The sequence below is a fragment of the Bacteroidota bacterium genome (assembly GCA_039821555.1).
In the GTDB taxonomy this organism is placed as follows: domain Bacteria; phylum Bacteroidota; class Rhodothermia; order Rhodothermales; family Rubricoccaceae; genus JBCBEX01.
In genome coordinates, this window is the sequence record JBCBNX010000011.1 from 1 (window position 1) to 104,875 (window position 104,875).

Here is a 104,875-nt window from a genome sequence, read left to right on the forward strand (position 1 = left end):
ATCGTGGCGAAGAAGCCGGCGCGCGCCACCACGCCGCGCGTCGTGGCCGCCCCAGTGACGACGTGACGCAGCGCCACGTCGTCCCAGGTGTAGGCGCGGTCGGTGCCTCCGATGCGAGCGCGCACCCGCACCCGTAGTGTGCTCCCTTCCAGACCCGCGATGGTCACAAAGGTGTCCTGCGTACACCCGGCCGTTCCCTCGAGCGCGCCCGCGTCGTCGTCCCCTTGCTCATCGAGTCATATGAACCCCGGAGACCGCGTGACGGTTGATGCGGCATTCTCCCTTTCGTACGCCGTGCCCCGCTCGTGCCCAACCGTCTCGCCACCGCGTCCAGCCCCTACCTCCGCCAGCACGCCGACAACCCCGTGGACTGGCACCCGTGGGGCGACGACGCCTTCGCGCTCGCGCACCGGCAGCGCAAGCCCGTCTTCCTCTCCATCGGCTACGCAACGTGCCACTGGTGCCACGTGATGGCCCACGAGTCGTTCGAGGACGCCGAGGTCGCCGCGCTGCTCAACGATGCGTTCGTGTGCGTGAAGGTGGACCGCGAGGAGCGGCCCGACGTGGACCAGGTCTACATGGCCGTCTGCCAGGCGATGACGGGCCACGGCGGCTGGCCGCTCACGCTCCTGCTCACGCCCGAGCGCCAGCCGTTCTTCGCCGCGACCTACATCCCGAAGCACACGCGCGGACAGCGCCTCGGCCTCCTGGACTGGGTGCCGCGCGTACAGGCGCTCTGGCAGCAGGCCCCCGAGCGAGCGCGCAACGCCGCCGCCGAGATCACCGCGCAGGTGCGCGCCGCCCTCCAGACCGAGGCCACCGACACCCGGCTCGACGTGAGCGTGCTCGACCGCACCGCCCAGCAGCTCGCCCAGCGCTTCGACCCCGCGTTCGGCGGCTTCGGCGCGGCCCCCAAGTTCCCGACGCCGCACCACCTGCTGTTCTTGCTCCGGCACTGGACGCGAACAGGCGATGCCGACGCCCTCCAGCGTGTCACCCACACGCTCCGCGCGATGCGCCACGGCGGGATCCACGACCTCCTCGGCGGCGGCTTCCACCGCTACTCCACCGACCGCCGCTGGCTGCTCCCGCACTTCGAGAAGATGCTCTACGACCAGGCGCTCCTGGCGATGGCCTACACCGAGGCCTGGCAAGCGACGGGCGGGCCGGACGGGGGCGACGCGCTGTTACGCGAGACCGCCGAGTCGGTCTTCACCTATGTGCTGCGCGACCTCACGCACCCGCGCGGCGCGTTCTTCTCCGCCGAGGACGCCGACTCCGAGCACCCCGACGGCCACATGGAGGAGGGCGCGTTCTACGTCTGGACCGACCCTGAACTCGACGCGCTGCTGGGCGACGAGGCCGCCCTCGCGAAGGTCGCCTTCGGGACGGAGCCCGACGGCAACTTCGAGGACGAGGCCACGCAGCGGAAGACCGGCGCCAACGTGCTCCACACCGCCCGCGCCCTCGACACGCTCGCCACCGACTTCGAGACAACGGAGGCCGACATCGCCGCGCGCCTCGCCGCGATCCGGGCGACGCTCCTCGCGCACCGGAACGCGACGCGCAAGCGCCCGCTGCGCGATGAGAAGGTGCTCACCGACTGGAACGGGCTCATGATCGCCGCGCTCGCCCGCGCCGCCCGCGCCTTCGACCGCCCTGCCTATGCCGAGGCCGCCGCCCGCGCCGCTGCCTTCGTGCTCGCTGAGCTTCGTACCGCTGAGGGGCTCCTGCACCGCTGGCACGACGCCATTGCGCTGCCTGACGGCACCACCGCCCCGCCCGACGCGGGCATCGCCGCGCACCTCGACGACTACGCCTTCCTCGTCTTCGGCCTCACCGACCTCTACCAGGCGACGTTCGACCCGAGCTGGCTCCGCGCCGCGCTCGACCTCCACGCCGAGATGGAGGCGCGGTTCGGGGACGCCGAGCACGGCGGCTACTTCTTCACGGCGGCGGGCAGCGAGCACCTCATCACGCGCGTCAAGGAGTTCTACGACGGTGCCGCGCCCTCGGGCAACAGCGTCGCGATGCTCAACGGTCTCCGCCTCGCCCGCCTCACAGGGCACACCGACCTCGAAGCCGCGGCCGCCCGCGTCGCGCAGGCGCACGCCGACGTCGCCCAGGCCCCCGTCGCCCACACGTTCCTGATGAGCGCCCTCGATTGGCTCCTCGGCGATGCACACGAAGTCGTGATCGCCGGGGACCCCGATGCGGCCGACACGCAGGCCTTGGTGCGCGCCGCAGCGCAGGCGTTCGCGCCGAACACGGTCACGGTGCTACGTCCCACGGACGATGCGGCGGCTGTCGCGGCGCTCGCACCCTACGCCGAGGCGATGACGCCGGTGAACGAACGCGCCGCCGCCTACGTGTGCGAGGCCTTCGCCTGCCAGGCCCCCGTTAACGAGCCAGATGCCCTGCGCGCCGCGCTCCATACGTGAAGGCACAAAGGCGTACAGGGGTAAACGCATGAAGGTGCAGACGAGCAGAACGTCCGCACCTTCACACGCTCACACATCACGGAGTCGCGACGCTTACTCTGCGCGGAGCGTCACCCGGCCGCTGCTCGACGATGCCACGAGCCGGTTGCCGCCGCTGCCGAGCCGCCCGCGCGCTTCGTCGCGCTCGATCTCGCCGCTGAACGCGAAGCCCTCCGCCAGGCGGATCGAGCCGCCTTCGAGGCGTACGTCGGCGTTCATGCCCGCGGGGGCAGCCAGCGTAATCGAGCCGCTCGACGTCTCCACGACGGCCTCGCTGCTGAGGTCGAGCCGGGCGCGGATGTCGCCGGACGACGCGCTGCCGTTGAGCCGCCCCTTCACGATGCCGAGGTCGGCCGAGCCGGACGACAGGTCCACGCTCGCGCTGCCGAGGATGCCGCCCACTTCGAGGTCGCCCGAGGACGTGTCGCCGATGAACTCGGCGATGTCGCCGTCGCGGATTTCGAGGTCACCCGACGAGGCGTCGAAGCTGAGCCAGCGCGCGATGGCCGTGCGGATGGTATAGTCGCCCGAGGAGCAGTCGAGGGTGATCTCGTCCGCTTCGAGGCGGTCCGCGTCGAGGTCGCCGGACGAGGAGTCGACCACGATCTCGTCGGCGGTGATGCTGCCGAGCGTCACGTCGCCCGAGGAGAGGTCGACGACGAGGCGGTCGCCGGAGAGTTCGTCGATGCGCACGTCGCCGGAGGAGACGTCGACCGTGGCGTCGATGTCGACAGGCACGCGGACGACGACGGTGAAGCTCGCGTTCCAGTTGCCCCAGTTGAACATCCGGCGCTCGGGGTCGCTGCGCACGACTAGGCGGTCGCCCTGCATGGCCGCGCTGTAGCGCTTGCGCTCGAAGACCTCGTCGGCGTCGCGTCCGCGCCCGGTGATCGTCACGCGCGCCTCGCCGCTCCCGTCGAGGGCCTCCACGATCACGTCCTCGGCGGAGAGGTCAACAAAGAGGTCGTCGATGGCGCTCGCGTCGAAGGTTTCGTCGAGGTAGACGGTGCCGTTCTGGGCGGTCGCGGGGAAAGCGACGAGCAGCAGGAGCAGGGGAGCGAGGAGGCGCGGGAGCATGGCAGGCAGGGTGGCGTCAAACGAAACCGGCGCGGAGCCGACGGACGGGAGTGCTCTACGAGCGCACCGCCGTGGGGTTACCTCGCCGCACCAGAAAACCCGCCCCCGCCCATGTCGTCGCTGTTCGCCCCCGCTCCTGGCCCCTCCCTCGCCCCCGCGTTCTTCGCGCGCCCGGCACTCGTCGTCGCACGCGATCTGCTCGGGCGGCTGCTCGTCCACACGCACGCCGACGGAACGCGCATCGCCGGGCGCATCGTGGAGACCGAGGCGTACCTCCGCGACGACCCAGCGATGCACGGCTGGAAGGCCACGTTCGGTCCCGACGGCGTCGTGCTGCCACAGGGACGTGCCGCGGACCTCTTCGCACCGCCGGGGACGGCCTATGTCTACCGGATCTACTACACCAACTGGCTCCTGAACGTGGTCACCGAGCCAGAAGGCACCGCCGGAGCCGTGCTCGTCCGCGCCCTCGAACCGGCCGACGGCCTCGCGGCGATGCGTGCCAACCGACCCGCCTCGGTGCGCCGCACGCGCGACCTCGCCAACGGGCCAGGCAAGCTCACGCAGGCGCTCGGCGTGGACGACGCGGCGTTTCACGGCACCGACCTCACGCGCCCGCCGCTCTGCTTCGAGGCGGGCACGCCGGTCGACGACGACGCCGTTGCCACGTCGAGCCGCATCGGACTCACGCGCGGCATCGACCTGCCCTACCGCTTCTTCCTCGACGGGCACCCGTGCGTGTCGCCGGGCGTGCCGAGCGACGTGAAGCAGCGGCCGTCGAAGCGGTGACCTGAGACGGTTCGGGTTCGCGCCTTGCAGGCAACTCCCCCCGCTCTGCCCTCTGCTGCTATGCGCTGCGCCCTCCCCACCTGCGCGCGGTCACGGGCCACGCCAAGTCGGCGCAGACGTGGGCGGCCAACGGCCGCGTGCGGCACCTGGAGGGGCGCGTCAACGGACGCCAGGTCACGGTCGTCGCGCTCAGCGACACCGCGATGCTCCAGGAGGCGATGTGGGACGGCGTCGAGGTGCGCCGCGGCGACCGGATCGACCTCGTAGTGCGAAGCGTGTGTCCAGGGTCGCGCTACGAGGACACCGCGCTCAGCGAGCTGCTCCTCCTCGGCGCGCACTGAGCGTGGGCGCGCTCGCGCGCTCGGGGCTGCGTCTTTCTTCCATCTTGGCTTGACGCGGCAGCGAGCCCGGAGGGACTTTGTGGGTCCCATCTACTGGTTCCCCCGTCTGTCATGCCCATGCTCGAAGGCGCGCTCGTCGCCACCGATGCCCGCTTCGCCATCGTGGCGAGCCGCTTCAACGAAACGATCACGCAGCGCCTGCTCGACGGCGCGCTCGACGCGCTGCGCCGCCACGGCGCGGACGCCGACGACGTGACGGTAGCCTGGTGCCCCGGCGCCTTCGAGGTGCCGCTCGTCGCGCAGCGGCTCGCTGCCACGGGCGACTACGACGCCGTGATCTGCGTCGGCGCCGTGATCCGCGGCGCGACCTCGCACTACGACTACGTGGCCGGCGGCGTTGCCAGCGGCATTGCCCAGGCGTCGCTGACGACGGGCGTGCCCGTGCTCTTCGGCGTCATCACCGTCGAGAACCTGGAGCAGGCCTGGGAACGCGCGGGCACGAAGGCGGGCAACAAGGGCGCCGAGGCGGCCGCCGGGGCCATCGAGATGGTCAACCTCCTCCGGCAGATCGGATAGCGCCTTTCCACTAGACTCCTAGGCCGACCGCATTGGCCGACTAGGGCACGTTCCAGTCGCTCGCGCCAGGCAGGTCGGTGTTGTACCTTGCGGCCCGGTTTCGTCCCGACAGCGTCTCCTCACACACCAGCTCTGCGCGCCCCTCGACCGTCCGCTACGTTTCTTTCGCTCGCCCTCGCCTCCTCGGAGGCCTCCCCGCTGATCGATTCTGAACGTATGCGACGCTTTGCGCTATTTGTGCTGCTCCTCGGGCTGGCGCTGCCCGCCTGGGCCCAAGACACGCCTGAGGGTGCAGCTCCGGCAGGCCGCTGGCAGGCCTTGACCGCCTTCAACGAGGTGCGGGCTCTCGCCGCCTCGCCGACCACCGTGTGGGCCGCCACCTCCGGCGGCGTCTTCGGCTACACCCCGGCCTCGGGCGAGATCGAGCGCTACACCACCGTCGAGGGCCTCGCTTCGATCAGCCCAACGGCGATCGCCTACGACGCGGGGACCTCGGTGCTGTGGATCGGTTACAGCGACGGCGCCCTCGACCGACTCGACCCAGCCACCGGACTCGTGGAGTCGTTCTTCGACATCCGGCGCACCGACCAGTTTAGCGCGCGGCAGGTCGAGCGCTTGCGCGTGGGCGCGGGCGTGGTCTACGCGGCCACCGGATTCGGCATCGTGGTGTTCGACACCGACCGGCTGGAGGTGCGCGACAGCTACGTCAGGCTGGGGCCCCTCGAAGCCGGCGTCGTCGTGCGCGACGTGCTCGAAGCCCCGCTGCCCGACGGGACGCCTGGCCTCTGGGCTGCGACGGCGGGCGGCGTCGTGCGCGCGGCGCAGTCGGCCAACCTGCTGGAGCCGGGCGCCTGGACACTCGAAGCCAACGGCCCCGGCGACGCTGAGGCCTTGGCGGTCTTCCAGGGCGACGTCATGGCAGGCACCTCGCAAGACGTGCTACAGCGACGGACGGACGGCACCTGGGCCCGGCTCTTCCTGACGGGCTCGCCCGTGACAGCGCTCATCGCCGATGGCCCCCGGCTCCTCGGCGTCGACCCGTTCTCGGTGGTGGTGTTCGAGCCGGGCCAGGCCAGCCAGCGCCTCTTCGTTCGAGGCCCCACTGACGACTTCGCGGATGTGGTGGCGACCCTCGCCCTCGGTGCGGACAGCGAGATCTGGGTAGGCGACCTCCGAGATGGCCTACTGCGCCTTCCGCCTCTGGAGACCGCGTCGGGCGACATCATGCCGGACCAGATCGTGGTGCCCGACGGCCCACGCTCGAACCAGATCGACGACATCGACGCGGGACGCGATGGGGAGGTATGGCTCGCCACCCGCCGCACGATCAACCGAACGACGGTCGCGCGGCGCGATGGCAATGGGACGTGGCGCGTCTTCACAGAAGCCGAGGGCCTGCCCACGAGCAGCATGCTCAGCGCCCTCGCCGACCGCGACGGCGGCTTCTGGGGCGGGTCCTCCAGCGACGGACTCGTCCGCATCGACCCCGAGGGCGCCGTCACCGTCTTCGACACCGAGAACTCGTCGATCCTGTCGGGCCTGTCCAACCCGGACTTCGTACCGGTGGTAGACGCCGCGTTCGACGGCGACGGCCAGATCTGGGCGGTCAACCAGGCCTCGTCGCAGCCGCTCCACGTCCGTGACGACGTAGGCGCGTGGACCGGCCTCCCCTTCCCGTCGAACGTCCTCTCCCGCGACATCGTGGAAGGCGTGCTCATCGACCGGTTTGACCAGAAGTGGGTGTTCACGGCGGAGTCGGGCATCTTCGTCTATGCCCCAGGATCCAGCTTGCCGCAGGGCAGCGCGCCGTTCCTGCGCCCGGGCGGCGCCAACGGCATCGGACTCCCCAACGGCCAGGTGGAGGCCCTTGCCGAAGACCTCGACGGGCGCATCTGGGTGGGAACGCGTCGCGGCCTCGCCACCATCTTCTCGCCAGGCTCGGCCTTCAGCGGCGACCTCAGCCTGATCGAGCCCCAGTGGGCGCGCACCGAGGACGGCACCTCGTTCTTCCTGCGCGACCTCCTCATCAACGACATCGCCGTGGACCCGGCCAACAACAAGTGGCTGGCCTCGTCGAGCGGCGCGTGGCTCATCGACAGCGACGGGGAGAACGTGCTGTTGCGCTTCACGGAGGCCGATTCGCCGCTGTTCTCGGACAACGTGATCGCGGTGGACGTGGACGCCCGGACGGGCACGGTTTACTTCGCGACCGACCGCGGTGTGCTCAGCTACCGCGGCGAGGCGCTCGCGGCCGCCCCGACCGTCCGGGACCTGGACGTGGCCCCCAACCCCTATCGCCCCGCGCAGCATGCCGACGGAGTGCTCATCAGCGGGCTCGTCGCCGAGACGCGGGTGCGCATCCTCACCGTCGATGGGCGGCTCGTGCGCGCGCTCGACACCCGTGGCGGGGCGGTCCGCTGGGACGGGCGCGACGCCGACGGGCAGGCTGTGCCCTCCGGGGTCTACCTCGTTGCCGCATCAGGCCTCGGCGACGAGGGCACGGGCTTCGGCAAGATCGCTGTGATCCGGTAGGTGCCCCGCGTATGGGCATGGCCTCACGGGTTCTCCATTTGGAGAGCGGGCCTGAATGTCCCTATGTTTGTCAACTCTGGCCGCTGCATACGTATGTGAGGTCAGCATTGACATACGGATGCCGTAGCTCAGGTGGTTAGAGCGCCAGGTTGTGGCCCTGGAGGCCGTGGGTTCAAGTCCCACCGGTGTCCCCCCTTTGCGCCCTCGGCGTCTGTTCCTGCTCCGTTCGTCTAGTGGTTTAGGACGCCGCCCTTTCACGGCGGTAACACGGGTTCGAATCCCGTACGGAGTACATCAGAGGGCCGACTTCCCCGACGGGAGGTCGGCCTTCTGCGTTTCTAACACCTAGGATCGCCGCGCGGGAGCCGCTACTCGTCGAGCCGCTCAAAGCGCAGGCCGACGGCCTGGAGCCGCTCGCGATAGGGCGTGCCGAGCGCCGAGGCAGGCGTGAGGAGCCCGGCGGTGTCAGGAAGTGCGTCGCGGTCGAGGGCCAGCGCGAGGGCCGCCTCGCCGAGCATCTTCGATGTCTCGGTGTAGCCCGGATCGCCACCCTCGACTTTCGTCCGGACCGTGTGCAGCGTGCCATCGACGCCCGTGCGGCGGGCGACGAAGGTGAGGCGGAAGAAGGCGTTGGCGCGCGTCTCGGCGTCGGGCCCCGTGCCCTGCGGGTTGAGCGACATCAGCCAGTGCCGCGTCGGGCCGAGTTGAGCCAGCGCGAACGCTCCGGCGGCTCCGGCCATCAGCCCGCCGACCTGTAGCGGCGAGCGCGCCGTGCCGTAGTGAGCATAAGCGAACCCGTCGCCGTAGTGCTCGACGAACTGCGCGGAGCGCCGCACCACCATCGGGTCGATGACCGGGAGCGGGTAGGCCCACCGGTCCATCGCCTCGGCGCGGAAGGGCGCGGAGCGGGTCGCGTTCCTCGTCGCCGAGAGCGGGCGGACGGCGCCGACGTTGGCGGCATCGCGCCCGCCAGGCACCCTGGTCGTGCCCTCGGCCATGGCGCGGAGCGCGCTCGCCCACGTCCCGCCGGAGAACTTGCCCTTGATCGTCACGAAGCCGTCCACGGATATCGGGCCGCCCGCGGTGGGAAGCTGGCGCACGGCGAAGTGCGCCCCGAGGTCGGCGGGTACGCTGTCGAAGCCGCAGCACGGGACAATCTTGAGGCCCTGCTCGTGGGCCGGGCGGTGGTAGTGCCCGATGGCGCGCTTCCAGAAGTTGGGCTCGCCCGTGATGTCGCAGTAGTCGGTGCCCGCCAGGACGCACGCCTGCACGAGCGGCTCGCCGACCTCGGCGAACGGCCCGACCGTGGACGCCACGACGCGCGCCTGCTGCGCCATCTCGCGCAGCGCCGCCGGATCGCTGCTGTCGGCCACGACGAGCCCGATGCGCTCGGTGTCGACCCCGCTGTCTGCGAGCCGCCGCTGCACCTGCCGCAGCTTGTCGAGGTTGCGCCCCGCGATGGCCCACGCGACGCCCTGCGGCACGCGCCTCGCCAGGTGCTCAGCGACGAGGCTGCCGGTGAAGCCGGTCGCACCAAAGAGGACGACGGCGTAGGGACGAGACATGGCGATAGAGCGTGAAGTGAGTGAGCGAGATAAACAACGACGCTGCGCAAGGACACGCGGGTCCCCTTGCAGACCGCACCTCGATCCGCTTACTTCAGTCTTCGGCGTTTGCCTTAGCCATTCGACTCGACTCAGTCCATGACGCGCCTCTTCCTCATCTCGTCGTTCACGATTGCCCTTGCTGCTTGCTCGCTCTCCGAGGACGTTTCGCCGTTCGTCTCCGAGCCGGGTGGACTGCTCGAAACGGACAGGACGCGCTACAATGCGCAGGTCCTTCGAGATGGTCACGAGCGAATCAAGTTCGATGTACCGTTCGTCGCACAAAATCCCACGGGCGCACCCCTCTATCTCATGGGATGCAACGGTCCGCATCCGCCCGTCCTGGAAAAGTATGTGGACGGGACATGGAAGGCCGCCTACGACGCTGTGATTCAGACCTGCCAGGATCCCCCGCACGTGATTCCTCGTGGTGGAGAGCGAGCCGACACGCTTCGCGTGATTGCGTTTCTCCCGGGGCAGAATGCTTTGCCCACGTTCGACGTGGAGATCGAGGGTATGTATCGACTCCGATGGAAGATCTATGCAAGCCTCACCGATCAGGAGCACCCCGTTGGGCGCGACCCACTTTCCGCTGAGCAGCAGCTGTCAAACACATTCGAAGTCTATTGAGCGCAGAGCCGCCCGCTACACGATCCGATCCGGGTCCACGTCCTGCACCTCGCCACGGTAGCCGAAGAGCGTCTGCACGAAGCGCGTGACCGTCTTCGACTGCTTGCGGGCGTACCACTGGTCGGCGGCCCGGCGCGCGCCGAGGCCGTAGGTCGGGTACGGGTGGATCGTGTCGGCGATCTCGCGCAGGGACACGCCCCCCTTCATCGCCACGGCGTACTCGCAGATCAGCTCGCCAGCACGCGCCCCGAGGACGGTCGCGCCGAGGATCGTGCCGGTGAGGCTCTTGGCGAACACCTTGATCATGCCGACCGTCTCGCCGTCGGTGATGGCGCGGTCCACGCGGTCGTAGGGAAAGCGGTAGACGTCGTAGTTCGTGCCGGCCTCGTCGAGGTGCTTCTGCGTCGCGCCCACGTGCGCGAGTTCGGGCTCGGTGTAGGTCACCCACGGCACGTGCTTCGTATCGATCTTGCTCGGCAGCTTGAGCACGGCGTTGGTGGCGGCCACCTTCGCCATGTGCTCGCTCATGTGCGTGAACTGGTAGCGCCCGGTCACGTCGCCCACGGCGTAGATGTGCGACTGGTTGGTCTTGCAGTGGTCGTCCACGGTGATGCCGCGCGGGGTGTATTCAACGCCCGCCTCATCCAAGCCCAGCCCGTCGAGGTTGGCGCGGCGGCCCGTTGCCATGAGGAGCGCGTCAGCTTCGATGACGCGCTCGCCCGCCTCGATGCGGATCGTGCTGCCCTCCAGACTCACGCGGTCGGCGTTGGCCCCGAAGGCGTACTCGACGCCCTGCTCTTCCAGATAGGACTGCAGCATCGCCGCGAGGTCGGGGTCATCGTTCTGGAGGATGTGGTTGGTGCCGTCGATGACGGTGACGCGGCTGCCGAGCCAGCGGAAGGCCTGGCTCATCTCCGTCCCGATGGGCCCGCCGCCGACGATGGCGAGGTGCTCGGGGAGCCGCTCCATCTCGAAGAGCGTGTCATTGGTGACGTAGGGGACCCCACTCCCATCGCCAGGGTCGAGCCCCGGCACCGGCGGTACCCAGCCGCTCGCGCCTGCCGCGATGACAAACAGCCGTCCTGTGACAGTTGACGGCCCCTCGCCGCCCTCAATCGTGATCGTGTGCTCGTCCGTGAACCGCGCTGCGCCGTGGCGGACGGTGATACCCATGTCCTCGTAGATCTCCGGCGCGTCGGCCTCGTCGTAGACGTCCTCGCGGATCTGGTGGACGTGCGCCATGACCTTTTTGAGGTCCACCGTCGGCTCTACATCGACCAGCCCGTACTTGCTCGCGGTGCGCATCTCGTGGGCGACCTTGGCGGCCTTGAGGAGCGTCTTGCTGGGCACGCAGCCCGTCCAGGTGCAGTCGCCGCCGAGCCGGTGGCGCTCGATCATGAGCGTCTTCGCGCCGAGGTTGGCCGCGATGCCGGAGGCGGTCAGCCCAGCCGCGCCGCCGCCAATAACAATGAGGTCGTAGTCGTAGGAAGCCATGGGGTGTCGTAGGTCAGAGGTCGCAGGTCAAGGGTCTGAGCTGCGCCGTTCAGGGAATAGGGTGGCGCAAACGCACTTCAGAGTCATCCCCGCGAAAGCGGAAAGCGAAGCTTCACGCAGTAAATCCATACAGTCTATCGCGTGGATCCCAAAACCGCAGGTTCACGCCGTAATCAAGTCCGGGATGACGAAAACGGGAAATTGAAGCGACACGCTACGGCTTCTCGGGATTGACATCAGACAGCTCGGAACGAGGTCTTCTCAGGGGTTGCCTCGGAGGCGGTCTCCTTCTCGTCCATCGCGGCCTTGACCTTGGCGCGCACGCTCTTGAAGGTCGAGTAGCCACCGACCACCACGAGGCCTACGACGACCGCGTAGACCCACGCGGGCACATTCTGCCCGGCGACGATGAGGTAGAGGTAGGCCGAGACGAAGAAGAACGTCGCGGCGAGCGCGGGGGCTACGGGCGACTTGCCGCGCCGGACGTTGCGCACGAGCCACGCCACCGAGAGCGTGAAGAACGGGATCGCGCCGACGTAGATCGCGCCGAAGACGAGCGGGTTGACGCCGTACTGCTCGCCGAGCCCGAAGAACCAGTCGCGGAGCCCGTCGAGCCAGGAGGGATCGGTCTGCAGAAGGAGGAAGTCGAACATGAGACGAGCCGCAAGGACGATGAGGAGTGGGTGGCCACTGACATGACAAGCGCCCAGGGTCTTACGGTACGCACCGAGAACCATCCCGCGCGTGGCGTACTCTGTGCGCGCACCCTCACCCCCACTGTCATGCGCATCGGTGTCCTCGCCCGGCGCCCGCTCGACTGGCTAGCCGCGCGTCTCGGCTATGTCCCGGAGCCATTCCTACTCACGCACCCGGCGCTCGTGCAGGCGCGGGCGCTCATGACGGCGTGTGAGATCGGCCTGTTCGACGCCCTCGCCGACGGCCTCCGCACCACCGACGACCTCGCTGCCGACCTCGCTGCCGACCTCGGCACGGACGCCGCCGCCACGGCAGCCCTCGTCGATGTGCTCGTGGCAATGCGCTATCTCCGGCGTCGGCCTGGAGCCCACGACACAGTCCGGCTCACACGCGCGGCCCGGCGCTGGCTCACCAGGAACTCGCCGACGCCGCTCGTCCACAGCCTCGCCTTCCGCCGGGACGAGTGGACGTGGCTCGCGGGCCTCACCGATTTTGTGCGCTCGGGCCAGCCGCTCGACTTCCACGCGACGATGAGCGCCGCCGCCTGGGCACGCTACCAGGCGGCGATGGATGACCTCGGCCGGCTCTGCCTTCCCGAGTGCTGGCGGGGGCTACGCCGCTACCTCCCGCGCCCCGACGGCACGCCGCGCCATGCGCTTGACCTCGGCGGGGCCTCAGGCACCTATGCGACGGCGTTCGCCCGCGCCCGCTCCGACCTCCGCGTCACCGTGGCCGACCTCCCGGACGCCGTCGCGCTCGCCACCGTGCCGGACGACCTCGACGGGCGCCTCCGCTTTGCCGCAGCCGACCTGCGCACGGCCGACCTCGCCGCGCTCGACCCCGAGGTGCAGCGCTACGACCTCGTCTTCGTCTCGCAGGTCCTCCACCATTTTGACGCCGAGGCATGCCGCGACCTCGTGGCGCGCGCCGCGGCGGTGCTGCGACCCGGTGGCGTGCTCGCCGTGCAGGACGTGCTCCGTACTGATCGTCCAGACCCGCTTCCGGCGCTGGCGCAGCTGTACTTCGCGTTCACGAGCCGCTCGGGGGCGTGGACCACGGACGCCGTGCAAGGCTGGCAGCGCGAGGCCGGGCTGACGCCGCTGCGGCCCATCGCCTACCGCACCGTGCCCGGTGTCGGGCTCTTGGCCGCGCGGCGGTAGCTTGGGCCGCCCGAGGCCTGCGAGACGTTCGCCCTGGTCTACAGAACACCCGGTTGCCTGCTCCTGTGCCCCCTTCCTCCGTCCGTGCTGACATCGACCTCGGGGCGCTGCGGCGGAACGTCCGGCGGCTGGCCGCGCACGTCGCGCCGGCGCACCTCATGGGCATCGTCAAGGCCGACGCCTACGGGCACGGTGCGGTCCCCGTCGCGCAGGCGATGGCCGCCGAGGGGGTCACCTGGTCCGCGGTGGCGCGGACGGGCGAGGGTGTCGCCTTGCGCGAGGCGGGACTGACGGGCCGCGTGCTCGTCCTCGGAGCGCCGGACGATCTCGGCACCTACGCGGAGCACGACCTCGACCTGTGCATCACGTCTGAGGCCGTCGCCGAGGCGGTCCTCGCCTGGACTGTCCCCGGCGCGTCCCTGCTCCGCGTCCACGTCAAGGCCGACACCGGGATGCACCGACTCGGCCTGCCGCCGGAGACCGTGCCTGCCGTACTGACGAGGCTCTACGCCATGGAGCGCGTCGAGGTCGTCGGCCTGATGACGCACTTCGCCACGGCCGACGAAACCGCCTCCGCCTTTGCCGCAACCCAGGCATCCCGCTTCGACGCCCTCCTCGGCGCGATCGAACGCGCAGGCGTGCCCGTGCCGCCGGTCTTCCACGTTGCCAACAGCGGGGCGGCGGTCCTCGGGCCGCCCTTCGTGGCGCCCGCGGGCACGACGGCGCTCGCCCGGGTGGGCGGCCTCGTCTACGGCGTGCCATCGTCGCCGGACCTCGCGCGTGAAGCCGAGCGTCTCGGGCTGGAATCTGTGATGCGGCTCGTGGCGCCGATCGTGCACGTCCAGACAGTGGCGGCGGGCGAGAGCGTGTCGTACGCCCAGACCTGGACGGCCGCCGCTCCCACGCGCATCGCGACGCTCGCCGCGGGCTATGGCGACGGCCTCCCGCGCGCCCTCTCGAACATTGGCGAAGCCACGGTGGGAGGGCGGCGCTACCCTGTCGCCGGGCGCGTGTGCATGGACCTCACGATGCTCGACCTCGGCGCGCCGGACGGCTCCGGACGCGAGGTATGTGTAGGCGACGAGGCGGTGTTCTTCGGACCGGACGGCCCGTCCGCGTTCGAAGTCGGCGAGCGCATCGGGACGATCAGCTATGAGCTCACCACGGGGCTCACGGCGCGCGTTCCCCGTGTGGTGGTCGGGTAGCGGCTCGCGCTGGGGTTTGGTGCGTCATGGAATCCCCGGGAACGCATATCTTGAAGAGTCCGTGCAAGCTTTGTTAAGGCGCACGGGCGCTGCATGCCACGTGCGCTTCCCCCCACCTGTCCCACGTATTGACCGCCCTGCTCTCATGGCTACCTTCACCCCCGACGAGATTACACTCCTGGTCGTTGACGACGAAGAGGACGTGGTCGAGGTCGTCAGTCACTTTCTTCGCCAGGAAGGCTTCAACGTCCTGACCGCCTACGACGGCGAAGCGGCCATCGAGAAGGCGCAGCAGGACGTCGACGCGATCGTGCTGGACGTGATGCTGCCGGGCATGAGCGGCTTCGAGGTCTGCCGCCAGCTCCGTAGCCGCGTGGAGACGGAGACGATTCCGATCCTCTTCCTCACCGCCAAGGCCGAGGAGAAAGACCAGGTCGAGGGCCTCATGATCGGCGCCGACGGCTACCTCGTGAAGCCTGTCGCCCCGAGCGTGGTGCTGGCCAACGTGCGCGCCATCCTGCGCCGCGCGGGCTCCGAGGAGAGCCGCACGCTCAACGTGCGCGGCCTCATGATCTACGAGGACGAGTACCGCGCCACACTCGACAGCAAGGACCTCGGGCTCACGCTCACCGAGTTCGAACTACTGCGCTACCTCGTCCGCCATCCGCGCAAGGCGTTCACGCGCCAGCAGCTCCTGGAGACGATCTGGAAGGACGCCATGATGGTGACCGAGCGCACCGTCGACGCCCACATCAAGAACCTCCGCGAGAAGCTCGGCGACTTCGCCAAGCACATCCAGACCGTGCGCGGCGTCGGCTATCGCTTCGTCGAGGAAGAGACGGCCGAGGCATAGCGTTTGCCATGCGTCCGTCGTCCTTTGTCCTTAGCTAGGCAGGTCCAGCCACTTCAGGCTGCCCTTCCTGCGCCACAAAGGACGACGGACTGAGGACCAAGGACTGCCCATGAACCTCCGCCGTATCTGGACGCGGCTCCACCGGGCGCTGCTGCCGCGGCGCGCGTCCACCCAGACGTGGATGATGCTCACGTTCGCGTTCTTCGTGGGCGCAAGCGCCGTGGGCATCGGCCTCTACGTGTTGCTGGTGCTGCGCGTGCAGGTCCGGGACGCCGCGCGCGAAACCGTGCGGCTGCAGGCCGAACGCATCGCCGTCCAGATCGAGGCAGCCCCGGCCGAGCGCCGGGCGGACCTGGCGCGCCGCATCGCCGTGCAGGACGACCTCGACGTGGCCCTCGCCACCCGCGACGCCGTCCTCGCCAACGCCAACGACGCGGGGCCCGTGGACGACCCGAGCTTCTTCGGCCGCCCCGAGGTCAGGGACGCGCTCGACGGAGACGGGACCGAGTCGCGGGTCGGCTTCGATGAGCGCCGGACCGAAGGCGGCGAGGTCGCAGACCAGACGCTCTACGTGGCCCTCTGGCGCCCGGAGAGCGGCCTCCTCATCCGGCTCGGCGAGGCGCGGAGCCCACTCTTCGAGGTCGTCCGCCGCATGCAGGCTACCCTCGTGATCGGGATGGCGCTCGCGCTCATGCTCGCGCTCATTGCCGCTTGGATCGCCGCGCAGAAGATCGTCGGGCCGCTCGGCCACATCAGCAGGATTGCCCAGCGCATCGACGCGGGCGAGACGGACCGCCAGATCCGCGTGCTCACGCGCGCCGCCGAGATCCAGGACCTCGCCCGCAGCCTCAACTCGATGGCGCAGCGCTTCCGCGGCGAGGTAGGCGAGTTGCAGCGGATGCAGCAGATCCAGAACGAGTTCATCGGCAACGTCAGCCACGAGGTCAAGAACCCCATCTTCGCAGTCTCGGGCTACCTCGAAGCGCTCGGCAGCAGCGACCTGCCACCGGACCTCCGCCAGCGGTATGCCCGCAAGGGCCTGATGAACCTCGAACGACTCAACAACCTCTTCAGCGACCTCATCGAGATCGCCAAGCTGGAGTACCGTGAGGACCTCATCCACCCGGAGCGCTTCGACCTGCAGGAGTTGGTGGCCGACGTGTCGGAGACGGTCGTGCCGAAAGCCCAAGGAAAGGGCCTCGACCTCACGTTCGACAACCCGGCGGCCGAGGTCTGGGCCGACCGCGCCCGCATCCGCCAAGTGCTGACCAACCTGATCGAGAACGCGGTCAACTACTCCGAGGCGGGCAGCGTGCGCGCCCGGCTCCGCCAGCGCAAGGAGAAGGTGCGCGTCGAGGTCGTGGACACCGGGCGCGGCATCCCGGAAGAGTCACTCGACCGGATTTTCGAGCGGTTCTACCGCATCGACACGGCGCGCAGCCGCAAGGAAGGCGGCACCGGCCTCGGCTTGAGCATCGTCAAGCAGATCCTCCAGGCGCACGGCGAGCAGATCCACGTCGAGAGCATCACCGGACGCGGCACGCGGTTCTACTTCGAGTTGCCGCTCGCCGACTACGTGGACGCGGCCCAGCAGGCGGAGGAAGACGCGGAGTTCGCATGAGGGCCGCCCTATGTCTACGGCCGGACCCCTCCTTGCCACCAAGCTGTTCGTTCCGCGGGCGCAGCCGGACGTTATCCCGCGCACCCGCCTAGTCGAGCGACTCGATGCGGGGCCGGTCGGACCCGAGCCAGTTTGTGGACGACTTCAGCGGTAGCCATCGCTTTGTGATGGACTTCCTCGTGGAGGAGGTGCTCCACCGGCAGCCGCCCGAGTTGCAGGCCCTCCTGATCACCGACGGCCCGCTCCAGGCACTCCCGACGGGCGCGGGGGTGCTCGGCGCGGGCGTGGGGACGGGGGTGCTCTCGCTGGCGCTCGCGCCGTGCGCGCCACCGCCCCGACGCTCCTTCGCGACCTCCATCCGCGCCCGACCATGCCTGAGCGTTCGTCTATATCATCCTCAACGATGCGCGCTGTTGTGTGCCCGCGCTACGGCTAGCCTGACGTGCTGCACTTCGCCGAGGTGCCCAAACCCATGTCGCGCGCTGGCGAGGTGCTCATCCGCGTCGTCGCAACGACGGTCACCGTGGCCGATGCGCGCGTGCGGGCGTCCCCCGTGCCGTGTTGCTCCCAGCGCGGCTGTCGCTCGGGCTGCGTCGCCCGATTCTTGGCGCGGAGGTCGCGGGTGTTGTCGAGGCTGTCGGAGACGGCGTGACCGCGTTCCACGTCGGCGATGCGGTGCTCGGCTGCACGCTGCCGCGCTTCGGGACCTACGCTGAGTACGTCTGCTTTCGTTCGAGAACGCGGCGGCGATGCCAATCAGGACGCGTACTGCGCTGCACTTCCTACGACGCGTCGGGGTTGCGGCGGGCGACCGCGTGATGGTCCACGGGGCCTCCGGGAGCGTGGGGACGTGCACCGTCCAGGTCGCGAAGGTGCTTGGCGCAGAGGTCACGGGCGTGTGTAGCACCCGCAACGTCGACCTCGTCCGCAGCCTCGGCGCGGACCGCGTGCTCGACTATACCCAAGGCAACGTGTTTGCCGACGGCACCCGCTACAACGTGGTGCTCGACTGCGTCGGCGGGGTCGACTTCGCCGAAGCGGCGCGCGCGCTTGTCGGGGGTGGAGCCTATGTCGCGATCACCGACCTGCTCCTATCGGTCATCCGCGTCACATCGTCGTAGCCTTGCGCGCCCTTCTCGCACGGATTCGTCGTTGTGCGGCACTGGGGCGGACAGCCGAGCACCCGGAGTCAGGAACCGTCATGGTCCCTGGCTCCGAGCAGGAGCAGCTTGCCTTAGCTCGACTTTGGCCTTTTGAGGTAGCGAGGCGGGCAGCAGCGTATCTCCCGGATTCTGTCTGCAAACGGAGTCCGACATGCCGCTACCACCCGCCCTCGCTGCCGTCATGGTAGCCTTCCGCCCGCTCTTCGACAAGCGCGTCTTTGAGCGCGCCCTCGTGCTCACCGCCGGGGCCTTGCTTGCGGTGCGTACCCGCACGATCACCGCAGCACTCCGCGTCACCGGACGCGACGATGCCCGCCTCGGTCGCGGGCCAGCCAAGCCGACCGACCGCGCGCGTCAGGCCCTGCTCCAACTCGCACGGTGGTTGCCGGAGCGCCGAGTCGTCGTGGTGGCCGATTCTGGCTTCGCAGCCATCGACCTGCTTGCCGCCGTGCGAGACCGAGTAACCGTTGTGACCCGGCTCCGCCTCGATGCCGCACTGTACGACCCGGCCCCACCGAGACGACCAGGACAGGTCGGCCGACCTCGTAAGCGGGGCGCTCGACAACCGACGCTCACCGTGAGAGCGGCTCATCCAGCGACGGCGTGGATGCGCGTGGCGGTCAGCCGTTGGTACGGCCAAACCGAGCGAGTCGTTGAGATCGCCACCGGGACCGCACTCTGGTACCACGCGGGGAAGCTGGGTATTCCCTTACGGTGGGTCCTCGTCCGCATCCCTGGCTCGACCGAGGCCCCGAAGGGCTTCTTGTGTACCGATGTGGACGTGCATCCGCTTACCGTGGTCGGGTGGTACGTCCGCCGGTGGTCGGTAGAGGTCACGCTCGCCGAGGTCCGCCGGCATCTCGGTGTCGAGACGCAGCGCCAGTGGTCAGACCTCGCAATCACGCGCACGACGCCGTGCCTGCTCGGGCTCTTCTCGGTCGTCGCGCTGGCGGCGGACGCGCTCGACCGAGACGGAAGCCTCGAGGCCCGGCAAAGCGCCTGGTACGTGAAGTCGAGCCCGAGCTTCAGTGACACGCTGGCGGCGGTACGGGTGTCGCTGTGGCAGGCGCAGGGTTTATCGATGTCGCGTGCTGGGCCCGGCACGGTAAAAATCCCGGAGGCGGTGCTCTGGCAACTCATGAGCACGCTCGCCTACGCCGCATAGCGCCAAAGTCGAGCTTAGGACCTATCCGAAAAGCCCTCTCGGATGCGCCTTTGGGTAAACGCTGGGCAGCGTTGCGTTACATCGCCGATGCTGACGCAACATCGCCGATGCTGACGCACCAACTGCTCCACGCGCCTTGCTCAACGTCCGCTCGCTCAGGCTCCGCTGCTCAAGCCGACTTTCCGGAGAGGCTCTTATTCTGCACGGACCAGCCGGTACACGTTGCGCATGACGAACACCTCGGTCCCGTCGTAGCGAACGTCTTTCTGGTCGGTTAAGGCATCGCCGTTGAGGGCGATGGTGTGGCGGATCGTGGCGGGTCGGCGGTTGTCCTCGCCCTCGCGCTCCAGCACGAGGCGGAAGCCGTCAGGGCGCACCTCGCGTTCGAGTTCGGTCCACGCCTCCCCGCCATACTCCACCTGCCCTCGTCGCTCTCGGAGGGTCATTGTCCCCATTGCGCTGGAGGAGCCGTCGGCCCTCACATAGCGCAGGCCGAGACGCGCACCGCCGCGCCGCAGGGCGCGCCCGCTGGCCGAGATCGTCAGCGTCGCCTGGGTCGTGTCGTCGCTGTAGTCGGTGTAGGTGAGCGTGCCGGTCCAGCCGCCCGCGAGCGCGTCGAACGGGAGCGGCGTGGCGGCGGCCTCGCCAGCTGATGGCTCCTCGTCAGCCGGAACTGGGTCGGGGTCGCGGCTAAGTAGGGCGAGCGCGGCCTCCAACTCCGGGTCGCTCCCTGCGACGAGCGCCGCCACCTCGGGCTCAACGAGCACGTCGGGGATGACGCCGTGGTCGGGGCCGGGGGTAAGCGGGCGACTACCGTAGAGCGGGATGTCGACCACGAGGCCCGTGTGGGGCAGCTCCAGGAAAACCGTCTGCCCGCCGTTGATTCCCTTCAGGCTCCCTCCCGTCGTCTGGCCGACGAGGGGCACCACGCCCGTTCGCTGGATGGCATCGGCCAGGAGAAACGTCGCCGACGACGGTCCCACGTCGATCAACACGGCGGCGCGGCCGTCGAAGGCGTCAGGGGCGGGCGCGACCGGGATCGGCTGGGGTGGGGCGAACGCGTAGGTGCCATCGCCCTGCGGGGTGACACGGTCGCCGAGGTCGTAGAAGTCGTCGGACCACGAGCGGAGATGCGGGCGGAGGCCCGGCGGCACCGACTGGTAGACGGTCATGCTCTTCCACAGCATGACGTCCAACGGCGCTGTGATGAGGTGGGTGTAGAGCAGCACAGCTGCGTCGTTCATGCCGCCGCCGTTGCCGCGGAGGTCGACGACGAGCCGCTCAGCCCCGCGCTCGCGAATCGCCTGGAAAGCACCGACCAGCCATGCGGCGTAGTCCACGTCCATGCTGAAGGTGGCGAACGAGCCAACGCGGAGGTAGGCGGTGCCGTCGTCCAAGAACGCGTAGTCCAGGAGGTCGCCGCGCGAGCGAGGCAGGTCGGGGTCGCGCGCCCAGAGCACGTCGCGGCGCGCATCGGCAGTCATGCGCGGGACCGTGAGCGATTGCTCGGTGCCTGTCCCAGAGGAGCCGGGCGTGCGGGCGGTGAGCGCGAGGTCGCCCTCCGGCGCGAAGTGCTCGCTGTAGACCACGTCGAAGCGTTCGGCGGGCGCGACGAGGTCGCCGACTTCCAGCAGGCCGATGCGCTTGGCATCGTTGCTGCCGTCGGCGGAGGCATAGGGCATCAGCGCGGCGATGACCTCCGCGACAGGGCGCCCGTCGAGGGTGAGCACTTCTGTTCCAGCTGGGAGGGTGAGGTCTGGCGTGGCATCGCCCGTGACGAGCATCCGCGCCCCGGTGCCCTCTGGAATGAGACGGAAGGTGAACGGCACGCGGTCGGCGCGGTCGTAGAGGAGCGCCTCGGTGTACGCCGTCTGGTTGTACATGCTCACCTGGGTGTGGCCGTCGCGAATGGCCGCCACGGCGCGGACGAGCGGGAGGTAGATCGACGTCACCGGGATCGCGTCGCCATAGGTAGCAGCAAGCCGCTGCGCATCGTTCGCGAGCCGGTCGAGGAGCGCCGCGAGGGCCTCGTCGGTGTTGTGGAGGCGGAGTCCGGGGTGCAGCGCCTCCATGGCCTCTTGGAGCAAGGCGAGGTCCTCGGCAAGCTCGGCATGCGTGACGGTGGCTTCCGGCAGGTTGGTCTGCGGCTCGCCGAAGCCGCGGCGGTCGGTCGCCATCAGCCCCGGCACGAGCACGCGGCTATCGCCCGGCTCCCACTCGGGCTCCCACTCGGGCTCCGCATCGGTCTGTTCGAGCACGTCGGCCCGTTCGAGCAGCGCTCTGTATTCGACCGCGCCAGTGCCGTCGGGGAAGGGCACCTCCGCGGTGTAGACCCCATCGCCGTCGGGGTCTGTGAGCGCGAGCGATCGCTCCCAGGAGAGCGGCGCAGTGTCACCGCGGACGCCCACGGTCACACCAGTGAGGTCGCGTTCGTAGGTGCCGAGGTCGAGAGCGATGGCAACCGGCTGGGCGTGGGCAGCGAGTGCGCTGACGAGAAGCAGGGCGAGCAGGAGGTGACGTAGCATGGTCGGGGACAGGGGTTGATGAGACGCCCCCAACATGGGCTGCCCTCTGCGGTCTCGTCGCCTCATGGAACGGATGAGACGCGAAACCGGCGTCTCAGGAGCCGATGAGAGCGCTCGCGCCTGCACGGTATTGCGTCGGCGTGCATCCGGCAACCTGCTTGAAGGCGCGGTTGAGCGTGGCCTTCGAGGCGAACCCGGCCTCCATGCCGATCTGCAGCACCGACGCGGTGGCCCGGCTCGGGTCGGCGAGGCCCCGCTGTACCTCCGCCACCCGAAGCCCGTTGACGTACGCCGTGTAGCCCACGCCGAGGCCCTCGTTGAGCACGAGCGAGAGCTCGTTCTCGCTCAGGTGCAGCGCGTCGGCGAGGGCGCCGAGGGAGAGCGTCGGGTCGAGATAGGGCCGCGCTGTTGCCACGTGGTCGCGGAGCCGCGCGGCGTGGCAGGCGAGGTCGTCCGGCGTCATGCCGTAGCGCTCGCGTCGCTCAGGTGCGGGCTCCGACGCTGGCCTGGTCGTCGGCGCAGACGCGTTTGGACGGAGGAGGTGGACGAACCCGCTGAACGTGACCCAATAGAGCATCGCCGCGTAGGTCAACGTCGCGCCGAGGTTGAGCCAGGCGAGCACGCCCACGGGCAGCGCCTTCACGATGCGGGGCGTCACGAGCGTCGTCTCCATGAGAATCGCCACGGCCAGGATCACCACGGCACCGGCAATGAACCGCCGCACCCATCGAACGAGGACCGGGTCGGACGCTACGCGCCGGGTCAGCCGCCAACACGCCACGAGGTAGCTGCCGAAGCTCGCCACAAAGATCAGGGTGTCGAGTTGGCTGTAGACTTGACCGAATGCAGACTGCCAGTAGGCCCCCTTGACCGCGATGGGAGCGAAGCCGATGGCCACCTGGTGCACCACCTGGAAGGCGGGGAGCACCGCGTGGAGCCCGTCATGGCGACCGAGGCGCTGCTCGGGCACGAGGCGCTGCCGCACAAAGAGGTAGAGCAGCGGTCCGAGCGCGTAGGTGTAGACGAGCGGGAGGATCCAGAAGTGGTCGCTCAACCGATGCAGGCGCAGCGTGCCGTTGAGGTCGTTGGCGAGGGTGAGCGCCCCGGCGATGAGGAAGCCGCCGAGGCACCACCGTACCACACGATGCACATCGCGCCGGACGAGCACCCCCACCCCCACGGCCAGGCCGAGCACTACCGCGCCCCCTCCAAAGAGCGCGGCCAGCAGGTCGGGGATGGGGAGATCGAGTGTCACGTTTTGAGCTACGGGGACACGGGGCCGAGGTTGCCACATGGCCGCTGCCCGGTCATGCCCGAGCAGGGCGCTGGGGACCTCGGAGGCCCGCTTGTTCGTTCTCGCGAGCCACTGAAATGAGTCGTCTGTCCATGCCCCACTCCACCGTCGAACCATCTTTCGAAGTTGGACGCCCGCTGCCCGACTGGCATCTGGAGCGTCTGGACGACACACCTATCCCTGCGCCCGCCGACCTCGCAGACCGGCCGCTGCTGGTGCTCTTCTTCCACCTCGGCTGTCCGGGCTGTCGCTTCCGCGCGATCCCGTTCGCCAACCGCGTCGTGGTGGAGCGCGGCGACGCGGTGCGCGTCGTCGGCATCCATACCACGTTCGAGGGCGCCGACCGCACCGACGAGGAGATCCGCGCCGACCTGGAGGCGCTCTACGTCCGCTTTCCCGTCTACCGCGACGCCGGGCTCGCCGCCACCTTCCACGCCTACCGCGCTGGCGGGACCCCGCACTGGGTGCTCGTTGACCGCGGCGGCACCATCCTCGACTCGATCTTCGGCTCCGACCCAAACCGGGCGCTCTTGCGGCTCGACTACCACCTCGCCGAACTCGGCGACCGCACGACCGTCGGCTTCGGGGGTGGCTGCCACTGGTGCACGGAGGCCGTCTTCCAAGCGCTCAACGGCGTCGAGCGCGTCGAACAGGGCTGGGTGTGCTCCGAGGCCCCCAACGAGGCCGAGTCGGAGGCTGTGTTGGTGCACGTCCGCCCCGACGCCATCAATCTGGCAACGCTCATCGAGGTGCATTTGCTCACACACGCGAGCACGGCGCAACACTCGATGCGGGAGAAGTACCGCAGCGCCGTCTACACGTTCGACGACGCGCAGGCCGCCGCGAGCCGCGCTGCGCTGGACGCGCTCGGCAAGAAGCACGACGCTCAGTACGTCACCCGGGTGCTCCCCTTCGCAGGCTTCCGGCTCAACAGCGAGACCTACCTCGACTACTACCGCACGCGCCCCGACGCGCCGTTCTGCGCGACGAACATCCGCCCGAAGCTGGAAGCGCTGCACCGCATCCACGGCGCCCTGCTCAGGCCCGACGCGCTGGACCCGAGCCCGCCGCCGATGCGATCGCCATCCGGGGACGCATCCACCCGGCCATCGGCGAACGACTGCGCGGCACCTGCGTTGAAACCGCCTCCAGACGACGCCACGCCTTCTCTACCCTCGACTCCTGCTGCTCCCATGCTGACTTGGAACGACATCCTCCGCACGGCCAACCAGGGCAACCCGGCCCCGCCTCGCCGCGTCGAGAAGACCGATGCCGAGTGGCGTGCGCAACTCTCGCCCGAGGCCTACTATGTGACGCGCCAGCACGGCACCGAGCGGCCGTTCAGCTCTGAGATGTGCGGCCTCTTCACGCCAGGCCGCTACGCCTGCGCCTGCTGCGGCACGCTCCTCTTCGACGCTGCAGAGAAGTTCGAGAGCGGCACCGGCTGGCCGTCGTTCACCCAGCCCGTCGAGCCGAGCCACGTGGCACACCGCAAGGACACCAGCCACGGCATGGTCCGCGTCGAGGCGCTCTGCAACGTGTGCGACGCGCACCTCGGCCACGTCTTTCCCGACGGCCCCGCGCCGAGCGGCCTGCGCTACTGCATCAACGCCGTCGCCCTGGAGAAGGCGAAGGAGGCAACCTCCGAGTCCTACCCTTCTCCCGGAGATCAGTAGGCAAGCTCTTGCCCGTCGGTCCTATTCTTGGCGGTACCACACCACCTGGCTGCCAATCGATATGCCCACCCACTGCTGTAGGCCTGCTCTGCTCATGCGTCCTGCTCTTCTCACGTGCGTCCTGCTCGTCGTCGTGGTGGGTTTCAGCAGTTGCGCCGACGCCCCGCCAGAACGCGCTGCGCAGGAGACCCGTGCTGCGACGGACCTAGCCCAGGCGAAAGAAGCCATCCTCGACGTCCTCAATACCGAGACGCGCGATGCCCTCGGTCGTGACTACGAGGGCTGGCGCAGCCACTGGATCCACGCGCCCTACGTCGCCAAGACGTACATCAACCTGGCCGACGGCAGCGCGTCCGAAACGCTGGGCTGGACGGCGGTGGACGACTTCGTCCGCACCTACCTGGAGGCCCACCCAGAGCCAGAGACGCCCCCAATGCCGCTGGCAGACGCGGACGTGCGCCTCTACGGCGACGGCGCCTGGGTGAGCTACGAGCAGGACGACGCCGACCAGGGGCGGAAGCGCGAGACCCGGCTGATGGAGCAGGTCAACGGCGCGTGGAAGATCGCGGGCATGCATACCACGATCTACGGAACGGCTCAGTCAGACTAGCTGCGCGCCAGGTCTACCAACGGCTCCCGGTCAGTCGGCTTCCAGTCAGTCGGCTTCCAGTCAGTCTTCGTCCGGGCGCTCCCAGAAGTCGTCGCCGACCCAGGTGTCGCTGTTGGGGTTGTCCTTACTCCACTCAGGCATGATGAAGGCGAGCACGACCTGGCGCTGCCCGCCCGTCTCGATGGTCATCAGCGGTCCGTCGAGGCGCCAGCGACCGGCGGCTTGGCCCTCATTCTCGCTGAACAGACCGAAGGTGGAGCCTCCGCCGTAGCCGCTTCCCACATTGGCGTCGGTAGCCGAGACGAAGCTCTCGGTGTCCTCCGCGTAGGTGCCATCACCGTAGAAGACGCGGTTGGTAGTCGAACCTGCTGCAACTTGTGGAACCGCGCCGCCTGGAGTCCCCGCGAGGATGAGGCTCGACGATACCCATGGCCCGACCATGTGTTCGGGCGTGGCGAAGACAACCGGGAAGAAGGTGTGGTGAGCGCTGGACTCGTCGGGCGCGCTGTCGCGGTCCCACCACCCGCGCGAGGTCCGGGGGAGCGTTCGCGTCTCGCCGTCGAAGGTGAGGGTGAGCGTGTTCGCATCACGCCGCCACGTGCCGACGTGTCGCTCACCGCGCCGCTCCTGCGCGAAGGCAACACGGAGCGTCGCGGGAGCGAAGTTCGTCACCGGCGCCTGGGGAGTTTCGAGGAAGGCGGTCCCGTCGGGGTAGAGCAGCAGCGGTATTTGGTCCGTCGTGAAGCCGCTGCCCCCGTAGCCCCAGGTGTACTTGATGTAGACCTCGACGCCGTGCGTGTCGGTGGGCGGCAGCGCCTCCCCACCGCGGGCCATTCTGGGCGTCGGCGTCGAGGCGTCCGCCCCACGCACCGGCAGCGCGTTCGGCCTGGTTGCCTCGGAGGGCACGCTGGTTGTCGGCCCTGCGAGTTCAAACCCTGAGATCACGCCCGCTGCATCGACGGAAACGGCATCGGGGGCCACGCCGAAGAGCGCCGCGAACGCCAGGGCGGCCTGCTCACGCACGGTACGGCCCGGGTCTTCCTGCTCGTTAAGCGCGGCCAAGACGGTCGTCGCGGCCATAACCGTCTCGTAACGCCGCTCCTGTTCGCTGTCGGTCAGGTCCACATAAGCTTCGCGCTGCTGGACCGCGATAGCCTCGGCGAGGCTGCGGGCTGCGGCTGCCGAGGGCTCCTCGGGAATCGTTTCGCCCCGTGCGGCTTCCCAGAGGTAGATGAACGCGTAGGCGATGGCCACGCCGTAGTCCCGTCGGGCAAACCCGATGCCCTCCAGCTCCGACTCGATGGTTTCGAGGACGGCGGGCATGGTCAGTTCCAGAAGCACCAGCATCGGCGACGCGCCGAGCTCGTCGCGGTAAGCGCTTGCAACGACACGGGCCGTCGCGCCAGGGTCTACCGACGGGACGTCGAGCCCCGTGCTGAACAGCGCCGCCGAGGTATGAGGCGCTGGCTCGGCGTGGGCGGCCGCCTGCGACACATCGGGCAGTGCGACGGGCTGGGCCTGGACCGCGAGCAGGCCCGACGCGGCAACCAAGCTCGACAGGGTGAGCGAGAGAACGGGGACGCGTAGCATGAACCCAGAGATAGATGGACGAGCACGACGTCGTTCATCGTCAGCGCACGGGTGGGTGAACACCCTGGCCAGGCTCCTGCAGCCTCGGCATCAACGGCGGGTCCGGTGCGGACGGTGGCGGCCGTAAGGTAGCACGCAATGCTCACCGGCGACCCCTCGGCGCGGGCCCCGGTGACTTCCGCCCGGCCGCAGTCCGGGGAGAGGAGGCCATCACGCCCGAGTGGCGAGGCTGACTTCGCGCGGTGCTGGCTGGCGCGGCGTAGCTTAGGGACTTCTCCGACGCGCCTCTGCTCACCGATCCCGACTGCGACATGGACGAGATTCGACGCCTCGGCGTCTACACCTCCGGCGGCGACGCCCCCGGCATGAACGCCTGCGTGCGGGCCGTCGTCCGCTCAGCGATCGCGCACGGCATGGAGGTCATCGGCATCCGGCGCGGCTATGCAGGCATGATCGAGGCCGACTTCGTGGAGATGGGGCGACAGAGCGTGTCGAACATCCTGCAGAAAGGCGGCACGATCCTCAAGAGCGCCCGCTCCGCCGCGTTCCGTACCGCCGAGGGGCGCGAACTGGCCGCCAAGCACCTCCGCGAAGCCGAGATCACCGCGCTCGTCGGCATCGGCGGCGACGGCACGTTCACCGGCGCGAGCATCTTCTACGAGGAGCACGGCGTCCCGGTCGTCGGCTGCCCCGGCACCATCGACAACGACCTCTTCGGCACCGACGAGACCATCGGCTACGACACCGCGCTCAACACGGCGCTGGAGAACATCGACCGCATCCGCGACACCGCCGACGCGCACGACCGGCTGTTCCTCGTGGAAGTGATGGGCCGCGACGCGGGCTTCATCGCGCTCTCGTGCGGCATCGGCGGCGGAGCCGAGCTGGTGCTCATCCCGGAGATGCTCACGGACCTCGACCAGGTGAAGGACCGCATCCTGTCGCTGATGTCGAGCCAGAGCCGGTCGTCCATCGTGGTGATCGCCGAGGGCGACGAGATCGGCGGGGCGCACACCGTCGCCGAGGCGCTGCGCCAGGACGGCTCGTTCGACCACATCGACCTGCGCGTGACGGTGCTCGGCCACATCCAGCGCGGCGGCAGTCCTACCGCGCGCGACCGCGTGCTCGCCAGCCGCCTCGGCGTCGCGGCCGTGGAAGCGCTCGTGGAAGGCCACAGCAGCGTGATGGTGGGCGTGGTGAACCACGACGTGAAGCTGACGCCGCTGAAGAACGTCTGGAGCCGCAAGAAGGAGATCGACTACGACCTGATGCAGCTCACGGCGCTGCTGAGCTAGCTATTCGACACCCCCCAGAGAGGGAGCCTTCCACTTCCAGAACCTAGATCCAGAAGTAGTGCCCCAGGCAGAAGACCCCACACAGAAGAGACACCCAATCGAGTGGATTATAGCAGGCTCTGCTTTTATCCTGGCAGTCTGCATGTTCTCTCTCGTCAGCAAATGGATTTTTATTGACAACACCAAAAACTTAGATGAATCAATATACTACGCGATACCCATATTTGCAATAATTATATCAACTCTGATACTTAATTTCGCAATATCATCTATTCTGCCCTTTTATATATCCAGTAATCAAATAAAAAGAGAAATAGACAAAACCAAAGATGGACTTCTCAATAACATGAACAATAAGGTTGATGAACTAGATGATAAATTGGACAAATATATTACCCGCGTAAATATAAAATTGATTAGTATTGATGAAGATAACACAAAACTAGATGCTCATATATCAAGAATGATTAGCTATTTTATAACACAAAATAATAAACACCCACTATGGGGAATTGGATGGTCAACCAGGTCGTTGATAAGATATATTGATTTGTCAAACAAGTACAAAACTGATGAATATAACGAATTTATTGGCTTCAACAAATACATCATAGTTAATTCAATAAAGGATATAATTTCAAAAAATGCTAGTCTAAGCGACTTTAAGAATAAGATAATTGAGATAAATACAGAGGACAAAAAAAGCAATTTATCAAAATATACAACTAAACGAGCCTGTAAAGATCTATCCATATTGCAATACAAGATATATAAACCAGATTTTAATAAAAATATTACAAGTACTCTTCATGGAAATGCAAATCTTATTATGTGTATATTTTTATCAATATGTCTTAAATCACTAGACGACAATTTATCAAAACATAATATTTATGATTACATAAATAAATCTATAAAATTTAGCATATCATCAACAGATGATATAGAGATTAAAAAATACATCGATCTTATTATTAACATGAATTATGATTATATACAACCTGGATTATATATAGAAAACGAAGAAGATGCTTATACAAATCTAAAACTAGAGACCCTAAAATACATATGAATATACCCAGCTTATAAGATTGCATAATGTAATTCCAAAAACTCATCGCGAAGACCAATTTATGTCTTCTCGGAATTGAATACCGACTTCCCATGAAGCTCGGAGGCCTTTGAGTACTAATCCTAGGCCAGTTAACGGGATCATAACGGCTGCGTCACTCAATGCCCACTCCGGGTCAGGGTGTGCCTCGACGTAGAACCCATCCACTCCCACTGCTCCCGCTGCTCGCCCGAGAGCCGCTGCATACTCCCGCGTGCCTCCTGTCAAGCCGCCTCGTGCTCCTGGTCGCTGGACGCTGTGAGTCACGTCATACACTACGGGCGCTGTTTGTCTTAGCTGAATGAGTGCCCTGAAATCGACAACGAGGTCGCGAACGCCGAACGTTGTACCTCTCTCGGTCGAGTACACGCGTTGTGTGCCACCAGAGCGCACCTTCTCCAGCGCATACTCCATGTCCTCTGCTGGCAGGAACTGACCACGCTTCACGTTGACAGCGCGGCCGCTACTGCCTGCTGCTACAAGTAGATCAGTCTGTCGGCAGAGAAATGCTGGGATCTGGATGACATCGACAGCTTGAGCCACTCGCTCCACCTGTGTGACATCGTGTACATCGGTGAGCGTTGGAATGCTCAGAGACACTCGGATCTCTTCTAGGATTGCGAGCGCTTTCTCGTGACCGATAGTACGTGGGGAATTCAAGTGGGTCCGGTTCGCCTTGTCGAACGACCCCTTAAACACGTACTGAAAACCGTGTTTCTCTGCCAGTTCCTTTGCCGTCTCGGCAACCCTAAGAGCCATGTCTCGGCCCTCGATAAGACATGGTCCGCAAATCAACACAGGCTGCTCGCCTCCAAGATGAACACCGTCGGCAAGCTCGATGGGCTGGATCGCCATTAGTGGTAGGAGTTGGAAGGATGCAAATCACTCGCGAAGAAGAATCCTACTGGCTTGTTTCCATCGCGAACGATTGCAGGCTCTCCATCATCCATACTTTCTATCTTCAGCCGTGCTTGATGAATCGAAATGGTAGCTGAAACCGAAGGGGTAGGGTCGAACTTTTCCAGATCAATGAGGCTTTTTTCAAGGCTTAGCTTCCTCTCAATCTGCTCTCGTCCCAGGATCCCATGAACGTTGCCGTGTTCGTCTTGAATGCTGCACGCACTAGCGTTGACTCTTGCTACGACAGTCGCAGCATCATCCAACGTTCCACTGGTAGGAACTACTGGCAAACTTTCAATCGGTCGCATTACCTCAGAGATGAGACGGGTAAGGTCCCATCCCAATCTGCCCGCAGGATGTGACTCCCGGAAAGCAGACTCATCAAGACCGACCGCCTCGGACACGGCTGAAACTAATCCCATCGCAATCGACGTAGCGACCACAGTACTCGTGGTCGGGACCATTGAACGCAGTTCGAGCACCTGCGGTACACCTGTGATCAGGGCAAACTGCGACCGAACAGCAAGGGGGCTTGAAGCATCTCCAACTATGGAGATAACAGGTACAGAGCGCTGCTCGAAGACTTCTACCAGTGCTAGGATCTCACTCGTTGAGCCGCTATGCGAGAAGATTACCGCGAGATTGCCATTCGAAACTGAACCGGCCTCACCATGTAAGGCGTCGGATGCATGCAGGAAGGAGGCAGAGATCCCTATGGTCTGGAGGGTTGAGGAGAAAAGCCTAGCGATGTATCCCGATTTTCCGATTCCGACCCCATGTATGTGACCCTTCGCCTCAGCAATTAGCTTTGAGGCGTCAGCGATGGCGCTTTCATTTTGCTCGGAGGCCGACACGAGCAGCGAAGCGCACTGCTTCATCTTGAAGGGGTCGGGCTCATGCTTTGGAACATCCAAAGACTCAGTACCCTCTTCCACAGCGCGAACTATCGTCATGAGGGCTTCGGATGTAAGTGCCGATCTTATCTCTACGGATAGAAAGATACTCTGGCAGAGACCCTACGTAGCACAGAGAAGCCTCCACAACCTGAATCCGGCTGTCAGCCGATAGCCATCAGCCGATGCCCCTACGCCATCGGCGGGGTGACGCGCTTGGCGAGGCGGACCTGGCTCGTGGGCCCGTCGAGGTCGAAGCTGACCTCGTCCACGAGGCGATGGATGAGGCGCATGCCGTAGCCGCGGCGCTGGTGGTTTTGCAGCGCGTCTTGCAGGGTGGTCGGCTTGTAGCGCCCTGGGTCGAACGGCTCGCCGTCGTGACGGATGGTCACCACGAAGGTGCCGTTGTGCGTGTGCGTGCCCACCTGGACGCGGCCGTCCTCGCGGCCTTTGTAGCCGTGCTCGATGGCATTGGCGCAGGCCTCGTCCACGGCGAGCTGCAGTTCGCTCACCGCGCGGTCCGTGAGCCCGGCCTCCGCCCCGTACTGCCGCACGAATCGCCGCACGGTTGCCAGGTGGCGCATCGTGCTGGGGATGACGACCGTGTGGTGGCGCGCGGGCATGGCCTGGATGGAGCGCAAGGACGGCGAAGGGTTGGGGGGGAGCGCCTCAGTCGGCGCTCATGCCGTTGGGGCTGGCCTCGAACTGGGCGACGGCCTCGGCCTCGGCGGGCGTGATGTCGAAGAGCATGGGGAAGCCGAGCAGGTCGAAGACGTCGTAGACCCGCTCCTGGAGCTCGGTGATCTTGATGTCGCCGCCCGCTTCGCGCATCGGCTCCACGTAGGCCATGAAGACGCCTAGGCCCGCCGAGGAGATGTATTGGAGGTTGCCGCCGTGGACGATCACGCGGTAGGCGTCGTCGTCGAGGCAGCGCTGGAAGGCGGCTTCGAGTTCGCTCGCGGTGTGGGCGTCGAGTTCGCCGTTGAGTTCCAGCACGCGCACGGTGCCGGTCGGGCGGAAGGTGACGGAGAAGTTGGACACGGCGGGCAGCAGTCGGGTGACGAGGGGAGGCCGGGAGGCGGCAGGCGCTTCAGGGGAGGGCGCTTCGGGAGGGGGTGCTTCGAGGTCGGTGAACATACGACGGGGGCGGGACGGCTACGTGGACCTACTCAGGACGCGGAGGGCGGTCCCGAAGCCGATCCTGACGATGAGGAAGACGGCTCCGCAGACGGAGCCACCACGTCCGAAGTTGCACCGTTGGCCGGGGCAGGGTCGGTGGCCATGGACGCCCCATCGCTGACCACACCGCCGCTGGCCACGCCGTCGCCCGACGACGACGCAGGGGCGGCCTTCTGCGCGACGAGCGATGCGGGCGGGCTGCCCTCGCCGTGCCACTTCAGGGCGACTAGCGTGAGGTCGTCGTCGAGGTCAGCTTTGTGGTCGGAGAAGGTGCGGCAGTCTTCGAGAAGGCCGTCGAGCAGGCCCTGCGCGCTCGCGGCGCGGTAGGTCACGACGGTCGTGAGCAGGCGCTCGTAACCGTATTCTTCGCCATTGGGAGCCCGGCTCTCAACGACGCCGTCGGTGTAGAGCGCGAGCGCGTCGCCGGGGCGCAGCTGCACCGTCTCCTCGGCGAGCGACTTCTCGAAGAGCGGGCCGCCCGTCAGGCCTAGCCCGATCCCCTGAGCCCGCAGCAGGCGTGCCTCGCCGTCGGCACGTGCGAGCGCAGCAGGGCAGTGACCCGCGCGGGCATAGGTGAAGACGCCCGACTGCGTATCGAGCACGCCGTAGAGCGCGGAAATGAACGCCTGCTTCCCGAGCGACGCCGTGAGTGCCTCGTTGGCCCGCACGAGGAACTCCGCGGGCGAGCGCGTGAGGCGGCTCACCGACTGGAAGATGCCCTTGAGCTCGGCCATGTAGAACGCCGCCGCGGTGCCCTTGCCGGACACGTCGGCCACGATCACGCCGACGCATTGCTCGCCGATGACGGCTACGTCGTAGTAGTCGCCGCCGACCTCCATCGCGGCGAAGCCGAGGCCCGCGATCTCGACGCGCTCGAACTGCGGGAGCGTCTGCGGCAGGAGGCGTTTCTGCACCTCGCGGGCGATCTCCAGCTCCTGCGCCAGCCGCTCTTTCTCCAGCACCTCGGCGAAGAGGTCGGCGTTGGCGAGCGAGAGCGCTGCCTGGGCCGCGAACGTGGTGAGCGCGCTCACGTCGTCCTGCTCGAAGCCCTCGGCGACGCGCTTTGAGGCGAAGAGCACGCCGCGCGTCTCGCCGCCCGAGGTGAGCGGGAGCGCGAGGAGGCTGCCCAGCCCGTTGCCAGGGCGCGCACGCACGCGGTGGTCCGCCGCGGCCCGGTTGAGCACGAGCGGGCGGCGGCGCTCGAACACGTCCTGCGTGAGCGCGCGTTCGTCGAGGAGGTTCTGAATCCGCTCCGCGTCGATGCCCCGCGTCGCGGCGAGCTGCGGCGTGAGCGAGCCTGATTCCGGGTCCACGAGGGCCACCCAGGCCGCGTCGGCGCCGCCGGACTGCACGGGCGCGTCGGCGATGGTCTGCACGAGTTTCTCGCGGTCGAGTACCTGCCCCGAAAGCTCGGCGAGGGCCTGCATTGCCTCCATCTCGCCCGTCTTCTGCTCGAAGGCGCTCGCCGTTGGGAGGTGGAAGAGCAGCGAGAGGATGGCCGTCGTCGCGTAGAGGATGGCGAAGGCGAAGACGAAGAGCGCGAACTGGCTCAGCGGCTGGCTGAAGATGTGCGGCAGCGGCACGAGCGCCGCATCGGGGATGATGAGCCCGTCCTTGGCCTGCGCCGCCGAGAAGTAGCCCCCGAAGCGGTTGTTCATCACGAACGCGGTCACGCCGATTAGCCCAATGCACAGCCCGATGGTGGCCCACTTCTCGCGGAACGACAGGAAGACAATCCACGAGAGCCGGAAGGCGTTCGCCACCATCAGCCCCATCGCCACGATACCGGTGATCTGGAAGGCGATGTTTTGCTCGGCGGCCTCCGCTGCCGCGCGCTCGCCGGACATCGTGAGCGCCGCGACGACCATCGCGACGACCATCAGGTTCCAGTTGCGCACGCTGTGGCGCGTGCGTTTGAACAGCACCAGGGTCCGCAGGTAGAGCAGCAGCACGAACGCGCTCGTGATCTCCATCGTCCCCACAACGATGGCCTGCACGAGCGTACGGGGCCCCTCGGGTAGGAGCGTGCGGGCGTCCACGGGCCCAGCGCCACCTGTGAGCGCCACGGTCCCGACCGCCGTGATGAGCGCGATGCCGCTGATGAGCATCGGCGACCACAGCGAGCGCATCGCGTTGTGGTCCCGCTGCCGGAAGACGTCGCCGAGGAGCAGGTAGGCCAGCGCGGCGCCGAGCACGAGCAGGCCGTTGACCGTGACGAGCGTCGGGTGGCTCGGGGGCTGCTTCGAGAACGAGAGGGCGGCGAAGTAGACCGCCCCGGCGAGATAGAGCACACCCGCAAGCGCCCACAGCAACGTCCGCCGGGAGGGCAGGCGCAGCCGGGAGGTGCGAGGGCGGTCGGTACTGGGGGTCGTAAAGGCCACGAGAACGGCGGCGAGCGCAGGCCGGTGGGGTGCGGGCCAGTGGGGTGCAAGCCCGGGGAGAGGACTCCAGAGCCTCTGTCGTATCGAACAACCTACCCGCAAGGTTGCGACAACAGCCTGGCAGTGCGGGAGGCTCCGTGCGCAAGATACAGGCCTGCGTCGCCCTTCGGTGACCGCGGCTCTCACCTGGGTAACTTCGAGCTGGCTCCTCCGTACGCCGTCCGTCCCGCCTCCTATCTTCCGCCTCGCGCGCTCCCAGGTCCTGCCCCACCCTGCCAGCCCCACCGCCATGCGCCGCGGCATGTCCCGCTTCCTGCTCGTCGTCCTCGGTGCCCTCGCGGTGGCCGTGCTTGTGCGCACCCTGCGAGGTCCCTCCGAGCCCGACACGCTCGTGGCCTTTGGGACGACCTGGGACCCCGGCGACGTGCGCGAACGTGCCTTCCAGCTGGACCGTCCGCTCCGCCTCGCCGTCACCGCCATCGGCTCCTTCGAGGCACCCGTGGCAGGCATCCCGGAGGCCCTCGCGGCCTACGGCTGGGTGCTCAACGCCACCACGCGCGACACCGTCTGGGTGATGCGCGCGTCGGCCGCTGCGAAGTCCCGCGCCACGCTCGCGACCGTCAAGGACACCGTCGCGTTTGCACCCGGTGCCTACGAAGCCTACTTCGCCGCCGTCGGCGACCCGCTCCGGCCCGTGCAGGACGTGGACGGCGGCTTCCTGGACCGCGCCCGTGCCCTCCTCCAGGGCAACCGCAACGCCTGGCACACCGACGCCGAGCAGTGGCGCTTCCGGCTCGACCCTGTCGTCCCCGACAGCGTTCGCTTTGCCCGGTCCGTGGCCCGACCAGAGCAGCCCCCACAACCGCCCGATCTCGTCTGGGCCACAGGCCCACTGGAGAACCGCGCAGACTCCACCGCCTACCTCGATGTCCCGACCGCCACCCGACTCTGGGTCGACGCCACCGGCGAGATCTTCGACGAGGCCATCGACTATGGTTGGATCGAGGACCTCGTGACCGACGAGCGAGTCTGGACGATGACCCGCACTAACACCGTATGGGCCGGCGGCTCAGCGAAGAACCGCCGCGTCCGCGACACGCTGCGCCTGGAGCCGGGCCGCTACCGCGTTGGCTTCACCACCGATGGCTCGCACGCGCACCGCGACTGGACGGCCAACCCGCCGTTCGATCCGCGGTCGTGGGGCCTCACGCTCGGCGGTGGCGGTGGCACCGCGCGCCTCTTCGAACCCTACACGGACCTCCCCGAGGTCGTCGCGCTGCGCAAGGTCGGCGACGACCAGGTCCACACGGCGAGCTTCACCCTCACGGCGCCGACGCGGGCCTTCATCTGGGCCCTCGGCGAGCTGCGGTCGAGCAGGAGCTACGACTTCGCACGGCTGCTCCGCGTGCCCGACCAGGACGGCATCAGCCCGCGTCCGCCCGAGGAGATCTGGGAGATGGAATACGAGACGACCCGGCACGGCGGCGGCCGCTCCGACAACCGCGTCGCCGAGGTCGTGCTCGACCTCGCGCCCGGCCGCTACACGCTGCGCTACCAGACAGACGGCTCGCACTCGCCCGACGGCTGGCATGGCGGCGCACCGACCCACGCGGAGCGCTGGGGCGCAGCCGTGTTCGCGCTCAACCGCGACTTCAGCCCCGGCTCGGTCACCGACGTCGCCTTCGAGCGAGGCCCGCGCGCCGGGTCCAACGTGACCGTGGAGGCCGCCGAGCCCCCCGCACCGCCCCCGCCGCCCGAGCCGGAGGCCACGCCCACGATGGGCCTCGCTCCCAACGCGCCGATCGCGGTGCGCGGCGAGCCGCAGGCGCTCCCGCTCGACCTGCGCCGCCTCACCAACAACCAGCGCTTCGACGTGCCGTTCGTGCTCGACGCCGAGACGACGCTACAGATCACGGCCGTCGGCGAGATCAGCGGGGCCAACCGCTACGACTACGCTTGGATCGCCCGCGCTGAGGACGGCACCGTCGTCTGGGAGATGACGTCGGAGAACACGGTCTACGCGGGCGGCGCCCCGCGCAACCAGCGCTTCGACGGCACGGTCACGCTACCGGCCGGGACCTACGTCCTCTTCGTCCGCTCCGACGACAGCCACGCCTTCGGCAACTTCGTCAGCGATCCGCCGGAGGACCCCAATGCGTGGGGCATCGTGGTTGAGGGGGAATAGACGCTCGCGTGGACGTGTGCGGGTGTGAAGGTGCCGGGGGGCCATGTATTGGCGCAGCAGCGTAGCCTCCCACGTCCATACTTTCACGCGCCAACACCTGCACCCTGAGCCCCGTGACGCTCGAACTCACCGTCCACCTACCCGACGGCTACCACGACTTCCTCATCGCCGAACTCGCCGACCTCGACTTTGAGGCGTTCGAAGCACGCGACGAGGCTGTGGTGGCGTGGGGGCCTGTGAAGCGCTGGTCGGACGTCCACCGCGAACACGTCGAGCAGTGGCTGCGGCGGCGCGATCTGCCAGTCCGCATCGACGAGCGCGTGGAGGCCCCGCACAACTGGAACGAGACGTGGGAGGCGTCCATCGCGCCCGTCGTGATCGGGCCGTTCCTCGTGCGCCCGTCCTGGCATGCGACACCGCCGGACCACGCCGACAAGATCCTGCTGGAGATCGACCCGAAGATGAGCTTTGGGACGGGCTACCACGAGAGCACGCGCCTCGCGCTGCGCTTTCTGCCGGGGCTCGTTGAGGACGGCGCGCGCGTGCTCGACGCGGGGACCGGGACCGGCATCCTCGCCATCGCGGCGCTCAAGCTCGGCGCGGCCGAGGCCTACGCGTTCGACATCGACCCGTGGTCCATCGAGAACGCGGCGGAGAACGCGCTCGACAACCGCGTCGGCGACCGGTTTGTGCTGCGCGAGGGCGGCCTGGAGGTGATCTCTGAGGGCGAGTTCGACGTGATCGCGGCGAACATCAACCGGGAGGCGCTGCGGCGGATGCTACCGGGCTTCGCCGAGAAGATGCACGACGGCAGCACGCTCATCCTCGCCGGGCTGCTCCAGACCGACCGCGCCGTGATGCTCGACGCGCTCGCCGATGCGGGACTCACCCTCCGCGACGAGGCGACCGAGGGCGAGTGGTGGTCGTGCGTGAGCCACCGCGCCTAGCCCTGCACCCCGATGGCCGCCGCCCCGCCTCCACGTTCACTGCTCCGCCTCGGCGTCGTCGGCGTGGGCCAGCGCGGGACGGCACGCGCCGAGGCGATAGCGGCGAGAGACGATGTCGCGCTCGTGGGCGTCACCGACGCCGACACCGCGCGCGCCGACGCCATTGCGGACCGCTTCGGGACGGCGCCCTACCGCTCCGCCGCCACGCTCCTCGCCGACTGCGACGCCGTCTGCATCGCAGCACCGACGCGCGACCACTTTCTCATCGCTGAGGCTGCGGCAAAGGACGGGCGGCACGTCTTCCTAGAATGGCCCGCCACCACGTCCGTCGCCGAGTGCGAACGCCTCGTGGCGCTGAGCGAAGAGGCGGGCGTGGACATCGGCGTGGCGCATCCGCTGCCCATCGCGCCGCTGCTGGCGAGCCGGCCGGTGGGCTGGCGGCCTCGCCTCGTCGCGCTCGACCTGCCTGCGGGCGGTATCTCGTGGCCGTTCTTGATGGCGGGCGCGCTCGACCTCGCCGCCGCCCTCGCCCGCTCCGCCGACGTGCCCCGCCTGGACGCCGAGGCCGACCGGCGCGGCGCCCTGCTCGACACGGTCGGGGCTACGCTGCGCTTCCGGGCGGGCACACTCGTGCACCTGCTGCTGGGGGCTGCAGCCTCGTCGACGCGCCTCTTCGTGGCAGGCCGCGACCAGCGAGCCTCGACCACGCGCCTCGACACCACACTCGACTTTGGCACGGTCACCCCGGCACGTACCCCCTCTCCCCCAGCTAGCCGCGACGGCTTCGGCGGCTTCCTCGACGCGCTCGCCGCAGGCCGCTCAGCCACGCGCACCGCCCTCGACGCACTCCACACGATGCGCCTCACCGAGCGCCTACTCGCCAAGCTGCGCTGAGTGCGCGCCGGGACGTGTGTGGACATAGGAGGTTTGGGAGAAACTCGCCCGTATTCCGCTCCGTGCCCTGGTGACGCGGAAGCCTCGGCCTATCCTGTACGTTTGCTCGCCTCACCGCCTCACCGCCTCACCGCCTCACCGCATGACCCTGCCCCACGAAGACGTACTTCGCCGCGTCGGTGCGGTGGCCGACCGCCTCGGCCTGGAGGCATACTGCGTCGGCGGCGCGGTGCGGGACGCGCTCCTCGGCCGTGCCACGAGCGACCTCGACTTCGTGAGCGTGGGCTCAGGCAGCGGTATTCAGTGGGCGAAGGCCGTCGCGAAGGAGGTCGGCGTGCGGACGGCCCACGTCTACGCCAACTTCGGCACAGCAGGCGTCCACCTGCCGCCAGAGCAATATGGTGGTGACCACGACGACGCGCCGGTCGTACTGGAGTTCGTCGGTGCGCGGCGCGAGTCCTACGACCGCTCATCCCGCAAGCCCGCCGTCGAGGACGGCACACTCGACGACGACCAGCGGCGGCGCGACTTCACGATCAACGCCCTCGCCGTCTGCCTCAACGGCGCCATGAATGAGGACGGGAGCTTCGGCGAACTCGTCGATCCATTCGGCGGCCTGAGCGACCTCGCCAGCGGGCTCCTCCGCACGCCGCTCGACCCGGCGGAGACGTTCGACGACGACCCGCTGCGGATGCTGCGCGCGGCCCGCTTCGCCGCCCAACTCGGCTTCCGCGTGGACGACGACGCGTTCGCCGCCATGCGCCAGCACGCCGACCGCATCGGTATCGTGAGCCAGGAGCGGATCACGGACGAGTTGCAGAAGCTCCTCGCTGCGCCAGTGCCGTCGGTCGGCTTCAAGATCCTCTACGACACCGGCCTCCTCGACCGCATCCTGCCCGACCTCACCGCGCTCGCAGGCGTCGAGGAGGTGCGTGGGCACAAGCACAAAGACAACTTCTTCCACACGCTCGAAGTCGTCGACAACCTCGCGCACTTGCAGCAGCAGCTAGGCGTCGCGGGCGAGCGCGCCGCGGGCGAGGCGCTCTGGACGCGCTGGGCGGCGCTCTTCCACGACATCGCGAAGCCCGACACGAAGCGGTTCATCCGAGGCCGCGGCTGGACGTTCCACGGGCACGAGGACCGCGGCGCGCGGCGCATCCCGAAGCTCTTCCGTGCGCTCAAGCTGCCGATGGACGAGCGCCTGGAGCACGTCCGCGAGCTCGTCCGGCTGCACCACCGCCCCGTCGCGCTCGTGGACGACGAGGTGACCGACTCTGCCGTGCGACGCCTGCTCTTCGAAGCTGGGGACCGCATTGACGCGCTCATGCGGCTCGTCCGCGCCGACATCACGAGCAAGAACCCGCGCCGCGTCCGCCGCTACCTCAACGCCTTCGACCGCGTGGAGGCCAAGTTCATCGAGGTCGAAGAGAAGGACCGCCTGCGCCACTTCCAGCCGCCCGTAGACGGCCACGAGATCATGGAAACGCTCGGCGTCACGGAAGGCGTGGCCGTCGGCATCGTGAAGGAGCACATCCGCGAGGCCATCCTCGACGGCGCCATCCCCAACGAGCACGATGCGGCCTTTGCGTACATGATGGACATGAAGGACGAGGCCCTCCGGCGCGGCGCGCTCTTCGAGACGGTCATCCGCACGCTTCGGGGCCGCGAGAAAGCCGCCATCGGTGCGATCAAGGAAGAGCTCTTCTGGGGCGAGGTCCCCGAGGACCCTGACGCTGCCCACGCCCACCTGATGCGCATCAAAGACGAAGCGCTAGCGGAGCGCTTCGGTGAGGAGGTGTAACGCCCCACTGCGGTTTTCCATCTTTGTCATGCTGAACTTGATTCAGCATCTCAGCGAAGCCCCGTAGCACCGTAGTCGTCAGAGATCCTGAAACGAGTTCAGGATGACATAGTCGCGACTCATCAAGAGGACATAGTATCATGCTGTGCTTGATTCAACATCTCGGCACCAACTTATACACGATGGATGACGTCGACCTCGTCGGAAAAGTCGGAGAGTATGGAATGGTCCTCGCAGCCATACTCATGGCTGTAGCTCTTCCATGGGAGTGGTACAAGATGTACAAGTCGCGAAAGTCTAGGAAGTAGCCTTCGTCGTGGTTACCCGAAGTGCCCATCGATGTCCTCATTACCTTTCACAAGCGGGCATATGAGGCCCTCGGCGCTGCCCAGGCCCACCTGATGCGTGTCAAGGACGAGGCGCTAGCCGAGCGCTTCGGCGAGGAGGCGTAGCCGCAAACTCGTTCTGACTGCGGAAGACTCCGTATGCCCGGGCAGCGTAGTGCCTTGCGTAGTCAAGCGGCACGGGGCTAGGCTGAGCGCATTGCCCCAACTCTTCTCGCTCCCGCTATGCGTCTGCTTCTCGCTGTCGTCGTCGTCGTCCTACTCCTCGCCAGTCCGCCTGCGCTCGCCCAGGAAACCGGCAAGCTGGTGGGCATCGTCACGGACGACACCGGCGAACCGCTCCCCGGCGCGAACGTGGTCCTCGACGGCACGAAGCACGGTGCTGCGACCGACATCGACGGGGCGTTTGTCCTCCTCGACGTCCCACCCGGGACGTACGACGTGACAGCTTCTTTCGTCGGCTTCGAGCGTCGCACGCAGCAGGTCGTGATCGCTGCCGGCGCAGCGTTGGCCCTAGACTTCGCCCTGCCTCCCGACCGGTCTGTCCCAGACTGCCACGTCATCGGATACTGGCGGCCGTTCTTCTCGAACGACCCATACAGCTCGGTCACCCTCACGGCCGAGAAAATCACGCGGCTCCCGGTGGGGTGGTAGGCTATCGCGTCACGCCGTAGCCCTTGAGCACCTCACGGGCGACGACGGTCTTGTGCACCTCGTCGGGGCCGTCGTAGATGCGCGCGCCGCGCTCGTGGCGGTACCAGAACGCGAGCGGCGTGTCGTCGAGGACGCCGAGGCCGCCGTGCACCTGGATGGCGCGGTCGAGGACACGCTGGAGCAGGTCGGCGACGAGAAATTTGATCGCGCTCACCGCCGTGCGCGCTGCCCGTTGCCCGTCCCGCTCAATGCGCGCGGCGGTGTCCATCACCAGGAGCCGCGCCGCGTCGATCTGCGCGCGGCTCTCGGCGATCCAGACCTGCACCTGTTGCTGCCCCGCGAGCGGACTGCCCGGCGACAGCTCCCGCTCCACGGCGCGGCGGCACAGCAGGTCGAGAGCGCGCTCGCAAACGCCGATCCAGCGCATGCAGTGGTGGATGCGCCCCGGCCCCAGCCGCTCCTGCGCGAGGAGGAAGCCGCCGCCCTCCGGCCCGAGCCGGTTCGCCACGGGCACGCGCACGCCGTGCAGCCGGATCTCGGAGTGCGAGAACCAGCCCTGCCCCTCGTCGCCCATCACGGGGAGGCGGCGGACGTGCTCCACGCCCTCAGCAGCGGTCGGCACGAGCAGCATCGACGCCCGTGCATAGGGACTCTCGGCGTCCGGGTTGGTCACCGCCATCACGATGCAGAAGGCCGCGCCGTCGAAACCTGTCGTGAACCACTTGTGGCCGTCGAGGACGTAGGTGTCGTCCCCCCCAGAAACAGACTCGCGCCGCGCCGTCGTGGAGAGATAGCGCGGGTTCGACCCGGCGTGCTCGGGCTCGGTCATCCCGAAGCACGAGCGGACCGTGCCGTGCAGCAGCGGCTGCAGAAACTCGCCCCGCTGCGCCTCGGTCGCGTGCGCGAGCAGCAGCTCGACGTTGCCCACGTCGGGCGCCTGGCAGTTGGTGGCGATGTGCCCGAGGAGGCTCCACCCGAGCGCCTCGCTGATGCGCGCAAAGTCGGGCAGCGACAGTCCCGGTCCGCCGTGCTCGGCGCTGAGGTAGAGGTTCCACAGCCCCGCCGCCTGCGCCTCGGCGCGCACGTCGGCCAGCCGCGCTTCGAGCGTGTCGTAATCGTGTGCCAGGAGGTACCGTTCGAGCGGCACGCACACCTCACGGACGAAGGCACGCACCTCACCGAGCAGGGTGTCGCGGTCGCGGGGGGAGGCGGTGTCGTGCATGACGAGGGTCGTATCAGGAAAGGCTGCGCAATATGGTACGGCCTCTGCTTTGCCTCGTGCTCCCAACCACCTCCGGGGATCGAGCGAGAGGCGAGCGCGTTCTCCGCCTCAACCAACCTTCTGTTGCCCTATGGACCGCGCCAGCGTCTACCATACCCACCCCGGCTTGCTTAGCGGCACGCCCGTCTTCACCGGTACTCGCGTCCCTGTGGACTCGCTGATCCAGCACCTCCGGGCAGGCGTCACGCTCGATGCGTTCCTGGACGACTTCCCAAGCGTCAGCCGAGCACAAGCCGAAGCATTCTTAGCGCTCGCCCTCAACGATGCGCTTGCACACACGCCCCACGACGTTGCAGTGGCTGCCTGATGCGCGTACTCCTGGACGAAAACCTGCCGCGCAAGCTCAAACGGGCGTTCGCCTCCAGTCATGATGTCGTCACCGTTCAAGAACAGGGGTGGTCCGGCGTGCTCAACAGCGAGCTTCTGCGCCGGGCCGACGCGGCATTCGATGCGTTCGTGACGCTGGACCGTGGAATCGAGTACCAGCAGGATCTCACGGCGCTCTCGATTCGGATCGTGATCGTCCGCGCGCGCTCGAACAAGTTGGACGACCTCCTGCCTCTCGTGCCGTCGATTCAGGTCGCGCTCGAACGGCTTGCGCCCGGTGCGCTCGCCCACGTGTCGGGCTGACTCTGTGCCGACCGACGCTCCCATTCTGCCACCCGCTCGTCTCGGTGTCATGCCCATTCCGTTGAAGCGGCTCAACGCGCTCCGCACCGGGCGTTCGCTCGCGGCTGAGATCCCAGCCAATAAACCGGGGCGGCGAGCTTTTGTCGTCGTGGTCCCGCAGTGCCCGTCACCGTATGAGCAACCCGAGGCCTGGCTCTACACAGACCGCCAGTACGGATCCGTTCGACCTACGCCTGTGCTTCGAAGCCCCTCGTTCATCACCGGTTTCGAGGTCTTGCGTATCGAGCACGACGCGCAATACACATACAGGGAATGGGGGTGGGACGCTGACCTCGTGCTGGCAGACAAGTCGACGCGGACGAAGAGAGTGCTCGTCGATGCAGAGGGCGAGATCGAGACAGCGCTTGCACCATGGCTGGACGACGTAGAAACGCTCGGTCCGCCTCAAGACCATGACAGCGCACTCGTGAATAGCCCGCATCTCGGGCGACCGGAAGAGTATCCGCATCTGTGGAAGTAGTCCTGACACGAATCCGTTTCCTGATACGAATCCGTTTGGGCGTCCAGGCAGACGCACGGGATCGTACCTCGTCGGATCGCCCTGTGCTCACGAGGAGCCGAAATCGACGGTCGCCGCGGCGTTTTCGCGCAACAACGGACAAGCCGTGGGCGTCATGAGGGCGCTACGCTTGAGCCCCGCTCTCTCGTCCAACCACCTGATTCTGAACCGATGCACATCGACTCCTTGCTGCTTGCCCTGGTGTCTCTTCTTTTTCTGTCGCCAGGCAGCACAGCCCACTTGAACGGGGCCCACCTCGCCGACGACGGCGAACCCGCCACCGTCGAAACCCAGGACGTTGACGATCCCAGCGATGACCCGCCTGAGGACAACCCGCTGCTGATGGTGTGGGATACGCCGTTCGGTACCCCGCCGCTGGATCTCATCGACGAGGCCCACTTCCTGCCGGCCTATGACGTGGCGCTGGCGAATCATACCGCCGAGATCGAGGCGATTGCCACCAACGCGGAGGCACCCACGTTTACTAACACGATGCTGGCGATGCAGCAGGCGGGGCGCGACCTCGGCCGCATCTCGCGGGTGTTCTTCAACCTGACTAGCTCGGCCTCGAACGACGAGATCCGCGCGATCCAGCGCGAGATGAGCCCGCGCCTCGCCGCGCACAGCGCCTCGATCACGCTCAACCCGGCGCTGTTCGCCCGCATCGACGCACTCTATCAGGCGCGCGAGACGCTCGACCTCGAACCGCAGGAGGCGCGGCTGCTGGAGACCACGCACGAGGACTTTATCCGCGCCGGGGCCCAGTTGGAGGGCACGGACCGCGAGCGCTTTGCCGAGATCCGCTCGTCGCTAGCGGGGCTGTACACCCAGTTCGCCCAGAACGAGCAGGCCGACCGGGAGGCGTGGACGCTCGAACTGAGCGAGGAGGACATCGCGGACCTGCCGGACTACATCGTGTCGGCGGCGGCCGGGGCGGCGGCGGACCGCGGCATGGAGGGCCACGTGATCACGCTGGCCCGCTCCAGCGTGGAGCCGTTCCTGCAGGCCTCGCCCAACCGCGAGCAGCGCGAGATCGCCTGGCGTGCCTGGACCCAGCGCGGGTCCAACGCGAACGACAACGACAACGAGGACACGATCCGCGAGATTCTGGCCCTCCGCCTGGAGCTTGCCAACCTACTCGGCTTCGAGACCTTCGCCCACTACCGCACCGCCGGGACGATGGCAGGCACGCCCGAAGCGGCGATGTCGCTGATGGAGCAGGTCTGGTACCCAGCCCGCGACCGCGCCCTCGAAGAGGCCGCTGACATCGAAGCGCGCATTGAGGCAGCCGGGCTCGACCACGAGCTGCAGCCCTGGGACTGGCGCTACTACACCCAGCAGGTCCGCGCCGAGCGCTACGACCTCGACGAGAGCGAGGTCAAGGCCTACCTCCAACTCGACAACATGATCGAGGCGATGTTCTACGTCTCGCAGCGGCTCTTCGACCTCACGTTCGTCGAGCGCGACGACATCGCGACCTACCACCCGGACGTGCGCGTCTGGGAGATGCGCAGCCCCGACGGCGAGATCGCGGGCCTCTTCTACGGCGACTTCTTCGCCCGCCCGGGCAAGCGCGGCGGTGCCTGGATGTCGAGCTTCCGCGCGCAGAACGGGATCACCGGCGAGATCCCGCTCATCCTGAACAACTGCAACTACAACAAGCCCGCCGAGGGCGAGGCCGCGCTGCTGTCGTTCACCGACGCCGTGACGCTCTTCCACGAGTTCGGCCACGGCCTGCACGGGCTGCTCTCCGACACCGCGTTCCCCTCGCTGGCGGGCACGTCGGTCGACCGCGACTTCGTGGAGTTCCCGGCGCAGATCTACGAGCACTGGCTCTCGCAGTCGGAGGTGCTGGAGCGCTTCGCCCTGCACCACGAAACTGGCGAGCCGATGCCGGACGCGCTGCTCGCGCGCGTGCTCAACGCCACGCAGTTCAACCAGGGCTTCGCGACGGTCGAGTTCCTGAACTCGGGTTTCGTGGACCTGGCCTACCACCTGAATACCGATCCGGCCTCGCTGGAGATCGACGCCTTCGAGGAGGAGGTGCTGGCCAGCCGCGAGAACCTGGAGGACATCCCGATGCGCCACCGCTCGACGCACTTCCTGCACACGTTCGCGGGCGAGGGCTACTCCTCAGGCTACTACAGCTACCTCTGGGCGGGCGTCCTCGACAACGACGGCTTCGCGGCGTTCGAGGAGGCGGGCGACATCTTCGACCCGGTGCTCGCGCAGAAGCTCTACGAGAGCGTCTTCTCCGCCGGCGACACGCAGCCCGCCATGGACGCCTACGTCGGCTTCCGGGGCCGTGAGCCGAACGTGGACGCGCTGCTGCGCAACCGCGGCTTCATCGAGGCCGAGGTCGGGGACGACGACGGCACCACGCTGTAACGCGTCACGCCGAGATCCGACGATCCAGACCGTGAGCGGTCCTCCTCAACGCCGAGGGGGACCGCTTGCACGTTGTTGAAGGCATGCAAGCGAAAATAGACAAAGAGAATGTGTGTGCGCTGCCGAGCCCGCCTCGGCAATTCCGCTAGGGGTCTTAACTTGCGCTGTGCAGGCCAGATGACCCAATCCCATGAGAATAGTACTTCGAACAAGTGGAGGACGCGGTGAATACGAGCTAGCAGGTTCTCAAGGTAGCCTGACCCGTTCCGACCTTTTCGACCGCGAGTTGGTACTTGAGCCTGTTCCGGGTACCTCTATTGCGACTGACAACTACGCACGAGACGTTCAGGGCAAGCCTCGAATTCGTCTTGGCGATAAGCCGGGAAGGTACAGCCACACCTATCTCGTTCTGGCAGGCCTTCTTCTTCTCGCAAAGCCTAAACGCGAGTTAGGTGATACAAATCACGATCGCCTTCAACTGATCGACAATGGATATTCAATCACTTCTATCCTGATTGACGTTACTGTTTTCGATAGTAACCAGGTTGTTGTCCGTCCTACTGATCTTGTAGTTTCCAACTTCGGCGGTGAACATGCACGCGTAGATGTTGTTGAGCGTCTAGAATTGGTCTATGAGCTTTGGGGGGCTGCTCACCGGAGTCCTGACTCCGAGGTAAAGCGACTCATTCTGAGCCACAATACCGCCTTCGAGAATGGTGACGCCCCCGAACTCGTTCGCTTAGCTCGAATCATCAGACGCCTTATCACTAGTGACGAGGACCCGTTGACGCAACTCCTTCGTCGTTTCGGGGCTGGTGGCGAGGCCGCGACTGGAGCTGGCGTCCATCGTGAGTTTGTCGAGGCAGGCATTGAGGAAGATGATTCTAGAAGTGTTCGAGAGGCCGCTGTAGATACCATTCGCAAGTGGCGCAAGGTCCAGATGCGAGGTGCACAGGCAGAGCGTTTTCGTCGAGAGGTGCAACATGCCTACGGCTTCACCTGCCTTTTTACTGGCTATCATCTTCCTCCAACGTCGGTCACGCGAACTCCGGGAGTAGACGCTTCCCATATTCTTCCGTGGGCACATCATCGTATCAACGACGTGACCAATGGTATTTGTCTCAACAAGCTATGCCATTGGGCCTTCGACGAGGGTGTATTGCGTCTTGCCTTCGACGCCTCCTCGAACGATTACCTGCTTTCGATCCCCAACGCCGTCTTAGAGGCTGGCGGTAGCGGTCAGATTGATCTGTCTCCTTTCAAGCCACTGGTTGGACCAATACCTCGACACCGACTCCCTTCAAATCAGGCTCATTGGCCCGACCCCGCTTTCATCACACGCTTCAACCGGGGCTTCAGCGACTAATCGCAAACTCAGGTTCTGCTGTCTGCTGACCATCACCTGCTACATTTCTAGCGCGATCCAAGTAAAGGCGGATACGATGTGCCAGCCACTCAGCTACAGGCGGCGTCACGGCGTTGCCAAGAGCATGGTACCGAGCCGAATCAAGTGCATCGCCGTCTAGTGTGCTGTTTTCGGGCAACGTCCAACTCGGAGGAAAAGCCATCACCCCCTCACACTCATAGGGCGTAAGTCTTCGCACGTCGCCTCTATTCGGATAGCAAACGTAGTTGCGGCTCCAATCCGTTCCAGTATGCCTCGCCGACGTAGCGTACAGACAATAGGCAATAGATTGGATTACTGGTCCTTCTCCGCTAGTATCTCCAACGACTTTCTTAAATGGGGACGGAGATTTCTTCCCATTCTGTCCACTCGCCTTAGGATTCCCCTGGCTGCGTTCGGGCTCAAAAAGTATTGACGCCGGACCTCCCCCGTCTCGATAACACCCGACAATGTAGACGCGCTGGCGCGACTGGGGGACTCCGAAGTTTTTGCTGTTAAGAGTACGCCATCCAACAGCATACCCGAGTTCGGCCAGCGTTTCGAGGAGCACTCCAAAATCTCGTCCTTTGTGCGAACTGAGGAGACCTGCAACGTTTTCGATAACAAGAACTCGGGGCTTGCCTTCTCTAACCAGTCCAGCAAACTCATAAAAGAGGCGAGACTTGCTTCCTCGAAGTCCGTCTCTCTTACCCATTCTTGCAAGAGAGAGGTCTTGACACGGGAAGCCTCCGACCCATACGTCGGAAAGAGGGATTGTTGCATGGTCTAGTGTGGTGATGTCATCCCAACGTGGGACCTTGGGCCAGTGTGCCTCCAGCACAGTATTGCAAAACGGTTCAACTTCGCATTGAAAGCTGACCTCAAAGCCTTCTTGTTCAAAACCAATGTCGAATCCACCGATTCCGGTGAAGAAGGAAGCAACCTTGTACGTAGTGAAAGGGGTTGTCGAATACGGGGCCTTCGGGTCCGCGACAAGCCCTCCTTCCTTGAAAGCGCGGAATGTCTCTAGATCGTTCTCCGTGAACACCCGGTAGCCGCTACTCGGATTCCGATGAACCTCTTCTACTTTCCCCTCCCTAATCCACCGGCCAATCGTCCCGTAAGAGACGCCTATCGCCTTCGCGGCCTGTCGCTGGGAGTAAGTACTGCTCATGAAAGGAGATGAGACCGAGTTCGCCAAACCTGTATCAAGCTGTATCACTCCAAAGTTACGAAACCGCCCCCAGAGTATCAAGAAAGCTGATTCCAGTCTCTACGTTGGCCTCCAAAATATCTCAAAACTTATCCGAATGTTTTTTGTCCTGCCCAAACGAGTGACACCCGGATCGCGCCTCGTCGGATCGCGTAGGTTAGCGCCTGCTCGCCCCTCCGCCACCCCGTCTTCCGCCGCCGCATGTCGCACGCGCCCGTCTCGACTTCTCGACCGGTGCCGACGCTCTTCGACCTCCCCGGCATCCGCCTCCAGGGCGGCTTCCGCTTCCGCCGAGGCCAGCAGGCGTTCCTGACGCGCCTCGCCGCCGCCTTCGAGCGCGGGGAGCGCAACCACCTCGGCGTCTTCGTGCCGGGCTACGGCAAAACCATCACGGCGCTCGCCTCGTTCGTGATCGCCTACCGGATGCGCGTCGCCAAGAAGCTCGTCGTGTTCGTCCCGCGTGGCAACCTCCGCGACCAGTACGCCGACCCCACCGAGCTGAGCCAGGTCTTCCGCAACCTCGGCGCGCCGCCGTTCTCGTTCTGCGTGGCCGACTCGGACCGCGTGTTCCTCAAGAACATCGACACGCAGATCGTGGTGACGACCTACCAGTACGCCAGCGGCGAGGGCGGGCACGCGGCGCTGCTCAAGTACTGTCGCACCGCGCCGTGCCTCTTCGTGTTCGACGAGGTCCACCACCTCGCCGACGACGGGCTGTGGGCGCAGCGCATCGCCGACCTGCCGTTCGAGGCGAGCGTCGCGCTCTCGGGCACGCCCATGCGGAGCGACAACAAGACGCTGTTTGGGGTGCCTTTCGACGCGGGGCCGGACGGCGCGCAGTACTACCGCGCGCTGCACGAGGTCACGATGCGCGAGGCGCACGCCGAGGGCGGCATCCTCAAGGAGGTCGAGGCGCACGTCGTGGACTACCACCTCCAGATGGTGCGCGAGGACACCGGCGAAGAGGTCGAGCTCTCGCTCACGGGCCTCATGGAGATCGCCCGCTCCAAGCAGGAGGTCGACGTCTACCTCGCCCGCCGCAAGCTGCGCTTCCACGAGGTCTACCTCGAAACGCTCCTCGCGCCCGCCTTCGAGCGCTTCGCCGAGAAGCGCCGCGAACTCGAACGCCTCTACCGCGAAGCCGGGGGCCAAGGTCGCCCCGAGCGCCAGCACCAGATGCTCGTCATCGCGATGAGCAACAAGCACGCCGCCGCGATGCTCGACTTCGTGCGCCGCCGCTTCCCGCACGTCCGCTCGGACCGCATCGGCCAGGACCGCCCCGCTGGCGAGAACGCCGAGCTCCTCGATGCCTACCGCGAGGGCCAGCTCGACGTGATGGTGCAGGTCGACATGATCGGCGAGGGCACCGACATCAAGCCCATCTCGGTCATCGTCAAGGCCGACCTCGTGCGTGCCTACTCCAAGACGATGCAGCAGCTCTTCCGCGGCATGCGCTTCTACTCGGGCTTCCCGGCGGAGGCCAACGTCTGCGACATCTACGCCGCGGGCGACATGGGCATCCGGTCGTTGCTGGAGTGGCTCACGAGCGAGCAGCAACTCGGTATCCAAGCCAAGAAAGAGGCCGAGCGCACGTCCCCCGAGAAGGCCCCCGCCGAGCCGAGCGAGCGCAGCCCGTGGGTGCTCAAGCAGGTGCAGACGAGCGCCCGCGAGCGCCACCGCCTGGAGTTGTTTGGCGAGGGCGAGACGAGCACGTTCACGCTCCGCACGCAGTCTGCTGGTGCGCGCAACGTGGCGGCTGAAGAGCAGGCGCTCCGGCAGACCTGCGCCGACCTTGCCTCCGAACTCGCGCACGCACTGGGCGGATCGTACCAGAGCGCCGTCCGCCGCGTCCACGCTGCCTCGAAGCGCAAGTTTGGCAAGGGGCAGGACGAGCTCAGCCTCGGCGAGCTCGCGCGCAAAAAGGTATGGTTGAAGCGCTGCCTACGCGCTGGGCGACTAGCGTAACAGGAGGCATGTTTGATTTATGGTGTGGCTCGTAGGACGGACGCGGACGGCCCTTGCACACAGGTGCTTACGCTCAGATAGTGAAGCTTCTGATAGGGCTGACTAGGTACACTACTGCATATTGAGCTCACATTGATTATACATCCGTTCGGCGACGCCGAGCGAACGGTCTGTCCAGCAGAGGCCTAGGGCATGGGTGGGGTTCTATGGCCCAGGTCTCGCTAGCCTGGAAGGCGTGGCAGCCCCGAGATCTCCGCGATCTCGGGGCTGCTGGGGTTTTACGAGGCTGGGCGATTACTTTTCGGGACTTTGCTCGGCAGGTCCCCCCCCGCTTGTCCGCCTGCGACGGCGCCCAAGCTGGCGTGAACCTGCGGTTTGAGGAGCGGAGCGCGGCAGCGCGGAGACGATGCAGGACGGGGGAGCCGAGGCCGGCAAGTGTCTAGCACTCATCCTGCGCAGGAGCCTAGCTGGACGAAATGGTCGCTTGCCTCAGCGTTTACATCCCCTTACCATGGGGTCCCTGCGTGCTTCACGTATCCTCCCTTAATGGTTTTCCCCCAATGCCTGTGTCCCCCTCCATCGCGGCGGCACTCCCGGTCCCCTCGCAGCGCCCGCTCTACCGGCTCGTCGAGAACCGGACGACCTTCGGAGGCCATGACGTGGAACTGGCGATCTACGACACGCTCCGCCCTGCCGAGCGCGTCGCGCTGAAGGCGGACCACCCGCTCTACTGCGGCATGGTCACGGGCGTGAAGCACATCCACACCGCTCAGGGCGAGGTCTTCCCGTTCGTCCCGCAGGAGTCGCTGGTGTTGGCTCCCGGCGAAGAGATCTGGATCGACTTCCCCGGCGCGAGCGACGCCGCCCCGACGACGTGCCTCACGATCGGCGTAGAGGAAGACAAGGTGCGCGATCTCGTGGCGCGCTTCAACGACACCATGCCGCGCCACGACGGTGCCTGGGCGGTGCCCGATGCGCGCGTCGCCCACTTCGGCAACACGGCGAGCGTCGAGCAACTACTCGCCACGCTCACGCGGCTCTTCACCGAGAACCCGCCCTTCCGCGACGCGCTCATCGACCTCAACGTGTCGGAGCTGTTGCTGCGGATGCTCCAGACGCAGGCGCGTGCGCTGCTGCTCGGGCAGACGGCCATGCTGGCGACGCAGAACAGCCTCGCTGCCGCGGTGCAGCACGTCCGCGATAACCTGCACCGCCCCATCGAGGTCGCCGAGGTCGCCGGTGCCGCGTGCATGAGCGTGTCGAGCCTCTACCGCTACTTCCGCAACGAGCTCGGCATGACGCCGCTCGCGTTCATCCACCGCGAGCAGATGCAGGAGGCCCGGCGGCAACTCACCGACGTCCAGCGATCCGTCACCGAGGTCAGCTTCGCGCTGGGCTTCCGCAGCGTGAGCCACTTCATCCGCCTCTTCCAGCGCCACATCGGCACCACGCCAAAGCAGTATCAGCTAGGGCTCGTGCGTCCGTCGGGACCGGATGCGCGTGCGTGACGGAAATCCTGCCGCTGCGCTCTCATAGCCATTCTCCATGTGACCGGGCTGCACGGCTTGCTCCCCCCGCTTGTACGCCTGTGACGGCGCACAAGCTGTCCCCCTCACGGGTGAGGGGGACAGTCCGAGGAGCGGAGCACGAAGTGCGGAGGCGACGCAGGACGGGGGGAGCGGTAGGGACCGGCACGCCTTCTCAACACGAGTGCGATCTTGGAGGGCACGTCCCATCTACACTCGTTGCTCCCATGCGCCTCGCAATCCCTGTTCTCGCGCTCTGCGCCCTCCTCCTCACTGCCTGTGAGGCAAAAGAGGAAATCACCGTCGCGACGGCTGACAGCACCGTCATCGTCGCCTACGAGGGCACGCTCCCCGACGGCACCGTGTTCGACAGCAACGACCGCGCGCGGCTCCCGCTGCCGAACATGATCCCTGGCTTCCAGACCAACATCACGGGCATGACCGTCGGCGACACGAAGACGTTCGAGGTCCCGCCGGAGGAAGGCTACGGCGACCGCCCGCCGCCCGGCATCCCGCCCGCCACCAACCTCACGTTCGAGGTGACCCTGCTCGACATCGTCGAGTGACCGCAGACGCATCCTGGTGGCTGATGTGCTGAGGGCGTATTACGTGTTGCGTGTTGACCTCGACCCGCTACGCAACACGTAATACGCAACCGACAGAGAAGCGGTAGCCTCGGAATTGACTCCAAGCTCAGGCGTCTACCCGCTCGACGGGGACGAGATCGTCCATCTCTTTCTCCGTGTAGACGCGGCTGTCGGTGAGGAAGCGCACGCCGAGCGGGATCTCCAGCGAGAAGCTCGATCCGCGACCGGGGCGCACGTCGATGGTGAGCTGCGTGTGCTTCCAGTACTCGAATTGGCTCTTCTCCATGTAGAACGGGCAGCCGTGGATCTCGCCGAGCTTCACGTCGGAGCGGCCGAGGCGGAAGTCGCCGTCGGCGTAGCACATCGGCTGGGAGCCGTCGCAGCAGCCGCCGGACTGGTGGAACATGAGCGGGCCGTGGTCGGCGCGCAGTTGGTCGATGATCTTGGTGGCTTCGTCGGTGACGAGCACGCGGGGGACAGGCATGGGGGAAGGGAGAAGGATGAAAGCAGAAGCCAAAAATGGGAGCGAGGCCGAGGTAGCACGCGCCACCTCGGCCTCGCGGTCCTGTCAGCCAGGGACAAAGGACCAAGAGCTAGGGACTGGCCTCTAGAAGAAGCCCAACGCGTTCTTGTCGTACGAGATGAGCATGTTCTTGGTCTGCTGGTAGTGCGAGAGCATCATCTTGTGGTTCTCGCGCCCGATGCCCGACTTCTTGTAGCCGCCGAAGGCCGCGTGCGCCGGGTAGAGGTGATAGCAGTTGACCCAGACGCGTCCCGCCTTGATGGCGCGCGGCACCTGATAGAGCTCGTGTGCGTCGCGCGTCCAGACGCCCGCACCGAGGCCGTAGAGCGTGTCGTTGGCGAGCTCGATGGCCTCGTCCACGTCCTTGAAGGTCGTCAGGCTCGTGACCGGCCCGAAGATCTCCTCCTGGAAGACGCGCATCTTGTTGTGGCCGCGGAAGACGGTCGGCTGGATGTAGTAGCCGCTCGCCGGAGCGCCCGCATACCCGTCGCCCGAGGAGCCGCCGGTGCCGACGGCTGCTGCGGTGGCGGTGCCGCCGTTCTCGGCCACCGACATCGTCGGCTCATCGACGAACACGCCGCCTCCCACGAGGACCTCGGCGCCCTCCTCCTGGCCGATCTTGAGGTAGCGCTGGATTTTCTCGTACTGGTCGTTCGAGGCCTGCGCGCCCACCATCGTGTCGCTGTCGAGCGGGTGGCCCACCTTAATCGCCTTGACGCGCTCGATGAGGCGCTCCGTGAAGGCCTCCGCGATGGACTCCTGCACGAGGATGCGGCTCGGGCAGGTGCAGACCTCGCCCTGGTTGAGCGCGAACATCGCCGCGCCTTCGAGGCACTTGTCGAAGAACGCGTCGTCGGCGTCCATCACGCTCTCGAAGAAGACGTTCGGCGACTTGCCGCCGAGCTCCAGCGTGACCGGGATGATGTTCTCCGAGGCGTACTGCATGATGAGGCGACCCGTCGTCGTCTCGCCGGTGAAGGCCACCTTCGCGACGCGGTCGCTCTGCGCGAGCGGCTTGCCCGCTTCCGGCCCGAAGCCCTGCACGATGTTGACCACGCCCGGCGGGAGCACGTCCTTCACGAGGTCGATCCACTCCATGATGCCGATGGGCGTCTGCTCGGCCGGCTTGATGACCACGCAGTTGCCCGCGGCGAGCGCCGGGGCCAGCTTCCAGGCCGCCATCAGCAGCGGGAAGTTCCACGGGATGATCTGCGCGACGACGCCGAGCGGCTCGGGTAGCTGGATCGCGACGGTGTGGGCGTCGTGCTCGGAGATGCCGCCTTCTTGCGCGCGGATGACGCCGGCGAAGTAGCGGAAGTGGTCGACGACGAGCGGGAGGTCGGCGGCGAGCGTCTCGCGGACCGGCTTGCCGTTGTCGACGGTCTCGACGCGGGCGAGGTATTCGAGGTTGTCCTCGGTGATCTGGGCGATCTTGATGAGGATGTTCGAGCGCTCGGCGACGGAGGTGCGGCCCCAGGCGTCGGCGGCGGCGTGCGCGGCGTCGAGGGCGAGCTCGACGTCCTTCTCGCCGGAGCGAGCGACCTCGCAGAACGGCTTGCCGTCGATGGGCGAGATGTCCTCGAAGTAGCGGCCGTCGACCGGCTCGACGTACTGGCCGCCGATGAAGTTGAGGTAGCGGCTCTTGAGTTGGGGGCGTTCGTACAGCATGGACTGTAGGGAGCTTGGTGAACAGAGAACGGATCGGATGTGCGAGCAACATCGGAAGCGCTTCCGCTCACTTCTCCTTCGTCTTTCTCAAAAAATGCCGCGATCCTGTCAGGCCGAGTCCTGGTGGGAGCTTGGCGACGGTTTGGGGGATCAGAGCCAGACTCGGGTATGGACGTGTGAGCGTATGAACGTGTGAGCGTATGAACGTGCGCAGGTTGAGAGCCCACCCTCCTCGAACGATCAGCGACGTCGTGTTGCGCTAGAGACGCTCCACCTGTCTCCCCCCACGCTCACACCTTCACACCTGCACACGTCCACACAGTACCTTTCCCGCGTCCCCTTTCACCCAACCACCGCCCAATGCGCGCCATCATCGTCGGCGCAGGCGACGTGGGCTACGACGTGGCCCGCCTCCTCGCAAAGCGCCGCCTCGACGTGGCCGTGCTCGACACCGACGCCGCCCGCATCGACTACGTCCGTGACACGCTCGACGTGCTCGCCATTCAAGGCTCGGGCACCTCCGCCGCGACGCTTATGGAGGCCGGACTCCACGACGCCGAACTCGTCGTGGCCGTGACCGACATCGACGAGGTGAACATCATCGCGTGCATGATGGCCGAGCGCGCGAGCACCGTCGGCGGCAAGCAGAGCCCGGTCACCATCGCGCGCGTCCGCTCGGACGAGTTCACGGGCACGAAGTCGGTGCTCACGCTGCGCGACCTCGGCATCGACCACCTCATCCACCCCGAGGAGAGCACCTCGCACGAAATCGTCTCGCTCCTGCGCCGCGCGGCCGCAACCGACGTGATCGACTTCTGCGGGGGACAGCTCCAGCTCGTCGGGCTGAAGATGGACGCGCAGACGGCCGCCGTCGGCCGCACGCTCGCCTCGATCTCGGAGGGCAACGACCATCTCACGTTCCGCATCATGGGCATCATGCGCGGCGTGCGGACGATCCTCCCGCTGGGCGACGAGCGGCTCCAGATCAACGACCAGGTGTTCGTGATCGTGAAGACCGGCCAGGTGCCGCAGGTGGTCCACGCGCTCGGGCAGTCCGGGCGGCGGCTCGACAACGTGATGATTCTCGGCGGCTCGAAGGTCGGCGAGCGCGTCGCGCGTGAGCTATGCGGCGGCGGACGCAAGCAGCGGATGCGCGTCAAGCTCGTCGAGCCCGACCGGACGCGGGCCCACGAACTCGCCGAACAGATTGAGGGCGTCCTCGTCATCCACGGCGACCCGTCCGACATCGACCTTCTCGCCATCGAGGGCCTGCAGGAGATGGACGCCGTCGCGGCCGTGACGGACGACGAGGAGTCGAACCTGGTCTCGTGCCTGATGGCGAAGCACCTCGGCGTGCGCAAGACGGTGGCGCTGCTCTCGAAGTCGGCCTACGTGCCGATCTCGCAGTCCATCGGCCTCGACGCGGCCGTGAGCCAGAAGCTAGCCGTGAGCCGCGAGGTGCTGCGGTTCCTGCGCGGCAAGCATGTCCGCAGCGTGGCCACCGTGCAGGGCCTCGACGCCGAGATCCTGGAGGTGGAGGCGGGGGGCGGATCCCCGGTCACACGCAAGACGCTCGAAGCGCTCCGGGTGCCGCGCGGGCTGCTCGTGGCCGCCGTCGTCGCGCCGGACGGAGCAGTGGAGGTGGCGACCGGCCGGACGCAGATCCAGCCTGCTGACCGCGTGATCGTCTTCGTGACGCCCGACCGCATCGGCGACGTGGACCGGCTCTTTGGGCCACGGTAGGACGTCAGAGACCTCAGTCGGTGTCATAGCATGTGTTACGTCTTGCGTATATCGCGTTGTCGACGGTCTGGAATGTCTCCACACAACTGCCCCTCTTCTCTCGCTCTTCGCCCATGAACGCTCTCCTCACCGGTGCGAACGGCACCGTCGGCCAAGCCCTCTCTGCTCACCTGCGCGAGCGTGGCGACACCGTCACACCGTGGGATCGCCGTGCGGTGCCGCCGCTCGCCCTCGACGCGCAGGCGCGGCTCTTCGACACGGTGCGGCCCGACGCGGTCTTCCACCTCGCCATTGCCGCGCAGCCAACGGGGCGCGAGAACGAAGGGCACGTCGTCAACGTCGCGTGGCCCGAGGCGATCGCGCGAATGTGCGCGGAACGTGAGATCGCACTCGTGTTCACCAGCACGGCGATGGTGTTCGAGGACGGTCCGAGTGGCCCGTTCCATCGGGATACCGCACCGACGGCACAAGGCGGCTATGGGGGGCAGAAACGCGAAGCCGAGGGTGTTGTGCATGCCACGCATCCCAAAGGGCGCATCGTCCGGCTCGGCTGGCAGATCGCGCCCGCGCTGGGCGACGACGCTGCCTCCAAGTCGCAGCACAACGTGGCGGGCGGCAACCACATGGGCGCGAACCTCGCCGCGCGGGCAGCCCGAGGCGAGGTGATCGGCGCGAGCACGCGGTGGGCGCCGGCCTGCTCGTTCCTCCCGGACACGGCGGCGGCGCTCGTCGCGGCGCTCGATCTCCCGCCAGGTACCTACATGGCCGACGCGAACGGCACACAGACGGCGGACCAGCCGACGGGCGTCTCGTTCTACAACCTCGTCTGCGCGCTGCGCGACCACTACGGCGCCGACTGGCACATCGAGCCCAACGAGGATTTCGTGTTCGACCAGCGGATGATCGACTCGCGCCTGCCGGTGGCGCCGCTCGCGACGCGGCTGCCAGACCTCGGCGCCTGAGCATCGGACTCAAGAAGGTCGGACCCAAAAAGAACCGCCGATGCCTGTGGAGGCACCGGCGGCGGTCGGGGAGACGCGCAGGCTACTTCGTCAGGTTCTCGACGGCGCTCTTGGCGTCTGCGGCGGCCTGCTTGACGCGGCCTTTCGCCTCGTCAATGTGGCCGTCTGCTTTCAGGTCGGCGTCGTTGGCGAGCGCCCCGGCGGCTTGCTTGACCCGGCCTTTGGCCTCGTCGAGCAGGCCTTCGGCTTTCTGTTGGTTGGTGTCGCTCATAGCGATGGAGAGGTGCGATGGAGAAGGGCACGAGTGCGAGCACACATACGCTCGCACACAACTCTGACGACCTGCTTCTCCGCGCGGTTCCGATCCCACACGGTCGGCGCCTCAGCCCCCCATCACAGCGATGCGGACGCGGCGGTTCTCCTGGCGACCTTCCTCTGTCTCGTTGGTCGTGAGGGGGTGGTACTGGCCGAGGCCGACCACCTCCATCCTAGCCGGGTTCATCTCATGCGTCCACTGCAGGTGCCGGGCCACCATCGCGGCGCGCGCAGCCGAGAGCTCCCAGTTGGAGGGGAATCGCTCCTTCAGCGGCTCAGCGATGGGCTGGGCGTCGGTGTAGCCTTCGATGCGGACCTCGCGCCCGGCGTAGTCAGCCTTGAGCCGCTCCACGACTTCAATCAGGCGGCTGACGCCTTCAGGCGTGAGCTGCGCGCTGCCCGACTCGAAGTAGATGTCAGTCGGGAGGATCGCGACGGTCTCGCCGCGCTCACCACGCCGGGCCGGGCGAGGTTGCACGACGGTGACGCCGGGCTCGGCGCGGAGGCGCTCGTTCTCACCCCGCAGCCGTTCGATTTCGGCGTAGGCGAGGCCGAGGTCGCCCTGGAGTTGGCCGATCTCAGCATCGCGCTCGGCGAGAAGTTCGGGGTTGACACAGCCGACGAGCACGAAGGCGACGCAGGCCGCGAGAAGCAGGCGAGGCATAGAGAGGGGAAGCTGGCTTGGCGAGGAGCGAAGCCACGGGGCGGGTCCCAAACGTAGGTGCGACGCCTAGATGCGCCGGTGGTACGACCCGCCGCGTGACGCCTCAAAGTACGACCCTTCCGTGCCTGCCCGTTGCCGTACTAGCCAGCCACCAGGGCCGAGCCGGCCTCCTTGCGAGGAAGCAGCATCGGCACATCCGCGACGCGGGAGATCACCACGTCCGCCCCGGCCTCCATGAGGGTAGCGCGGTGGGCGTGGTAGTCGAGGTAGGGAGGCACCACACCGATGGCGAGTAGTCCGGCCGCCGAGGCTGCACGCATGTCGTCGCCGTTGTCACCCACGTACACCGAGCGCGTCCGGTTAAACGGGCGCCCATGGAGTGCATCGAGCTGCTCCATAGCGAGCTCGATGCCGTAGGGGTCGGGCTTGCCGCGCCCCGCCTGCTGGTCCATCCCTACCACACTCGGAAAGAAGCCGTCCCAGCCGAAGCGCGCGAGCGTCCACTGGGCGTCGCGCTCCGGGCGTCCCGTCACGAGCGCAAGCGGATAGCGTGCGGCCAAACCTGCCAGCACGCCCGTCGGCATCAGCGCCGGCTCCTCAGCAATCAGCCCGTCGAAGACGCCGGTCTCGTGGCGCTCGCCGAGGTAGATCCGCTGGAACACCGCCACGACCTCCTCGAACGGCACGGCGTGCCCGGCCTCGCGGAGCATCGTGTGGGAGAGCTTCCAGTCGTCGTTGAAGCCACCGCGGTCTTTGTAGGCTTGAATCTCCGCTTTCGCCGGCGTCACGCCCGTGTAACTACGCACGACTTCCTGGACGACCCGGCGGAAGGATCCGGAGACGTCTACGAGCACGCCGTCCATGTCGAACAGCACCGCGTCTATGGGGCGACCAGAAAGCATAGCAGGGAAGCGTTGGGCGTTTTCAGAAAATACACCCAAACCCTGAGGGAGGGACCAGTCACAAATCCGGTCTACCCCAAAAAAGGGGCAGAGGGCCGCAGAACCCCGCACGCTTCCCAACCCTCCTTCTGAAATACCGCAACGACGCTGATTGGCGCGGCGAAGCCGACTGCCACGGCGAAGCTTCCGCCGTCTACGAGTTCATCGTCGCGAGGAACTCGTCGTTCGAGGCCGTGCCACGCATCTGCTTCAGGACGAACTGCATCGCCTGGACTGGGTCCATGTCGGCGAGGATCTGCCGGAGGATCCAGATGCGCTGCAGGCGCTCTTCGCCGATGAGCATCTCCTCGCGGCGCGTGCCCGAACGCATGAGGTTGATCGCCGGATAGATGCGCCGGTTGGCGAGGTCGCGGTCGAGCACCAGTTCCATGTTGCCGGTGCCCTTGAACTCCTCGAAGATGACCTCGTCCATCTTGCTTCCCGTGTCGATGAGGGCCGTGCCGATGACCGTGAGCGAGCCGCCTTCTTCGACGGCCCGGGCCGCGCCGAAGAACCGCTTGGGCCCACGCAGCGCACCGGCCTCGACGCCGCCTGACATGGTGCGGCTCTGGCCTTCGTAGGCCGCATTGTGCGCGCGCGCCAGCCGCGTGATCGAGTCGAGCAGCACCACCACGTCTTGCCCGGCCTCCACGAGCCGCTTCGCCTTTTCCAGCACGATATCGGCCACGCCGATGTGGCGCGTCGGGTCCTCGTCGAAGGTGGACGCGATGACCTCGCCGTGGATCGTCCGCTCGAAGTCGGTCACCTCCTCTGGGCGCTCGTCGATGAGCAGCACGAGGAGGTAGGCGTTTGGGAAGTTGGTGGTGATGGCGTTGGCGATCTTCTGCAAGAGGATCGTCTTGCCAGTCTTGGGCTGCGCCACGATCACGCCGCGCTGGCCCTTGCCGATGGGCGCGAAGAGGTCGATGACGCGCGTCGAAAGTTCGCTGCCGGTGGTCTCCAGGCGAAGCTGCTCGTCGGGGTAGCTGGGCGTGAGGTAGTCGAAGTCGATGCGCTCGGCCATCTCGCTGGGCGAGACGCCGTTGATGGCGTTCACGCGGATGAGCGCGAAGAAGCGCTGGCCTTCTTTGGGGGGGCGGACCTGGCCGTCCACGGTGTCGCCGACGCGCAAGCTAAAGCGCTTGATCTGGCTTGGAGAGACGTAGATGTCGTCGGGCGACGGGAGGTAGTTGTACTCCGCTGAGCGCAGGAAGCCGTAGCCGTCCGGGAGGATTTCGAGGACGCCCACCTTGTGGATCATGCCTTCGAGCGAGACCTGCATCGGGTCGAAGCCCTGCATGTAGGCCGGCCACTGGTCGGAGATGGGTTGGCGCTGGCGAGGGCGGCGTCGGTTGGGACGGCGCTCGGACGTGCGGGGCGTAGCGCGGGCCTCAGAACGGGTGGAGGAGAGGTCAGCCATGGGAGCAGATCGATGGGGCGCCGCGTCGCTCGCAGCATCCGGGCGAGCAGCATCAGCGGCGCGACGGGCTTGGTGCACGGTGCCGTTACCGTGGCCGTTCTCAGAATCGTGCGCTGCTTCGTCGGCGTTCGCTTCGAGGATGCGGTAGATGAGGTCGCGCTTGCGCAAGTGGGACAGCCCGTGGAGGCCGAGGCGCTGCGCGATCTCCTGCAGCTCAGCCACCTTCTTTTCTTGCAGCGACGCGATGTTCATGGGGAGGGGCATTCGCCGGGGGTGAGCCCGACTGGCGCGTGTGCGGGGCACACAGGCCTGACGCGAGAGAGAAGGGAGACGCTCGGGAGCGTCGTGGAGAGAGGCAGGAAGAAGGGAAAGGAAAGTGTACGCAGAAAGGTCGTCCAAAACAACCGCTTATCCAGACTGGGTTGCGATGGCCCACGTTTGCTTGGATTGTGGGGGCCTAGGCAGGCTCGTCCGTCGCGCGGAGCACGGCAGCCGCTACGAGGTGCGAGCCTGTGGCAAGCACGGCGTCATGCGCGGTGCTTCGCCGGTGCAGCCACGCGAGCGCCTCACGGGGAGTCGTGGGTGCGTCACCGAGAGAAAGAGCAAGGCCAGCCGCCGCGAAAGCCGCGCGGAGCTCCGACGCCGAGCGGGCGCGGGCACTGTCGAGCGACACGGGCGTGATCGTCGCCTCCGCACGCCGGAGCAGGGGCACGAGGGCGTCGAGGTCTTTGTCACGCATCAGTCCGAGGAGCACCTGGAGACGCCCCCCAGCCGTGCCTACTCGCCGAGCGCGCTGCCGCGTCTTCACAAACGCGAGCGCAGCGGCGAGTCCCTCGGCGTTGTGACTCACGTCCAGTACGGCAAGCGGGGATTCCGACCAAACTTCACAACGACCCCGAATTCCAGCGAGTTTCCGCACTGCGGCGAGTCCTTGGCGTACGGCGCTGCGGTCGCTTCCATCTACGCCAGTCATGATGCCTGCGGCCTCAGCCGCGCGTACGGCGAGCGCGGCGTTCCAGGTCTGATGGGTACCAGGGAGCCCCATGCGGAGATCGGCGAACCGATGTGGTGTGTTCACGTCGAGGCGCACCGCCCCGTCAGACGAGGGTCTCGCCTCCACGGTCACCGTCTCGCGTACCGCCTCGAACGACGCGCCTCGTGCTTCGGCTTCGGCGCGGAGCACCGCTCGGAGCGCGGGGTCCGGCTCAGCGGTGAGAAACGGGACTCCAGGTTTGGCGATGCCTGCTTTCTCGCGGGCGATCGCCGCTTTCGTAGTGCCGAGCACATCCGTGTGGTCGAGTCCGATGTAGGTGACCAGCGCCACCTCGGGCGTGAGCACGTTGGTCGCGTCGAGCCGGCCGCCGAGCCCGACCTCCACAACAGCGAGATCGGCGGCCATCTCGGCGAAGTACAGGAAACTCAGCGCCACGGTCGCCTCGAAGAAGCTCGGGCGTACAGCGTCGAAGAGGGCGCAGTGGCGCGCCACCGCGCCAGCGATCCATGCGTGCGGGGCCGCCTGCCCATCGATGCGCATCCGCTCCGCGAAATCGACCAGGTGGGGCGAGGTGTGCAGCCCCGTTCGTCGCCCGCTGGCGGTGGCGACGGCGGCCAGCATCGAGGCCGTGGAGCCTTTGCCGTTCGTACCCCCGACGTGAACGCTCGGGAACGCCTCGTGAGGCCGCCCCAGTCCCTCCATGAGCCGGTCCATCGTGGTGAGGCCCGGCCGGTAAGCCGCCTGTCCCTGCGCCGCCCAGCGCGGCAGCGCGTCGAGGTAGGCCCTGGCGTCGTCGTACGTCACGTCGGTGTGTCCCCGGGCGCCTCGATCAGTGTGATGCGCCGCCGCGTCTCGCCGATGCCGTCGCCTTCGACATGCGTGAGCTGGAGCCGGACGGTCTCCGGCGGCAGCACCGCCTCGATGCGTGCAGGCCACTCAATCAGGCACGCGCCGTCGCTGAAGAAGTAGTCCTCGTAGCCGAGGTCATAGAGCTGCTCGATACGCTCGATGCGGTAGGCGTCGAAGTGGTAGAGCGGGAAGCGCGCGCCATCGTACTCGTTGACGAGCGTGAACGTGGGCGAGTTGACCGCGGCCGGGTCAAGCCCCTGTGCAGCGCAAAGCCCCTTGACGAGGTGCGTCTTTCCCGCGCCGAGGTCGCCGTAGAGCGCGACGAGGTCGCCGGGCCTCAGGTGCGCGCCCAGGCGCTCGCCGAGGGCCATCGTCGCCTCGGGCGAGGAGGAGTCGAGCGGAAGCAGGTCGGCGGCAGCGAGGCGAAAGTCGGACATCGGACAGGGAACGAAGGGTGTAGGTCCCCCACCCTATTCCCGGTAGAGCGGTTCCCGGAGGCCTGAACGAGCGCGGGGACGCGCCCCCAGGACACGCCCCCGCTCTGCTTCACTCGGCCTCACTCTGACGACGCCGCGCTAGCGCACCACCGTCAGCCGCCGCGTCTCCGCGAAGCTCGCCCCCGACACACGCACCACGTACGTTCCCGCGGGTAGACCCGACACATCGACGTCGAGTCGCTCCTGCGAGCCCGCACGCAGCGTCACCGCGCCCGAGAGCACCTGGCGACCCAGCACGTCGTACACCGTCACCGATGCCTCTTGCGACTCCGCCACCTGCACCGCCAGCGTCGCCGCTGTGGCAGCCGGGTTCGGGTAGAGCTCGCCCACGGCGAACACCGCCGGCACCGCCTCCTCGCTCGACACCGCGCTCGCACCCACGACCACCTCGAAGCGCGCCGCAGGCTCACTCGCCATCGTCTCGAACGCGTAGCTCCCCTGCTCGCGCAGGTTCACCTCGGTGCCCGTCATCCGGTCGCGCAGCACGAGCGACCACCCTTCAGGCACGCCGTCGAGCGACGGCCATGCCCACTCGTAGCTCGTCCCCACACCGAACCCCGCGTAGGCGAGGTCGAACGTATGCACGCCGCGCTCGTCGGCATCGCCCAGCGGCCGCGCGTCCTGGTACTGCCAGGCATCGGCCTCGTCGCCGCGGTCTCCGAGGAGGCCCGCCAGCACGAACGGCGCCCCGAACGACCCCGGCGACGATCCGTCGAAGCGGTCCCACCCCTCCGACGCCTCCTCGTGGAAAAACAGCGATACCTCGTTGGTGAGCGCACGCCCATCGGTAGCGGTGCCTCGCAGCTTGAGCTTCAGGTCGTGGTAGGCCGCTTGGCGCCCCACAAACGTCCCCCCGCTGGCGTTGGCACTCGCAAACTCGTACGTCACATCCACCCCGACCGTCGTGGAGGGCGTCGAGGTAGCGTCCTCCACCACTTCGATCCAAAAGCCTTGCCACGGCGTCACGACCCCCGGGTTACCCATACCCGAGAGTGAGTAGGGCGTGTAGCCCCCGGCCCCACTGTTCGCTGAGGGGTCCCAAACTTGAACGGCGTCGGAGACAGCGAGAGCTGTGCCGCTGGGGTCGGAGGCGACGGAAACGCCACCGAGGTCAAAGTCCGAGTCGAAGGGGTTGCCGGCGAGGTAGAAACCATCGTTGGTGGTACGTTGCGGGAATTGCACCGTCTGGTCAGCTATGAGTACCGACGTAGGCGAGCCGGTAACGGCGACAGGAAGTGCCTGAACGAGACCGAGCACCTGCTCATCGAGCGGGTCCGGTGCCTCGCCGAAGAAGTACCAGAAGAAGCCAGCTCCCGGCGTGAGCGTGGTGGTTGCCCCAGCGGGAGCGTTGTACCCATCGTTGCCGCCGGGCGCTTGGTCGCCGCCGTACACGGTGTAGAGGTTCGGCGGGTCGGTATCGTCAGTGGCGATGCCGCGCACGAGGTTGATCGCGGCGAGATCGTTGACCGTCAGCCCAGTGCCCGGCACCGAAAGCATCCGCCATCCTTCAGCGCTGGTGGACTCCTCACAAGGATCTCCTGTACCGGCGCATCCGCTCTCCGAGAAGGTATCCGAGTACGGGCTACCGCTGCTGCCGTCGGCCACAGGGTTATCCGCATCCACTGCGTTGGTCGAGGCCTCGAAATACACGTCTAGCGTGCATGCCGTCCCCAAACCACAGAGAGCCAGAAGATCGATCCCAGCACTAGATTCGGCCCACTGCTGGTCATTCCCACCCAGGTTGGTGTCGAATGGCAGATTGATCTGGCTGAAGCTTCCGGGGGTGTCGCCGGCATTGTACACTCGATAGAACAAGGTGGCACCGGTGATATCGGTCCCGTTGTCCTTGAAGGTCTTGATCTCGGCTCCATTCAGCAGAAAAGTTGCCCCAGGCGCAAAAGGCCCGAAGGACTGTACGCCGAAGACCAGTTCTCCGAAGCCATAATCATTGACGGGAAAAAAGCTGTTTCCTCCCCCCTCATTGACGATAACGCGGGATTCGAAAATTCCTCCTCCTGCGTAAGAAGGAGCGGCCAGGAGCAAGGCAGTGAGTGCGAGGAAGAAGCGGACTCGCATAGGTGAGGGTCGGGTTTAGACTGTGTTGAGACGGTAAGGTGAACGCGAGCAGCGCTACTCGGCGTGCTGCTGACGGAGGCGGCGCGCGGCGTAGCCCGCACCCGCAAGCGCGAGCAGGCCGAGCCCGCCGTCAATCGGCACCTCAGGGGGGTTCGGCGTGGCATCGGTCGGCGTCTCCCCGAACGCCTCCGGGGCCGGGGCCGCAGACGGCGCAGCCCAGTCGGGTAAGCTCTGCGCTGTGGCAGCGGTGGGAAGCGCGAGCAGGATCGTCGCGACGAGCGCGACGTGGCGGAACGTGTGCATGGCGGTAGGTCGGGACAAAAGAACCGATAGGCAAGCACGCTAGCGGGCAAATCCAAGTCGAAAGCCCTCGCATCGTGCTGGCTTGAGCATCGGGCAGTTTAAGACCTATGTCAATAGAAGTGCAGGGTGTCTGATTTATGCACAGCACGCTAGTTCGGTACGCGGAGGCCTGAACGAGCGCGGGGACGCGCCCCCAGGACACGCCCCCGCTCTGCTTCACTCGGCCTCACTCAGACGACGCCGCCCTAGCGCACCACCGTCAGCCGCCGCGTCTCCGCGAAGCTCGCCCCCGACACACGCACCACGTACGTTCCCGCGGGTAGACCCGACACATCGACGTCGAGTCGCTCCTGCGAGCCCGCACGCAGCGTCACCGCGCCCGAGAGCACCTGGCGACCCAGCACGTCGTACACGGCCACCGAGGCCTCCTGCGACTCCGCCACCTGCACCGCCAGCGTCGCCTGCGACGCCGTCGGGTTCGGGTAGAGCTCGCCCACGGCGAACACGGCCGGCACCGCCTCCTCGCTCGACACCGCGCTCGCACCCACGATCACCTCGAAGCGCGCCGCAGGCTCACCCTCCATCGTCTCAAAGGCGTAGCTCCCCTGCTCGCGCAGGTCCACCTCGGTGCCAGTCATGGTGTCACGCAGAATGAGCGACCACGTCTCAGGCACGCCGTCGAGCGATGGCCACGCGAACTCGTAGCTCGTCCTCACGCCGAACCCCGTGTAGGCGAGGTCGAACGTATGCACGCCGAGCTCGTCGGCATCGCCCAGCGGCCGCGCGTCCTGGTACTGCCAGGCATCGGCCTCGTCACCGCGATCTCCGAGGAGGCCTGCCAGCACGAACGGCGCCCCGAACGACCCCGGCGACGACGCGTCGAAGCGGTCCCACCCCTCCGACGCCTCCTCGTGGAAGAACAGCGACACCGTGTTGCGGATACGGTCGCCCTCGGCCGTCGCCCCGACCAGGTCCAGCTTCAGGTCGTGGTAGGCCGCCTGGCGCCCCACGAACGTCCCGCCCGAGGCTCCGGCACTCGCCACCGCGTAGCGCACCGTCACGGCCGTCGTCGGCGTCGACCCTGGCGGGTTCGTCCCGCCCGGCCCGTCGGTCACCTCCAGCCAGAAGCCCTGCCACGGCGTCACCACCTGCGGGCTACCCGACCCGCTCAGCGAGTAGGCCACGTAGCCTCCCGGCCCGATGTTGCCGGTCTCGCCCGTGGCTGCCCCCGCCGGGTCCCACACCTGCACCACGTCCTGCAGGGTGAGCCCGCCCGTCGTCACCGAGACGCCCGCGAGCGAGAAGTCGGTGGCGAAGGGGTTGCCGGCGAGGTAGAAGGCGTCGTCGGAGACGGTGCGCGCCCCGAAGGTCACGTCTTGGTCGGCCGCGAGCGGCGTCACCGTCGCGGCGACGTTGACGGGAAGAGCCTGGACGGTGCCGAGGCCGCTGCCGCTGAGCGTGGGCGGGCTCACGCTGTCGAAGAAGTACCACCAGAAGCCTGCGCCGGGGACGAGGGCGTCGGTCTCGGCGGGAGCCGTGAAGCCGTCGTTGCCGCCGGGGGTCTGATTGCCGCCGTAGGCGGTGTAGAGGTTGGCGGGGTCGGTGTCGGCGGCGGCGATGCCGCGCAGGAGGTTGACGGCAGCGAGGTCGGCGACGGAGAGGCCGGAGCCAGGGGCTGAGAGCATACGCCACCCCTCGCCACCTGACGACGTCTCCGACACGAGGGTCCCCGCTGCACCGACCGTGAACGGGCCGTCTGCTAAGGGGTCGATACGGGTGTCGTTCCCGCTCCAGTTTGAAGCATTGCTAATCGCCGCGAGTAGTTCGGCCTGTGTGCCACTTGTGACACTTTCGTTGTAGGTGGAGTTATCGACCTCATCGCCTGTACCAGGCCCCGACCCCACTGCGACTGCTGTAGTGCCCTCCGTCAGACCTGGGGGCAGAGCAGTCGTGTTAGAGTTTGTGGCAGACGTGCCGAATACGGTCGAGTTGGTCGTCACGATGTAGAGGAACGTGAACGTGCCGCTGTCCTCTTGGTAGGCAACAATCTGGTCGCCGCTTGCAGACAAGGCAAACCCAGACCCGGTGCAACCCGGCGCTCCGCCCGTGGCAAAGTCGGAGGACGCAGTGAAGAGGACAACGTCTCCTGCGCTTAGACCTCCAGAAGGCGTCGTGTACACGACGGTCCCTTCGTTGTCGCGGAAAGAACCGTCAGTATTGACTCCACAATCAGCGAAGTAGATCACTTCGCCCGCTGTGATGTCAGCAAGAGCGACAAAGGCAAAGTCATCCGGGTTGTCAGAATTCAGGCCAATGATTGCTATATCGCCAGCGCTGAGTTGGGCAAAACCTCTTGGTGCGAGCAGCAACAGAGCTGCGAGAAGAAGTAGCGTTCGTTTCATGTCGGTCAGAGTCGTCGGAAGAGAGGTGAGACGGAGGGACGCGCTATTCGGCGTGGTTCTGGCGGAGGCGGCGCGCGGCGTAGCCCGCACCCGCAAGCGCGAGCAGGCCGAGCCCGCCGTCGATCGGCACCTCAGGGGGGTTCGGCGTGGCATCGGTCGGCGTCTCCTCGAACGCCTCCGGGGCCGGGGCCGCAGACGGCGCAGCCCAGTCGGGTAAGCTCTGCGCTGTGGCAGCGGTGGGAAGCGCGAGCAAGAACGCCGCGGCGAACGCGGCGTGGCGGAACGTGTGCATGGCAAGTAAAAGCGTCGGAAAGGCGTGGCAGAGCGCGGAAGGTAGACGATGGCTACCAAACGCTTTCGACCTGCACGTTAAACCGCCGCAATCCCTCGCTCAATTCACGAGGCCTTGACCGCACCAGCGACGCGGTAGCCACCAAGTTCCAGCCCCGATCTGGAAATGCTACACGCCTGACTCCGGACCTAGACGCGGATGTCTGCTTTCAAGACCTGGATGTCCGTGGCGGGGCTCCGCCCGTCCGCCCAGGCTTGACGGCTTTGAGCTTCGCGAGCCCCGGGGGGAGTGGCGGGCGCTTGCCCGGCCCTTTGGGCTTCGCCCCGCCAGAGGGCTTCGCCTGCCGCGCGGCGACCTGCGCGCCCGCCGCATCAAACACGTGCACTGGATTGGGCGGGTCCTCGGTGTAGTACTTCTCATCGCGGATGAACTCGGCCTGCAACCCTGCGCGCTTGAATATGCCCTTGGCGTGCTCGATCATCTGTGGGTTGCCGCACGCATAGCCGACGACTCTAGCCGGGGCGATACCATGGCGCCCGGTCCAGGCATCGAGATGCTTTCGGAGCACATCACCCACACGCCCGCGCTCGCCCGTCCAGCCGGGATGGTTCCAGGGACGACTGACGATGGGGACATAGGCTAACCAGTCGGTCACGGCCGCGAGGTCGGCGAGGTCGGCCGCATAGGGCGCGAGTTCGGCCGGGTCGCTCGCGCCGTGAAGGAGGAGGTAGCGGCTCGCGTCGGCCTCGGCGAGCACGCCCGTGTCGAGGGCATGCCGCTGCGCACGGATCATGCTGATGAACGGCGCCGCCCCCGTCACCGTCGCCACCATCGCGTGCGCCTGCTTCGACAGCTCCTGCGTGAAGTGCCCGACGATCTTTCTCCGCGCCCACACCGGATCGCCTGGGTGGAGAGCGAACAGGCCCGGCGTTAGCGCACCGTCCGCAACGTGCTCGATGTGCAGTTCCATCTGCGGCTCGTGCGGCGCGCTCACGATCGAGTAGGCCCGCTTCACCGTGCGTCCGTCCTGGTCGAGTGCGAGAGTGACGTACTGCCCCGGTTCGTAGGAAAACGGCTCGCCCCAGTCGAGCTTGAACACGGCGAGATCGTGCGTGACGTCAAGCCGCTCGGCGACGGTGGCGCGGACATATCCCTTCATGGCGACCTCGACTGGTGAACGGAGCCTAGACAGAGTAGGCATCCTGGAAGCGCTTCGCAAGCAAAGCACGAGCAGAAGGGCGACGTGATACGGGGTCGGCTCTGCTCGATCCGAAAGACGGACTCGGCATCAACGTCTCTGAGGCACGGCATCGACCTTGGTGCCGACCTCTGCGTCGCTCGATCGCCACGTCGGACTGGCCTTTCCCCACGTTGGACTGGCCTTTTCCCACAGCGCCCGGCTCCGCCTTCGATGGGCCCGCCTTGGGCCTGCTTCGTCTTCGGTCTACCTCGTTTCGCCCTCGTGCACAGACCAAAGAAGGCAGGGATGAGCGTGCTCACCGCGCTGGTGCTCACCTCATCCCTGCCTAGTTTTTACGCTTCGTAGATGCTCGCCCGTCTGCGCGCAGCGGAGAGCCCTAGTCCGCGTGGCTAGCGTACGACGGTTAGCCGGCGCGTCTCTGCGAAGCTCTCGCCCGCCACACGCACCACATAGGTGCCCGCCGGCAGCGCCGACACGTCGACATCGAGCCGCTCCTCCGAGCCGGCACGCAGCGTCACCGCGCCCGCCAGCACCTGGCGACCCAGCACGTCGTACACCGTCACCGAGGCCTCTTGCGACTCAGCCACGCGCACCGCCAGGGTCGCCGACGTCGACGACGGGTTCGGGTAGAGTTCGCCCATGGCAAACACGTCCGGCAGGCCCTCCTCGTTGGACACGGCGTTGTTCACCCCGACCAACACTTCGAAGCGGGCAGCAGGCTCGCCTTCGGCGGGCGTGAACGCGTAGCTCGACTCGGCGCGGAGGTCTACTTCCGTGCCCGTAACCAGGTCGCGCAGCGTAACCGACCACGCTTCCGGTACGTTCTCCAGCGACGGCCACGAGAACGCGTAGCTGTCTTCGACGCCGAACCCGGTGTAGGCAAGGTCGAACGTGTGGAGGTCGTCGACGAGCGGACGCGCATCCTGGTACTTCCACATGTCCGTCTCGTCGCCGCGGTCTCCGACGAGGCCTGCGAGGACGTACGGCGTGCCGAACGAGCCCAGCGACGATGCATCGAAGGTGTCCCAGCCGTCGGTGGACTCCTCGTGGAAGAACAGCGACACCTCATTGGCGAGCGCTCGGCCGTCGTTGGCGGTTCCGCTGAGCACTAGCTTGAGGCCCACAGGGGCCGCCTGGCGACCCACGAAGCCGCCGCCCGTTGTCTGGAACGCCGCGCCGTAACCCACTTCCACGGTCGCATCCGTGACCGTGCCGCCTGCGCCGTCGGTGATCTCCAGCCAGAAGCCCTGCCACGGCGCGACGATTTGCGGATTGCCTCCTGCGCCGGAGCGCGAATAGGTCACGTAGGCACCGGCCCCGCTGTTGAGCGACGGATCCCAGATGCTAACCACGTCGGAGACCGTGAGCGCTGCCAGCGTAGTCCCATTGCGCGCGGCAATGCCCGCTAGGCTGAAGCTGGTGGTGAAGGGATTGCCCGCGAGATAGAAGCCGTCGTTGTTGGGACGCACCGGGTAGGAGACGCCTGCCGACCCAGGCACAGGCGTTACGGTGTCCACGATCAGGATGGGGAGTTCCTGGATCGTCCCGAGCGCGTCGGGATCAACCACGGGCGGGTCGGCGCTGTCGAAGAAGTACCAGAAGATGCCTTCGCCGGGGACGAGCGCGTCCGTGGCTGACGGCGCCACGAAGCCGTCGTTGCCGCCCGGTGCCTGGTTGCCGCCATAGGCGGTGTAGATGTTAGGCGGGTCGGTATCGTCCGTGGCGATGCCACGCACGAGGTTGAAGGCGGCAAGATCGTTGACCGTCAGCCCAGTGCCCGGTACCGAGATCATGCGCCACCCTTCCACGCCGGAGGTCACGGCGCACGGGTCGGTCTCGCCCGAGCACGAGAGAGTGCCCGTGAAGAGGATTTCGTCTATGAAGAGCTCTTCGCCCTTGGAGTTGGTGTCTCCCCTGACGCTCAGGATGATGTTGGTCTCGTCGAGACTGTTCGTCGTGATCACATCGTCCAGGTCCACCACGAGGGTGTTCCAGGTTGCGAGCAGCAGTTCCAGGTCGTTGCTCAGGATTTCGAGTACGGTCACCGTCGTCGAGCCATCTCCAACCGTCACGACTAGTTCGTCGTTGGTGCCGAACGTCGTCGCTGCGGCTGTGTAGGGGACCCGAATCTGGCGACTCTCGAACTCGCTGACGTCGACGGGCTCGAAGCTGAGCGTGATGCCGCCGTCTGTGTTGTCGAAGACGAACACGCGCTCGCTGGCCCCGATCGGGTTCCCATCGGGGTTGTTCGTGGGTGCCCCGTTTACCTGGGGCGCCGCGTTGCCTGTAGACACGCCGATGGCGTCGCCGTTTTCACCCGCTGTGACCGTGCCGGTCAGTCCGTTTCCGCGCGAGTCTGTGAAGCTTGAAGAGAAGTCGAGTTCAGGACCTCCCGCGTTGAACGCCGAGGGCGCGTTGGTGCTGTTGAAGGGATTGGCCGTCACGAGTTGGTCAACGGAGAGTCCAACCCCGTCGAAGGATTGACTAGCAATCGTCTGCTGGGCCCACACACTGGGCGAGGCCAGCGCGAAAGCCATGAGGAGGAGGAGCGTGCGTTTCATAGTGGTCAAAGTCGTCGGAAAGAGGGGGCGGAGCAGCGCGCTACTCGGCGGGCTGCTGGCGGAGGCGACGGGCGGCGAAGCCCGCACCGGCAAGCGCGAGCAGGCCGAGACCCCCGTCAATCGGGACCTCGGGCGGGTTTGGCGTGGCCTCATTTGGGGTCTCCTCGAAAGCCTCCGGGGCCGGAGTCTCAGACGGCGCAGCCCAGTCGGGCAGGCTCTGCGCCGTGACCGGCATAGCTACTAGCAATGCGGCGAGGAGCGCGATGTAACGAAAGGTGTGCATGGCGTAACGAAAGCGCTTTGAAGGAACCAACGTCTCTATGGATTAGGACGGATCATATCAGTGTAGGCATTCCAGAAGCGCTTCGCAAGCCGAGGCAAGTCACGCAGATGCGCACAAGAGGCCGGGACAAGCGCCTAACTTCTGGACGTTGATCGGACAACGTACCTGCCTGTTTGGCCACAAGCTTTGTGCCGATTGACGCACCGGATACGGCTCTACGACGACGACACCGGCATCCTCTCGGGGCGATTTGCACTGGGGCGCATGTGGTCAAACCGCCATTCATCCCGCGCACAGCGGCGGCGATGCCGTGCCAAAACGCCGTCGGGTACCTGCACCGCGGCTGGAGCCAGGGCACGGTGGTCGTGTGGTTGTAGTGGCTCTCTTGACTGTCGTCCTGAGCGAGCGAAGCGAGTCGAAGGATCTACGGGTCAGCTTCCAAACACTGGGCGGAGCGCCGAGATACAACACAGATCCCCCGCCTCCGCGAGGGCTAGCTGCAGAGACCAAACTCCTGCATCACAGCCTCGATCTCCGCATCGCTTGCATGCCATACTGCGCCTCGCTGCTCACGCAGGGCAACGAGTCCCAATAGCGATAGCGGATCTTCTGCGCCGAATTCCAATGCTTCGGTCTCGGCCTCCCACCACTCTCGCCCGTCGTCATACCGTCGCGACACGTCGTAGCCCATTGCCCGAAGCGCGAGGAGAGCAGGAATCAGCACGTTGGCTGCGCTGTTGACTACGTCTACTTTTCTGCCTTCTTCCCTCTGCATTCTCTCTTGCCGCTATCCCTTTGGTCGCAGCGTCACGACGGGGAGCAACATCTCCTCCATCGACACGCCGCCGTGTTGGAAGGTGTCGTTGTAGCGCTGCACGTAGCGGTGGTAGCTCGTCGGGTAGACGAAGTAGAAGTCCTCCTTGCAGAAGATGTAGTTCTCGTTCAAGCCGCTGCGCGGGAGGCCGTAGTTCTCCGGGTGCTTCACGAAGATGGCGTCGCTGCGGTCGCACTTGAGGTTGCGGCCAAACTTGTAGCGTAGACTGGTCGAGGTGTCGCGGTCACCGATCACCTTCGTCGGCCGGAGGCTGCGCACGGCCCCGTGGTCGGTAGTGAGGACGATGGTCACGTCCTGCTCGGCGAGCGTGCGGAAAGCCTCGAAGAGCCACGAGTGCTCGAACCACGTCCGAGCGAGCCCACGGAAGGCCGCCTCGTCGGGGGCGATCTCCTTAAGCACGGCCGAGTCGGAGCGGGAGTGCGTGAGGATGTCGAGGAAGTTGACCACGACCGCCGAGAGGTCGTGCTGGGTGTAGTCGAGGACCTTGTCGGCGAAGGCCTGCCCGTCGGCGCCGGTGATGAGCTTGTCGTAGCGCATCCGGATGTCGCCAAGGCGGCGGCGCTTCAGGAGGTCACCGAGGAAGAACTCCTCGTGCTGGTTGAGGCTCTCGTCGTCGTCGCCCGCGCTCCAGCGGTCGCGGTGGCGCTGCGCGATGTTGATGGGCAGCAGGCCGGAGAAGATGGCGTTGCGCGAGTAGGGCGTGGCCGTCGGGAGGAGCGACCAGTGCCAGTCCTTCTGGATCTCGAAGTGCGGGTAGAGCAAGCTTTCCAGCATGAGCCACTGGTCGAACCGCAGGCAATCGATCAGAAAGAAAAGGACGGGGCGCTTAGGCTTGCCGTCGCCCCCCCGCCCTTTTGAGTGCGGTTCGAGGTGCGGGAGGACGTACTTCGAGAGGACCTCGTGCGAGAGCGCGGGGCGGTCGTCGCCGTCGCGGTGGAGGGTGTCGGCCTCCCCGATCCAGTCGGCGTAGTAGCGCTCGACGAAGTTGCCGAATTCGCGGTTGGCCTCGCGGTACTGGTTGTGCAGGATCTCGGCCACGTTCTCGTCGGCGTCGCCGAGGTCGAGGTCGAAGCGGACGAGTTCCTGGTAGAGGTCCACCCACTCGGCGTGGTCGAGGCCGCCGGAGAGGCGCATCGTGATCTGGCCGAAGCGGCTCAGGTAGTCCTGGCTGACGGTCTCGCCGCGCAGCCGCTCGCGGTCCAGCAGCCGCTTGATGGTGAGCAGGATTTGCTTCGGGTTGACCGGCTTGATGAGGTAGTCCGCGATCTGCCGCCCGAGCGCGTCCTCCATGATCTGCTCCTCCTCGGACTTCGTGATCATCACGACGGGCACCTCGGGGCGGTTGGCCTTGATCTCCTGCAGGGCGTCGAGGCCGCCCATCCCGGGCATCTGCTCGTCGAGGAAGACGACGTCGTAGCGCTCCTGCTCGTTCTTGGCGACGGCGTCGGCCCCGTTGGCAACGCTGGTGACATCGTAGCCCTTGGCTTCGAGGAAGAGGATGTGCGGCTTGAGAAGGTCGATCTCGTCGTCGGCCCAGAGGATGCGGGGCATAGAGGGGTCGTAGTTCAGGGGTCGAGGGTCGCAGGTCGGGAGATGAACCCGGTGCCGCGGAGTCGGGTCCGGGCCGTTGGTTCAACGCGGGGGGTTAGCGCGTTCGTGCTCCCAAGCTGGCCGTGTGCCTGCGCGACGCTCAGGACGCGGTCGGCGCCGAGCGCTCGCGGGTGGCGGCGAGATCGCTGATCACCCAGCGGTGTTTGCCTGCCCGGTTGCCTTCGAGCCGCTCGGTGCGCTCGATGCGGACCGGATAGCCGCCCAGCATCTCGGTGAGCGTGGCGCACACGGTGGCCTCGGGAAGAGGCTCGTCCGGCGCCATCTCCACGGCGACGGTGAGCGCGCCGTCGCAGTCCTGGTGCGCGCGGAAGCGGCGGACCGCCGGGTGATGCTCAAGCGCGTGCTTGACCGCCAGCGGGTGCACGAGGCGCCCCGACCGGCTCACCAGAATGTCGTTCTGCCGCCCGCGCACGCCCGGCAACACGGCGAACCCTTGCTCGGCGCGCGCCATCGGTCCCTCGGCCACGTCCCCGATGCGATAGCGCAGCAGCGGAAACGACGGGTTGGTGAGCACCGTCACGAGGATCTCTTCATGGCCGTCGGCATCCGCGTGTGTCTCCAGAAAGACCGCATCCTCGCGGACACGTAGGGCGCCCGCGCGGTCGCTCGCGGCTATGTTGCCGCACTCGACGGAGCCATACTCTACCGCGGCGTCGCACCCGAACGCCTCGGCGACGGCCGTGCGTGTGGCTGCATCGGCGGGCTCGGCAGTCAGGAGGGCGACGCGGAGCGAAGGCAGCCGGATACCTCGCTCGTGGGCACGTGTGGCGAGGAGACCCACGGCGCTGCTGTAGCCGTAGAGCGAGGTCGGTGCGAAGCGCGCGAGCCGGGCGAGGTGCTCGTCGAGGTCGGCGGGGCCGAGGCGATAGGCGCTCAGGCGGAGCCGGTTGCGCAGCCAGTCCTCGACGGGCCGGCGGAGCCGCTGCTTCACCCCCGCCCACCCTGGCGCGATCGAGCCGCTGTGTCCCCAGAGAAACGCCGTCCGGTCGAACGTGTCGAGGTCCCACTGGTCGAGCGTACGGTACCGGACGCGCAGCGAGGCGCGGTGTGCCTCGTAGCTCCAGTAGACCCGCATCGGCACGCCCGTGGAGCCGCCCGTCCGATGCCACGTCCCAGGCCTGGCTTCCTCAGAAAGGAGCGCGCCCGGCTGTGCGCGTACGACGTGCTTGTCGAGCATCGGCATCCGATGGACGTACTCGGCAAGCGAGACGAAGCGATCTGGGAGCCGATGCGCCTGGGCGAGCTGCCGGTAATATGGAATGTGGCTCCGGGCGTGCGCCCAGACCTGGTTGAGGCGCTCCAGTTGAAAGGCCTCGATGTCAGAGCGCACCCAGCGCTCCCGCTCCTCCATGACCGCCAGCGCGGCCCGAGCGGCCCGGAAGCGGGGCAAATGACGGAGGAGCCTCACCGGACCTCGGGGCTGGGTGTCGGAACCAGGGCGCCATCGCCCACCCAGGGGTGCTGTGCCGGGTGCGCCCCAGCCGGGTGTGCCCCGGACGCACGGGAGCCGAGGGCCAACGCATACAGCTCCAGCAGGCGCTCGAAATTTGACGCCCGGGTAAACCGCTGGGTGAACGTCTGCCGGGCAGCCGCCCGCAAGGAGGCGTAGCGGGCCGGTGCCAAGTGCCCGATGCGACCTACTGCGGCGCGGAGGGCGGCCTCGTTGCCAGCCTCGAACAAAAGCCCGTTGTGTTCGTCGGCCACCAGCTCGGCCATGGCGCCGAGGTTGCTCGCGATCACAGGCGTCCCGCGCGAGAACGCCTCGACGATGGTGCGCCCGAAGGTCTCGTACCACTGCGAGGGCATGACCAGACATCGCGCATCACCGAGCAGGGCGACCACCTCTGGCAGGGCGACTTGCCCCCGGTATGTGACCATCGGGTGGGCCTGCGCGAACGCCTCCACGTCGGGGCGCAGCGGCCCATCGCCGACGATGACGAGCGGGACACGCAACCCATCCCAAGCTTTCATCAGCGTGTCGATTCCTTTCTCGGTGGAGAGCCGCCCTACGAACACAAAGGTCTCGGAGTCGCCTGGTCCAGGCCCCAGGTCGGGGTGCACGAAGTTGGGCTTCACGTGGACGCGCTCGGCGCCGTACCCTCCGTCGATGTGCACACGGCGGGCAAACTCGGAGGGAGTGAAATAGACCGAGACCGCTTCGTCCATCCGCTGCAGCGTGCGTTGGACGAGTTGCATCGCCGTCACCACGGCACTGGCGGCGCGGCTGTCTCGGTAGCAACCGTGGCGCACCGAGGCAAACGCGGCGCGCTGCGTGTGGCACGCCGTGCATACCGCACCCGCCCGGTAGAAGCACGCGTTGGCGCAGAACGTGCGGTAGTTGCGCAGCGCCTGCACGATCGGGACCCCGAGGTCCCGGGCTGGGGCATAGATCGACTGCGAGATCTGCGGAAAGAGGTTGTTGCAGTGCATCACGTCCGGCTTGTACTTCCGGATGAGCGCCTCCACGTCGCGGCGGGCCTGGCGGTTGTAGACGGCCCGCCCCACAGCCCGCACCCGGTCAAACACCCCCGCTCCGATCTGCGCATTGTGCTGCACGAACGGAATCACCTCAACGCCGCCCTCGCGGAGCATCTGTACCTCAGACTCGAACGAGAGGTCTTCGCCTCCTCGGTACTGGTAATAGGTGTGGCAATAAAGGACGCGCATGGCACTAGACGGCGCAGCTAGCGGACGGCGCGGGCTGACCGCTGCCGTGGTCCCGCGCGGGAGACGGGGACGAGCCCGAGTCTGCGCACAACAAGCGCGCCACGTTGCTCGCCTGGCGTACGGCGTTGCAAAGTGTCCACGCACCAGTTACGAACGCCGCCGCCATTGGGCCGATGAACGCGCTCGGGCCCTGCTGCGCCGATACCGGAAGTACCTTCAACGCCGCTCTACACTTCACCTTTCCAGGTAGATCGCTCGTGCGCTTCTTGCTCGAACGCGGGCTTCGCCGCCCAGGCCGCTGGGGCCTGGGCAACCGAGGCCTGGGTAACCGAGGCCTGGGTAACCGAGGCCTGAGCAACCGGGGCTGGGGCAGCCTCGCCATCGTCGATCAGATGGTGGTGAGCGGCACCAACTTCGTGACGGTGGCCGTGCTGGGGCGTGTGGCCGGCGCCGAAGTGCTCGGCCTCTACGCAGTCGGGTTTTCGCTGATCATGATCGTTGCGACGACGCTGCGCTCGCTGCTGATCACGCCCTACGCTGTGTTCGCCCCGAGAGCCACGGAGGCTCGGCGGCAGGGCATGCGCGGCTGCGTCGTACTGGGATGGACCCTGCTCGCCGGGGGGATTACGCTGCTCGCGGGCCTCGGGGCGGTGCTGCTCAACGGGTCGCTTGCTGCCACCGCTGTGGGAGACACGTACCCGCTTCTGGCAGCGGCAGTCACGCTGGCCTTGCCTGCCTGGGCGCTGCGCGAGACCGCCCGCCAGGTGCTCTTCGCCGACCTCCGCTTCGGCGCGGCGCTGGTGGTCGACGGGGTCGCCTCCGCGCTCCAACTCGGCGGCCTCGTGTTCCTCGTGGCGACCCAGCGCCTCGACGCGGCTACCATGACGATGGTGCTCGCGGGGTCGTGCGGAGTCGTCGGGGTCGGCTGGCTCGTGTCCACATGGCGAGGCCTCGCGTTCCGGCGGGCCTGGCTGCGGGCAGACGCCGGGCAGTCGTTCCGCTTCGGGCGATGGGGCGCGCTCTCGCAGGCCAGCCATGTGCTCCAGGGCTATGCGCTCAACTGGATCCTCGCCATCACGGGTGGCTTCGCGGCCGCCGGCGTCTACGCGGCACTCTGGTCGATCGTGCAGCTCGCGAGCCCCTTCCTACAAGGTGCAGGCAACGCGATGACGCCGATCCTCGCCCAGCAGCGCGCTCAGGGAGGTCGTCCCCAACTCGCCCGAACGACGGCCCGCGTGACCCGCCTCGCCTTCGTTGCTGTGGTCCTCTACATGGGTGCCATCGCTCTGGCCGGTGCCCCTGCGACCCGCGTGATCTACGGCCCGCAGTACGATGGCATGCTCGCCACGCTCGTTCTCCTCGCTGGGTCGGTGGGGGTTGCCGCCCTCGCGCTCGTAGCGACCAAGGTGATCTCGGTGCTGGAGTATCCGCACGTCAACTTCGGGCTCAACCTCGCCGGGCTCGTGATGATCGTGCTCTTCGCCGCCCCCCTCGGGCACGCCTATGGACTGAATGGCGCCGCCGCTGGGCTTCTCCTCGCCGCAGCGCTGGGCACGGTCCTCAAGTGGGGCTGCTACGCCCTCGTGATGCGCCTCGACGATGCCGAGCCTGCAGAGATGACGGCGACGTCGCTAAGCCCGCCCTCTTACTAACTCGCTATAAGTTAAGCGTTTTCAGCACAGCAGCGGCGGTGACGACGGCCAGCCCGATGTAGGTCCACCGCAACCAGCGCTGCTCCGGCGTGCACGCCAGCAGCCCAACGACGCACACGACGGAGATGAACGTGACCTCCTGGCGGATCACGGCGAGCGTCACGATGAACAGGATCAGCGAGAGGTGCGTGATGCGGCGCTTGGGAAACGCCCACATGCCCAGACAGAGCCACGCCTCCATGAGGAGCGTCAGCGCGGTAATCGTGTAGGCTGCCGTCGCAAAGCCTGGGAACGGCGAGGCGAGCGTGATCGCGGCGAGGTCGGCCGGCGGTGTCTCGTGGAAGTGCTGCACCGCCTCCGCGTTCGGCCCGATGACGCTGCCGATTGCAGGGATCAGCTCCAGCACCGGCCCAGCGAAGCCGCCCCGGATTAGCTCAAAGCCGATGTAGGAGCCATCCATGAAGTCTGGCGAGAGCAGCTTCTGCACCGTCGCGAAGCCCATCAGGACGACGAGGAGCCAGCGCGCATTCGCACGGAGCGCTTCCACCTGGGCCGCCGGGTCGCGCGTCCACAGCGTCGCGATGCTGATTACGGCTGCGAGGTAGGTCACCATCCAGTGGTGGTTGGGCATGTCGAGCGGGCGGGCGACGAGCCCCATCGCCAGGGTCACGCAGATCACCGGCCACACCAGGAGGGCCCGCCGCGTCGTCACGCCGAGGACGATGGTGCCGAAGAGCAGGATCGCCAGGCCCATGCGCAGCGTCTCTTCGATGCGGACCGACGTGAAGATGTAGCCCAGGTAGACGAGGGCTGCCACGGCGAGGGACACCCGCAGGGTTTCGAGCGCCGAGCGGCTCGGTGCCGGCGTGCCGATGGAGAGCCCTGGAGAGGCTGAAGGGGCGAGCAGGGTCGTCTTCATCGCTAGTCCTCTGCAGGGGTGGCTGCCGACGTAGGAACGGGAGTAGGCTCGGCGGGGGACTGGAAGCCCGTCGCCGCGACCTTCAGGACCGGGCTGTGGGAGAGCGTGCGCGTCTCCACGTCGAACGAGAGCGTCGTGATCTCAACCGCGTAGCGCGGGTGACCGGCGGCGGCGTGCGCATCGAGCGCGTCCTGGAGGACCCCCGGGCGCGGAAATGTGAGGTGCGGACGCACGATCTCGAAGACCGGAACATCGTAGGTGCCCTTCTTCCAGAAGCGCTGCAGTTCTTCCTGGCCTTCCGCTTGCACCCAGGCGTCGCGCTGGACGGGGTGGAAGCTGGCGTACATCCCGAAGCCACCGGCGCGCCACGAACTCAAGCCCTGCGTCTGCACGACGACGAGCTGGCCGGAGGCCCACACGGCCATGAACGCGGCCACGCTCCAGCGCACCCAGCGGGGCGCGCGGCGGGGCTCAGAAGGAGCGGGGGGTTGCATGGCGACATGGGGCTAGCGCAACAGCAGACATGGGTCCCACCCAGCAAGGAGCACTCCGAATCTCTACACGCCCGCACATTGCGATGATTGCGTTCCGGTTCGTCCTCCAGAACACGCACGCGGCGCGGCGATTCCTGTCCTAGACGGTCTGCCGATACCGGGCAACCGCGTGCTCCGTGGCCCAGGCAAAGAGGTAGTCGTAGCGCGCGTCTTGGTAGGCGGTCTCGTTGAGCCGTCCGGAGTGGCGAAGCCGATGCGCGAAAGCGCCCGGCAATCGTCCAGCCCCCTCCACCACAGTGCGTGCGGCCAGGCTGCGCGCCCGCGTACGGAGTTGCTGACCAAACACCTCCGCGCGGTTCGTGCCCCGCAGCCGGGCGAGGTACGCCTCGAAGTCCGCAAGAGACGTCTCCGAGAGGAAGCTCCGCCGGTCGAAGAGAAGCACGGAGGCCGCTTTGTTTTCCGTCGCGTAGAGGCCGTCGGGCACGCCCGCTTCGGTGAGGACGCGCCGACAGAACGGCTTGTCGTAGGAACGAGGCCGCGCCCATGCCTGCATCTCGTCGCTCAGGCTGACGCGGTAGATGCCGCCTCCGCTACGGAGCCCGAAGGTGGGCAGCGGCATGTTGATGAACCCCGCCCAGAGGCGGTATTCGGTGAGCGACAGACCCGACTGGTCGCCCCGGCGGATCTCGGTGAGCGGGGCTTCGCGCCGCGCCCACGCGCCAGCGCCATAGCCCGTCAGCAGCACCCGCCCGCGCAGAAGCGACTCAGCGCCGCGGAAATACACGTCTTCCCCCTTCGCGTCCGCCGCGAGGAAGGGGACCTCGGGAAAGGCCGTCGCGCGCCACGCATCGCGCGCCACACGGTGCAGCGCGACGCCGAGGTACTCCGCGATGGCGTCGCCGGAGTCGGACGCTCCGCCGCGTGCGGACGTGATCGTGAGCGCCTCGTTCAGCCCAGCCGCACGCGCGAGCGCCGCCGCCGTCGGCGAGTCGAAGCCCGTCGAGACGGTGCCCATCCAGGCGTAGGGCTGTCGGCGGCGAGCGTCGGCCATGTTTGCGGCGCATCGTTGCAGCGCCGCTTCCAGAAATCTCCGGTAGCTCGCGTAGGTCGACAGGTCCCGCTCGATGGTCGGCTTGGCGACCACCTGGAGGCCGTGCTCGTCCAGCCGGAGGTTGTCGTGGTAGAGCAGGCGCACGGTCCGCGAAGCTGGGCTCGTCGCGGCGACCTCTCGCTCATATTCCGACAGCCCGAGCGTCATCGTCGTGAAGTCGCGGGGGTAGTGTGGATAGACGGGGTCGACGGTCGTGTCGGAGACGGCCAGGAGCGCCGGGAGGCTGTTGCTCACCCAGAAGGTCTCGCCATCGCTGCTCCAGACGAGGCGGTCCATCGTGTGCGAGGCGGAGACGAAGGTGACCCCGCCGTCGCGCTTTCGAGCGCCCGACCCATAGACGAGGTCGGTCTGATCGAAGGCCGCCGCCTCGTACGGTGCGTCCCAGACGACCTCGCCGAACCAGTCGTCCGCGCGCACGACGCCGGAGCCGTGCAGCACCTCGATGCTCGGCCGCCTGCGGTGGCCGCACGCCACCCACGCGAGCGACGGCCAGGCTGGCATGAGACGATAGGCAAACGACACGAGGGCTCTGGGTGAGTGCGAGACAGACACGCCTGCTGGGTATCAGCAAGAGTCATACCTCACGGCGCCCCGCGCCTCCGCCTGCACCACCCTTTGGCGACGCGTCCGATACCAAGCCATCCATGAGAACCATTCCGCGACCTAGCGCCCCGGTCTGGAAACGTCAGTCCGCGATGCCCATCCGCACTGCGATAGCGACGGCTTCGAGGCCGGTCGAGGCGTGCAGCTTGCGGTAGATATTGCGCACGTGCGTGTCCACCGTGTGCGTGCTGATGCACAGCGCGTCGGCGATGCGCTTCTGGCTGAAGCCGCGGGCCATCAGTCGGATCACCTCCTCCTCGCGCGCCGAGAGGGGCGAGGGCACCTTCGGCAGGGGTGATTTCTGAGCGGGCACCTTCGGCAGCTTCTGGAAATAGTCCAGGACGTAGGCTGCGACGCCTGGGGACACGTCCATGCCGCCCTGTACTGCCTGCCGCGCGGCCTTCAGCAGGCTGTCCGCGAGGCGATCCTTGAGGATATAGCCCACGGCCCCAGCCTGGAGCGCTGCGAAGACCGTGTCCGGCGCGTCCACGCTCGTGAGCATCAGCACGGCACCACCGCGGTAGTCCTCCCGATAGCGCCGGGTCGCCGTGATTCCGTTGCCGTCGGGCAGGCGCACGTCCATCACGACGAGGTCGGGGCGATCCCGCGTCGGATCGTCGAGCGCGTGCTCGAAGCCCGCCACGGTACCAAACGTGGCGGTCAGCGTAAGATCGGATGCTTCGTTGACCACCGCAGCGAAGTCATCCTGGAACTGCCCATCGTCTTCGACTAGCCAGATCGCGAGGGGTTCGGGTAGAGAGACAGACATGGGGCGTAGCGAGTTGGTGCGTGGCGGAGGGTACGGGCACACGGAGGCTGTGCCTATCGCGGGAGTCCGCTATTCTATGCCGCATCGCGGAGCGAGGCCCGGGACGCCGTCGGCACGTTTGGACCTGGGTAGCCATCTCCCGGGAACGGGTCTGTCCCGTCCACCGGCGGTGGTGTGCTCCTCGGCCGCCCGAAGAGCGCGCGCGCGCGCTGGTGCCACCGGTAGTACCAGCGTCCATGCGACTGGAGCGGCACGTCCAGGTGGTGACGGACACCGCCCAGGGTGCTCGCCGAGGTCGTCAGCGCGGCACCCAGTTCATCGGCGCGGCGCTGCATGGATGCCAGGCCGTGCCCGCGCGCTGTAGGCCTGTCGTTGCGCAGGGGCATGCCCCGACCATCGTCTTCGATGTGGACCTGGAGCCTTCCAGCAGCGGCCTCCAAGCGCATGTGCACTCGCGACGCGCCCGCATGCTTAGCGATGTTGTGACAGGCTTCCTTGCAGATGAACAGGATGTGCCGCCGCACGGTCATCGGCAGGGAAAGCGCTACAGCTCCGGTAACCTCGACCTCTACCTCAACCTCAGTCAGCAGGTCGTGTGCCGTACCGCGAATGCGTTCGGCGAGCGCTTCCAGGGAGTCCCGGGCAGCGTCGACCACCCACACAAGATCGCGGAGGTCCGAGGCGAGGAGTTGGGTGCGGTTCCCGTATCCGCGTAGGGCGGCCTTGTGCTCGACGGGCACCCGGTTGCTGGCAAGGATGAGTTGGTTGGCGAGCCCGCCGATGCGACTCCCGAGGTCGTCATGCAAGTCGTCGGCGATGCGCCGGCGCGTGCGCTCGACTTCGAGGGCGCGGTGGAGGTGGTAGCGATACATCGCGACAACCAGCGCAGCGACAATCAGGAGCACGAGAAACCGCATCCAGCCTCGCTGCCACAGTGGGGCCTGCACAACGAGGGTGAGGCGCGCTTCCTGAGCAGGGTCCGTGGCTCCGACCGCACGCGCACGTAGCACGTAGCGCCCCGGTGCGAGGTTGGCCAGCAGCAACGAGGACCCATCCAGCGCTGCCCAGTCCGCGTCGGAGCGCGCACGGGCAGGCTCAAGGCGGTAGGCAAACTGAACAGCCTCGGGGTGGGGGTGGGCCCGGCTGACGAGGTGGGCCATGAGGCGGTCGTCACCGGGGCGTAGCGTGAGTTTGGCGAGCGGCGTCGGTGCTGGCAGCACATCGGTCCCGTCTCGCTCCAGGCGCGCGAACGCCACCGAGGGTGCCTCCGGCGTGGTAGGCACCACGGCAGGGTCAACGCCGACAATCCCCTGGCGGGTGCCGAACCAGAGCCCGGTCGAGGCCTGGGCGCACGCTCCCATGGTGAAGGACGACGTGATGAGCTGTTCCGGGCGTCCACGCGGCTCCCAGCGCCCTGCTTCGAAGACGGCAAGTCCCGCGCCTGTGCTCGCCCAAACCCGACCGGTTTCGTCCGAAAGCAAACACCCCAAGCTTGAGTGGGGAAGCCCGTCTGCCACGCCATACCACTGGACGTCGCCACTCGGCGCCACACGCGCTACGCCGTTGAACGTACCGACCCACACGCCGCCCTCCGTGTCGAGCAAGAGCGCGACCACCCGTGCCGTGGACAGCCTCGGATCCGCGGCCGCCTGTGGCGAAAGCGGGTGCACACGCCGCTCTGCATCGACGCGCAGAGCGCCGCCCCCTGATGTCCCCACGAGCACGCTTCCGTCGCTGCCTTCCGCAAGTGTGTACACCTCGTCGTAGGTCAGCGCGCGGCCAGGAGGCCCCTCCGTGTTGATGCACGTCACGTCTTCCGGATCATTCGACACGGTGCGGGCCGGGGCAAGGCATACCCCATCCCTGCCGGTGCCAATCCACAGGTCACCCTCCTCAGCGAGGTGGATGGATAGAACGCTACCCGTGCCCGGGGGCAAGACCCCAGCAAAGCGCACAGTTAGTGCACCGGTTTGAGCATCCCAATATTGGATACCGTGCTGCTCCGTCCCAATCCAGAGATTGCCTTGGTCGTCCTGCGCCAAGGCACGTACCGCCCAGCCTTCGGTCCCCGGAATCGTGCTCCAACGTCCCGTCCGGGGGTCGACCCGATGGACGCCGCCGAGCGTTCCGACCCAAAGCGTCGCACCGGCCTGCTCGTCGATGGCCATCACATAGGGATCCATCCCGAAACGCGGCTCAAGCGCCTGGTAGGGCGAGGGCGGGAGTAGGCGCACCAATCCGTCCCAGGTGGCAATCCAAGTACCGAGCTGCGGGTCATCCAGGACATCCGCCACACTGATGTTGGGAAGTCCTCCCACCACCCCAGGCTGGGGCTTGATGTGCTGCAGCACCGTGTCTCGCGTGGCCGAGACCCGGTAGAGTCCGTCCCACCACGTGCCGACCCAGACACTTCCATCGGGAGCTGCGTCTACGGTGACCACACGATGGGAGGCGTCTGGATACGCGCGAGGAGTCATTCGTCCATCCGCGCTGAGCTGCCATATACCGTCTTGCTCAAAGCCCACGAGGGCACCCCCATCAGGGAGCAGGTGAAATGTCAAGACGGTACTAGTCGGACCCTCTACGTCCTCGAACGTACCGCCGGGCGAGCGCTTGGCCAATCCCTTCGCACCCCCCACCCACAGGGTTCCGTCTGCAGCTTCGTTCAAGACATACACGGGCGCGGTGCCCCACACGTGTTCAGCCTCGTGCTCCAACGTCAGCGCGCGGTACAACCCCGATAAAGTACCCACCCACAGACCGCCCTCGCTCGCCTCGGCGATGGCATAGACCGTGAGGTCTCGTACGCCCGGGTGGTCGACGAAGCGCCCGGAGTGTGCGTCAAAATATTGGAGTCCATCGTTTGTGTTCACCCACAGCCGTCCGCTACGGTCCACGGTCAGCCCCTCAGGAATGACCATGTCGTGCGCGAGAGAACTCGGATCTGCAGGATCGTGCTGGTAGCACGTAAATGCGGCGCCCTCCATGCGGCACAGTCCGTTGAGTGTGCCGACCCACAAGAATCCCAGGGCATCGCGCTGGACCTCCGTGATGAGTGCGGAAGGCAGTCCGTCCTCGGTGCCGTATCGCACGAGCAGCGGTGGTCCGGCCTCTTGGGCACGCACCGGCGCGGGCGCGAGTGTCGCCAGACACACGCCGAATAGGAGGATCCGGTGGAGGAGGCCTGCTGGCACAGCGAGCAGCCGGGTGGGTGACCAGAGGCCTAATCTAGCACCCTGCTGCTGCTATAGCCAGCCTACCTATGCCCTCAAAGGCCTATTCTGGACAGCTTTTCAGATAGGCCCTACACAGTCACCTCCGTCCAGTCCGGGTCGTTGATAACGCCTGGAGCGGAGACCCATCCCAATTCGTACGGCGTGGTCGCCAAGCGCGGAGTGCCGAGACGCCGCCAGAAGTGCCCAAGCCCAGGCACCACGACCCGCACGACCGGAATGCCCACAAGCGGGTGCGTCTGATCGATCACGTAGGGCTCGAAGCCCGCGCGGCGCACCCGTGCAGCGACCTCGTGCAGGTCACCCAGCACATCGTCGGTGGCGGCCGCAGGCCAACAACGGAGATCGATGGCAGGCACATTCGAGTCGGGGGCGAGGTGCGGAAAGGCCTCCACCGTGGCGACGTCGCCCCAGGCGAGGGCGTCGGATCCGTCTTCGACTTCGTGCACCGACTGCGTGACCTCGCCGACCGCGCGCGACACCGCCTCCTCCGGGTCGAGGTGGCAGCCGAAACCGAGGGCCCAGCCCATCAGTCCATCCAGCCGGTGCGAGAGCGCGATGAATGCCGGCACACCGATGTCGGAAGTCACATCGATGACGGCAAGGGAGCGGCCTCTCGACGCGTAGTGCCCGGGGGCATCCTGCAACGCCACGCGGGCCGCGGTTCGAAGGTCCACGCCGGGCCGAACCGCACCCGAGCGCACCCACAGCGCGATGCTGTCCCGTTCGACGATTTCGTAGAGGCCGAACAGCGCCGCCTCCTCCAGGCATGAACCCGCTGCGCAACCATTGCTGTCAGCGTTGGCGAAGATAGGCCCGTCGCCAAAGTCGTACTGGTAAAACGCATACCCGGCTGGCACCCAGACCGGTACCTCGTCGGTAGCCTCGGCTCCTGTTTCGTTGGGCAGCGGATATGCCTGGATCCAAGCCGTGGGTAGCGCCGGGTCAAAGCGCTCCGGGGCACGCAAAAACCTGTGGGTGCGTGCGTTCCATGTGGCGCGGTCGGCATACTGGTCAGCGCGGAAGCCGAGGAGGTCCTCTGGCGTATACACGCGGCCTTTGAGATCGGCAGCGCGGGCGACGACATGCGGACGCTCAGCCCACCACGCTCCGGAGGCCCGCTCGGCTGCCTCCCCTCGCGCTTTCACGCGGGCGTGTCGAAGCGCCGGCCCCGTGCCGCCTGCCACCAGCGTGATGCTGTGGTGGAGACCATCAATCGCTTGCACGGGCCAGAGCGCGCGATACCGCACGCCGAGTCCCTGCCGAGGTCCCCAGACGGACGATGTCCCCTCTGACTCCTGGGGTTTGTTCTGGTCGCTAGGGTCCTCGGCCAGCGTCGGCAGATCCGACGAGATGCCTACGATGGGGCTGTGAATCGTCTCAAGGCGGTTGAAGGCTTCGTCGAGCGATGCCCAGCGGTGGCTCCCCGGTGCCTTGGGACGCGAGGTCCATGTCGGGGGCTTCTCGGCGGGTGGCGAGCCGCACGCCGGGCACGTCGGCACACGGCGCACCGTATGCCTGGCAGCATCGTCGAGATTGCCTAGCGTGGTGAGTTCGGGAACCTCAGCCGTCCAGGCAGCGCGGGCGAGCCCCTCGGCGAGGAGCGCTGCGATGCGCTCAGCAGACATCCCGAGCACGTTGCCCTGCCGTGGCACGACGAGCGGCGCCGTCGGTGTGTTGACCTGCAAGTGGCGATGTAAACAGCACGGACATGCGGTACGTCCCGGCTCCAACCAGACGGCCCAGGGGAAGGCCGCGTTCGTCTGCACGACAAGCGTCGGCAGGCCTACCTGACACGGCAAGGCGTCCACACAGGCGGCATCGTCAGCCAGGATCAACCCCACGTCGGCAAGCAGGGTGTCTTCGGTCCAACGTGATGGGTGCAGCCCGTAGTCGGCTAGGGCCGCGGCTATGCCTTTCGCCGTGACATCGAGGGCCGCTACGGACACGCGGTGGCGACGCAGCGTAGCTGCTTTCGTCGGTGCCACACCGACGTCCCACCAGCGCAATGCGACATCGGGCATGAGTCCGGGAGGCAGGCGAAGCAAGAACCCTGCATTCGCTAGCGCTTCGAGGTCGTCCACCGCCTCCGCTGAGAGGTCCTCAGGAAGGCATCCTGTGTGCACGAGCGTTGTCAGCGCGTGTGCCACATCGGTGACGAGCACCACGGTTTCGAGGTCGGGGTCGACCAGTTCGATGGCGCCGTGGCAGAGCGTGCGTGCCCGCAGGCGTGGGTGCAGGAGATAGGTCGAGGTAGTCATGGCGGGCAGGCAATGAGCACAAGCGGCTCAGAGTAGGGTAGGTGCAAACAAACAGCCAGGCCCCTCGCTGTAACACGGGTCGTAGCGACACGATCACAGCGAGAGCACCTGGCTCGGCCTAGGCATGCACGCGGCTACCTGGGCAGCGCGTGCTGTGCACTAGCTGCGCGTATCGGCCCAGCAAGGTGGCGGCCAGTTCGTCGTCCGATGAGCGTGGACGCTGAGCACGGCACGTGAGGCAATGCCACCGCGCAGTGAGAGGGCGGCCGTCGACGGGGTGCGGGTCTGAGGAGTGGTCTTCATGAGAGACGCAGGTTGGTGTGAGAAGAACCGAGGGCGGGAGACACCCGATGTGGGGAGCACCCACGAGCGCACTAGGCCCTCATCATCTAGTGCTGACGAGCTAGGTGTTTTTCCGGCGCGGTCTCAAGATTTTTGGTGCGCGCCGTCTTTCCCTGCCTCAACTTCCCCTATCCCTGACGCCCCCACGTCCCTTAATTCCATTATATTTAGCACCTCCTGCCGTATCCCCAACTTGGCCTGTTCGAGCTTTCTTTTTTACTACCACGTGTCTAGTTGATGCCCGACGCTCCTCGTTCCAACGCCTCTCGTTCCAACTCCGCTGATTCGATCGCGCTAGCCGCGCCAGCAACGCGCCACGCCGTCGAGGATGCCCTCGCCCAACTCGAGCCCGTAGCGACCACGTTGTTGCGCGACCGCTACCTCGGCGCGGGCCCTCCTGCGGAGGGTGTCGTCAGCGAGGCCGCGCAGAAAACGGAGGCCGCTGCCCTGAGCCACCTCGCTGCGGCGCTCGACACCGTTGCCCCCGCGCCCGATGGTACGCCGTGGCAGGTAGGATCAGCCCGTGCGCTGCTCCGGATGGTGGGCGCCGGGATGCGGCTAGATGGCTCGCGGCCATCGTAGCGCGCCGCCCGGCGACCAGCGTCGTACCTTCGGTGCGCTCGTTTCACCTCGCTGCCCGCTGATGCCCGCCCCCCCTGCCTCCGGAAAGAAGTACGTCGCCATTGCAGGTAACATCGGCGCGGGAAAAAGCTCGCTCACACGCGTCCTGAGCGACTACTTCAAGTGGGAGGCGTTCTACGAGCGCGTGGACGACAACCCCTACCTGTCGGACTTCTATGCCGACATGAACCGGTGGTCGTTCAACTTGCAGGTCTTCTTCCTCTCCAGCCGCTTCGAGCACCAGCGGTCCATTGAGCAGGTGCCGCACTCGGTGGTGCAGGACCGCTCGATCTACGAGGATGTCGAGATCTTCGCGCGCAACCTGCACGACATGGGGCTCATGGCGACGCGCGACTATGAGAACTACCGCGCGCTCTTCCACATCATGACGAGCTACCTCCGCCCGCCGGACCTGCTCGTCTACCTCCGCGCCTCGGTCCCTACGCTCGTGCGCCAGATCCAGTCGCGCGGCCGGGAGTTCGAGTCGTCGATCCGCATCGACTACCTGGAGCGCCTTAACGGGCTCTACGAGGACTGGATCGACCGCTATGAGGCGCCGCGCCTCATCATCAACACCGACGACCTCGACTTCGTGAACGAGGACGCCGACCGCTTCGAGATCATCAGCCGCATCGAGAGCCGCCTCTTCGGGCTGTTCCCGGAGGGAGAGTGAGCAGGTGGGGGCGCCTGGGTGTGTGAGGATGTGGGGGTTCCGAACCGCTGCGTGTCTGATCGTGCTCCTAGTCGGTTCGCTGGGCACCGCCGCGCAGGAAACCGACTCTGTCGCGGTGAGGCCCTCCGCGCTTCCAGCGGACTCCTCGGCCGTGACCGACTCCAGTACCGCTGATGCGCCCGCTGCTGATTCGACGGCCGTGGAGGAAGCGCCTCCGCAGACTCCGCTGAGCGCTTACGTACCGGCGCCAGGTGTGGTGTTCGGCGAGGTACCGGCGACGCAGCCAGGGCTGTCCGTGCTGCCTCTCCTCGCCGAGGCTCACGCCGACCTGGACGGCGCGTTCGTCTACGACCTCGGCGAGCCCGGCTGGCCCCACGGACTGAGCTTCGCTGGCCGCGCGCCGCGCCGCGCCGCGCTCACGCTCGACGGGGCGCCGGTGGCCGACCTCGTGACGGGCCGCCCGCGCTACGACCTCCTCCCGCTCGATGTGCTCGGGCGCCTCAGTCGCGAGCCGGCAGCCCTGGGCGCACCCGCCGCCACCCACAGCGCGCTGCGTCCGCTCGACGCGCCCGTCGCCCGCACCGAACTTCGCTACCTCACCGGGCAGGAAGGCGTTCAGTTCATCGGGGCCACCCACGCCCAGACGCGCCGACCCGACTTCGTGGGCCGCGACGGGCGGCTCGGCATGCTCTTTCACGTGGCGGGCGTCGGGACAGGCGGCTTCTACGACGGCTCGGAGGTTGGCGGCTACCGCGTGCTCGCCCGGGCCACGGTGAACCGGCCACGATGGGCCCTCGCCGTCACGGAATACCGCACCCGCATCGAGGCCAGCGCCCGCGGCGCGGTGACGCCCAACGCCGCGCTCTACAACCCGTTCTCCGCCACCATCGCCGACGGGACCGCCGCGCGCGTAGACCTCGTGCACCTGCTCTCAGCACGGCTCCGGCTCGACGCGGGTCTGCTGCCGGCCCCCGTTGCTGTGACGGCGTTCCGGCTGGCGCAGACGGCGCGCTACACACCGACCACCGGCTTCGTCGGATCCCCAGACGATGTGTTTCAGGTCGAGGCGCAGCGGCTGGGCGTGGCGCTCGTGCAGCCGCTGCCGCTCGGTTCGCACCGCCTCGCCATCCGGGCAACAGCCTGGCGCGACGCGGCGCTGGACTCGACCTCGGCGGCGCTCATGCCTACCAGTGAGGCGCGCTCCTTCGCGCACGTCGCGCTGACCGACTCGACGGTGCTCGGCGGCGCAGCGGTGCGGCTCGGCGCCGGGCTCGACGTGACACCGGAGGGCACGTTCGCGAGCGGCTATGCTGAGGTCGAGCGTGCCGTGGGTCCGGTGCGACTGGACGCGCGAGTACGTTACGGTGGCACCGGCTACGGCCGGGCCGAGGTCGGCGGCTATGGCCCAGACTCGACGGGGGGCGTGGCGCTGCGGGCCGACGACCTCGGCGGCGACGAGCGGACGACCCAGGCGAGCCTCGGCGGCCAGGTCGACCTTGGCGCGTTTCGGATCGGCGTGCGCGGGACTGCGGTGCTGCAACAGAACACGCGGCTCCTCCTCGCCGACAGCCCCGAAGCCGGAGGCGCGGACGAGGGCGGCGCAACGTTTGGTACGCTGCCCGGCACGCTCCAGCGGACCATCGGCACGGCCACGCTCGCCTTCCGCCCCGATGCGCGGCGCGGCGTCTACGCCACGACCACCGCGTCGGTGCAGCAGGGGACCTACTCGGGCGAGGGCTCCACGAGCGTGGCGATCCGCGCGCTCGCCGCGCTCCCCGATGCCTGGGGCCACGCGCAGGCCGGCTTCCGCGCCCTCGACGTCTTCGACGGCGTGCTCGACCTCGATATCGCGCTGCGCGGCCGCGTCTGGACGAGCTTCGCCAGCCGCACCTACCACCCGCCGTCGGGCCTCTTCCCCATCCCCAGCGCGGCGACCATCGACGCGCCCACGAGCGGGACCCTCGGCCTCGTGCTCCTGACGCGGCTTCAGAAGCGCGCGAGCGTCTACCTCGTCTATGAGAACGCACTCGCCGAACGCGCCTACGCCGGGACCTTCGTGGTGCCGACTTATCCTTTTGCGCCGCATCACCTCCGCTTCGGCGTCTTCTGGACGCTCTTCGGCTGACCGGCTACACGCCCTCCGGCTCCGCCTCGTCGTCCTTGCGGCGCGTGAGTGCCTCGCGGATCGTCCCCATCGTCACGACGAGGCCGATGCCGATGATGAGGTGGTAGGAAAGCAGCCGCCAGACCGTGACCACCACGCCGCGGGCCGCCAGCGGCAGGAACGGACCGACGAAGAGCATGAACAGCCCCTCCATCCCACCCGACGAGCCTGGCGTGGGGATGAGCAGGGCCGTCAGCCACATCCCGATGATGCGGATCAGCGTCGTGAAGGGGGGGATCTGTGCCACGCTCGCGAGGAGCGCGAAGAGGACGAGGTAGCGGCACATCCAGATTGCCGCCGTGTAGAGGTAGCCCACGACGAAGAAGCCCGGCGACTCCTTGCGGATGACGGTGGCCCGGGCTTCGAGCGCCTCCGTCTCGCGCTCCACGACGGAGGCAAAGCGCTTGAGCCAGCGGAAGCGCACCAGCCACCGCGCTACGCTGCTCAGCACCTGCGGGCGAATGATCGTGGCGAAGGCGAACAGACCCACCCATAGCCACAGGATCACGAAGTAGGCCGCGATCAGGCCCTGCCCAATGCTGCCGGCTGCCTCGGGAAAGACGTCCACGTAGCCGGACGCGATGAGGATGATGGGAACCGCTGTGGCGAACCACACCTGGTCCATGAGCATGGCGAAGAGCATCAGCGCCATCGCCTCGCCGACCGGGAGGCGGTTGTCTTTGGCGACGAAGTAGCCCGCCAACGGCGCGCCGCCGATGGCCGACGGCGTGACGGCGCTCATGAAGTCCCACGCGATCTGCCCGCGCACACCGCCGCGCCAGGTGAGGTGCCGGTGCGAGAAGAAGCGCAGCCGGACCCCTCCAATCACCACCATGCCGAGCAACGCCAGCGGTGCCAGCGCCGCCACGCGCAGGTCGAGCGTCGCGGCGATCTCGGTGAGCGCGCCCGGCTCGTACGTCCACCCCACGATCACGCCGAGCACGACCACGCTCAGGGCCACGGGCCAGGCGAGGTCGCGCCAGCGGAAGGAGGACGCAACGGGAGGCGTGGGGGGCGCCATCGAGCGCGGGGCCGGGTGGGTGAAGCAGCGCCGCCGAAGCTACCGCCCGGCTAACGCCTCGCCCACGAAAACGACGTTCATTCCCCCGTGGTAGCCCGTCCGTCGCCCCCAGTAGCCTGCGTGTCGCCCTCCGCCTCCATTTCCTCCGAATCGATTTCCTCCGAATCGACGGCGGCGATGAGCTTCTCGTAGGTCGCGCGCATCGCCTCGGGGATGACCTTGGTGCCCGCGACCGTGGGCATGAAGTTGGTGTCGGCCGTCCAGCGCGGTACCACGTGCACGTGGAGGTGCTCCGGGATGCCCGCCCCCGCCGCCGCACCCTCGTTGAGCCCGACGTTGAAGCCGTCGGGCGCGAGCGTGGCCCGTAGCCACCCCATCACCCGGCGAATCGTCCGCGCGATCTCGACGTGCGTATCGTCGTCGAGGTCAGCGTAGGTCGGCACCTCGCGATAGGGGACGATGAGCAGGTGCCCGTTGTTATACGGGTAGAGGTTCATCACCACGAACACGGTCGTCCCGCGCCACACGACGAAGTGCTCGGCGTCCCGCTCGGGCGTGGCGGCGATGCGGCTGAAGACCGAGCCCGTGCCCGGTGGCGGCGGCTCGTACGCTTCCACGTGCGTGGCGCGCCAGGGACTCCAGAGGTGGTTCATAGCCGGGCTAGCGTTGATCTCCAAACAGGTCCGGCGTCTCGGCAAGCGCGCCTTCGAGGTGCAGCAACGCCCGCTTCTTGTCGAGGCCGCCGAGGAAGCCTGTCAGGCTACCGTCGGCTCCGACGACGCGGTGGCAGGGCACCACCACCGGCAGCGGGTTCGCCGCGTTGGCTCGGCCGACCGCTTGCGCGGCTCCGGGCTGACCGAGCTGCTTGGCAAGTGCTCCGTAGCTCGTCACCGCGCCGTAGGGCAACGCTTGCAACGCCGACCACACGCGCTGCTGAAACGGCGTGCCCGACGGGGCGAGGGAGAGGTCGAACGTGCGCCGGTCGCCTGCGAAGTACGCCGTGAGTTGCGCCAGCGCCTCCGCGCAGCGTGCGGGGGCGATGGTCACAGCTTCGCCCATCCGGGCCTCGGCCTCGTCCACCGAGGCGAACGCCGTCCGCACGAGAGCGCCGTCGCCGTCGACGATTACGAGAAACGGCCCGAGCGGCGTGGCGAGGTCAGCGGCGCAGAGCATGGGAACGCAGGGATAGGAGCACGGCAGCAGTACGAGATACGAAACGAGCCCCGACCGCCGCTCCCACATCAACCCCGCGCGTCACCCGTGCCGCGCTATCGCAATGCGCCTTCGAGCGCTGTCGCGGCGTCCGTCGAGGCGTCGCGGTACTTCACGATCACGGGCGCAGCCAGCGCCAGGCCGTGCTGTTGCCCGAACTCGGACGAGACGGTCCGGCTGCCGGGCACGACGACCGCCCCGGCGGGGATTTCGAGCTGGCCGGACTCGCCGCGCGTGTGGATGATCTCATTCACGAGATCGTAGACCCGCGACGAGCCGGTGAGGATCACGCCCGCAGCTAGGACGGCTCCTTCGCGCACGACACAACCCTCGTAGACGCCGCACCCGCCGCCTACAAACACATGGTCCTCGACCACGACGGGCACCGCGCCGACCGGCTCCAGCACGCCGCCGATCTGAGCCGCTGCAGAGAGGTGTACGTGCTTCCCGATCTGCGCACAGCTACCCACGAGCGCGTGCGAGTCCACCATCGTGCCCGCATCCACGTAGGCGCCGACGTTGACGTACATCGGCGGCATGCACACGACGCCGCGCGCCAGGTGCGCCCCGCGCCGAATCGTCGAGCCGCCAGGCACCACGCGCACGCCATCGGCTAGCGTCATCGGCTTCGTCGGGTAGGTGTCTTTGTCGAAGAAGCGGAACGCGCCCTCGGACTGGTCCACGATCTCGCCGAGGCGGAAGCCGAGCAGGATGCCCTGCTTCACCCAGCCGTTCGCATGCCACGTGCCGTCCTCTGCGCGCTCGGCCGACCGCACCTCCCCTGCATCGAGCGCGTCGAGGAAGTCGCCCAGGACCGGCAGCGCCGCGGCCCGGTCGAGGTCAGGCGTGGCGACGAGGGCTTCGATGCGGGTACGGAGGTCAGACACGGGGCGACAGGGGAAGGCGTGCGAGAGAAATCGGCGGGACCCGACCCCCGAGGTATCGGGTCTGTTCCGTTCACCGGCGATGCTTTACACGTCTCGCTGGAGGTAGCCGTCGTAGTCCGGAAGCTGGCGCTCGTAGGGCCCGGCCATCAGCGGCGAGGCGATGAGGTAGTCAGCCGTTGTCTCGTTGCAGGCGACGGCCACGTTCCACACCACGGTGATGCGCAGGAGCGCCTTCACGTCGGGGTCGTGCGGCTGGGCATGGAGGGGGTCCCAGAAGAAAATCAGCACGTCGATGCCGCCCTCGGCGATGCGCGCGCCGAGCTGCTGATCGCCGCCGAGCGGGCCGCTCTGGAAGCGATGCACGTCCAGCCCGAGCGTCTCCTGAAGCAGCTTGCCCGTCGTGCCGGTCGCGTAGAGATGATGCCCTGTGAGCGCGCCGCGGTGCCGCTCGGCCCAGGCGAGCAGGTCGTCCTTCTTGTAGTCATGCGCCACGAGAGCGACGTGCTTGGCAGCGGTCATGGGCGAGGCGAGCCTAGGCCGCGTCTAGGTGCGCGAGCAGGTCAAACTGCGCGAGGTGGTGGCGGACGTGCTTGTGGTGGAAGCGCGCCCAGCCGTCCTGGCCGAGCGGGCCGAAGTACGGGTGGACGTGCGTCGCGTCGGGGTGAGCCGTCCAGTGCGCCTCGTAGCGCTGGACATGATCCATGAGCTTCGCGCGGGCGGCGTCGAGGCCGGCGTAGCGCAGCTTCGGCAGCGTGCCACTCTTGAACGGGTCGAAGTTGCGCGGGAAGGGATCGTCGGACTGGAGCGCGGCCTGCCGCCGGTCCCACTTTGCCTCAGGCGGCGTGACGGGCGAGGTCACGCGCCCATAGCTGAGCGCAGCCAGCAGCCCGAGGTGCTCCACCATGTGCTGCGGCGCCATCCGGCCCCACGCGGGTGCCCCGTCGGCCGCGAGGTAGTCGAGGGGAGCGACGAGGACGCGGAGGGGCGTGGACACAACAGCGAGGGGCATAACAGCGAGGGACACAGCAGCGAGGCGAACGAGGAAGGAGCGCTAGCCGCCGACCGGCGTGCACAGCTCGACGATGACACCGTTGAGGTCGCGGACGTAGGCGACGGTCTGCCCCCACGGCTTCTGCGTCGGCTCGGCCAGCACCGCAGCGCCCGCCTCGGTGGCCCGCTCGAACGCCGCGGCCACATCGTCGGTCACCAGCGCCACCTCAAAGGCTGCGGGCGGCGCCGACGAATCGGCGGGGCGATAGGCCGCGGTGAAGTTCGAGGCGGCCAGTTCGTCGGCCGCAAAGGCGAGGACGGTCGCCCCCGTCTCTAGCTCGGCATAGTCGCCGGACTCGTGGACGAAGCGCCGGGCGAGCCCAAACGCCTGCTCGTAAAACGCCACAGCGCGTTCGACGTCTGGGACATAGAGAATGAGATAACCGAGAAGCATGGAGGGCGAGGCGAGGAGGTTAGTGGACACGCCTCGCAAGATAGGCGGCGCGCGCCTCGTCGGGCACCTGCCCGTTGTCCTCCGGCAGCGCGTCGAGATCGATACGCTGGGCCCTGGCAGATGGTGTCTGAGTCAATGGCGCCTCGGCCGGCGTCGTCTGGGCTTCGGACGCCGTCTGGGCACGATAGTCGGCCTCCACGATCTCCCAGTCCCGGCTCGTCACGATGGCTTCGAGGTGCTCGATGCGCCGGAGCAGGCGCGCCGTGTCCACGTCCTGCGTCTGGCGGTGCCGCGCCTCCTCTTCGTCGACGGCCTCATGGACGAGCGCACGCAGCCGTTCGATCGACGCCTCGTCCTCATCGCGCTGGATGCCCATCAGCTCCTGCATCTTGCGCTCCTCCCACTTCGAGCCGAGGCCCGGCGTCCCAAACACCTCCGCGGCATGGCCCATCACGCCGAAGCCCCAGCCGAGGAACGCATAGATGAACCACAGGTGGCTCGGGTCGGTGAAGAGGTTGATCCCGAGCAGGATCGGCATCGTGACGAGGAAGCTGGCGAGGTGCCAGTAGAACTCCTTCAGCTTCACGACGTGCTGCCGCGCCTGCTCCTCGGTCATCGGGCCAACGGGCTTCTGGTAGCGGGACGGCGTGGCGGCCGTCAGGTCGGTCGGACGGGACATAGCGGGGCTCGGCTGCAAGGCTCGGCTGGACGAGAAACAACGCACCGAGCAACTACGGCTGCGCCTGCCGCGGTGTTGCGCCAGGCCATCAAGCGTGGGGCCGCACGTAGATCCGGCTAGGCGGTGATCCGCTCCGGCGCGCGGTTCCGTACTAGAGAGTGACCTGGGCCTTTCTCCCCAACCCCGACCAGCCATGCTGACCCGTTTTCTCCTGCTCCTGTTCGTCGTGACGCCGCTTACGCTTCTCGCGCCGCCCGCCGAGGCGCAGTCCATCTTCGAGCGCGCACGCCGGGCCGCCGAGCGCGGGGCCGAGCGCGCTGTCGAGCGCGAGGCCGAGCGCCGCGCCGACCGCATCGTCACCGGGGCCATCGAGTGCGCCCTCGGCGACGAAGCCTGCGTCCGTCGTGCCGAGGCCGAGGGCCAAGAGGTCGTCTACGTGGACAACGACGGCAACCCGGTCGACACCGGCGCCGCGCCCGCTGCCGCCCCTGACGCTTCGTCCGACGCGGAGAGCCTCCGCCCCGGCGAGGGCGCGTGGGCCAACTACGACTTCGTCCCCGGCGACCGCGTGCTCTACTTCGACGACTACGAGGACGACTACGTCGGCAACGTGCCGCGCCGCCTCGACTTCAAGAGCGGCGTCATGGAGGTCGTACGCACCGCCGACGGCGGGCAGCAGCTTCGCTTCGCCGACAACAGCAGCATCGCGCTGCCTCTCTCCGAGACGCTGCCCGAGCGCTTCACGATCGAGTTCGACCTCTACAGCGGCGACAACTGGAACGCGCTCACCCTCGGCACTGGCCCGCTCGACAACCCGAGCGATGACTACGGGTGCTTCCAGGGCGGCCTCCAGAACTACTCCAGCGCGTTCTTCAAGGTCGGGAGCTTCTTCGAGACGGGGGTGACCGGCGGCAACGGCGGCTCGTCCACGCAGAACCTCAACACGCACGAGCAACGGATGGTGCCGGTCCGCATCGCCGTGGACGGGTCGTACGTGAAGATGTACATCGGCGAGAACCGCGTTGCCAACGTGCCCAACGCCGACATCCAGCGCACCGACCGCGTGCTCCTCACGGTCTGCGGCGAACTGGCCGCCGAGGACAACGACCAGCGCGGTCCGATCCTGCTCGACAACGTCCGCATCGCGGCCGGCGGGCGCACGATCCTCTACGAGCAGCTGCAGGCCGACGGCCGCGTCGCGCTCGGCGGGCTCCTCTTCGACACGGGCTCGGCGACGCTGCGCCCCGAGTCGACGCCGACGCTCCAGGATCTCATGCGCACGCTGGAGCGCAACCCCGACCTGCGCCTGCGCATCGAGGGACACACCGACAACACGGGCAACGCCCAGGCCAACCAGCGCCTCAGCCAGGACCGCGCCGATGCCGTCCGCGCCTACCTCACCGGCGAGGGCATCGACGCCAGCCGCCTCGAAACGCAGGGCCTCGGCGACGCCAACCCGGTCGCGGACAACGGCACACCAGAAGGGCGACAGACGAACCGCCGCGTTGAGATTGTTAAGCTGTAGGCCTGGCTGCACCCATGCACCACGACGGCCCGCGTCGTACCCTGATGCGCGGGCCTCTCTAGCCACGCTCACCCGCCCCACGCCTTCTCCACCGACTTCCTGATCCCATGAACCGCCTCCTTTCCTGTCTCCTGCTTGCGGGCCTCATGCTCGCTGGACCCGCCTGGGCCCAGCCCTCCGGCGCCGATGTCATCCAGCGCACCATCGACCGCTACGCAGACCGCATGGCGAACATCGACAACTATGCCGTCACGCAGACCATGTCGATGATGAACATGTCCTTGACGACCTACTACGAGCGCGATCCCGACGGCGGCCCGCTCGCCTACACGGCCACGACCTACGTGAACGGCCAGCCGAACATGGGCGACGGCGGCGACATGGACGACCCCTACGCGGTGCTCGCCTGCATGAAGGAGCAGGCCACCTACGCCGGCACCGAAACCATCGACGGCGAGGACACCATCATCGTGCGCATCGATGACATGGGCGCGTGCGCCGAGGAGATGGGCATGTCTGGGCAGCCCGGCATGGACGACGGCGAACTGGAGAGCGGCACGATGTACATCGACCGCGACGACTACGTCCTCCGCCGCATGGTCATGGACGGCACGCTCAACGCCGACGGCCGCTCTGCCGAGTTCAGCACCACCATGACGATGTCGGACTACCGCACGACGGACGGCCTGCTCCACCCCTGGCTCACCGAGATGGTCATGACGGGCATGGACGCGATGATGGGCGGCGAGGACGGCGGGGACCTCCAGTCGCAGATCGCCGAAATGCGCGCTCAGATGGAAGAGATTCCGGAGTCGATGCGCAGCATGATCGAGGACCAGATCAAGATGCTGGAAGACTCGATGCAGGGCGACGGCATGACGGTGACGATGACCGTGACGGACGTGACCGTCAACCAGGGCCCGCCAACCGAGTAGACCCCACGCTTCTTCGAAAAGCAGCGAGGCCGCCCCTACCGGACGGCCTCGCTTTGTCTTTTCGTCGCTGCGTTTTCCCGTGACTGCGTCCCACGCTGGATGCAGATGACGTCGGCTAGCGCACGACGGTCACGCGCTGCGTCTCCCGCGCGCCCTCGCTCACGATCTCGACGACGTAGACACCGCCTGCCAGCCCTGTCGCATCGAAGCGCGCCTCGACGCTCACGTCGGCCGCGGGTGTGCCGTCGTAGAGCGTCTGCACGGGACGCCCGAGGAGGTCATAGACCACGACGCGCACGGGCACAGAGCGCGGCACAGCGAAGGCCACCGTCGCCTCCGTGCGGATCGGGTTCGGGTAGGTGTCGGTGAGCCACAGCGCGCCCACCACGCCGACCTCGACCTCGACCTCGGGCAGGACCTCGAAGCGCCCGTCGAAATCGAGCTGACGGAGGCGGAACGTGTAGGTGCCCGGCGCGAGGTCGGGGAGGCGGAACGCATAGGCCTGCGCCTCGCTCGTAGTGCCGGCGCCCGCCACGAAGTCGAGCGTCTCGAACGTGGACGCGCCCGAGGCCCGCGCCTCGATCTCGAAGCCGCTGTTGTTCGTCTCCGACGCCGTCGCCCACTGCAGCACCACGTCGGCGCCATCAACTTGAGCATCGAAGGACGTCAGCTCGACGGGAATCACCTGCGACCAGCCGAAGTCTTCGAGGAAGTTGAGCGCCAAGCCAGGGTCGTGGATGGCGCGCCCTGCCGTGAGCGCGTGCTTCATGAGCTCGTCCGGGTAGTCTGGCGTGTTGAAGTGCGAGTAGGTCGAGCCGGGCGCATAGGTGGCCGGGGTGTAGAGCTGTTGCCGCCCGCCCGTCACACTGTCGATGAAGAGGTTCGTGTTGCCGCTCACCGTGCCGCCCGTCAGGATGGTGGCGAGATTGGACGAGGGGTTGGCGTAGGGTGGGTTTGCCAGGATGGACGCGTTGCCACCGTCCTCCACGAACAGGTCGAAGCCGTAGGGAAAGCCGCCGTTGTTGATGCAGCCCTGCCCCCCCGGGAAACTCGAGCAGCGCCCGGTGCCTGTGCCATCGCTGATGCCTGCCGACCCTGCGAAGCCAAGCCCGTGTCCGATCTCGTGCAACACCACCGTCACGAAGTCCTGCTCGCCCGCGGGCGTATTACCGTCGGTCCCGAAGTACCAATCCAGAAAAATGTTGGGCGTGCTGAAGATCGTGGTCATCTCCGCCGTGGTCCCGTTGAGGTCGGTACTTGCCAGCGCGTTGGCGAGCGCGATCTGGTAGAAGACGTTGGCCTGCGGAGCCCCCGAGAAGTCGCGGGCGAAGGCGTTGGCCGCCGAGCCACCAAGCGCACCGAATGGTAGCTGGTTCGACCAGCAGGCATCCACGACAACATCTACGGGCGTGTCAACCTGACCGTCCCAGATGGTGGTTGCGAAGACGAAGGCGTTTTGCGCTGCCGCAGGCCACGCGCGGCAAGCAAGACCAAAGGCGAAGTCTCCCGCGCCCAGGAAGTTGACCGTGACGGTGCCCGACTGGCTCGTTCGGAACGCGCGAGCCGGCGGCGGCGGGATGGAGGCCGCGCCGGTTTAGGGCAAGGCGGGCGTCCAGTGGTCCGGCCCGTCTGGGATATACACGTCGCCTGCTACGTCAGCAAGCGCCTCGTCGTCTGGAGCGTGGGAGTGCATCTCGCCACCGTGGGAGTGCATCCCGCCGTGCCGATGCGCTTGCGCGTAGGCTTCGGGGAGCGTGAAGGCGGCGAGCAGTAGGGCGGCTAGGAACGAAACAAAGCGCATGAGAGAGGGCGGCTAGGCGGGAAGGTAGGACACGCAACATCTGCATGTCTCGCAACATACCGCCCGGCCCGGTTGCGCACAACGGGGGTTTACCCGGGTGCTCGGCGCCCTGTGTGCCGACTAGCGAACCACCGTCACGCGCTGCGTCTCGCGGAAGCGCTCGCCTGCGATCTCGATGACGTAGGGGCCGCTCGCTAGGCCGTGCCCGTTCACCTGCACCTCGACCGGCGCGTTGGCCGTCGGCGTGCCCTCGTAGACCGTCTGCACGGCGCGACCAAGCAGGTCATAGAGCACGGCGCGAACGGGCTCGGCCTCCTGCACGGCGAAGGCAAGCGTGGCAGTGCCCGCGAAGGGGTTCGGGTAGGCGCTCGCCGCCCAGTGCGTGCCGACGACCTCAACGGTCACCTCGACCGCAGGGAAGACCTCGAAGCCGCCGTCGAAGTCGACCTGGCGGAGGCGGAAGGCGTAGGTGCCGGGCGTGAGCGTGGCGGTGCGAAAGCTGTAGGCTTGTGCCTCGGCGGTCGTGCCGCGCCCCTGGACGAAGTCGAGCAGGGCGAAGTCGGCGGCGCCGGGCGTGCGCACCTGCACCTCGAAGCCGCTGTTGTTCGTCTCCGACGCCGTCGCCCAGTTGAGGATCACGTCCTCGCCCGCGCGGCTCACGTCGAACGCGACCAGCTCGACCGGGACCACCGACGCCCATCCGAGGTCTTCGAGGAGGTCGAGGGCGAGGCCCGGGTCGTGGACGGCCTGACCGTTGGGCAGCGACGGCTTCATGAGCTCACTCGGGTAGAGCGAGAGGTCGAAGTGCGAGTAGCTGGAGCCCCCCGCGTAGCTCGACGGCGTGTAGAGCCGCTGCGTGCCGATGGTCGAGCCGGTGAAGAAGACGCCGGTGCTGCTGCCGACCGTGCCGCCGGTGAGGATGGTCGCGAGGTCACCCGACGGGTTGGCGTAGGTGGCTGTGGTGAGGAGGCTCGTGCCGCTGCCGTCGTAGGCGTAGCGGTCGAAGGCATAGGGGATGGTGCTGCCGTTGTTGATGCAGCCCTGGCCCGCTGGCGCGGAGGAGCACCGCCCGGTGCCGTTGTTGATGCCCGCGCTGCCCGCGAAGCCGAGGCCGTGCCCGATCTCATGCATCACCACCGTCACGAAGTCATACTGCGCGAACGCCGGGCTGGCGTCGGTGCCGTAGTACCAGTCGGTGCGGTTGCCGTTGAAGACCGCATAGATCTCTTCAGAGCCAGCGCCGTTGCGGTCGGTCTCGGAGAGCGCATTGGCCAGCGCAACGGGATACCAGGTGTTGGTGTAGGGCGCGTTGGTGAAGTTGCGGTAGTACGAGCGCGCGCCCGCCGCGCCGAGGGTGCCGGAAGAGAGGCTCGTCGTCCAGCATGCCTTGACCGTGATGTCTTCCGGCGAGTTGATCAGCCCGCCCCACACGTCGGCTGCATACTGGAAGGCAGTCTGTGCGTCCGTCGGCCAGCTCGCGCAGGCGTAGGCTCCGAAGAGCGTCGTACCGCTCGCCATGAAGTCGACGTTGAACGTGGCCGTTGCCTTTTCGCCGCGGGCCTTGAGAGCACGCTCAGGAGCCGGGATGGAGAGGGTCCCCTCGAACGGGGCCGCTGGGAGGACACAGAGTTGTCCCGGCGCGTGCTTGTGCCCATGCGGAGCCGCCGCCGCGAAGTCAAGCACATGGTCCTGCGCAAGCAGTGTTGGGACGCTGACGGCCAGCACTGTGAGCAGGAGTGCGCACCGGAGCGCGCGATTCGTAGCGAGGGGCATGAGGACGATGCAGGCGACGGCAAAATGGGTGAGACCTCGCCCTGGTCAAAGCATGTGCCTCCCCTCACGGCAACCACCTCCTCGCGTGGCCTTGACCCAGCCCCCCGGTTCGGTGGGCACCAATGGTGCCCGAACGTTCCGCTATGGGCCTGCAATACCATTACCGGGTCCCACTGGAGGCCCTGCCGAACAGGGCACCTCTCTACTCGCCCGCGTTCGTACCGACTCGGTCAAGCGCACCGCATCATTCCTCACGCCCGGCCGCATCCGGGCTGAACGCTGGCGCACAGACGGCCCAATACTCGCACGCGTCCGTCGCCGAGGGATTCGAGTAGCGCACGCGCTCGCCCGCCTCGCAGAGCACCGTCTCGCCCGGTCCCACGTCGAGGAAGCCGCCGTCGTGCTCCACGCGCATCGTGCCGCGTAGCACGATGGTGACCTCGTCGAAGGTCGGCGTCTGGACTGGCTCGCCCCAGGCAGGCGGCGCGACCATGTGCGCCACGCTCAGGCTTGCCGTGCCCGTGCGCACGCGCCCAACGTGCTCCTCGATGAGCTTGCCGCCGGGGACAGGAATACGGGTCGGGTCGGAGATCTTGCGGGGCATAGATAGCCAGGTCGGTGCGGTGAAGGACGAAGAACCGCAAGATCCTCAACGCGCTACGGTAGTGCCACAGCTACGGTAGTGCCACAGCTACGGTAGTGCCACAGCTACGGTAGTGCCACAGCTACGGTAGTGCCACAGCTACGGTA

Annotated in this window: 90 protein-coding genes, 3 tRNA genes and 1 pseudogene; 42 read left to right on the forward strand and 52 right to left on the reverse strand. The window is 67.1% G+C overall.

Annotated elements, in window-relative coordinates; genetic code table 11:
• Window positions 1–305 precede the first annotated feature (305 nt).
• Complete coding sequence (locus AAFU51_12580) at window positions 306–2,441, forward strand: thioredoxin domain-containing protein (GenBank protein MEO1572095.1); 2,136 nt, start codon at window positions 306–308, stop codon at window positions 2,439–2,441.
• Between the two features lie 93 nt (window positions 2,442–2,534).
• Here AAFU51_12580 and AAFU51_12585 read toward each other — a convergent pair whose 3' ends face one another.
• The gene (locus AAFU51_12585; GenBank protein MEO1572096.1) at window positions 2,535–3,557 is read right to left on the reverse strand and encodes a DUF4097 family beta strand repeat-containing protein; all 1,023 of its coding nucleotides are present in this window, start codon (window positions 3,555–3,557) and stop codon (window positions 2,535–2,537) included.
• Between the two features lie 111 nt (window positions 3,558–3,668).
• Here AAFU51_12585 and AAFU51_12590 point away from each other — a divergent pair, with 111 nt between their 5' ends.
• From AAFU51_12590 to AAFU51_12615, 6 genes are all read left to right on the forward strand, one after another.
• Window positions 3,669–4,346: a DNA-3-methyladenine glycosylase gene (locus tag AAFU51_12590; protein MEO1572097.1), complete on the forward strand. Its 678-nt coding sequence runs from the start codon at window positions 3,669–3,671 to the stop codon at window positions 4,344–4,346.
• Window positions 4,347–4,483: 137 nt separating this feature from the next.
• Window positions 4,484–4,687 (forward strand): hypothetical protein, encoded by a 204-nt coding sequence (locus tag AAFU51_12595; protein ID MEO1572098.1) that lies wholly within the window; start codon window positions 4,484–4,486, stop codon window positions 4,685–4,687.
• Window positions 4,688–4,798: 111 nt separating this feature from the next.
• A complete protein-coding gene (ribE, locus tag AAFU51_12600) occupies window positions 4,799–5,263 on the forward strand; it encodes a 6,7-dimethyl-8-ribityllumazine synthase (protein MEO1572099.1) in 465 nt (154 codons plus the stop codon).
• A 216-nt stretch (window positions 5,264–5,479) separates the two neighbouring features.
• Window positions 5,480–7,795, forward strand: coding sequence for a two-component regulator propeller domain-containing protein (locus AAFU51_12605; protein ID MEO1572100.1), 2,316 nt, complete (start codon window positions 5,480–5,482; stop codon window positions 7,793–7,795).
• Window positions 7,796–7,911: 116 nt separating this feature from the next.
• Window positions 7,912–7,987: transfer RNA gene (locus tag AAFU51_12610), tRNA-His, on the forward strand.
• A 27-nt stretch (window positions 7,988–8,014) separates the two neighbouring features.
• Window positions 8,015–8,087 (forward strand) — tRNA-Glu (locus AAFU51_12615).
• A gap of 76 nt (window positions 8,088–8,163) precedes the next feature.
• Here the strand turns inward: AAFU51_12615 and AAFU51_12620 are convergent.
• On the reverse strand, window positions 8,164–9,360 hold the full coding sequence (locus AAFU51_12620) for a saccharopine dehydrogenase NADP-binding domain-containing protein (protein MEO1572101.1): 1,197 nt from the start codon (window positions 9,358–9,360) through the stop codon (window positions 8,164–8,166).
• Between the two features lie 138 nt (window positions 9,361–9,498).
• On the opposite strand from AAFU51_12620, the gene AAFU51_12625 reads away from it, so the two are divergent.
• Window positions 9,499–10,029, forward strand: a complete 531-nt coding sequence (locus AAFU51_12625; GenBank protein MEO1572102.1) for a hypothetical protein — start codon at window positions 9,499–9,501, stop codon at window positions 10,027–10,029.
• A 15-nt stretch (window positions 10,030–10,044) separates the two neighbouring features.
• Here the strand turns inward: AAFU51_12625 and AAFU51_12630 are convergent, their stop codons facing one another.
• Together AAFU51_12630 and AAFU51_12635 are read right to left on the reverse strand one after the other, a co-directional pair.
• A complete protein-coding gene (locus AAFU51_12630) occupies window positions 10,045–11,523 on the reverse strand; it encodes an FAD-dependent oxidoreductase (GenBank protein MEO1572103.1) in 1,479 nt (492 codons plus the stop codon).
• Between the two features lie 236 nt (window positions 11,524–11,759).
• Window positions 11,760–12,176 (reverse strand): hypothetical protein, encoded by a 417-nt coding sequence (locus tag AAFU51_12635; protein ID MEO1572104.1) that lies wholly within the window; start codon window positions 12,174–12,176, stop codon window positions 11,760–11,762.
• 129 nt (window positions 12,177–12,305) lie between these two features.
• Here AAFU51_12635 and AAFU51_12640 point away from each other — a divergent pair, with 129 nt between their 5' ends.
• From AAFU51_12640 to AAFU51_12655, 4 genes are all read left to right on the forward strand, one after another.
• Window positions 12,306–13,379 (forward strand): class I SAM-dependent methyltransferase, encoded by a 1,074-nt coding sequence (locus AAFU51_12640; GenBank protein MEO1572105.1) that lies wholly within the window; start codon window positions 12,306–12,308, stop codon window positions 13,377–13,379.
• 65 nt (window positions 13,380–13,444) lie between these two features.
• Window positions 13,445–14,584, forward strand: coding sequence for an alanine racemase (gene alr, locus AAFU51_12645; GenBank protein MEO1572106.1), 1,140 nt, complete (start codon window positions 13,445–13,447; stop codon window positions 14,582–14,584).
• 145 nt (window positions 14,585–14,729) lie between these two features.
• Window positions 14,730–15,437, forward strand: coding sequence for a response regulator transcription factor (locus AAFU51_12650; protein ID MEO1572107.1), 708 nt, complete (start codon window positions 14,730–14,732; stop codon window positions 15,435–15,437).
• Between the two features lie 109 nt (window positions 15,438–15,546).
• On the forward strand, window positions 15,547–17,058 hold the full coding sequence (locus AAFU51_12655; protein ID MEO1572108.1) for a HAMP domain-containing sensor histidine kinase: 1,512 nt from the start codon (window positions 15,547–15,549) through the stop codon (window positions 17,056–17,058).
• Between the two features lie 432 nt (window positions 17,059–17,490).
• On the opposite strand, the gene AAFU51_12660 is transcribed toward AAFU51_12655, so the two are convergent.
• The gene (locus tag AAFU51_12660) at window positions 17,491–17,721 is read right to left on the reverse strand and encodes a hypothetical protein (protein MEO1572109.1); all 231 of its coding nucleotides are present in this window, start codon (window positions 17,719–17,721) and stop codon (window positions 17,491–17,493) included.
• A gap of 86 nt (window positions 17,722–17,807) precedes the next feature.
• Between AAFU51_12660 and AAFU51_12665 the strand changes: the two genes are divergently transcribed.
• The gene (locus AAFU51_12665; protein ID MEO1572110.1) at window positions 17,808–18,179 is read left to right on the forward strand and encodes a zinc-binding dehydrogenase; all 372 of its coding nucleotides are present in this window, start codon (window positions 17,808–17,810) and stop codon (window positions 18,177–18,179) included.
• Between the two features lie 193 nt (window positions 18,180–18,372).
• On the forward strand, window positions 18,373–19,386 hold the full coding sequence (locus AAFU51_12670; protein MEO1572111.1) for a transposase: 1,014 nt from the start codon (window positions 18,373–18,375) through the stop codon (window positions 19,384–19,386).
• A gap of 194 nt (window positions 19,387–19,580) precedes the next feature.
• Here the strand turns inward: AAFU51_12670 and AAFU51_12675 are convergent, their stop codons facing one another.
• The gene (locus AAFU51_12675; GenBank protein MEO1572112.1) at window positions 19,581–21,911 is read right to left on the reverse strand and encodes a S41 family peptidase; all 2,331 of its coding nucleotides are present in this window, start codon (window positions 21,909–21,911) and stop codon (window positions 19,581–19,583) included.
• A gap of 94 nt (window positions 21,912–22,005) precedes the next feature.
• Window positions 22,006–23,166, reverse strand: coding sequence for a helix-turn-helix transcriptional regulator (locus AAFU51_12680; GenBank protein MEO1572113.1), 1,161 nt, complete (start codon window positions 23,164–23,166; stop codon window positions 22,006–22,008).
• 131 nt (window positions 23,167–23,297) lie between these two features.
• Here AAFU51_12680 and AAFU51_12685 point away from each other — a divergent pair.
• The 3 genes and pseudogenes from AAFU51_12685 to AAFU51_12695 all read left to right on the forward strand — a co-directional run bounded on the left by AAFU51_12685 (window position 23,298) and on the right by AAFU51_12695 (window position 25,491).
• A pseudogene (locus tag AAFU51_12685) lies at window positions 23,298–24,176 on the forward strand (peptide-methionine (S)-S-oxide reductase).
• Between the two features lie 222 nt (window positions 24,177–24,398).
• Entirely contained in the window at window positions 24,399–24,881 is a 483-nt protein-coding gene (gene msrB / locus AAFU51_12690) for a peptide-methionine (R)-S-oxide reductase MsrB (protein ID MEO1572114.1), read from the forward strand.
• 94 nt (window positions 24,882–24,975) lie between these two features.
• Entirely contained in the window at window positions 24,976–25,491 is a 516-nt protein-coding gene (locus AAFU51_12695; protein ID MEO1572115.1) for a hypothetical protein, read from the forward strand.
• A 60-nt stretch (window positions 25,492–25,551) separates the two neighbouring features.
• Here AAFU51_12695 and AAFU51_12700 read toward each other — a convergent pair whose 3' ends face one another.
• Window positions 25,552–27,081, reverse strand: coding sequence for a hypothetical protein (locus AAFU51_12700; GenBank protein ID MEO1572116.1), 1,530 nt, complete (start codon window positions 27,079–27,081; stop codon window positions 25,552–25,554).
• A 320-nt stretch (window positions 27,082–27,401) separates the two neighbouring features.
• Between AAFU51_12700 and pfkA the strand changes: the two genes are divergently transcribed.
• Window positions 27,402–28,376 carry a 6-phosphofructokinase gene (gene pfkA / locus AAFU51_12705; GenBank protein ID MEO1572117.1) on the forward strand — a complete coding sequence of 325 codons (975 nt, stop codon included), beginning with the start codon at window positions 27,402–27,404 and terminating at the stop codon, window positions 28,374–28,376.
• 58 nt (window positions 28,377–28,434) lie between these two features.
• Entirely contained in the window at window positions 28,435–29,448 is a 1,014-nt protein-coding gene (locus AAFU51_12710; GenBank protein MEO1572118.1) for a hypothetical protein, read from the forward strand.
• Window positions 29,449–29,490: 42 nt separating this feature from the next.
• On the opposite strand, the gene kdsA is transcribed toward AAFU51_12710, so the two are convergent.
• From kdsA to AAFU51_12735, 5 genes are all read right to left on the reverse strand, one after another.
• Window positions 29,491–30,342: a 3-deoxy-8-phosphooctulonate synthase gene (gene kdsA, locus AAFU51_12715; protein MEO1572119.1), complete on the reverse strand. Its 852-nt coding sequence runs from the start codon at window positions 30,340–30,342 to the stop codon at window positions 29,491–29,493.
• On the reverse strand, window positions 30,342–31,340 hold the full coding sequence (locus AAFU51_12720) for an SIS domain-containing protein (protein ID MEO1572120.1): 999 nt from the start codon (window positions 31,338–31,340) through the stop codon (window positions 30,342–30,344). Before AAFU51_12720 ends, kdsA begins: the two co-directional genes overlap by 1 nt.
• A gap of 131 nt (window positions 31,341–31,471) precedes the next feature.
• Window positions 31,472–31,921 (reverse strand): ATP-binding protein, encoded by a 450-nt coding sequence (locus AAFU51_12725; protein MEO1572121.1) that lies wholly within the window; start codon window positions 31,919–31,921, stop codon window positions 31,472–31,474.
• A gap of 28 nt (window positions 31,922–31,949) precedes the next feature.
• Window positions 31,950–32,417 (reverse strand): STAS domain-containing protein, encoded by a 468-nt coding sequence (locus AAFU51_12730; protein ID MEO1572122.1) that lies wholly within the window; start codon window positions 32,415–32,417, stop codon window positions 31,950–31,952.
• A 32-nt stretch (window positions 32,418–32,449) separates the two neighbouring features.
• Entirely contained in the window at window positions 32,450–34,840 is a 2,391-nt protein-coding gene (locus tag AAFU51_12735; protein ID MEO1572123.1) for a GAF domain-containing SpoIIE family protein phosphatase, read from the reverse strand.
• Window positions 34,841–35,141: 301 nt separating this feature from the next.
• On the opposite strand from AAFU51_12735, the gene AAFU51_12740 reads away from it, so the two are divergent.
• From AAFU51_12740 to AAFU51_12765, 6 genes are all read left to right on the forward strand, one after another.
• Entirely contained in the window at window positions 35,142–37,025 is a 1,884-nt protein-coding gene (locus AAFU51_12740) for a hypothetical protein (protein ID MEO1572124.1), read from the forward strand.
• A gap of 113 nt (window positions 37,026–37,138) precedes the next feature.
• Window positions 37,139–37,972: a 50S ribosomal protein L11 methyltransferase gene (prmA, locus tag AAFU51_12745; GenBank protein ID MEO1572125.1), complete on the forward strand. Its 834-nt coding sequence runs from the start codon at window positions 37,139–37,141 to the stop codon at window positions 37,970–37,972.
• A gap of 12 nt (window positions 37,973–37,984) precedes the next feature.
• Window positions 37,985–38,866 carry a Gfo/Idh/MocA family oxidoreductase gene (locus AAFU51_12750; GenBank protein MEO1572126.1) on the forward strand — a complete coding sequence of 294 codons (882 nt, stop codon included), beginning with the start codon at window positions 37,985–37,987 and terminating at the stop codon, window positions 38,864–38,866.
• Window positions 38,867–39,008: 142 nt separating this feature from the next.
• The gene (locus AAFU51_12755; GenBank protein MEO1572127.1) at window positions 39,009–40,667 is read left to right on the forward strand and encodes an HD domain-containing protein; all 1,659 of its coding nucleotides are present in this window, start codon (window positions 39,009–39,011) and stop codon (window positions 40,665–40,667) included.
• Window positions 40,668–40,996: 329 nt separating this feature from the next.
• Window positions 40,997–41,119, forward strand: a complete 123-nt coding sequence (locus AAFU51_12760) for a hypothetical protein (protein ID MEO1572128.1) — start codon at window positions 40,997–40,999, stop codon at window positions 41,117–41,119.
• A 117-nt stretch (window positions 41,120–41,236) separates the two neighbouring features.
• Window positions 41,237–41,665 carry a carboxypeptidase-like regulatory domain-containing protein gene (locus AAFU51_12765; protein ID MEO1572129.1) on the forward strand — a complete coding sequence of 143 codons (429 nt, stop codon included), beginning with the start codon at window positions 41,237–41,239 and terminating at the stop codon, window positions 41,663–41,665.
• A 1-nt stretch (window position 41,666) separates the two neighbouring features.
• On the opposite strand, the gene AAFU51_12770 is transcribed toward AAFU51_12765, so the two are convergent.
• Window positions 41,667–42,887: an acyl-CoA dehydrogenase family protein gene (locus tag AAFU51_12770; protein MEO1572130.1), complete on the reverse strand. Its 1,221-nt coding sequence runs from the start codon at window positions 42,885–42,887 to the stop codon at window positions 41,667–41,669.
• A gap of 130 nt (window positions 42,888–43,017) precedes the next feature.
• On the opposite strand from AAFU51_12770, the gene AAFU51_12775 reads away from it, so the two are divergent.
• The 5 genes from AAFU51_12775 (at window position 43,018) to AAFU51_12795 (ending at window position 47,890) form a co-directional block, all read left to right on the forward strand.
• On the forward strand, window positions 43,018–43,254 hold the full coding sequence (locus tag AAFU51_12775; protein MEO1572131.1) for a DUF433 domain-containing protein: 237 nt from the start codon (window positions 43,018–43,020) through the stop codon (window positions 43,252–43,254).
• Window positions 43,254–43,577 (forward strand): DUF5615 family PIN-like protein, encoded by a 324-nt coding sequence (locus tag AAFU51_12780; protein MEO1572132.1) that lies wholly within the window; start codon window positions 43,254–43,256, stop codon window positions 43,575–43,577. Before AAFU51_12775 ends, AAFU51_12780 begins: the two co-directional genes overlap by 1 nt.
• A 49-nt stretch (window positions 43,578–43,626) precedes the next feature.
• On the forward strand, window positions 43,627–44,097 hold the full coding sequence (locus AAFU51_12785; GenBank protein MEO1572133.1) for a hypothetical protein: 471 nt from the start codon (window positions 43,627–43,629) through the stop codon (window positions 44,095–44,097).
• Between the two features lie 210 nt (window positions 44,098–44,307).
• Window positions 44,308–46,524, forward strand: coding sequence for a M3 family metallopeptidase (locus AAFU51_12790; protein MEO1572134.1), 2,217 nt, complete (start codon window positions 44,308–44,310; stop codon window positions 46,522–46,524).
• Window positions 46,525–46,714: 190 nt separating this feature from the next.
• Window positions 46,715–47,890 (forward strand): HNH endonuclease signature motif containing protein, encoded by a 1,176-nt coding sequence (locus AAFU51_12795; GenBank protein MEO1572135.1) that lies wholly within the window; start codon window positions 46,715–46,717, stop codon window positions 47,888–47,890.
• On the opposite strand, the gene dcm is transcribed toward AAFU51_12795, so the two are convergent.
• Window positions 47,880–49,082 (reverse strand): DNA (cytosine-5-)-methyltransferase, encoded by a 1,203-nt coding sequence (dcm, locus tag AAFU51_12800; protein ID MEO1572136.1) that lies wholly within the window; start codon window positions 49,080–49,082, stop codon window positions 47,880–47,882. The two genes, AAFU51_12795 and dcm, sit on opposite strands and share 11 nt — an antisense overlap.
• A gap of 240 nt (window positions 49,083–49,322) precedes the next feature.
• On the opposite strand from dcm, the gene AAFU51_12805 reads away from it, so the two are divergent.
• From AAFU51_12805 to AAFU51_12815, 3 genes are all read left to right on the forward strand, one after another.
• Window positions 49,323–51,086 (forward strand): DEAD/DEAH box helicase family protein, encoded by a 1,764-nt coding sequence (locus AAFU51_12805; GenBank protein MEO1572137.1) that lies wholly within the window; start codon window positions 49,323–49,325, stop codon window positions 51,084–51,086.
• Window positions 51,087–51,652: 566 nt separating this feature from the next.
• Window positions 51,653–52,594, forward strand: a complete 942-nt coding sequence (locus AAFU51_12810) for a helix-turn-helix domain-containing protein (GenBank protein MEO1572138.1) — start codon at window positions 51,653–51,655, stop codon at window positions 52,592–52,594.
• A gap of 245 nt (window positions 52,595–52,839) precedes the next feature.
• Window positions 52,840–53,178 (forward strand): FKBP-type peptidyl-prolyl cis-trans isomerase, encoded by a 339-nt coding sequence (locus AAFU51_12815; GenBank protein ID MEO1572139.1) that lies wholly within the window; start codon window positions 52,840–52,842, stop codon window positions 53,176–53,178.
• A 127-nt stretch (window positions 53,179–53,305) separates the two neighbouring features.
• On the opposite strand, the gene AAFU51_12820 is transcribed toward AAFU51_12815, so the two are convergent.
• Together AAFU51_12820 and AAFU51_12825 are read right to left on the reverse strand one after the other, a co-directional pair.
• Window positions 53,306–53,683 carry a DUF779 domain-containing protein gene (locus AAFU51_12820; GenBank protein ID MEO1572140.1) on the reverse strand — a complete coding sequence of 126 codons (378 nt, stop codon included), beginning with the start codon at window positions 53,681–53,683 and terminating at the stop codon, window positions 53,306–53,308.
• Between the two features lie 123 nt (window positions 53,684–53,806).
• A complete protein-coding gene (locus AAFU51_12825) occupies window positions 53,807–55,390 on the reverse strand; it encodes an aldehyde dehydrogenase family protein (GenBank protein MEO1572141.1) in 1,584 nt (527 codons plus the stop codon).
• 360 nt (window positions 55,391–55,750) lie between these two features.
• Here AAFU51_12825 and trkA point away from each other — a divergent pair, with 360 nt between their 5' ends.
• The gene (gene trkA, locus AAFU51_12830) at window positions 55,751–57,133 is read left to right on the forward strand and encodes a Trk system potassium transporter TrkA (protein ID MEO1572142.1); all 1,383 of its coding nucleotides are present in this window, start codon (window positions 55,751–55,753) and stop codon (window positions 57,131–57,133) included.
• A gap of 113 nt (window positions 57,134–57,246) precedes the next feature.
• Window positions 57,247–58,095 carry a sugar nucleotide-binding protein gene (locus AAFU51_12835; protein ID MEO1572143.1) on the forward strand — a complete coding sequence of 283 codons (849 nt, stop codon included), beginning with the start codon at window positions 57,247–57,249 and terminating at the stop codon, window positions 58,093–58,095.
• A gap of 82 nt (window positions 58,096–58,177) precedes the next feature.
• Here AAFU51_12835 and AAFU51_12840 read toward each other — a convergent pair whose 3' ends face one another.
• The 17 genes from AAFU51_12840 to AAFU51_12920 all read right to left on the reverse strand — a co-directional run bounded on the left by AAFU51_12840 (window position 58,178) and on the right by AAFU51_12920 (window position 78,006).
• Window positions 58,178–58,366: a CsbD family protein gene (locus AAFU51_12840; GenBank protein MEO1572144.1), complete on the reverse strand. Its 189-nt coding sequence runs from the start codon at window positions 58,364–58,366 to the stop codon at window positions 58,178–58,180.
• Window positions 58,367–58,477: 111 nt separating this feature from the next.
• Window positions 58,478–59,074 carry an OmpA family protein gene (locus tag AAFU51_12845; protein MEO1572145.1) on the reverse strand — a complete coding sequence of 199 codons (597 nt, stop codon included), beginning with the start codon at window positions 59,072–59,074 and terminating at the stop codon, window positions 58,478–58,480.
• 140 nt (window positions 59,075–59,214) lie between these two features.
• Window positions 59,215–59,976, reverse strand: a complete 762-nt coding sequence (locus AAFU51_12850; protein ID MEO1572146.1) for an HAD family hydrolase — start codon at window positions 59,974–59,976, stop codon at window positions 59,215–59,217.
• Window positions 59,977–60,169: 193 nt separating this feature from the next.
• Window positions 60,170–61,699, reverse strand: coding sequence for a transcription termination factor Rho (gene rho, locus AAFU51_12855; protein ID MEO1572147.1), 1,530 nt, complete (start codon window positions 61,697–61,699; stop codon window positions 60,170–60,172).
• Window positions 61,700–61,892: 193 nt separating this feature from the next.
• Window positions 61,893–63,233, reverse strand: coding sequence for a Mur ligase family protein (locus AAFU51_12860; protein ID MEO1572148.1), 1,341 nt, complete (start codon window positions 63,231–63,233; stop codon window positions 61,893–61,895).
• Window positions 63,230–63,715, reverse strand: a complete 486-nt coding sequence (tsaE, locus tag AAFU51_12865) for a tRNA (adenosine(37)-N6)-threonylcarbamoyltransferase complex ATPase subunit type 1 TsaE (GenBank protein MEO1572149.1) — start codon at window positions 63,713–63,715, stop codon at window positions 63,230–63,232. The genes AAFU51_12860 and tsaE overlap by 4 nt, the downstream gene beginning before the upstream one ends.
• Before the next feature lie 138 nt (window positions 63,716–63,853).
• The gene (locus AAFU51_12870) at window positions 63,854–65,272 is read right to left on the reverse strand and encodes a T9SS type A sorting domain-containing protein (protein ID MEO1572150.1); all 1,419 of its coding nucleotides are present in this window, start codon (window positions 65,270–65,272) and stop codon (window positions 63,854–63,856) included.
• A gap of 633 nt (window positions 65,273–65,905) precedes the next feature.
• The gene (locus AAFU51_12875; protein ID MEO1572151.1) at window positions 65,906–66,154 is read right to left on the reverse strand and encodes a hypothetical protein; all 249 of its coding nucleotides are present in this window, start codon (window positions 66,152–66,154) and stop codon (window positions 65,906–65,908) included.
• A 245-nt stretch (window positions 66,155–66,399) separates the two neighbouring features.
• On the reverse strand, window positions 66,400–68,223 hold the full coding sequence (locus AAFU51_12880; protein MEO1572152.1) for a T9SS type A sorting domain-containing protein: 1,824 nt from the start codon (window positions 68,221–68,223) through the stop codon (window positions 66,400–66,402).
• 376 nt (window positions 68,224–68,599) lie between these two features.
• Window positions 68,600–68,848, reverse strand: a complete 249-nt coding sequence (locus AAFU51_12885) for a hypothetical protein (GenBank protein ID MEO1572153.1) — start codon at window positions 68,846–68,848, stop codon at window positions 68,600–68,602.
• 208 nt (window positions 68,849–69,056) lie between these two features.
• Entirely contained in the window at window positions 69,057–70,007 is a 951-nt protein-coding gene (locus tag AAFU51_12890; GenBank protein ID MEO1572154.1) for an FAD-binding oxidoreductase, read from the reverse strand.
• Between the two features lie 431 nt (window positions 70,008–70,438).
• The gene (locus AAFU51_12895) at window positions 70,439–72,610 is read right to left on the reverse strand and encodes a T9SS type A sorting domain-containing protein (GenBank protein MEO1572155.1); all 2,172 of its coding nucleotides are present in this window, start codon (window positions 72,608–72,610) and stop codon (window positions 70,439–70,441) included.
• A gap of 40 nt (window positions 72,611–72,650) precedes the next feature.
• Window positions 72,651–72,893 carry a hypothetical protein gene (locus tag AAFU51_12900; protein ID MEO1572156.1) on the reverse strand — a complete coding sequence of 81 codons (243 nt, stop codon included), beginning with the start codon at window positions 72,891–72,893 and terminating at the stop codon, window positions 72,651–72,653.
• A 493-nt stretch (window positions 72,894–73,386) separates the two neighbouring features.
• Window positions 73,387–73,617: a hypothetical protein gene (locus AAFU51_12905; protein ID MEO1572157.1), complete on the reverse strand. Its 231-nt coding sequence runs from the start codon at window positions 73,615–73,617 to the stop codon at window positions 73,387–73,389.
• Between the two features lie 63 nt (window positions 73,618–73,680).
• Window positions 73,681–75,279 (reverse strand): bifunctional response regulator/alkaline phosphatase family protein, encoded by a 1,599-nt coding sequence (locus tag AAFU51_12910; protein ID MEO1572158.1) that lies wholly within the window; start codon window positions 75,277–75,279, stop codon window positions 73,681–73,683.
• A gap of 139 nt (window positions 75,280–75,418) precedes the next feature.
• Window positions 75,419–76,729, reverse strand: coding sequence for a hypothetical protein (locus tag AAFU51_12915; protein ID MEO1572159.1), 1,311 nt, complete (start codon window positions 76,727–76,729; stop codon window positions 75,419–75,421).
• A gap of 14 nt (window positions 76,730–76,743) precedes the next feature.
• Window positions 76,744–78,006: a glycosyltransferase gene (locus AAFU51_12920; GenBank protein ID MEO1572160.1), complete on the reverse strand. Its 1,263-nt coding sequence runs from the start codon at window positions 78,004–78,006 to the stop codon at window positions 76,744–76,746.
• A gap of 257 nt (window positions 78,007–78,263) precedes the next feature.
• On the opposite strand from AAFU51_12920, the gene AAFU51_12925 reads away from it, so the two are divergent.
• Complete coding sequence (locus tag AAFU51_12925) at window positions 78,264–79,658, forward strand: hypothetical protein (GenBank protein MEO1572161.1); 1,395 nt, start codon at window positions 78,264–78,266, stop codon at window positions 79,656–79,658.
• 4 nt (window positions 79,659–79,662) lie between these two features.
• Here the strand turns inward: AAFU51_12925 and AAFU51_12930 are convergent, their stop codons facing one another.
• The 6 genes from AAFU51_12930 to AAFU51_12955 all read right to left on the reverse strand — a co-directional run bounded on the left by AAFU51_12930 (window position 79,663) and on the right by AAFU51_12955 (window position 89,048).
• The gene (locus AAFU51_12930) at window positions 79,663–80,577 is read right to left on the reverse strand and encodes a hypothetical protein (GenBank protein ID MEO1572162.1); all 915 of its coding nucleotides are present in this window, start codon (window positions 80,575–80,577) and stop codon (window positions 79,663–79,665) included.
• 2 nt (window positions 80,578–80,579) lie between these two features.
• Window positions 80,580–81,071, reverse strand: coding sequence for a hypothetical protein (locus AAFU51_12935; protein MEO1572163.1), 492 nt, complete (start codon window positions 81,069–81,071; stop codon window positions 80,580–80,582).
• Between the two features lie 139 nt (window positions 81,072–81,210).
• Window positions 81,211–82,704: a hypothetical protein gene (locus AAFU51_12940; protein ID MEO1572164.1), complete on the reverse strand. Its 1,494-nt coding sequence runs from the start codon at window positions 82,702–82,704 to the stop codon at window positions 81,211–81,213.
• A 163-nt stretch (window positions 82,705–82,867) separates the two neighbouring features.
• A complete protein-coding gene (locus AAFU51_12945; GenBank protein ID MEO1572165.1) occupies window positions 82,868–83,554 on the reverse strand; it encodes a response regulator transcription factor in 687 nt (228 codons plus the stop codon).
• A 74-nt stretch (window positions 83,555–83,628) separates the two neighbouring features.
• Window positions 83,629–86,748, reverse strand: coding sequence for a two-component regulator propeller domain-containing protein (locus AAFU51_12950; GenBank protein MEO1572166.1), 3,120 nt, complete (start codon window positions 86,746–86,748; stop codon window positions 83,629–83,631).
• A 110-nt stretch (window positions 86,749–86,858) separates the two neighbouring features.
• Entirely contained in the window at window positions 86,859–89,048 is a 2,190-nt protein-coding gene (locus AAFU51_12955) for a YcaO-like family protein (protein ID MEO1572167.1), read from the reverse strand.
• A 579-nt stretch (window positions 89,049–89,627) separates the two neighbouring features.
• Here AAFU51_12955 and AAFU51_12960 point away from each other — a divergent pair.
• The 3 genes from AAFU51_12960 to AAFU51_12970 all read left to right on the forward strand — a co-directional run bounded on the left by AAFU51_12960 (window position 89,628) and on the right by AAFU51_12970 (window position 92,809).
• Complete coding sequence (locus AAFU51_12960; protein ID MEO1572168.1) at window positions 89,628–89,972, forward strand: hypothetical protein; 345 nt, start codon at window positions 89,628–89,630, stop codon at window positions 89,970–89,972.
• 61 nt (window positions 89,973–90,033) lie between these two features.
• Window positions 90,034–90,684 carry a deoxynucleoside kinase gene (locus tag AAFU51_12965; protein MEO1572169.1) on the forward strand — a complete coding sequence of 217 codons (651 nt, stop codon included), beginning with the start codon at window positions 90,034–90,036 and terminating at the stop codon, window positions 90,682–90,684.
• 151 nt (window positions 90,685–90,835) lie between these two features.
• Complete coding sequence (locus tag AAFU51_12970) at window positions 90,836–92,809, forward strand: hypothetical protein (protein ID MEO1572170.1); 1,974 nt, start codon at window positions 90,836–90,838, stop codon at window positions 92,807–92,809.
• Between the two features lie 4 nt (window positions 92,810–92,813).
• On the opposite strand, the gene AAFU51_12975 is transcribed toward AAFU51_12970, so the two are convergent.
• The 6 genes from AAFU51_12975 to AAFU51_13000 form a co-directional block, all read right to left on the reverse strand.
• Complete coding sequence (locus tag AAFU51_12975) at window positions 92,814–93,869, reverse strand: lysylphosphatidylglycerol synthase transmembrane domain-containing protein (GenBank protein MEO1572171.1); 1,056 nt, start codon at window positions 93,867–93,869, stop codon at window positions 92,814–92,816.
• 77 nt (window positions 93,870–93,946) lie between these two features.
• A complete protein-coding gene (locus tag AAFU51_12980; protein MEO1572172.1) occupies window positions 93,947–94,522 on the reverse strand; it encodes an HIT domain-containing protein in 576 nt (191 codons plus the stop codon).
• A 7-nt stretch (window positions 94,523–94,529) separates the two neighbouring features.
• Window positions 94,530–95,042, reverse strand: coding sequence for a methylated-DNA--[protein]-cysteine S-methyltransferase (locus tag AAFU51_12985; protein ID MEO1572173.1), 513 nt, complete (start codon window positions 95,040–95,042; stop codon window positions 94,530–94,532).
• 95 nt (window positions 95,043–95,137) lie between these two features.
• The gene (locus AAFU51_12990; protein ID MEO1572174.1) at window positions 95,138–95,968 is read right to left on the reverse strand and encodes a 2,3,4,5-tetrahydropyridine-2,6-dicarboxylate N-succinyltransferase; all 831 of its coding nucleotides are present in this window, start codon (window positions 95,966–95,968) and stop codon (window positions 95,138–95,140) included.
• An 84-nt stretch (window positions 95,969–96,052) separates the two neighbouring features.
• Window positions 96,053–96,487, reverse strand: coding sequence for a methylglyoxal synthase (locus tag AAFU51_12995; protein MEO1572175.1), 435 nt, complete (start codon window positions 96,485–96,487; stop codon window positions 96,053–96,055).
• A 13-nt stretch (window positions 96,488–96,500) separates the two neighbouring features.
• Window positions 96,501–96,719 carry a DUF1569 domain-containing protein gene (locus AAFU51_13000; protein MEO1572176.1) on the reverse strand — a complete coding sequence of 73 codons (219 nt, stop codon included), beginning with the start codon at window positions 96,717–96,719 and terminating at the stop codon, window positions 96,501–96,503.
• Between AAFU51_13000 and AAFU51_13005 the strand changes: the two genes are divergently transcribed.
• Window positions 96,696–96,794, forward strand: a tRNA-OTHER gene (locus AAFU51_13005). The genes AAFU51_13000 and AAFU51_13005 overlap by 24 nt on opposite strands.
• A 225-nt stretch (window positions 96,795–97,019) precedes the next feature.
• On the opposite strand, the gene AAFU51_13010 is transcribed toward AAFU51_13005, so the two are convergent.
• Together AAFU51_13010 and AAFU51_13015 are read right to left on the reverse strand one after the other, a co-directional pair.
• Complete coding sequence (locus AAFU51_13010) at window positions 97,020–97,412, reverse strand: VOC family protein (protein ID MEO1572177.1); 393 nt, start codon at window positions 97,410–97,412, stop codon at window positions 97,020–97,022.
• A 19-nt stretch (window positions 97,413–97,431) separates the two neighbouring features.
• On the reverse strand, window positions 97,432–98,091 hold the full coding sequence (locus AAFU51_13015) for a 2TM domain-containing protein (protein MEO1572178.1): 660 nt from the start codon (window positions 98,089–98,091) through the stop codon (window positions 97,432–97,434).
• 193 nt (window positions 98,092–98,284) lie between these two features.
• Between AAFU51_13015 and AAFU51_13020 the strand changes: the two genes are divergently transcribed.
• Together AAFU51_13020 and AAFU51_13025 are read left to right on the forward strand one after the other, a co-directional pair.
• Entirely contained in the window at window positions 98,285–99,616 is a 1,332-nt protein-coding gene (locus AAFU51_13020) for an OmpA family protein (protein ID MEO1572179.1), read from the forward strand.
• 107 nt (window positions 99,617–99,723) lie between these two features.
• Complete coding sequence (locus tag AAFU51_13025) at window positions 99,724–100,551, forward strand: hypothetical protein (GenBank protein MEO1572180.1); 828 nt, start codon at window positions 99,724–99,726, stop codon at window positions 100,549–100,551.
• Window positions 100,552–100,666: 115 nt separating this feature from the next.
• Here the strand turns inward: AAFU51_13025 and AAFU51_13030 are convergent, their stop codons facing one another.
• The 4 genes from AAFU51_13030 to AAFU51_13045 all read right to left on the reverse strand — a co-directional run bounded on the left by AAFU51_13030 (window position 100,667) and on the right by AAFU51_13045 (window position 104,729).
• Window positions 100,667–101,944 carry a T9SS type A sorting domain-containing protein gene (locus tag AAFU51_13030; GenBank protein ID MEO1572181.1) on the reverse strand — a complete coding sequence of 426 codons (1,278 nt, stop codon included), beginning with the start codon at window positions 101,942–101,944 and terminating at the stop codon, window positions 100,667–100,669.
• A gap of 201 nt (window positions 101,945–102,145) precedes the next feature.
• The gene (locus tag AAFU51_13035) at window positions 102,146–102,352 is read right to left on the reverse strand and encodes a hypothetical protein (protein ID MEO1572182.1); all 207 of its coding nucleotides are present in this window, start codon (window positions 102,350–102,352) and stop codon (window positions 102,146–102,148) included.
• A 120-nt stretch (window positions 102,353–102,472) separates the two neighbouring features.
• The gene (locus AAFU51_13040; protein ID MEO1572183.1) at window positions 102,473–104,125 is read right to left on the reverse strand and encodes a T9SS type A sorting domain-containing protein; all 1,653 of its coding nucleotides are present in this window, start codon (window positions 104,123–104,125) and stop codon (window positions 102,473–102,475) included.
• A 244-nt stretch (window positions 104,126–104,369) separates the two neighbouring features.
• Window positions 104,370–104,729 carry a cupin domain-containing protein gene (locus tag AAFU51_13045; protein ID MEO1572184.1) on the reverse strand — a complete coding sequence of 120 codons (360 nt, stop codon included), beginning with the start codon at window positions 104,727–104,729 and terminating at the stop codon, window positions 104,370–104,372.
• Between the last annotated feature and the right edge of the window lie 146 nt (window positions 104,730–104,875).

What these genes read in the sequence shown, in the direction of transcription:
- AAFU51_12965 (MEO1572169.1), top strand. Translation starts at nt 90,034, where the DNA reads ATGCCCGCCCCCCCTGCCTCCGGAAAGAAGTACGTCGCCATTGCAGGT.
- AAFU51_13035 (MEO1572182.1), bottom strand. Translation starts at nt 102,352, where the DNA reads ATGCGCTTTGTTTCGTTCCTAGCCGCCCTACTGCTCGCCGCCTTCACG.
- AAFU51_12850 (MEO1572146.1), bottom strand. Translation starts at nt 59,976, where the DNA reads ATGCTTTCTGGTCGCCCCATAGACGCGGTGCTGTTCGACATGGACGGC.
- rho (MEO1572147.1), bottom strand. Translation starts at nt 61,699, where the DNA reads ATGCCCCTCCCCATGAACATCGCGTCGCTGCAAGAAAAGAAGGTGGCT.
- AAFU51_13025 (MEO1572180.1), top strand. Translation starts at nt 99,724, where the DNA reads ATGAACCGCCTCCTTTCCTGTCTCCTGCTTGCGGGCCTCATGCTCGCT.
- AAFU51_12590 (MEO1572097.1), top strand. Translation starts at nt 3,669, where the DNA reads ATGTCGTCGCTGTTCGCCCCCGCTCCTGGCCCCTCCCTCGCCCCCGCG.
- AAFU51_13045 (MEO1572184.1), bottom strand. Translation starts at nt 104,729, where the DNA reads ATGCCCCGCAAGATCTCCGACCCGACCCGTATTCCTGTCCCCGGCGGC.
- AAFU51_12900 (MEO1572156.1), bottom strand. Translation starts at nt 72,893, where the DNA reads ATGCACACCTTTCGTTACATCGCGCTCCTCGCCGCATTGCTAGTAGCT.
- AAFU51_12790 (MEO1572134.1), top strand. Translation starts at nt 44,308, where the DNA reads ATGCACATCGACTCCTTGCTGCTTGCCCTGGTGTCTCTTCTTTTTCTG.
- AAFU51_13020 (MEO1572179.1), top strand. Translation starts at nt 98,285, where the DNA reads ATGCTGACCCGTTTTCTCCTGCTCCTGTTCGTCGTGACGCCGCTTACG.
- AAFU51_12955 (MEO1572167.1), bottom strand. Translation starts at nt 89,048, where the DNA reads ATGACTACCTCGACCTATCTCCTGCACCCACGCCTGCGGGCACGCACG.
- AAFU51_12730 (MEO1572122.1), bottom strand. Translation starts at nt 32,417, where the DNA reads ATGTTCACCGACCTCGAAGCACCCCCTCCCGAAGCGCCCTCCCCTGAA.
- AAFU51_13010 (MEO1572177.1), bottom strand. Translation starts at nt 97,412, where the DNA reads ATGCTTCTCGGTTATCTCATTCTCTATGTCCCAGACGTCGAACGCGCT.
- AAFU51_12875 (MEO1572151.1), bottom strand. Translation starts at nt 66,154, where the DNA reads ATGCACACGTTCCGCCACGTCGCGCTCGTCGCGACGATCCTGCTCGCG.
- AAFU51_12665 (MEO1572110.1), top strand. Translation starts at nt 17,808, where the DNA reads ATGCCAATCAGGACGCGTACTGCGCTGCACTTCCTACGACGCGTCGGG.
- AAFU51_12720 (MEO1572120.1), bottom strand. Translation starts at nt 31,340, where the DNA reads ATGACGATAGTTCGCGCTGTGGAAGAGGGTACTGAGTCTTTGGATGTT.
- AAFU51_12935 (MEO1572163.1), bottom strand. Translation starts at nt 81,071, where the DNA reads ATGCAACCCCCCGCTCCTTCTGAGCCCCGCCGCGCGCCCCGCTGGGTG.
- dcm (MEO1572136.1), bottom strand. Translation starts at nt 49,082, where the DNA reads ATGAGCAGTACTTACTCCCAGCGACAGGCCGCGAAGGCGATAGGCGTC.
- AAFU51_12780 (MEO1572132.1), top strand. Translation starts at nt 43,254, where the DNA reads ATGCGCGTACTCCTGGACGAAAACCTGCCGCGCAAGCTCAAACGGGCG.
- trkA (MEO1572142.1), top strand. Translation starts at nt 55,751, where the DNA reads ATGCGCGCCATCATCGTCGGCGCAGGCGACGTGGGCTACGACGTGGCC.
- AAFU51_12835 (MEO1572143.1), top strand. Translation starts at nt 57,247, where the DNA reads ATGAACGCTCTCCTCACCGGTGCGAACGGCACCGTCGGCCAAGCCCTC.
- AAFU51_12980 (MEO1572172.1), bottom strand. Translation starts at nt 94,522, where the DNA reads ATGAACCACCTCTGGAGTCCCTGGCGCGCCACGCACGTGGAAGCGTAC.
- AAFU51_12755 (MEO1572127.1), top strand. Translation starts at nt 39,009, where the DNA reads ATGACCCTGCCCCACGAAGACGTACTTCGCCGCGTCGGTGCGGTGGCC.
- AAFU51_12770 (MEO1572130.1), bottom strand. Translation starts at nt 42,887, where the DNA reads ATGCACGACACCGCCTCCCCCCGCGACCGCGACACCCTGCTCGGTGAG.
- AAFU51_12750 (MEO1572126.1), top strand. Translation starts at nt 37,985, where the DNA reads ATGGCCGCCGCCCCGCCTCCACGTTCACTGCTCCGCCTCGGCGTCGTC.
- AAFU51_12670 (MEO1572111.1), top strand. Translation starts at nt 18,373, where the DNA reads ATGCCGCTACCACCCGCCCTCGCTGCCGTCATGGTAGCCTTCCGCCCG.
- AAFU51_13015 (MEO1572178.1), bottom strand. Translation starts at nt 98,091, where the DNA reads ATGTCCCGTCCGACCGACCTGACGGCCGCCACGCCGTCCCGCTACCAG.
- AAFU51_12695 (MEO1572115.1), top strand. Translation starts at nt 24,976, where the DNA reads ATGCGTCCTGCTCTTCTCACGTGCGTCCTGCTCGTCGTCGTGGTGGGT.
- AAFU51_12675 (MEO1572112.1), bottom strand. Translation starts at nt 21,911, where the DNA reads ATGCTACGTCACCTCCTGCTCGCCCTGCTTCTCGTCAGCGCACTCGCT.
- msrB (MEO1572114.1), top strand. Translation starts at nt 24,399, where the DNA reads ATGCTGACTTGGAACGACATCCTCCGCACGGCCAACCAGGGCAACCCG.
- AAFU51_12700 (MEO1572116.1), bottom strand. Translation starts at nt 27,081, where the DNA reads ATGCTACGCGTCCCCGTTCTCTCGCTCACCCTGTCGAGCTTGGTTGCC.
- AAFU51_12640 (MEO1572105.1), top strand. Translation starts at nt 12,306, where the DNA reads ATGCGCATCGGTGTCCTCGCCCGGCGCCCGCTCGACTGGCTAGCCGCG.
- AAFU51_12945 (MEO1572165.1), bottom strand. Translation starts at nt 83,554, where the DNA reads ATGTCTGTCTCTCTACCCGAACCCCTCGCGATCTGGCTAGTCGAAGAC.
- ribE (MEO1572099.1), top strand. Translation starts at nt 4,799, where the DNA reads ATGCCCATGCTCGAAGGCGCGCTCGTCGCCACCGATGCCCGCTTCGCC.
- AAFU51_12605 (MEO1572100.1), top strand. Translation starts at nt 5,480, where the DNA reads ATGCGACGCTTTGCGCTATTTGTGCTGCTCCTCGGGCTGGCGCTGCCC.
- AAFU51_12890 (MEO1572154.1), bottom strand. Translation starts at nt 70,007, where the DNA reads ATGAAGGGATATGTCCGCGCCACCGTCGCCGAGCGGCTTGACGTCACG.
- AAFU51_12975 (MEO1572171.1), bottom strand. Translation starts at nt 93,869, where the DNA reads ATGGCGCCCCCCACGCCTCCCGTTGCGTCCTCCTTCCGCTGGCGCGAC.
- tsaE (MEO1572149.1), bottom strand. Translation starts at nt 63,715, where the DNA reads ATGTCCGACTTTCGCCTCGCTGCCGCCGACCTGCTTCCGCTCGACTCC.
- AAFU51_12785 (MEO1572133.1), top strand. Translation starts at nt 43,627, where the DNA reads ATGCCCATTCCGTTGAAGCGGCTCAACGCGCTCCGCACCGGGCGTTCG.
- AAFU51_12820 (MEO1572140.1), bottom strand. Translation starts at nt 53,683, where the DNA reads ATGCCTGTCCCCCGCGTGCTCGTCACCGACGAAGCCACCAAGATCATC.
- AAFU51_12985 (MEO1572173.1), bottom strand. Translation starts at nt 95,042, where the DNA reads ATGCTCTGCGCCGCTGACCTCGCCACGCCGCTCGGGCCGTTTCTCGTA.
- AAFU51_12795 (MEO1572135.1), top strand. Translation starts at nt 46,715, where the DNA reads ATGAGAATAGTACTTCGAACAAGTGGAGGACGCGGTGAATACGAGCTA.
- AAFU51_12775 (MEO1572131.1), top strand. Translation starts at nt 43,018, where the DNA reads ATGGACCGCGCCAGCGTCTACCATACCCACCCCGGCTTGCTTAGCGGC.
- AAFU51_12825 (MEO1572141.1), bottom strand. Translation starts at nt 55,390, where the DNA reads ATGCTGTACGAACGCCCCCAACTCAAGAGCCGCTACCTCAACTTCATC.
- AAFU51_12960 (MEO1572168.1), top strand. Translation starts at nt 89,628, where the DNA reads ATGCCCGACGCTCCTCGTTCCAACGCCTCTCGTTCCAACTCCGCTGAT.
- AAFU51_12630 (MEO1572103.1), bottom strand. Translation starts at nt 11,523, where the DNA reads ATGGCTTCCTACGACTACGACCTCATTGTTATTGGCGGCGGCGCGGCT.
- AAFU51_12635 (MEO1572104.1), bottom strand. Translation starts at nt 12,176, where the DNA reads ATGTTCGACTTCCTCCTTCTGCAGACCGATCCCTCCTGGCTCGACGGG.
- AAFU51_12920 (MEO1572160.1), bottom strand. Translation starts at nt 78,006, where the DNA reads ATGCGCGTCCTTTATTGCCACACCTATTACCAGTACCGAGGAGGCGAA.
- AAFU51_12765 (MEO1572129.1), top strand. Translation starts at nt 41,237, where the DNA reads ATGCGTCTGCTTCTCGCTGTCGTCGTCGTCGTCCTACTCCTCGCCAGT.
- AAFU51_12840 (MEO1572144.1), bottom strand. Translation starts at nt 58,366, where the DNA reads ATGAGCGACACCAACCAACAGAAAGCCGAAGGCCTGCTCGACGAGGCC.
- AAFU51_12870 (MEO1572150.1), bottom strand. Translation starts at nt 65,272, where the DNA reads ATGCTTTCGGTGCCGGGCACTGGGCTGACGGTCAACGATCTCGCCGCG.
- AAFU51_13040 (MEO1572183.1), bottom strand. Translation starts at nt 104,125, where the DNA reads ATGCCCCTCGCTACGAATCGCGCGCTCCGGTGCGCACTCCTGCTCACA.
- AAFU51_12895 (MEO1572155.1), bottom strand. Translation starts at nt 72,610, where the DNA reads ATGAAACGCACGCTCCTCCTCCTCATGGCTTTCGCGCTGGCCTCGCCC.
- AAFU51_12805 (MEO1572137.1), top strand. Translation starts at nt 49,323, where the DNA reads ATGTCGCACGCGCCCGTCTCGACTTCTCGACCGGTGCCGACGCTCTTC.
- AAFU51_12650 (MEO1572107.1), top strand. Translation starts at nt 14,730, where the DNA reads ATGGCTACCTTCACCCCCGACGAGATTACACTCCTGGTCGTTGACGAC.
- AAFU51_12910 (MEO1572158.1), bottom strand. Translation starts at nt 75,279, where the DNA reads ATGCCCCGCATCCTCTGGGCCGACGACGAGATCGACCTTCTCAAGCCG.
- AAFU51_12585 (MEO1572096.1), bottom strand. Translation starts at nt 3,557, where the DNA reads ATGCTCCCGCGCCTCCTCGCTCCCCTGCTCCTGCTGCTCGTCGCTTTC.
- AAFU51_12845 (MEO1572145.1), bottom strand. Translation starts at nt 59,074, where the DNA reads ATGCCTCGCCTGCTTCTCGCGGCCTGCGTCGCCTTCGTGCTCGTCGGC.
- AAFU51_12620 (MEO1572101.1), bottom strand. Translation starts at nt 9,360, where the DNA reads ATGTCTCGTCCCTACGCCGTCGTCCTCTTTGGTGCGACCGGCTTCACC.
- kdsA (MEO1572119.1), bottom strand. Translation starts at nt 30,342, where the DNA reads ATGGCGATCCAGCCCATCGAGCTTGCCGACGGTGTTCATCTTGGAGGC.
- AAFU51_12655 (MEO1572108.1), top strand. Translation starts at nt 15,547, where the DNA reads ATGAACCTCCGCCGTATCTGGACGCGGCTCCACCGGGCGCTGCTGCCG.
- AAFU51_12885 (MEO1572153.1), bottom strand. Translation starts at nt 68,848, where the DNA reads ATGCACACGTTCCGCCACGCCGCGTTCGCCGCGGCGTTCTTGCTCGCG.
- AAFU51_12930 (MEO1572162.1), bottom strand. Translation starts at nt 80,577, where the DNA reads ATGAAGACGACCCTGCTCGCCCCTTCAGCCTCTCCAGGGCTCTCCATC.
- AAFU51_12995 (MEO1572175.1), bottom strand. Translation starts at nt 96,487, where the DNA reads ATGACCGCTGCCAAGCACGTCGCTCTCGTGGCGCATGACTACAAGAAG.
- AAFU51_12815 (MEO1572139.1), top strand. Translation starts at nt 52,840, where the DNA reads ATGCGCCTCGCAATCCCTGTTCTCGCGCTCTGCGCCCTCCTCCTCACT.
- AAFU51_12625 (MEO1572102.1), top strand. Translation starts at nt 9,499, where the DNA reads ATGACGCGCCTCTTCCTCATCTCGTCGTTCACGATTGCCCTTGCTGCT.
- AAFU51_12740 (MEO1572124.1), top strand. Translation starts at nt 35,142, where the DNA reads ATGTCCCGCTTCCTGCTCGTCGTCCTCGGTGCCCTCGCGGTGGCCGTG.